Origin of the sequence: Reinekea blandensis MED297 (assembly GCF_000153185.1) — a bacterium.
In the GTDB taxonomy this organism is placed as follows: domain Bacteria; phylum Pseudomonadota; class Gammaproteobacteria; order Pseudomonadales; family Natronospirillaceae; genus Reinekea; species Reinekea blandensis.
This window is the reverse complement of sequence record NZ_CH724154.1, coordinates 191,040-298,351: the sequence shown is the minus strand read 5'-3', so window position 1 is coordinate 298,351 and position 107,312 is coordinate 191,040. Positions and strand designations below refer to the sequence as shown.

At 53.2% G+C, this 107,312-nt stretch carries 102 protein-coding genes, 1 tRNA gene and 1 pseudogene; 46 read left to right on the top strand and 58 right to left on the bottom strand.

What is annotated here, in order from left to right; translation table 11 throughout:
• Positions 1-7: 7 nt before the first annotated feature.
• The 6 genes from MED297_RS22195 to hslV form a co-directional block, all read right to left on the bottom strand.
• Complete coding sequence (locus MED297_RS22195; RefSeq protein WP_008047882.1) at positions 8-376, bottom strand: hypothetical protein; 369 nt, start codon at positions 374-376, stop codon at positions 8-10.
• A gap of 141 nt (positions 377-517) precedes the next feature.
• The gene (gene ubiD, locus MED297_RS19015) at positions 518-1,981 is read right to left on the bottom strand and encodes a 4-hydroxy-3-polyprenylbenzoate decarboxylase (RefSeq protein WP_008047879.1); all 1,464 of its coding nucleotides are present in this window, start codon (positions 1,979-1,981) and stop codon (positions 518-520) included.
• Positions 1,982-1,998: 17 nt separating this feature from the next.
• Positions 1,999-2,376, bottom strand: a complete 378-nt coding sequence (locus MED297_RS19010) for a gamma-butyrobetaine hydroxylase family protein (protein WP_008047865.1) — start codon at positions 2,374-2,376, stop codon at positions 1,999-2,001.
• 56 nt (positions 2,377-2,432) lie between these two features.
• Positions 2,433-3,968: an HD domain-containing phosphohydrolase gene (locus tag MED297_RS19005; RefSeq protein WP_008047863.1), complete on the bottom strand. Its 1,536-nt coding sequence runs from the start codon at positions 3,966-3,968 to the stop codon at positions 2,433-2,435.
• A 150-nt stretch (positions 3,969-4,118) separates the two neighbouring features.
• Positions 4,119-5,441, bottom strand: a complete 1,323-nt coding sequence (gene hslU, locus MED297_RS19000) for an ATP-dependent protease ATPase subunit HslU (RefSeq protein ID WP_008047862.1) — start codon at positions 5,439-5,441, stop codon at positions 4,119-4,121.
• A gap of 28 nt (positions 5,442-5,469) precedes the next feature.
• On the bottom strand, positions 5,470-5,988 hold the full coding sequence (gene hslV / locus MED297_RS18995) for an ATP-dependent protease subunit HslV (protein WP_008047860.1): 519 nt from the start codon (positions 5,986-5,988) through the stop codon (positions 5,470-5,472).
• 280 nt (positions 5,989-6,268) lie between these two features.
• On the opposite strand from hslV, the gene MED297_RS18990 reads away from it, so the two are divergent.
• Entirely contained in the window at positions 6,269-7,732 is a 1,464-nt protein-coding gene (locus MED297_RS18990; RefSeq protein ID WP_050762955.1) for a TrkH family potassium uptake protein, read from the top strand.
• Positions 7,733-7,745: 13 nt separating this feature from the next.
• Here MED297_RS18990 and MED297_RS18985 read toward each other — a convergent pair whose 3' ends face one another.
• From MED297_RS18985 to MED297_RS18975, 3 genes are all read right to left on the bottom strand, one after another.
• A complete protein-coding gene (locus MED297_RS18985; protein ID WP_008047856.1) occupies positions 7,746-8,387 on the bottom strand; it encodes an SPOR domain-containing protein in 642 nt (213 codons plus the stop codon).
• A gap of 11 nt (positions 8,388-8,398) precedes the next feature.
• Complete coding sequence (gene argS / locus MED297_RS18980; protein ID WP_008047853.1) at positions 8,399-10,084, bottom strand: arginine--tRNA ligase; 1,686 nt, start codon at positions 10,082-10,084, stop codon at positions 8,399-8,401.
• Positions 10,085-10,229: 145 nt separating this feature from the next.
• Positions 10,230-12,422, bottom strand: a complete 2,193-nt coding sequence (locus tag MED297_RS18975; RefSeq protein WP_008047850.1) for a primosomal protein N' — start codon at positions 12,420-12,422, stop codon at positions 10,230-10,232.
• Between the two features lie 136 nt (positions 12,423-12,558).
• Between MED297_RS18975 and rpmE the strand changes: the two genes are divergently transcribed.
• Complete coding sequence (gene rpmE / locus MED297_RS18970) at positions 12,559-12,774, top strand: 50S ribosomal protein L31 (protein WP_008047848.1); 216 nt, start codon at positions 12,559-12,561, stop codon at positions 12,772-12,774.
• 98 nt (positions 12,775-12,872) lie between these two features.
• On the opposite strand, the gene MED297_RS21615 is transcribed toward rpmE, so the two are convergent.
• Positions 12,873-13,406: a tetratricopeptide repeat protein gene (locus MED297_RS21615; protein WP_008047846.1), complete on the bottom strand. Its 534-nt coding sequence runs from the start codon at positions 13,404-13,406 to the stop codon at positions 12,873-12,875.
• 231 nt (positions 13,407-13,637) lie between these two features.
• On the opposite strand from MED297_RS21615, the gene MED297_RS18960 reads away from it, so the two are divergent.
• Both MED297_RS18960 and MED297_RS18955 read left to right on the top strand, forming a co-directional pair.
• Positions 13,638-14,882 carry a malic enzyme-like NAD(P)-binding protein gene (locus tag MED297_RS18960; protein ID WP_008047845.1) on the top strand — a complete coding sequence of 415 codons (1,245 nt, stop codon included), beginning with the start codon at positions 13,638-13,640 and terminating at the stop codon, positions 14,880-14,882.
• Between the two features lie 377 nt (positions 14,883-15,259).
• Positions 15,260-16,393: an SH3 domain-containing protein gene (locus MED297_RS18955; RefSeq protein WP_237613467.1), complete on the top strand. Its 1,134-nt coding sequence runs from the start codon at positions 15,260-15,262 to the stop codon at positions 16,391-16,393.
• 22 nt (positions 16,394-16,415) lie between these two features.
• On the opposite strand, the gene MED297_RS18950 is transcribed toward MED297_RS18955, so the two are convergent.
• Complete coding sequence (locus MED297_RS18950; RefSeq protein WP_154651010.1) at positions 16,416-17,207, bottom strand: replication protein P; 792 nt, start codon at positions 17,205-17,207, stop codon at positions 16,416-16,418.
• Entirely contained in the window at positions 17,104-17,853 is a 750-nt protein-coding gene (locus MED297_RS18945) for a DnaT-like ssDNA-binding domain-containing protein (RefSeq protein WP_008047838.1), read from the bottom strand. Before MED297_RS18945 ends, MED297_RS18950 begins: the two co-directional genes overlap by 104 nt.
• A 196-nt stretch (positions 17,854-18,049) precedes the next feature.
• On the opposite strand from MED297_RS18945, the gene MED297_RS18940 reads away from it, so the two are divergent.
• Entirely contained in the window at positions 18,050-18,928 is an 879-nt protein-coding gene (locus MED297_RS18940) for an ABC transporter ATP-binding protein (protein ID WP_008047836.1), read from the top strand.
• Positions 18,929-18,934: 6 nt separating this feature from the next.
• Entirely contained in the window at positions 18,935-19,942 is a 1,008-nt protein-coding gene (locus tag MED297_RS18935; RefSeq protein WP_008047835.1) for an ABC transporter permease, read from the top strand.
• A 12-nt stretch (positions 19,943-19,954) separates the two neighbouring features.
• On the opposite strand, the gene MED297_RS18930 is transcribed toward MED297_RS18935, so the two are convergent.
• Positions 19,955-21,352, bottom strand: coding sequence for an MATE family efflux transporter (locus MED297_RS18930; RefSeq protein WP_154651009.1), 1,398 nt, complete (start codon positions 21,350-21,352; stop codon positions 19,955-19,957).
• Positions 21,353-21,474: 122 nt separating this feature from the next.
• A complete protein-coding gene (locus tag MED297_RS18925) occupies positions 21,475-22,440 on the bottom strand; it encodes a patatin-like phospholipase family protein (RefSeq protein ID WP_008047830.1) in 966 nt (321 codons plus the stop codon).
• 448 nt (positions 22,441-22,888) lie between these two features.
• Between MED297_RS18925 and focA the strand changes: the two genes are divergently transcribed.
• Positions 22,889-24,397: a formate transporter FocA gene (focA, locus tag MED297_RS18920; RefSeq protein ID WP_154651008.1), complete on the top strand. Its 1,509-nt coding sequence runs from the start codon at positions 22,889-22,891 to the stop codon at positions 24,395-24,397.
• Positions 24,398-24,433: 36 nt separating this feature from the next.
• Here the strand turns inward: focA and MED297_RS18915 are convergent, their stop codons facing one another.
• Together MED297_RS18915 and MED297_RS18910 are read right to left on the bottom strand one after the other, a co-directional pair.
• Positions 24,434-25,369, bottom strand: coding sequence for a LysR substrate-binding domain-containing protein (locus MED297_RS18915; RefSeq protein WP_008047825.1), 936 nt, complete (start codon positions 25,367-25,369; stop codon positions 24,434-24,436).
• A gap of 328 nt (positions 25,370-25,697) precedes the next feature.
• Positions 25,698-26,696 carry an integron integrase gene (locus MED297_RS18910; protein ID WP_008047824.1) on the bottom strand — a complete coding sequence of 333 codons (999 nt, stop codon included), beginning with the start codon at positions 26,694-26,696 and terminating at the stop codon, positions 25,698-25,700.
• Positions 26,697-27,090: 394 nt separating this feature from the next.
• Between MED297_RS18910 and MED297_RS18905 the strand changes: the two genes are divergently transcribed.
• The 6 genes from MED297_RS18905 to MED297_RS18870 all read left to right on the top strand — a co-directional run bounded on the left by MED297_RS18905 (position 27,091) and on the right by MED297_RS18870 (position 32,134).
• On the top strand, positions 27,091-27,510 hold the full coding sequence (locus MED297_RS18905) for a hypothetical protein (protein ID WP_154651007.1): 420 nt from the start codon (positions 27,091-27,093) through the stop codon (positions 27,508-27,510).
• Positions 27,511-28,817: 1,307 nt separating this feature from the next.
• Positions 28,818-29,126 carry a hypothetical protein gene (locus MED297_RS18890; protein ID WP_008047815.1) on the top strand — a complete coding sequence of 103 codons (309 nt, stop codon included), beginning with the start codon at positions 28,818-28,820 and terminating at the stop codon, positions 29,124-29,126.
• A gap of 121 nt (positions 29,127-29,247) precedes the next feature.
• A complete protein-coding gene (locus MED297_RS18885) occupies positions 29,248-29,883 on the top strand; it encodes a hypothetical protein (protein ID WP_008047813.1) in 636 nt (211 codons plus the stop codon).
• A 457-nt stretch (positions 29,884-30,340) separates the two neighbouring features.
• Positions 30,341-30,724: a hypothetical protein gene (locus tag MED297_RS22190; RefSeq protein WP_154651006.1), complete on the top strand. Its 384-nt coding sequence runs from the start codon at positions 30,341-30,343 to the stop codon at positions 30,722-30,724.
• Positions 30,725-30,833: 109 nt separating this feature from the next.
• Positions 30,834-31,709, top strand: a complete 876-nt coding sequence (locus tag MED297_RS18875) for a toll/interleukin-1 receptor domain-containing protein (protein WP_008047809.1) — start codon at positions 30,834-30,836, stop codon at positions 31,707-31,709.
• Between the two features lie 56 nt (positions 31,710-31,765).
• Entirely contained in the window at positions 31,766-32,134 is a 369-nt protein-coding gene (locus MED297_RS18870) for a VOC family protein (protein ID WP_008047808.1), read from the top strand.
• Between the two features lie 601 nt (positions 32,135-32,735).
• On the opposite strand, the gene MED297_RS18860 is transcribed toward MED297_RS18870, so the two are convergent.
• From MED297_RS18860 to MED297_RS18815, 10 genes are read right to left on the bottom strand one after another with little or no spacing between them, the layout of a single operon-like run.
• On the bottom strand, positions 32,736-33,968 hold the full coding sequence (locus tag MED297_RS18860) for a type II secretion system F family protein (protein ID WP_008047804.1): 1,233 nt from the start codon (positions 33,966-33,968) through the stop codon (positions 32,736-32,738).
• Positions 33,961-35,742: a GspE/PulE family protein gene (locus MED297_RS18855; protein WP_008047802.1), complete on the bottom strand. Its 1,782-nt coding sequence runs from the start codon at positions 35,740-35,742 to the stop codon at positions 33,961-33,963. Before MED297_RS18855 ends, MED297_RS18860 begins: the two co-directional genes overlap by 8 nt.
• The gene (locus MED297_RS18850) at positions 35,739-36,581 is read right to left on the bottom strand and encodes a hypothetical protein (protein WP_008047800.1); all 843 of its coding nucleotides are present in this window, start codon (positions 36,579-36,581) and stop codon (positions 35,739-35,741) included. The genes MED297_RS18855 and MED297_RS18850 overlap by 4 nt, the downstream gene beginning before the upstream one ends.
• Before the next feature lies 1 nt (position 36,582).
• The gene (locus MED297_RS18845) at positions 36,583-37,662 is read right to left on the bottom strand and encodes a hypothetical protein (RefSeq protein ID WP_040557628.1); all 1,080 of its coding nucleotides are present in this window, start codon (positions 37,660-37,662) and stop codon (positions 36,583-36,585) included.
• Complete coding sequence (locus MED297_RS18840; protein ID WP_008047795.1) at positions 37,659-38,561, bottom strand: ExeA family protein; 903 nt, start codon at positions 38,559-38,561, stop codon at positions 37,659-37,661. Before MED297_RS18840 ends, MED297_RS18845 begins: the two co-directional genes overlap by 4 nt.
• Positions 38,562-38,578: 17 nt before the next feature.
• On the bottom strand, positions 38,579-40,138 hold the full coding sequence (mshL, locus tag MED297_RS18835; RefSeq protein WP_008047793.1) for a pilus (MSHA type) biogenesis protein MshL: 1,560 nt from the start codon (positions 40,136-40,138) through the stop codon (positions 38,579-38,581).
• A 1-nt stretch (position 40,139) separates the two neighbouring features.
• The gene (locus tag MED297_RS18830) at positions 40,140-40,484 is read right to left on the bottom strand and encodes a hypothetical protein (RefSeq protein ID WP_008047792.1); all 345 of its coding nucleotides are present in this window, start codon (positions 40,482-40,484) and stop codon (positions 40,140-40,142) included.
• On the bottom strand, positions 40,477-41,124 hold the full coding sequence (locus MED297_RS18825) for a hypothetical protein (protein WP_008047790.1): 648 nt from the start codon (positions 41,122-41,124) through the stop codon (positions 40,477-40,479). The genes MED297_RS18830 and MED297_RS18825 overlap by 8 nt, the downstream gene beginning before the upstream one ends.
• Positions 41,124-41,735: a PilN domain-containing protein gene (locus MED297_RS21610; RefSeq protein ID WP_008047788.1), complete on the bottom strand. Its 612-nt coding sequence runs from the start codon at positions 41,733-41,735 to the stop codon at positions 41,124-41,126. Before MED297_RS21610 ends, MED297_RS18825 begins: the two co-directional genes overlap by 1 nt.
• Positions 41,732-42,679, bottom strand: a complete 948-nt coding sequence (locus tag MED297_RS18815) for a hypothetical protein (RefSeq protein ID WP_040557627.1) — start codon at positions 42,677-42,679, stop codon at positions 41,732-41,734. Before MED297_RS18815 ends, MED297_RS21610 begins: the two co-directional genes overlap by 4 nt.
• A 271-nt stretch (positions 42,680-42,950) precedes the next feature.
• Here MED297_RS18815 and trmL point away from each other — a divergent pair, with 271 nt between their 5' ends.
• On the top strand, positions 42,951-43,415 hold the full coding sequence (gene trmL, locus MED297_RS18810; protein WP_008047782.1) for a tRNA (uridine(34)/cytosine(34)/5-carboxymethylaminomethyluridine(34)-2'-O)-methyltransferase TrmL: 465 nt from the start codon (positions 42,951-42,953) through the stop codon (positions 43,413-43,415).
• Here the strand turns inward: trmL and MED297_RS18805 are convergent.
• Both MED297_RS18805 and MED297_RS18800 read right to left on the bottom strand, forming a co-directional pair.
• Positions 43,366-44,649 (bottom strand): UbiH/UbiF/VisC/COQ6 family ubiquinone biosynthesis hydroxylase, encoded by a 1,284-nt coding sequence (locus MED297_RS18805; RefSeq protein WP_008047780.1) that lies wholly within the window; start codon positions 44,647-44,649, stop codon positions 43,366-43,368. The genes trmL and MED297_RS18805 overlap by 50 nt on opposite strands.
• Before the next feature lie 2 nt (positions 44,650-44,651).
• On the bottom strand, positions 44,652-45,860 hold the full coding sequence (locus MED297_RS18800) for an FAD-dependent monooxygenase (protein ID WP_040557626.1): 1,209 nt from the start codon (positions 45,858-45,860) through the stop codon (positions 44,652-44,654).
• A gap of 170 nt (positions 45,861-46,030) precedes the next feature.
• Here MED297_RS18800 and malE point away from each other — a divergent pair, with 170 nt between their 5' ends.
• A complete protein-coding gene (malE, locus tag MED297_RS18795; RefSeq protein WP_008047775.1) occupies positions 46,031-47,311 on the top strand; it encodes a maltose/maltodextrin ABC transporter substrate-binding protein MalE in 1,281 nt (426 codons plus the stop codon).
• Between the two features lie 20 nt (positions 47,312-47,331).
• On the opposite strand, the gene MED297_RS18790 is transcribed toward malE, so the two are convergent.
• On the bottom strand, positions 47,332-47,712 hold the full coding sequence (locus MED297_RS18790; protein ID WP_008047773.1) for an MmcQ/YjbR family DNA-binding protein: 381 nt from the start codon (positions 47,710-47,712) through the stop codon (positions 47,332-47,334).
• Between the two features lie 357 nt (positions 47,713-48,069).
• Between MED297_RS18790 and MED297_RS18785 the strand changes: the two genes are divergently transcribed.
• On the top strand, positions 48,070-48,384 hold the full coding sequence (locus MED297_RS18785) for a hypothetical protein (protein WP_040557625.1): 315 nt from the start codon (positions 48,070-48,072) through the stop codon (positions 48,382-48,384).
• Here the strand turns inward: MED297_RS18785 and MED297_RS18780 are convergent.
• Positions 48,381-49,064, bottom strand: coding sequence for a zinc metallopeptidase (locus tag MED297_RS18780; protein ID WP_008047766.1), 684 nt, complete (start codon positions 49,062-49,064; stop codon positions 48,381-48,383). The genes MED297_RS18785 and MED297_RS18780 overlap by 4 nt on opposite strands.
• Before the next feature lie 2 nt (positions 49,065-49,066).
• Positions 49,067-50,947 carry a 1-deoxy-D-xylulose-5-phosphate synthase gene (gene dxs, locus MED297_RS18775; protein WP_008047764.1) on the bottom strand — a complete coding sequence of 627 codons (1,881 nt, stop codon included), beginning with the start codon at positions 50,945-50,947 and terminating at the stop codon, positions 49,067-49,069.
• A 351-nt stretch (positions 50,948-51,298) separates the two neighbouring features.
• Here dxs and MED297_RS18770 point away from each other — a divergent pair, with 351 nt between their 5' ends.
• Genes MED297_RS18770 through MED297_RS18760 form a run of 3 tightly spaced genes read left to right on the top strand, consistent with a single transcriptional unit; the run spans position 51,299 to position 56,504 of the window.
• Positions 51,299-52,558: an efflux RND transporter periplasmic adaptor subunit gene (locus MED297_RS18770; RefSeq protein WP_008047762.1), complete on the top strand. Its 1,260-nt coding sequence runs from the start codon at positions 51,299-51,301 to the stop codon at positions 52,556-52,558.
• 4 nt (positions 52,559-52,562) lie between these two features.
• On the top strand, positions 52,563-55,655 hold the full coding sequence (locus tag MED297_RS18765) for an efflux RND transporter permease subunit (RefSeq protein ID WP_040557624.1): 3,093 nt from the start codon (positions 52,563-52,565) through the stop codon (positions 55,653-55,655).
• A gap of 54 nt (positions 55,656-55,709) precedes the next feature.
• On the top strand, positions 55,710-56,504 hold the full coding sequence (locus tag MED297_RS18760) for a CLCA_X family protein (protein WP_008047759.1): 795 nt from the start codon (positions 55,710-55,712) through the stop codon (positions 56,502-56,504).
• 23 nt (positions 56,505-56,527) lie between these two features.
• Here the strand turns inward: MED297_RS18760 and MED297_RS18755 are convergent, their stop codons facing one another.
• From MED297_RS18755 to MED297_RS18730, 6 genes are all read right to left on the bottom strand, one after another.
• Entirely contained in the window at positions 56,528-57,070 is a 543-nt protein-coding gene (locus MED297_RS18755; RefSeq protein ID WP_008047757.1) for a ClbS/DfsB family four-helix bundle protein, read from the bottom strand.
• A gap of 190 nt (positions 57,071-57,260) precedes the next feature.
• Positions 57,261-58,100: a DMT family transporter gene (locus MED297_RS18750; RefSeq protein ID WP_008047755.1), complete on the bottom strand. Its 840-nt coding sequence runs from the start codon at positions 58,098-58,100 to the stop codon at positions 57,261-57,263.
• The gene (locus MED297_RS18745) at positions 58,101-58,514 is read right to left on the bottom strand and encodes a gamma-glutamylcyclotransferase family protein (RefSeq protein WP_040557691.1); all 414 of its coding nucleotides are present in this window, start codon (positions 58,512-58,514) and stop codon (positions 58,101-58,103) included.
• Positions 58,515-58,525: 11 nt separating this feature from the next.
• The gene (locus tag MED297_RS18740) at positions 58,526-58,843 is read right to left on the bottom strand and encodes a MazG nucleotide pyrophosphohydrolase domain-containing protein (RefSeq protein ID WP_008047752.1); all 318 of its coding nucleotides are present in this window, start codon (positions 58,841-58,843) and stop codon (positions 58,526-58,528) included.
• Positions 58,843-59,724, bottom strand: coding sequence for a polyprenyl synthetase family protein (locus tag MED297_RS18735; RefSeq protein ID WP_008047751.1), 882 nt, complete (start codon positions 59,722-59,724; stop codon positions 58,843-58,845). The genes MED297_RS18740 and MED297_RS18735 overlap by 1 nt, the downstream gene beginning before the upstream one ends.
• Positions 59,721-59,963 (bottom strand): exodeoxyribonuclease VII small subunit, encoded by a 243-nt coding sequence (locus MED297_RS18730; RefSeq protein ID WP_040557623.1) that lies wholly within the window; start codon positions 59,961-59,963, stop codon positions 59,721-59,723. The genes MED297_RS18735 and MED297_RS18730 overlap by 4 nt, the downstream gene beginning before the upstream one ends.
• A 226-nt stretch (positions 59,964-60,189) precedes the next feature.
• Between MED297_RS18730 and pomA the strand changes: the two genes are divergently transcribed.
• The 3 genes from pomA to MED297_RS18715 all read left to right on the top strand — a co-directional run bounded on the left by pomA (position 60,190) and on the right by MED297_RS18715 (position 62,596).
• A complete protein-coding gene (pomA, locus tag MED297_RS18725) occupies positions 60,190-60,942 on the top strand; it encodes a flagellar motor protein PomA (RefSeq protein ID WP_008047749.1) in 753 nt (250 codons plus the stop codon).
• A gap of 20 nt (positions 60,943-60,962) precedes the next feature.
• Positions 60,963-61,922, top strand: a complete 960-nt coding sequence (locus MED297_RS18720) for a flagellar motor protein MotB (protein WP_008047748.1) — start codon at positions 60,963-60,965, stop codon at positions 61,920-61,922.
• A gap of 128 nt (positions 61,923-62,050) precedes the next feature.
• Positions 62,051-62,596, top strand: coding sequence for a helix-turn-helix domain-containing protein (locus tag MED297_RS18715; protein WP_008047747.1), 546 nt, complete (start codon positions 62,051-62,053; stop codon positions 62,594-62,596).
• Between the two features lie 10 nt (positions 62,597-62,606).
• On the opposite strand, the gene MED297_RS18710 is transcribed toward MED297_RS18715, so the two are convergent.
• Together MED297_RS18710 and MED297_RS18705 are read right to left on the bottom strand one after the other, a co-directional pair.
• On the bottom strand, positions 62,607-63,425 hold the full coding sequence (locus tag MED297_RS18710; RefSeq protein ID WP_040557622.1) for a putative RNA methyltransferase: 819 nt from the start codon (positions 63,423-63,425) through the stop codon (positions 62,607-62,609).
• Between the two features lie 49 nt (positions 63,426-63,474).
• A complete protein-coding gene (locus tag MED297_RS18705) occupies positions 63,475-63,864 on the bottom strand; it encodes a hypothetical protein (RefSeq protein WP_040557621.1) in 390 nt (129 codons plus the stop codon).
• 191 nt (positions 63,865-64,055) lie between these two features.
• Between MED297_RS18705 and MED297_RS18700 the strand changes: the two genes are divergently transcribed.
• The gene (locus MED297_RS18700) at positions 64,056-64,715 is read left to right on the top strand and encodes an HAD family hydrolase (protein ID WP_008047744.1); all 660 of its coding nucleotides are present in this window, start codon (positions 64,056-64,058) and stop codon (positions 64,713-64,715) included.
• On the opposite strand, the gene MED297_RS18695 is transcribed toward MED297_RS18700, so the two are convergent.
• Positions 64,681-65,931, bottom strand: a complete 1,251-nt coding sequence (locus MED297_RS18695; protein WP_008047741.1) for a glycosyltransferase — start codon at positions 65,929-65,931, stop codon at positions 64,681-64,683. The genes MED297_RS18700 and MED297_RS18695 overlap by 35 nt on opposite strands.
• 208 nt (positions 65,932-66,139) lie before the next feature.
• Between MED297_RS18695 and MED297_RS18690 the strand changes: the two genes are divergently transcribed.
• The 3 genes and pseudogenes from MED297_RS18690 to MED297_RS22725 form a co-directional block, all read left to right on the top strand.
• Positions 66,140-66,640: a hypothetical protein gene (locus MED297_RS18690; RefSeq protein ID WP_040557620.1), complete on the top strand. Its 501-nt coding sequence runs from the start codon at positions 66,140-66,142 to the stop codon at positions 66,638-66,640.
• A gap of 353 nt (positions 66,641-66,993) precedes the next feature.
• A complete protein-coding gene (locus tag MED297_RS18685) occupies positions 66,994-67,203 on the top strand; it encodes a cold-shock protein (protein ID WP_008047736.1) in 210 nt (69 codons plus the stop codon).
• A 1,481-nt stretch (positions 67,204-68,684) separates the two neighbouring features.
• A pseudogene (locus MED297_RS22725) lies at positions 68,685-69,239 on the top strand (methyl-accepting chemotaxis protein); the annotation flags it as partial.
• Between the two features lie 24 nt (positions 69,240-69,263).
• Here the strand turns inward: MED297_RS22725 and MED297_RS18675 are convergent.
• The 7 genes from MED297_RS18675 to MED297_RS18645 form a co-directional block, all read right to left on the bottom strand.
• Positions 69,264-69,899, bottom strand: a complete 636-nt coding sequence (locus MED297_RS18675; protein WP_154651005.1) for a Pr6Pr family membrane protein — start codon at positions 69,897-69,899, stop codon at positions 69,264-69,266.
• Between the two features lie 178 nt (positions 69,900-70,077).
• A complete protein-coding gene (locus tag MED297_RS18670; RefSeq protein ID WP_008047732.1) occupies positions 70,078-70,842 on the bottom strand; it encodes a hypothetical protein in 765 nt (254 codons plus the stop codon).
• A 90-nt stretch (positions 70,843-70,932) separates the two neighbouring features.
• Complete coding sequence (locus MED297_RS18665) at positions 70,933-71,538, bottom strand: GNAT family N-acetyltransferase (protein WP_008047731.1); 606 nt, start codon at positions 71,536-71,538, stop codon at positions 70,933-70,935.
• 176 nt (positions 71,539-71,714) lie between these two features.
• Complete coding sequence (locus MED297_RS18660) at positions 71,715-72,149, bottom strand: hypothetical protein (RefSeq protein WP_008047730.1); 435 nt, start codon at positions 72,147-72,149, stop codon at positions 71,715-71,717.
• A gap of 348 nt (positions 72,150-72,497) precedes the next feature.
• The gene (locus MED297_RS18655; RefSeq protein WP_008047729.1) at positions 72,498-72,872 is read right to left on the bottom strand and encodes a GntR family transcriptional regulator; all 375 of its coding nucleotides are present in this window, start codon (positions 72,870-72,872) and stop codon (positions 72,498-72,500) included.
• On the bottom strand, positions 72,869-73,651 hold the full coding sequence (locus MED297_RS18650) for a hypothetical protein (protein WP_008047728.1): 783 nt from the start codon (positions 73,649-73,651) through the stop codon (positions 72,869-72,871). Before MED297_RS18650 ends, MED297_RS18655 begins: the two co-directional genes overlap by 4 nt.
• Positions 73,648-74,487, bottom strand: a complete 840-nt coding sequence (locus MED297_RS18645; RefSeq protein ID WP_008047726.1) for an ATP-binding cassette domain-containing protein — start codon at positions 74,485-74,487, stop codon at positions 73,648-73,650. The genes MED297_RS18650 and MED297_RS18645 overlap by 4 nt, the downstream gene beginning before the upstream one ends.
• Before the next feature lie 188 nt (positions 74,488-74,675).
• Here MED297_RS18645 and MED297_RS18640 point away from each other — a divergent pair, with 188 nt between their 5' ends.
• Positions 74,676-75,161, top strand: a complete 486-nt coding sequence (locus MED297_RS18640) for a GNAT family N-acetyltransferase (protein ID WP_008047724.1) — start codon at positions 74,676-74,678, stop codon at positions 75,159-75,161.
• Between the two features lie 60 nt (positions 75,162-75,221).
• On the opposite strand, the gene MED297_RS18635 is transcribed toward MED297_RS18640, so the two are convergent.
• The 6 genes from MED297_RS18635 to queA form a co-directional block, all read right to left on the bottom strand.
• Positions 75,222-76,235 carry a tryptophan--tRNA ligase gene (locus MED297_RS18635; protein WP_008047722.1) on the bottom strand — a complete coding sequence of 338 codons (1,014 nt, stop codon included), beginning with the start codon at positions 76,233-76,235 and terminating at the stop codon, positions 75,222-75,224.
• A 164-nt stretch (positions 76,236-76,399) separates the two neighbouring features.
• Entirely contained in the window at positions 76,400-77,347 is a 948-nt protein-coding gene (gene secF / locus MED297_RS18630) for a protein translocase subunit SecF (RefSeq protein WP_008047720.1), read from the bottom strand.
• Between the two features lie 9 nt (positions 77,348-77,356).
• Positions 77,357-79,198 (bottom strand): protein translocase subunit SecD, encoded by a 1,842-nt coding sequence (gene secD, locus MED297_RS18625; RefSeq protein WP_008047718.1) that lies wholly within the window; start codon positions 79,196-79,198, stop codon positions 77,357-77,359.
• A gap of 70 nt (positions 79,199-79,268) precedes the next feature.
• Positions 79,269-79,622: a preprotein translocase subunit YajC gene (gene yajC, locus MED297_RS18620; RefSeq protein WP_040557690.1), complete on the bottom strand. Its 354-nt coding sequence runs from the start codon at positions 79,620-79,622 to the stop codon at positions 79,269-79,271.
• 175 nt (positions 79,623-79,797) lie between these two features.
• A complete protein-coding gene (gene tgt, locus MED297_RS18615) occupies positions 79,798-80,916 on the bottom strand; it encodes a tRNA guanosine(34) transglycosylase Tgt (protein ID WP_008047714.1) in 1,119 nt (372 codons plus the stop codon).
• A 14-nt stretch (positions 80,917-80,930) separates the two neighbouring features.
• On the bottom strand, positions 80,931-81,992 hold the full coding sequence (gene queA, locus MED297_RS18610; protein WP_008047712.1) for a tRNA preQ1(34) S-adenosylmethionine ribosyltransferase-isomerase QueA: 1,062 nt from the start codon (positions 81,990-81,992) through the stop codon (positions 80,931-80,933).
• A 410-nt stretch (positions 81,993-82,402) separates the two neighbouring features.
• On the opposite strand from queA, the gene MED297_RS18605 reads away from it, so the two are divergent.
• The 3 genes from MED297_RS18605 (at position 82,403) to MED297_RS18595 (ending at position 85,440) form a co-directional block, all read left to right on the top strand.
• On the top strand, positions 82,403-84,094 hold the full coding sequence (locus MED297_RS18605) for a putative bifunctional diguanylate cyclase/phosphodiesterase (protein WP_040557618.1): 1,692 nt from the start codon (positions 82,403-82,405) through the stop codon (positions 84,092-84,094).
• 37 nt (positions 84,095-84,131) lie between these two features.
• Positions 84,132-84,218, top strand: a tRNA-Leu gene (locus MED297_RS18600).
• Between the two features lie 454 nt (positions 84,219-84,672).
• Positions 84,673-85,440, top strand: coding sequence for a substrate-binding periplasmic protein (locus tag MED297_RS18595; protein ID WP_161599318.1), 768 nt, complete (start codon positions 84,673-84,675; stop codon positions 85,438-85,440).
• Between the two features lie 11 nt (positions 85,441-85,451).
• Here MED297_RS18595 and MED297_RS18590 read toward each other — a convergent pair whose 3' ends face one another.
• Positions 85,452-87,053: a cation:proton antiporter domain-containing protein gene (locus tag MED297_RS18590; RefSeq protein ID WP_161599317.1), complete on the bottom strand. Its 1,602-nt coding sequence runs from the start codon at positions 87,051-87,053 to the stop codon at positions 85,452-85,454.
• 56 nt (positions 87,054-87,109) lie between these two features.
• Positions 87,110-87,763, bottom strand: coding sequence for an HAD family hydrolase (locus MED297_RS18585; RefSeq protein WP_008047703.1), 654 nt, complete (start codon positions 87,761-87,763; stop codon positions 87,110-87,112).
• A gap of 326 nt (positions 87,764-88,089) precedes the next feature.
• Between MED297_RS18585 and betI the strand changes: the two genes are divergently transcribed.
• The 15 genes from betI to MED297_RS18510 all read left to right on the top strand — a co-directional run bounded on the left by betI (position 88,090) and on the right by MED297_RS18510 (position 104,390).
• Entirely contained in the window at positions 88,090-88,692 is a 603-nt protein-coding gene (betI, locus tag MED297_RS18580; RefSeq protein WP_008047701.1) for a transcriptional regulator BetI, read from the top strand.
• A 50-nt stretch (positions 88,693-88,742) separates the two neighbouring features.
• A complete protein-coding gene (betB, locus tag MED297_RS18575; RefSeq protein ID WP_008047700.1) occupies positions 88,743-90,206 on the top strand; it encodes a betaine-aldehyde dehydrogenase in 1,464 nt (487 codons plus the stop codon).
• A gap of 10 nt (positions 90,207-90,216) precedes the next feature.
• Positions 90,217-91,896 (top strand): choline dehydrogenase, encoded by a 1,680-nt coding sequence (betA, locus tag MED297_RS18570; protein ID WP_008047699.1) that lies wholly within the window; start codon positions 90,217-90,219, stop codon positions 91,894-91,896.
• A 172-nt stretch (positions 91,897-92,068) separates the two neighbouring features.
• On the top strand, positions 92,069-92,989 hold the full coding sequence (locus MED297_RS18565; RefSeq protein ID WP_008047698.1) for a choline ABC transporter substrate-binding protein: 921 nt from the start codon (positions 92,069-92,071) through the stop codon (positions 92,987-92,989).
• 71 nt (positions 92,990-93,060) lie between these two features.
• Positions 93,061-93,888 (top strand): choline ABC transporter permease subunit, encoded by an 828-nt coding sequence (gene choW, locus MED297_RS18560; protein ID WP_008047696.1) that lies wholly within the window; start codon positions 93,061-93,063, stop codon positions 93,886-93,888.
• A gap of 14 nt (positions 93,889-93,902) precedes the next feature.
• The gene (gene choV / locus MED297_RS18555) at positions 93,903-95,084 is read left to right on the top strand and encodes a choline ABC transporter ATP-binding protein (RefSeq protein WP_008047695.1); all 1,182 of its coding nucleotides are present in this window, start codon (positions 93,903-93,905) and stop codon (positions 95,082-95,084) included.
• Positions 95,085-95,187: 103 nt separating this feature from the next.
• A complete protein-coding gene (locus MED297_RS18550) occupies positions 95,188-96,204 on the top strand; it encodes a hypothetical protein (protein ID WP_008047693.1) in 1,017 nt (338 codons plus the stop codon).
• A 54-nt stretch (positions 96,205-96,258) separates the two neighbouring features.
• The gene (gene cobO / locus MED297_RS18545) at positions 96,259-96,858 is read left to right on the top strand and encodes a cob(I)yrinic acid a,c-diamide adenosyltransferase (RefSeq protein ID WP_272912043.1); all 600 of its coding nucleotides are present in this window, start codon (positions 96,259-96,261) and stop codon (positions 96,856-96,858) included.
• Positions 96,859-96,894: 36 nt separating this feature from the next.
• Entirely contained in the window at positions 96,895-97,524 is a 630-nt protein-coding gene (locus tag MED297_RS21605) for a DUF402 domain-containing protein (protein ID WP_050762954.1), read from the top strand.
• A 15-nt stretch (positions 97,525-97,539) separates the two neighbouring features.
• Complete coding sequence (locus tag MED297_RS18535) at positions 97,540-98,445, top strand: cation efflux transmembrane domain-containing protein (protein WP_008047689.1); 906 nt, start codon at positions 97,540-97,542, stop codon at positions 98,443-98,445.
• Positions 98,446-98,640: 195 nt separating this feature from the next.
• Positions 98,641-100,146: a methyl-accepting chemotaxis protein gene (locus tag MED297_RS18530; protein WP_008047688.1), complete on the top strand. Its 1,506-nt coding sequence runs from the start codon at positions 98,641-98,643 to the stop codon at positions 100,144-100,146.
• 113 nt (positions 100,147-100,259) lie between these two features.
• Entirely contained in the window at positions 100,260-101,474 is a 1,215-nt protein-coding gene (locus MED297_RS18525; RefSeq protein ID WP_008047687.1) for an MFS transporter, read from the top strand.
• Positions 101,475-101,577: 103 nt separating this feature from the next.
• A complete protein-coding gene (locus MED297_RS18520; RefSeq protein WP_008047686.1) occupies positions 101,578-102,825 on the top strand; it encodes a cyclic di-GMP phosphodiesterase in 1,248 nt (415 codons plus the stop codon).
• 405 nt (positions 102,826-103,230) lie between these two features.
• A complete protein-coding gene (gene phhA / locus MED297_RS18515; protein ID WP_008047685.1) occupies positions 103,231-104,034 on the top strand; it encodes a phenylalanine 4-monooxygenase in 804 nt (267 codons plus the stop codon).
• 17 nt (positions 104,035-104,051) lie between these two features.
• Entirely contained in the window at positions 104,052-104,390 is a 339-nt protein-coding gene (locus MED297_RS18510) for a 4a-hydroxytetrahydrobiopterin dehydratase (RefSeq protein WP_040557613.1), read from the top strand.
• 80 nt (positions 104,391-104,470) lie between these two features.
• Here MED297_RS18510 and MED297_RS18505 read toward each other — a convergent pair whose 3' ends face one another.
• Together MED297_RS18505 and MED297_RS21600 are read right to left on the bottom strand one after the other, a co-directional pair.
• On the bottom strand, positions 104,471-105,361 hold the full coding sequence (locus tag MED297_RS18505) for a nickel/cobalt transporter (protein WP_008047683.1): 891 nt from the start codon (positions 105,359-105,361) through the stop codon (positions 104,471-104,473).
• A complete protein-coding gene (locus tag MED297_RS21600) occupies positions 105,352-105,984 on the bottom strand; it encodes a DUF1007 family protein (protein ID WP_008047682.1) in 633 nt (210 codons plus the stop codon). Before MED297_RS21600 ends, MED297_RS18505 begins: the two co-directional genes overlap by 10 nt.
• Before the next feature lie 209 nt (positions 105,985-106,193).
• On the opposite strand from MED297_RS21600, the gene tpx reads away from it, so the two are divergent.
• A complete protein-coding gene (tpx, locus tag MED297_RS18495) occupies positions 106,194-106,694 on the top strand; it encodes a thiol peroxidase (RefSeq protein WP_008047680.1) in 501 nt (166 codons plus the stop codon).
• Between the two features lie 55 nt (positions 106,695-106,749).
• On the opposite strand, the gene MED297_RS18490 is transcribed toward tpx, so the two are convergent.
• Positions 106,750-107,312, bottom strand: a 563-nt coding sequence (locus tag MED297_RS18490; RefSeq protein WP_008047679.1) for an ATP-binding cassette domain-containing protein, incomplete at its 5' end; no start/stop codon positions are given.

Here is a 107,312-nt window from a genome sequence, read left to right as displayed (position 1 = left end):
TGTGATCTCAGACCACCTGAAAGCGGAAAGGTTCCTGTTCGCGGAAAGTCACTTCCAGTTCACTGTCATTGGCGACTTCGGCCAATTGTGGCCACTTGCGAACCAAGACATCGGTGACGTAAGGGCTGTCGACCGGCAGGCGGGTGACGTGCTCATCGACCGACTGACGATAAATTTTAATCAGATGGTAGATGTCAATTAATACAATGAAGCCGTTCAGCGCGGCGACCGGCCAAGCCTGAATAATGACACCGTAGGAGGCGAACATCCCGGCACCCACCAGGTTAATCCAGCGCAGCGGTATGATGTTCGACATCATCAGTGAAACAGCAATAAGGCTTGAGCCAAAGTATCCGTAGAGTTCTATGATAGGCATCGGAACAGTGTTCTCGTGGTTGACCAATTGGTCAGGAATTATAACGAAGACGAGATAAATTCCAAGCACTGAAGTCAATTTGTCGGGAGATTTGTTTGCCGTGGCGGAGCAATGGGTTCCGCCACGGCAGTGCAGAAAGGTTTACAGGTTGAGTTCGTCCAGCAGGGCACGCATCCGGGTATGCACTTCGGCATCCCGAACAATCGGGCGCCCCCATTCCCGATCGGTCTCACCGGGCCATTTGTTGGTTGCGTCCATACCCATTTTGGAGCCAAGGCCGGAGACCGGGCTGGCGAAATCCAGATAATCGATGGGCGTGTTTTCAATCAAGGTGGTATCGCGGGCAGGGTCCATGCGGGTGGTCATGGCCCAGATGACGTCCTGCCAGTCACGCGCGTTGACATCATCATCGACGACAATGACAAACTTTGTGTACATGAACTGGCGTAGGAATGACCAGGTTCCCATCATGACCCGTTTGGCGTGGCCGGCGTATTGTTTTTTCATACTGACCACGGCGACCCGGTACGAGCAGCCCTCAGGTGGCAGATAAAAGTCGACGATTTCCGGGAACTGCTTCTGCAGAATCGGGACAAAAACTTCATTCAGGGCCACACCGAGGACAGCCGGTTCATCCGGTGGTCGTCCGGTGTAGGTGCTGTGATAAATCGGGTTGGACCGTTGCGTGATACATTCGACGGTAAACACCGGGAAGTCATCGACCTCATTGTAGTAACCGGTGTGATCGCCGTAAGGCCCTTCCGGTGCCGTCTCGCCAGGGTATAAATAGCCTTCGAGAATGATTTCAGCACTGGCGGGCACCATGAGATCGTGCGTGCGGCATTTGACCAGTTCGGTGCGACTGTCACGCAGCAGGCCGGCAAAGGCATACTCAGACAGGGTGTCCGGAACCGGAGTGACCGCACCGAGAATGGTGGCCGGATCGGCACCTAAGGCGACGGCCACCGGGAAGGGTTTGCCAGGGTGCTTCTTCTGCCAAGCCTGAAAATCCAGGGCGCCACCGCGATGAGACAGCCAGCGCATGATCAGTTTGTTTTTACCGATGACCTGCTGACGATAGATGCCGAGGTTGGTTCGCCCACCATCCGGACCTTGGGTGATCACCAGCGGCCAGGTGACCAGCGGTGCGGCGTCTTCGGGCCAGCAGGTCCAGACCGGCAACTTACCGAGATCGACATCCGGGCCTTCAAATACCTCTTCCTGGCAAGGCGCGTTGCGTCGGGTTTTTGGAGCCATGCTGAGTACTTTTTTCAGCAGCGGTGCTTTGTCCCAGGCGTCTTTTAATCCCTTTGGTGGATCGGGCTCTTTCAGGTACGCCAGCAACTTACCGATTTCACGAAGTTCGTCGACGGAGCTGGCGCCCATGCCCATGGCGACTCGCTCCGGGGTTCCGAACAGGTTGCCGAGCACGGGCATGTCGTAGCCGGTTGGGTTTTCGAACAGCAGGGCGGGTCCCTGTTTTCGCAGTACCTGATCACAGAGGTCAGTCATCTCCAGCACCGGGCTGACGGGCTGCTTGATGCGTTTAAGTTCACCGGCGCGCTCGAGGCCGGACAGGAAATCACGCAAATCAGTGTATTTCATTCAATATCCGATGCGGTTTATAGCTGTTTAATGGCGATAAACTGAGGCTCGCGGGATTGGCCCGCCGCGTCCAGTTTATCCATATAGGTCTTCCACAGGTGTGTTTGGTTGTCACCCAGCGATCGTAAGTAGTTCCAATCGAACAAACCGCTGTCATGGCCGTCGTCGAAGATGATTTTCAGGGCGTATCGGCCAGCGTTTTCCAGGCCGCTGATCCCGACATCTTTTTTGCCGAACTGCAGCACTTCCTGCCCGACGCCATGACCACGCACTTCAGCCGATGGCGAATGCACGCGCAAAAACTCGGCACTCAGGACATGTTCGGTCTGGTCTGGCCAGGTAATGGTCAGTTGGGCGTTGGCTCGGTCGTAGTGGATGTGCGTGGGCGTTTGCATGATCAATGATACGCTGGGAACGGATCTTGGATCATAGCAGATCGGGCGTCGCCTCGTCAGCCGTCGGGAAACTGCTGGCGCAGTTCGACCAGTTCATCGAAGTGTTGGAGCAGCAGATCAACGAGGGCGGGGTCGAACTTTTTCCCACGTTCTTCTTTGATAAGTGCAATGATCTGATCATCGGGCCAGGCTTTTTTATAACTGCGTTTTGCACCCAGGGCATCAAAGACATCGGCGATCGCCATGATACGGGCTTCCAACGGTATGTCTTCACCTTTCAACCCGTCCGGATAGCCACTGCCGTCCCAGTTTTCATGATGCCAGCGAGCAAGCCTTGCACCGAGCCGGGCGATGGGCAGATTAGAACGCTCGAGGATAGTGCCGCCGGCGGCCGCGTGGGTTTTCATGATTTCCCATTCAGGCTCTGTAAGGCGTCCCGGTTTGTGTAAAATCGACTCAGGAATGGCGATTTTGCCGATGTCGTGTAAGGGCGCTGCAATCTTTAACGCCGAAATATAAGCGTCGGACTGATTCAGTTTTTGCGCGAAAAACTCACAAAACAGCGCCACCCGTTTAACATGACTGCCCGTCTCAAGTGATCGGGCTTCAACCGCGTCGCCCACGATATACATCAGTTCTTTTTGGCTGTTTTCCAGCTGCAGTTGCCGGGACAGGTTTTCAAAAATCAACACCGCCTGCGTTGCAAAGACTTCGACGATGTTTGTCCTGAAAAGGTCGGAATCTTTTTCGAACGCGACATAAAAAACAGAACCGGAATCCCGGCTGGTTGAAAAGTAGCCGGCAAATTCGGTTTCGGTTAACTGGGTTGTCCCAGTGGCGTAAGCTTTTTCAATGAGGTCGCGAACCGCCTGCGGCAGCTGATCGAAGCTGGTTTCTTCGGACTCGGACAACCGTCCGCGACAGGTGATGACTTTTTCATCGGTATCCGACAGAAAGCTCTGTTGGCGACGGGTGATGTACAGGGCGGAATGTTCGAGGTTGAGTATGTCCAGCAGACCGTTTAAGGCTGTCGATGCCAGGGTGTTCAGGTTGTCTTCTTTCAACAAATTGGCCGACGTGTCTATCAGTTTGCGGAAGGCGTTAAGGTTATGCGAGATGGTGGTGATGTCCCGATAGCCCCGGACTGCGTTGAATACACAGGTCGCCAGACTCTGGGCGGTCAGGTCGGTTTTAGCGCGATAGTCATTGATGTCGTAACGGCGGATGACTTCGGATTCAGGGGCCGTGCCCGCTTGTCCGGTGCGGAGTATCAGCCGAATGGCCGTATTTTGCAGCTCGTTGCGGATCCAATCGACCAGCTCCAGTCCGGAATGCTGGGTTTCCATGACCACATCAATAAAGGCCATGCAAAAATCGACGGGACTGGATTGCAGCAGCTCTCGTGCCTGTGCACCGGAATAGGCAGAATGCAGTTCGACAGGCTGATCAAAGACCTCCAGCCGGGACAGGGCCAGCCGGGTTATATCGTGGACGCTGGGTTCATCATCAACGACTAAAATATGCCATGGCGTTCGGTTGTCATTTTGATCAGAATGACCTTCCGGTTCTTCGCTGAACAGAAAATCGCTCATTCGTTTTTTATCTCATAAGCCTGACTTTACTATGGCACAGTCCGCCATGATTGCCAGTGTAAAGACGGCCCCTGCGTATGAAATCCGTTCGACGGCAGGAATATATGAAGGTCGCCAGCCCGATTGCATCGGACTGGCGATGGGGAGGGGTTACAGAATAAAGCGACTCAGATCTTCGTTTTGCGCCAGTTCTCCAAGCGTGTCCTGCACATACTGTGCATCAATCACCTGGGTTTCTCCGGAGCGCTCACTGGCTGTGTAGGAGATGTTTTCGAACAACCGCTCCATAATAGTGTGCAGTCGACGGGCTCCGATGTTTTCTGTGCTTTCGTTGACTTGATAGGCCGTTTTCGCCAGGGCGTCGATGGCGTCCTCGGTGAAGGTAACGTCAAGGTCTTCCGATCGCATCAGCGCTTTATACTGCTCAGTGATACTGTGATTCGGCTCGGTCAGAATGCGTTTGAAGTCGTCTGGCGTCAATGCATTCAGGTTAACCCGAATCGGCAACCGGCCCTGCAGTTCCGGAATCAGATCGCTCGGCTTGGAGAAGTGGAACGCCCCGCTGCCGATGAACAGTATGTGGTCCGTTTTGATCATGCCGTATTTGGTGTTGATGGTGCTGCCTTCAATGAGTGGCAGCAGATCACGTTGCACACCTTCACGGCTGACATCACCGCCACCGCGATTGTCGTTTTTGGCAATCTTGTCAATTTCATCAATGAAGACAATGCCGTTCTGTTCCACGGCCTGAATGGCTCGCTGCTTCAACTCGTCTTCGTTGATCATGTGCGCGGCTTCTTCATCAGTCAGCGCTTTCAAGGCTTCCTTGATTTTCAGCTTACGCGTTTTTTTCTTTTGCCCGCCCATGTTGGAAAACATGTTCTGCAGCTGGCTGGTCATTTCTTCCATCCCAGGCGGTGCCATGATTTCCACACCGACGCTGGTCTCGGCGATATCGACTTCAATCTCTTTGTCGTCCAACTCGCCCTGACGCAGCTTTTTACGGAAAATCTGACGGGTACTGGAGTCCTGGTTGTCGGTGTTGTCCTCGCCACGAGCCTGTGGCAACAGAATGTCGAGAATACGGTCTTCGGCGGCATCTTCTGCGCGTGGACGAACCGCATGCATTTCCTGTTCTCGGAACAGCTTTATACCGGTTTCAGCCAGATCACGAACAATCGATTCTACGTCCCGTCCGACATAGCCCACTTCGGTGAACTTGGTGGCTTCCACTTTGATGAACGGAGCATTGGCAAGTTTTGCCAAGCGACGGGCGATTTCGGTTTTACCGACGCCGGTCGGACCGATCATTAAAATGTTTTTCGGGGTGATTTCATCGCGCATCTGTTCTTCAACCTGCATCCGTCTCCAGCGGTTGCGCAGGGCAATGGCGACGGAGCGTTTGGCTTCGTCCTGGCCGATGATGTGTTTATCCAGTTCGTGAACAATTTCACGTGGGGTCATGGTCGACATAGATACCTCAGTAGTTGTTCAGCCGGTTTCAGAGCGCTTCAATCACGGTGTTGTGGTTAGTGTATACGCAGATGTCGGCGGCCAGATCCAATGATTTTTCGGCGATGGTTTTGGCGTCCAGTTCGGTGTTATCAAACAGGGCGCGAGCAGCGGCGAGGGCGTAGTTGCCACCGGAGCCAATGGCGACGACGCCGTGTTCGGGTTCGACGACATCACCGGTCCCTGAAATCAGCAGGGATGCCTCAGCATCGGCCACAATCAACATGGCTTCGAGACGTCGCAAGGCTCGGTCGCTGCGCCATTCTTTTGCCAGTTCTACAGCCGCGCGGGTCAGGTGTCCGCTGTGTTGCTGCAGGTGAGATTCAAACTTCTCAAACAGGGTAAAGGCGTCGGCGGTACCGCCGGCGAACCCGGCAATGACTTTATTATGGTAAAGACGACGTACTTTTCGGGCGTTGCCCTTCATGACGGTGTTTCCAAGCGAAACCTGACCGTCGCCGGCAACGACGACCTGGTCATCGCGGCGAACCGCAACAATGGTGGTCATAGTAATTCTTCCTTCTGATGTCTTCGACCGATTTGGGGGTCGGCCGATTTAATTGCAAGGGTGACCTTTGGCCTGGTGCCCGGTTTACGGAAAAACCGGGCTTTCTGTTGGAAACGACTGAGACAGGTCAAACTCTTCGTATCCATACGCTGCTTGAACCTTGACTATTGGCTCGGAAACACAATGATAGTAACGCTTTCAGACCGCCGGCGTGGCCGGGACATCGACTGACGCGTACGATGGGCAGCTCTTTCGGTCTGACAACATACAGGGCAGCGCCATGGTACTCAGATTTCCCCAGATTTTACTGTTGACCCGGTTGGTGGCGATCCCGGTCGGCGCCGTCGGTGGCGTGCTGCTGCTGTTTGGCTTCCTTTCGGTCTTTGAGTTCCACGATCACCTGGAGCTGAGTTTTCTTGAACCTGGCCTGGCGTTCTCCCTGCTGGCGATGATTTTGTCGGTGCCATTGCTTCGCTATCGATCGGCACTGAAACAGCGTATGGCTCCTTTGTTTGCCTTGTTGGCGTGGGTGATGGTCGGGCTCTGTGCTGCGATTCCTATTACATTGGTGACGGGGGTCAGTTTCAGCCAGGCGGTGTTTGAGTCATTCAGTGCACTGACGACGACCGGTGCGACGGTCCTGTCGGGTCTCGATGACATGTCGCCGACTTTTTTAATGTATCGACAGTTTTTGCAATGGCTTGGTGGCCTCGGTGTGGTGGTGTTTGTCGTAGCCATTTTGCCGCACCTGGATGCAGGTGGGATGAAGCTGTTGAAAGCGGAAGTGCCGGGCCCTTCAAAAGACGAGAAACTGATTTCCCGTACCCGCAAAACCGCGCACGCTTTGTGGGGCATTTATCTGCTCATAACGATTTTTTGTGCCATTGCTTACCATCTGGTTGGTTTGTCCTGGTTTGACGCCATCGCGCACAGCTTTTCGACCGTTTCAACCGGTGGTTTTTCAACGCACGATGCCAGTCTGGGCTTCTATCGCAGCGAATGGGTCTATCTGGTTTCGGACCTGTTTATGTTGCTCGGGGCCATTAACTTTGCCTTGCATTTTGCGTTTTACCGGGAACGACGATTGCGCCTGTTCTGGGAAAATGAGGAAACCCGAACCTTTCTGATTATCGTGCTGGTGCTGAGTTTGCTGGTGTTTCTGGTCTTGCCTCATGCGCAGTCCTTCACCGTTGAGCTGAAAGCGCTCAATCATGCGTTCTTCATTCTGATCTCGTTCATCACCAGTACCGGCTTTGGTGCTGAAAACTTCACCCAATGGCCGAATGCGGCGCTGTTCCTGTTGTTGATCGGTAGTTATCTGGGCGGCTGCGCCGGGTCAACGGCCGGTGGCAGTAAAATCCTGCGAATTGTGATTTTGTTTAAGCTGGTGCGTCGAGAGATTCGACGGTTGGTCCATCCACGCGGCGTTTTTGCGGTGCGTTATCAGGGACGACCAGTGCAGGATTCGATTGTGCGCAATACGCTGGCGTTCTTCTTTTTTATGCTGTTGATGAACGTCATTCTGGTCGGATTAATGATGATCGATGGGTTGGATTTGTGGACGGCGATAACGGCGGTGACGGCTTGTATCAACGTTTTGGGCCCCGCATTCGGAACCCTGGCGAACAACTTCCAACCTTTGGATGCTTTTGGTCTGGATGTGCTGACCTTTGCGATGGTGCTGGGGCGTTTGGAATACCTGACCTTGTTGGTGTTGTTCATTCCGCAATATTGGCGGCGCTGAACAGCGCCACCGATTACTGAGATTTCACCAACGGGGTGTAGTTCAGTTCGGCCAGGATGTCCTGCGCCTTATTGAGCGTTGGGCGATGGCTGAATGGACCGACCATAACACGGTGAAAGGTGCCTTTTCCGGCGACATCAACGGACACAATATCGGTGTTCGGCAAGCCATTGAGAATCAGCTCGGCCCGGACTTTGTCGGCATCGGCCACGTTGCTGAAGGACGCCACTTGTATGATCCAGCTGCTCGCGGTCGGGATGGCGGCCGTGGTGGTCGGGCTGCTGCCGGATGAGGGTGATTGACTCGGTGTGGCGGGTTCGTCACCCGGCAGATCAATGGGTACTTCGTCATTTTCGAGCAGTTCGTAAAACTCAAAGGCTTTTTTCAGGGTGTCCGCTTTTTCTTTGATATCCGCCAGGGATTCCCGCTCTTCGGTCGCAACCGGTTCGGTTTCAGTGGCCGGCTGTTCAGCGAGTGCCTGTGAAAGTTGTTGCCGTACGGCATCCGCGCCGGTGGTTTCTTCCGGGACCTGACTCAGGTAATAAAGAAAGCCAACGAAGCCAATGGCGACCGTCGACGTAAACAGCCACACCCAACGGGGTATGCGGCTGCCTTCGGGCTGTTGTTTGGGTTTGTGTGCGAAATCGCGAGCCATAATGCCTCTGGTTACATGCTTTCCGGTGCGGAAACACCGAGCAGATTCAAACCGTTTGCCAATACCTGGGCCACGGCTTTGGACAGTACCAGCCGCGCATTGCGTTGATCATCCTGTTCGACGAGCATTTTATTGCTGTTGTAGTAACTGTGGAACAGCCCGGCCAGATCTTTCAGATAATTGGCGATCATGGCGGGTTCGAGCGCATCGGCCGCTGCGGTGACAACGTCCGGGTAACGACGCAGTTGCGTCATCAGCTCGCGCTCCGCATCCAGATCCAGTTTGCCGAGAGCCGCCAGACCGGCCGCTTCATCGTAACTCAGGTTTTGTTCTGCAAGGCGATTCAGAACGCCGTGCACGCGCGCATGGGCGTATTGAATGTAGTAAACCGGGTTGTCGTTGTTTTTCGATGTCGCCAGATCGATGTCGAAGGTGATCTGCGCATCGGCACGACGAGACACCAGGAAGTAGCGCGTGGCATCTCGACCCGCTTCTTCGATCAGGTCGCGCAGCGTGACGTAACTGCCAGCACGTTTAGAAAGTTTCACTTCTTCACCACCGCGCATCACCATAATCATCTGATACAGCGCGTAGTCCGGGAAGCCTTCCGGAATGCCTTCTTTCAGTGCCTGCAGGCCCGCACGTACCCGAGTTACCGTGCTGTGATGGTCAGCGCCCTGAACGTTAATAACCCGGTCGAAGCCGCGCTCAAACTTGGCTTTGTGATAGGCCACGTCCGGCAGGAAATAGGTATAGCCGCCGTCTTTCTTACGCATGACACGGTCTTTGTCGTCGCCGAACTCGGTGGTTTTGAGCCACATGGCGCCGTCGTCTTCGTAGGTAAAGCCGTTATCGACCAGTTGCTTTACGGTGGCTTCAACCAGCCCGTCACTGTAAAGCGACGATTCCAACGAATAGACGTCAAAGCGGACATCAAAGGCTTTCAGATCGAGGTCCTGTTCGTGGCGCAGGTAAGCGACCGCAAACTCAAGAATGGCGTCGAGATCGTCGGCATCGGCCTTCGCTGTCACTTCACGGTCATCGGCGATGACCTGATCACCCTTCATGTAGGAGCGAGCCAGTTCGATAATGTACTCACCACGATAGCCATCGGCCGGCCAGGCGTCGTCTTCTGGTGTCAGCCCTTTGATGCGGGACTGGACAGAAATGGCCAGGTTGTTGATCTGTGCACCGGCATCGTTGTAATAGAATTCGCGGGTCGGCTGCCAGCCGTTGGCTTCAAGCAGACGACATAAGGAATCACCCAGAGCGGCGTTACGGCCATGACCGACATGCAAAGGACCGGTCGGGTTCGCGGATACAAACTCGACCTGCACTTTGCGACCTTGGCCTGAGTCGTTAGTGCCGAACTGAGCCCGACGATTAAGAATGTCCGCGACAATTTCCGCGCTGGACTCACCAGCCAGATAAAAGTTGATGAATCCGGGCCCGGCAATTTCAACCTTGTCGACGATCTGATTGTCCGGCAGTGCCGCAATCAGTTTTTCCGCCACCGCTCTCGGGTTGCTCTGACAGGGTTTGGCGAGCATGAGGGCAAGGTTGCTGGCCAGATCGCCATGCGCCTTATCCCGCGTGTTATCGACCATGACCCGGATTGGGTGATCGGCGGGGATAAACCCTTCGCTTTTCAGTTGGTCAGTAGCGGCTTCAAGCAGGGATGCGATCTGTTGCTTCATTTAAACGGGATCTCCGAATGCGGAACGATGAAAAGAATCTTCAGGGTGTCGCATTATCCATATTTTGCCCGCTCGGCACCACCGGCGCCGGGTCCGAAAGTCGCTTTTGTCCGCTTTGCGGGGATATTTACCGCTATGCGTCACGCTAGGCAAGATCGGCTGGATCAATATCGATGTGCCAACTGACTTGTCGGGTCTGGCGAGGATAATGCCGATGCAGCGGTACGAGTGCTTCGTGCAAGGCGGAGCGCCGGTCGGCCTGAATGATCAGCATAAAGCGGTGTTTGCCCGCCCGTCGTGACAGCAGCGCCGGCAAAGGGCCCAGTACCCGGACGGCATGGTGCTCAAGCAGGTAGCTGGTCATAGTAGCGAGCAGTTCTTCAGCGCGTTCAGCAAAGGCGCTGTCGGCCCGAACCACGGCGACAAAGCCGAAGGGGGGCAGCCGGGTCTTGCGTCGTTCCTCGAGCAGACTGAAGGCAAAAGAACGGTAGTCGTGCTCGGTCAGCGGCTGGAAGATCGGGTTGTCTGGATAGTAGGTCTGAATTAAAACCTCACCGGTTCGTTCGCCACGCCCGGAGCGTCCGGCGACCTGTGTCAGCAATTGACCCATCCGTTCTTTAGCGCGCAGATCGGCGCTGAACAAGCCACCATCGCTGTCCCAAACCCCAACCAGTGTCACCCGATGAAAATGGTGCCCCTTGGCCAGCATCTGAGTGCCAACGATTATCGCAGGGCCGTCTTCGGCCGTTTTTTCAAGTTGTTGCTCGAACTTCAGGCGAGTGCTGGCAACATCGCGGTCAAAACGGATGATCGGGACATCGGCAAAGGCCGATTCGAGTAATTGTTCAGCCCGCTCGGTACCGGTGCCCATCGCGCTCAAGTCCCGGCTATGGCAGTCCGGACAGACGGTTGGCGGCGGTTCCCGGTGTCCGCAATGGTGGCAGATATTAATGTGGCCGTGATGGTGGTAGGTCAGATGTGCATCGCAGAACACGCAGTCGGCGATCCAGCCGCAACTGTGACAGAACCAGGAGGGGGCAAAACCCCGTCGGTTCAGAAACAACAGGACCTGATTGCCGTCGTTCAGATGCTCGCGTATACGGATCAACAGCCGTTCAGACAAGCCATGCTGTTGTTGCTGCCGCCGCATATCGATCAGCTCAATGGTCGGCAAGCGCGCGCCACCGGCGCGTTCTTTTAGCTGCAGATGACCAAAGCGTCCGGTCAGGGCGTTATGCAGGGTTTCCAGAGAGGGTGTGGCGGTGCCGAGAATGATGGGAATGTCCGCCAGTTGCGCGCGTTTCAGGGCGACGTCACGTGCCTGATAACGCAGTGTGTCCTGTTGCTTGAACGAGGCGTCGTGCTCTTCATCAATGACGATCAGGCCAAGATCCGGAATGGGCGTTAAGACTGCCGAGCGGGTGCCGATGACAATCGCGGCTTGCCCGTGGTTGGCCTGCAACCAGGCCAGGGTGCGCTGCTTGTCGGTCAGTCCGGAATGCAGGATGACGCACCGGTCGCGAAAACGGCGCTCAAAACGGGCCACAGTCTGCGGCGTGAGCCCGATTTCAGGAATGAGTACCAGGGCCCGATGACCCCGGCTCAGGCAACGCTCAATGGCCTGCAAGTACACTTCGGTTTTACCGCTGCCGGTTATACCCTCCAGCAGAAAGGGCGCAAAACGCGCCTCACTGACCTGATCCAGCGCCGCCGATTGTTCGTCGTTCAATGTCAGTGACGGTTCTGCAAGCTGGCCGGTCGGCGGGATGGGGTCGTTGTCGCAGGTTTCGTCCAGAGACAACAGCTGCTTCTTTTCCAGAGCCTGTGCCTGCGGCCGGGTAAAGCCCTGAGCCCGCAAATGGGACCAGGGCAGGCGGCCGGATTGCTGCAACTGGGTCATGATTGCCTGATGCTGCGTGGATCGCTTAAGCTGGGCCGGATCGATGGCTTCGCCGGCGACCGTTAGGTTCAGCCAGGTTTCGGTCGGCAACGTGGCCGCTTCGCCCTTGCGCAGTAAACCGGGCAAGGCGAGCAGGTATGGGCTGGCAAACTCATGCAGATAATAGCGGCTCATCCACTCGGCCAACGCCAGAATGTCGGTCGGCAAGACCGGTGTGTCGTCTAAAATCCGTTCGACCGCACGAAGCTTGGCCATGTCGAGTTGCTCGTCCGGACGCTGTTCCACTACAACACCGATCACTGAGCGTTTTCCCAGCGGTACCTCAACCCGGCAGCCCGGAGCGACTGGTTTCGAACAGGCGTAGGTCAGGGGGGTTGAAAACGGGCCGGGGACGGCGACGCAAATGGTATCAGGAGACTCGATCAGCAGGCTTGTCAATTGGTTAGACTCTGGTATTATTGCGCTCCCAATTTTTGGGGGCCTTTAATCGCTATTGTGCCTTCAAATTCAATGCTCCGTCAAAGCGCGGTGCCAGGCAAGTGATCTGGTAGCGGCGTAACTTGAGGTATAAGACATGCAAACTGAAATTCATCCGAAGTACGAAGAGCTGACTGCAACCTGCTCTTGCGGCAATGTGATCAAGACCCGTTCTACCCGAGCCGGTACAATGCACCTGGACGTTTGTTCTGCCTGCCACCCGTTCTACACTGGTAAGCAGAAAATTGTTGACGCCGGTGGCCGAATCGACAAGTTCAAATCTCGTTTCGGTGGACGTTCACTCAAGAAGTAATCGTTCGACGAATTCCAAGAAAACCCGGTCTCGACCGGGTTTTTTTATGCCTCAATGTTTCCGTTAAGGAGGGGGGCTGAACGCTTGCCGCGGTGAGTTCAGATGCTTTGTTCGAGCAGTTGCGCTTCAAGTGATTCCACGCGCTGCCGTGAAGAGGGTGAGGTTGGATAGAGTTTCAGCACTTCGCGGTGCGCTGTTAATGCGGCCCGCAGCTGGCCTCGTCGTTCCAGAATCAGACCCAGGCCAGACCAGGCACCGAAATGCCTCGGTTCCTGTTTGAGCGTCTGCTCAATATCGGCAATAGACTCATCAGCGTTGCCCAGCATGTAGTGCAGCGTGGCGCGCTTGTTCCATGCCTCGGTGTAGGTCGGGTTCTCATTGATCAGATCATTCAGGCGGACCATTGCCAGGGTCCATTCGCCCTGATTCATGTTGGTGACCACCCGTTTCAGTGCCTCGGTGGCCTCTTCGTTGGGGCCGGTCATCCACTGCGACCAGATTTCCTGCTCTATCGGCTCGGCCTGAGCCGCAGTGGTCGCTTCACCGAGTTCGACAAACAAAGTATCCAGAGGGTCGGCAGCCACCCATGTGGGCAACAACAAACATAAGACGAGCAGTAACCGTGCATTCATAATCGGCACCTCCTATGGACCTTACGCTATAACAGTGTAGCCAGTTCACGAAAGATGTCGCAAAAGCAACACTCTCATGCTGAAAAGTCGTCATCCTTTAGTTGAGCCGTCAACGGCGCAGCGTTATGCTAATTCGAAACGGGTTTGAAAACAGACCCGCGGGCCTGTTCGTAGAGATGTCCCGGGCCAACGTCTAACCCTTTCTATCCAATAACAATAACGGAAATCCGCATGTCAGACATGAAACAAGATGCCCTTGATTACCACTCCGACCCACAACCCGGAAAACTCAGCATCGAAGTGACCACGCCGGCCGAGACCTCTCGTCACCTGTCACTGGCGTACAGCCCCGGGGTTGCTGAACCGGTCCGCGCCATTGCGGCCAACCCGGAGGATGCCTTCAAATACACGATTAAGGGCAATCTGGTCGCTGTGGTTTCCAATGGTTCCGCCATTTTAGGGTTAGGAAACCTGGGCAGTCTGGCCAGCAAACCGGTGATGGAAGGTAAAGCTTTGCTGTTTAAGCGCTTTGCCAATGTGGATGCGATCGATATTGAAGTGGACTCTTCTGATATTCAGGAAATTGTCCGCACCGTCGAGCTGATCGCAGAGACGTTTGGTGGTATTAACCTTGAGGACATCAAAGCCCCGGAATGTTTTGAGATCGAGCGACAGTTGATCGAAAAATGCAACATTCCGATTTTTCACGATGATCAACACGGCACCGCCATTGTGACCGTTGCCGGCATGCTCAATGCGCTGGATATTCAAGGTAAAGACGTTGCCGAAGCGAAACTGGTTTGTCTCGGCGCTGGCGCTGCCGCGATCTCGTGCGCGCGGTTGCTGGTGGCGGCCGGCATGAAGCGTGAAAACATCGTGATGCTTGATCGAAAAGGCGTGATCTTTAACGGTCGTGAGGGCGTGAACCAGTACAAAGCCGAATTTGCCAACGATGTGACTCGGGCACGAACTCTGGAAGAAGCCATTGATGGTGCCGATGTCTTTCTTGGGTTATCCGGTCCCGATCAGTTATCGGCCGAAATGCTGAAACGAATGGCCGACAAGCCGATTGTTTTTGCATGCTCTAACCCAGACCCTGAAATCAGCCCGGAACTGGCGCTGAAGACCCGGGACGATGTGATCATGGCAACAGGCCGGTCGGACTATCCGAACCAGGTGAACAACGTACTCGGCTTCCCGTTTATTTTCCGTGGCGCACTAGATGTGCGCGCTACCCGCATTAATGAAGAGATGAAGTTGGCGGCCGCTTACGCCATTCGAGATCTGGCGAAAGAAGACGTCTTGCCGGAAATTATCGAAGCCTACGGGGTCGACGACTTTACCTATGGCAAGGAGTACATCATTCCCAAGCCATTGGATCCTCGGTTGTTGAACCGAGTGGCCGGTGCCGTTGCCCGGGCGGCGGTTGAGACCGGTGTGGCTCGTGCCGACTTGCCGGTCATCTACCGCGCCTGATCAACTTTTAAGTTGTCATTGAAACCCCGCTCTGCTTTGCAGGCCGGGGTTTTTTTACGTTTTTGATAGGCTGATTGGACAGGCATTTCGTATCATCCTCGTCTATGCTGATCAGGAACACTGTTCCAGCAAGTGTTTTAGAGCTGTTGACGTGACTATTGGCGGTCGCTGGCCATTCGCGATACGATGCAGTCATCGTCAAATGTAACCGGTTCACGATAGAGCAATGGCCAAAGGGTTGCGATCAGTGGGAGTGCCGTTCGAGGCAAGCTCGCCAAAAAACACTGACCTGGACCTGAGGCCTGCAGTTGCAGTGACAGGATAAAAGACATATTACTATGAGCGATGAAACAAAATCGCGGCAGATACAAGAGCCTATGACCAAGCAAAAGGCAGACAATCCGACGGCTGAAGCGTTTTGGAAAACGCATCCGGACCCGACGCAAGCCGCTGTGCATTTTGCGTTGCAATGGCTGGCGTTTGTCTATCCGGCAAGTGAGCTGCAAGTCGACCGGACACTGAAGGCCGCTCTGCCGTATGCCGATGCCGATTTGTCCGCCCGTTGGTCACAGTTCCTGGACGAAGAAGAAGTTGAAGAGCACGTTCAGGCATTGGAATGGGTTGCCGACACTCTGTCGGAAGAACAGCTGCCGTTTCTGATTGAAACGGCCTGGCGGTTGTTGTTGGTTGATCACGAGTTGCCGACCCATGTTCCGCTGGCATTACGAATTTTAGCCCGGGTTCTGTCGGTTGACGAAGACACCATTCAGCGCATTGGCGAAGCGGTGTTCCGCGAGTACACCGACGGTGACGAAGAGCGTAAACGAGCACCGTTGTTGCCGGTTGATCCGCGCTATCTGGACCGGATTGAATGGCGGCTTTATGGCCATTCAGCGACCACGCGAATGCAGGCTCCCAAAGTTGCCCGTAAACCAAAAAGCCTGAAAGGGGTCTGGGTGTTTGGCTCTGGGTCTGTGTTTGGGGCGGCGTTGGTGCTGTTGCTGGTGTTCGGGCCGTTGCAGTTGGGACGTGTGAAGGTGCCGATCATGTTACACGATGGTTTGCTGTTAGAGGACGCAGGAAACCGTCCGGAAGTGATCGCCACAGCGCCGGTGACATCGCAGGATACCGATACTCCAACAACATCAATGAACGACAGTATGCCCGTGACAACACCGGAACCGGAAAACGCGGTACCGGCACAAGATGTCAGTGAAGACACCGAGGCTGTGGTAGAAACCCCTCCGGCAGTGGAAGAGCCTGTCTCTGAGGAACCAGCGACGGCGACAACAACGGAACCAGAGACGACCAATCGGACATTGATGGCCGTGACGGCGTCCATTCTGAATGTTCGGGAACAACCCAACGTTGGTAGCGACGTGATTATTAAGCTCGCGGAAGGCGATCGGGTCTGGGCTTATCCGCAAGCGGCAGAAGGTCTGTGGATGCAGGTTCGTGTAGACGGTCTGACAGGCTACGCCAGCAGTCGCTTTCTGGCGATTGTGGAGTAATCAACCCAAGCTCCTCTGACCTTTACTCCGGCAGTTGGAAATCGACTTTCAGGTCATCTAATTGTGCCTGGGCCCGCCGTCGATACCGCTCCCGGACAGTCGAGCCTACCGGTTTTTCGAGATAATACGCCAGCGAGGTGGCTTGTTGTTCGCTGAGGCCGTGTTCCAGCAACTGGCCTGTCAGTTCGGCTTCGGGCTGGAGATCCGGTTCTGGCAGGGCAATCGGCTGTTTTAAGCTTAACGTTTCCCCGTTTGCCAGTCGTTCGATCAGTTTCAGATACTCTTTTTCAAACGCCGGGCGTGTTAGCCGCTCCGGGTCCGAGCGCAACATGAAATAGCCGGTGTTCTGGGCAGCCAGATGCACGCAGATGTGCGACCACTCGTGTTGTGCGGGGTGGTGAGCGTTTTGGCAGGCTTCGACATAGGCCGCACCGACAGACGGCAGTCCCAGGCTTTCCGGGCTGGGTTGCACCAGCTTCAGAAACTCAGCAATGGTTGGTGGCCAGGCGTGTTCCCGCTTGCAGCGTTCCAGCGCTAATTCAATCAGATTTGCAGATAAGCCCGCTAAAGACAGGGCCCATTCACGTTTCGCCTGATTTAAGGTGGTTTCGTCCCGGTAGGCGCTTTCAAAACGATGTGTGTAGATGTGATGAAAGCGGGCGAAAATCATGTTGATCAGGACCTTGGTATCATGGTCCAGTGCCGGGCGCTTACCAGTCAGTGTCTTCGATATTACGGAGGGCGTCTCGGACTCGTGATCGCGCGCCGCGAGCAGAGTCTGCAGGCTCACCATCTGTTGCTTGTTGTCGGTCATGTCGGCCTTTTGTGTTCATCGAGTCATGCCAGGCGCGTTGCACCCAGTTCAGATAGCGTACATCCCAGCTGATTTCTTTGCGATCCGTTGCCAGATAATACTGCCGGAATTTCCCCAGTTCGGAAAGCGCGAATTGCAGCGGGATGTCGTGGAACTCGAGCAACCGCGGGAAGTCCTCACTAGGCTCCCAATCGCTGTGCATCGCGGTTTTTCTCGCCGTCACCGGAGTTCGTTGTGCTTTGCCCTGACGCAGGTAAGCCAGTTCATCGTCAGACTGGTTCAGTTGACGGGTTTCATTCATCGCGTAAACCGGGGTCGGTTCAGGCTGAGGCGGCGGTGGTGGCGTCGGGCGGATATCCGCCGCTCTGGGTGTTGACACCGGGGCATCCGTTGGCAACTCCAGAGCAATTAACCAGGGTGACTCGCCGCTGACGCGAATGACGCCCTGAGCCTGCAGTCGTTTCAGGACCGAGCGAAACTGCGTATCGCTCCAGAAAGGCAAAAAGCGCGAGCGATGTGATTGGCTGAACTGAATCGGCTGTCGACACTGGATGGCTTCAATCTCCTGCAGCAGCTGCACCACCAGTGCCTCTTCAAGGCCCAGTGTTTGTGCGAGTGTTGGGGATACCTGAAGCAGCTTTTCCAAGAGTCAATCCTGATGTGAAATGGTCGGCCATCATAACACAGTCATGACCGGCATTTAATCCGCCGACTTCGTTCGAACCTTGGTATTTTTACCATTCAATGCGTGCAAGTTGAGTCTTCCGAAACAATCACCGGTGGCCGAAATGGCCTGGGTTCGTTAATCTTGCGCCTCCATTGACCAGGATAGTGTTTCCCTGATGAGCCACGCGATAGCGGTCGACAATCTGACAAAGACGTTCGGAGCCTTAACCGCGGTTGACCATTTGACCTTTAATGTGCCGGAAGGCATTTGTTTCGGCCTGCTCGGACCCAACGGTGCGGGCAAGACCACCACGATTGAAATGCTTGAAGGTATCTTGCCGCCCACCACCGGACAGATTCGTCTGTTTGGTGAGCCTGCCAGTAAAGACCTGTATAAACGGGTCGGCATTCAGTTCCAGAGCACCGCCTTGCCGGACTATCTCAAGGTGGGTGAAACCTTGAAGATGTTCGCCGCGCTCTATGAGCGCAGTGCCGATCTGTCCGAACTGATGTCGATGTGTGCGCTGACGGAGTTTGCTCAGCAGGATGCCCGGCGCTTATCCGGCGGGCAGCGGCAACGGCTGTTGCTGGCACTGGCGCTGATCAACGACCCGGATCTGATTTTTCTGGATGAGCCCACAACTGGTCTCGACCCTCAAGCCCGGCGGAACTTCTGGGAGCTCATTGGCGAGATCAAGCGCCGCGGTAAAACGGTCGTGTTGACCACACACTATATGGATGAAGCCCAGATTCTTTGTGATGACATTGCCATCATGGATCAGGGTCGCATCATTGAGCGCGGTGCGCCGCAGGCGTTGCTCAGTCAACACTTTCAGGGCGCTTTGGTGTACTTGCCTGAAGCAAACCTGGCCGGTCGGGAGTTGGATCGGGCCCATTTTAAAAAGGAAGGTGGTGTGGAGCTGATCACGGACCAGGTGGATGACACCCTGCAGTGGCTCATGGCCGAAGGCATTTCACTGGACGGTCTGCGGGTGCAACACGCTAATCTGGAAGACCTTTTTCTCAAACTGACCGGCCATACGCTGCGGAGCTGACGAATCATGAAACGACTGTTGGCGGTCTTTAATGCCCGCAACCGAGAGTTTTTCCGGGACCGGTCAACCCTGACGTGGAATCTGTTGTTCCCGTTTCTGCTGCTGGCGGGGTTTTACCTCGTCTTTGGTCAGTCGCAACCGATTTTTAAAGTCGGCGTTCTGTCTGATCAGGACGCCTACCTGAGTCGCCCTGTCTTTATGTCGCTGAACCACATTCAGTTTATTCCCTACGATGACTCTTCGGTTGCTATAGACCGGCTGAGACGCCATCAGATTGATCTGCTGATGGACATCGATGAAACCCGCTATTGGGTGAATGATGAGAGCAGCCAGGGCGCCCTCGTCGAGGAACTGCTGATTGCCAAAGATCCGGACTTCCAGCGGACCGTCGTGACCGGACAGGCCATTCGCTACATCGATTGGGTGCTGCCGGGCATCATCGGCATGAACATTATGTTCAGCTCGTTGTTCGGAGTGGGCTATGCCATTGTCCGTTATCGGAAAAACGGCGTCCTGAAACGCCTGCATGCCACCCCGTTAACCGCGCTGGAGTTTATCGGAGCGCACCTGCTATCACGCATTCTGATGGTGGTCTTCATTGTTCTGGTCATGCTGATCGGTGCCCGTTATCTGTTTGCGACGTTGATGCTCGGATCCTACCCTTTATTGCTGCTGACGTTGTTGCTCGGTTCGCTGTCCATGGTGTCGCTCGGTCTTCTGGTGGCGGCACGGCTGCGCAGTGAAGAATTTGCCAGCGGTTTGCTGAACATGACCACCTGGCCGATGATGGGGTTGTCCGAAGTTTGGTTCCCGCTGGAGGGGGCGCCGCACATCGTCCACCAGATTTCCCAGTTTTTGCCGCTGACGCACCTGGTGCAGGCCATGCGTGAGATTATGGTGGATGGTGCCGGACTGATGGCTGTCAGTGACCATCTGCTGATTCTGGCGCTGATGTCGGCTGTGTTTCTGGTGATCGGTGCGCTGACCTTCAGTTGGGCTTCTGACGGTCGCTGACATGGTTCCGGGTCAGTCGCTGCGCGTCATGTTCTGCAGCCAGGTTTCTTTTCTCAGGTACCAGAGCATCATCGCGGCCTTGGCCGCCTCATCGAGCATGAAGCCGGCAAAGACGCCCCACAAACCAAACCCCAGTTTCAACCCGAATAACCAGGCGATGGGCAGGCCCACGCAGGAAAACCCGAGGAAGGTGATGACCATGGGCGCTTTGGTGTCGCCTCCGGCTCGCAGCACACCGGGAATGATGATGGCAATCGCGGTGGTGAAGGTGAACACAACGCCCAGACCGACCATACCAATCACGCGTGAACGACTCAGCTCCGAAATGTCGTAGACCGTGAGGAACAGGGGAGTGCATAAGAAGATTAAGGCGGACAAAGCCGGTAACACCACTAACGCTGTCGATAAGGACGTACGCACGATGGCACGGGCGCGAATGAGACGATCGCCACCGACCGCCTGACCCAGCGATATGGCCGTGGCCTGTTGCAGTCCGCCGCCAATGGCCAACGATAAGCCCCGGACCATCAGTGCAATCAGAAACGCGGCGTAAGCGTCGGCTCCGACGCGGTTAAACATCATGGCGTACAGAAAAGACGAGCCCTGCCAAAGGAACCCATCCAGTGACAGCGGATAGCCGATGCGGGCAATTTTAACCAGTTGGCGTCGAACAACGCGGATGATCTGCAAACCGCGAAGATCAATCGCCGGATGCTTCAGGAGTTTGCGAACCAGAAGTGAAGCGAGCAGCGTCCAGGACAGTACCGTGGAAATGGCCACACCGCGAATGCCCATCGGCTCAAAAATCGGATCGGTCAGCCCGGGCAGCGCGCCACCAAACAGAAAAATAAAGTTACCAATCACATTGAGCACGTTACTGAACAGCACATACTTCATTGGCGAGCGGGTATCGCCCAGCGCCTGCAGGACGTGTTGCGCCACCTGTCCCAACGCGGCGGGAATCATGCCGATGCCGATGATTTGCAGATACTCATAGCCCAACGCGGGCAGCGGGCTGCGCTCGGCAGGTGGCCGGAACAAGTCCGTCGTCAGCAGACTCAGCAGGGTTTCACCCAGTTGCGTGTAAAGCAGGGCGATGCTCAGACCGATGATCAGAGCTGACATGAGCAGAGTCGAGGTCGTGTCTCTGAGTTGCTCAGGTTTGCGGGCACCCAGGTACTGTGCCGTCAGTACAGATCCGCCTTGAGTCAGCGCGGCGTAACTGAGGATGATCAGAAAGTTCAGTTGTAAACAGATGCCCAGTGCCGCGATGGTCTGTTCGCCAAACTGACCCAGCATGATGTTGTCGGCAACACCGGTCAGTTGAAACAGATAAATCTGGACAATGATGGGGGCCGCCAGGTGCAGCAGTTTACGGCGCAGATGGCCACGTATCAGTCGATTGATCATAACGATGTTTACCGGCATTGGCCGGCCATCATACGGTAAACATCGGGCCTGACGCTGGTGGAATTCAATGCTGGCCGGATTATTCAACTTGGAACTGTTCAGTTCGACCGGCGCATGTCCGGTCAGGATTCATCCAGATCGATGGCGCTGAAGTCTGTTTGTTCCGCAGGTTCCGGAAACATGGTCGCGCCCTGTGCCTCATAGCGTTTCAGCGATTCCAAACAAAGGGCATAGCCGCGTTCAATAATTTCATCGGCCAGATGGTAGTCAAACAGCCCGCCGCAATCGTAAGGGACTTCCACCAGAATGTCGGGGATGTTGGCCGACAGCTTCATGTGCGCAATGGTGTTCTGCATGGTTTCGATGCTGCGGTTCAGCAGTTCCAGCGTGCTGAACTGACTGGCTTGCGTGTGTTCCAGTTCGTCTTCGTTTCGCCACCGGTCGATGAACCGCATAATGGCGCGATGTACTCCGCGCTGAGACAGTTGATCGACCGGGACGTGTTGCGAGGACGTCACAAGTGGTGGCGAAAAGGGCGACCGCTTGGCGTTCAGGTTAACCGCGACGGTCATATCGGTGAGCGTCTTCATCGCCGCTGATACAGGCACCGGATTCAGTACGCCACCATCCACCAGGTTCATGTTCCGGTACCGGTGTGGTTTGAAGACCGACGGGATGGCGATGGACCCGCGGATGGCTTCAAACAGGCTGCCATCGGTGAACCAGATTTCTTTCTGGCGATCGAGGTCGACCGCCACGGCCGTAAACTCGATGGGGAGGTTTTCAATGACATCATCACGAACGAGCGCTCGCAGCGCTTCCATTAATTTATCGCCTTTGAAAATCCCACCGCCAGTGAAACTCAGATCGAGTAAGCGCAGCACATCGCGTCGTTCCAGTGCACACACCCAACTCTGGTAACGGTCGAGCTGACCGGCCGCATAAAAACCGCCAATGAGCGCCCCGATGCTGGCACCGGCAATGGTTTTAATCTGATAGCCCTGGTCTTCGAGGCATCGGATAACACCAATGTGGGCCATGCCCCGGGCGCCGCCACTGCCGAGTACAAGCGAAACGGTTTTAGTCATGGTCTCACTCATTTTTTGTCTGTTCAGTCTTCAGTTTAGGGGCAGTTTCCCCGGATTTCATCCATTTGCCGGTAACCCGTGAGATTGGTATCCCGGATGGATCATCGTGCCGATGAACGATCTGTTAATACCGCGCAGTTGATACGGCAACCATGGCATGGCTCCGACCTAAAACCCGTCTCGGCTTAAGAGCGTATAGACACAGACCACCCGGCCTGGTCGGCATAAACAATCGCTTAACGTTGAGTATCAAAAACGCTTATCCCCTTCCTCAAAATTATCAAATTTTATTAATACTTCCAGAGCGATACCGTCTCTTCGACGTCAATGACGGACCGGTCCGTCGATTCGTCCACTCATGTTCAATCAAAGGAGACATTATGAAATCTAACACGATCGCCCCTTGGCGCGGTCCAAAGCGTCTCACCCGTATCAGGAGGGTGCCAGCATGACGCAGCGCGCCAATCTGTTCAGCGTCTTTGCTGACGGTGCCTCTTCCGATACGACCACGTCCAATACGTTGTTGAAGGCCGCCAACGACTATGGCTCTGGCAAAGCCACCAAGGCGTCTGTGGCATCCTTTGGTCATGCCGTCTATGCCGGGGTGTTTATCGCCATTGCCTTTGTGTTTTATCTGACAGTCACAACCGGCAGCGACACCGGATGGGGCACAACACGACTTCAGGGGGGGCTCGCCTTTAGCTTGGGGTTGGTCCTGGTTGTCGTCGCCGGTGGTGAGTTGTTTACCAGTACGGTACTCAGTTCGGTCAGTCGTTTGGCCGGACGCATCAGCCGTCGTCAGTTGATGGTGTGCTGGGGTCGGGTGTTTATCGGCAACCTGTGCGGGACCCTGCTGATGGTTGGTCTGGTGATGGTCGCGGGCCTGTACGAAATGGACAACGGCTTATGGGGTTTAAACGCGCTGACGACGGCTCAACACAAATTGCACCACAGTTGGATGCAGGCCTTTTCGTTAGGCGTGCTGTGTAATTTGCTGGTGTGTTTGGGTATCTGGATGACGTTTAGTGTCAAAGACGCACTGTCGAAAGCGCTGTTAGTGATATTGCCCGTCGCTATGTTCGTCAGCAGCGGCTTTGAGCACAGTATCGCCAATCTGTTTATGGTCCCTTTGGGCATCGCCATCCAGCATCTGGCACCTGGTGATTTTTATACCGCCCTGGGTATTTCATCCAGTCAGTTTGCCGACCTGACCCTGAGTCATTTCCTGTTCAACAACCTGATCCCGGTCACCATCGGCAATGTTGTCGGCGGTGCCGTTTTGGTCGGGATGGGCTATTGGTTGCTGGATAAGCCAAAAGATGCTCACCCTGGGGCGCTGTCCCCTCATCCGTTAACAAACCAACCCTTTCAACGTCTGACTATTAATGAACTGAATGAGGAACCTGCCATGAAGTACGCTCTGAAATCTAAAACGGTCCGCGATGTTATGTCCACGACCTATGCTTGTGTGACGCCATTCGATTCGCTGACAAAAGCGCTGGTCGACATGGCCAAATCATCATCTACCTTGGCGATGGTTGTGGATTCGCAAGACGCTCTGGTTGGGGTGATTTCCGAACAGGACATCCTGCGTTATCTGTGCATCGTGGATTTTAAAAACAACCCCAATGTCACGGTGCGTGACATGATGCAAACTGACGTGTTGTTCGTGCACCCGAATGACTCCCTCATGAGCGTGATTGAAAGTATGTCGGTTGATCAGGATAAGCTTTATCCGGTCAGCGGCTCAGGCATCCTGACCGATTTCTCAGCCCACAGTATGGAAAACCGAGTGAGACAGTCTCGAGCGGATAAGCCCCGATGGTATCCGGTCGTGGCACGGGGTGAACTTTTAGGCGTGTTAAAACGAGAAGAGGTGGTGTCGTTTTTAGCGTCGGTGGTTGCGCCCTATGTGGTTGAAAACGACGCGGCACCTAAGCAGGACCTGAGCGCCTGATTCGGTTTTGCTGCCAGGTTTACCAGCGGGTCGGCCTTATGCCGACCCCTGAAGATCAAACGGATTTTTTTGCTCCCTCTGCAGCCGCCGTGTCATTCGGCGGGCCTCCGCCAGTACACAATCCCGTAATGGGTTTTCCAGAGCGTCGGTGCGCCAGATAAAAGACAATGACCGGGACATGTTCAGTTGAGGTGTGTTCAGAATGGTCAGCGTGCCGGCCGCCACATCGCGCTTCGCATCAAGGTAAGGGACGGCACTCAGATAGTTGCCACGGGCTACCATGGCTTTCAGTACCGAGACCGATTCATAGTCTTTCCAAACGTTAATGTGTTCAATCAAGCCGTGAATAGCGGCATCGAAAATCCGCCGCGTTCCGGCGCCTTCTTCACGCAACACCCACCGGGCCTGCTCTAACTGAGCGAGACTCACAGTCTCGTGGCGGGCAAAAGGGTGCCTTGGCGAAGCGATGACGACCAGATGGTCATCGATCCAACTTTCCTGATGAATGCGATTGTCATCGCAGCGTCCCTCGATGATGCCCAACTGATATTCGTAATGCAGGATGCCTTCAATGACCTTTTTGGTGTTCTTAACGTCGAAATCGATGCGTAACTCGGGGAAATCGATATCAATTTTACTGATAAGGTCCGGCAACAGATGTTCAGCGGCGGTTTGGCTTGAGCACAGTTCAAACTGACCGCTGATGAGTTGTTCATCATGCAAGCCTAATTCGATCTGCTGTGCGTCCTGCAGCAACTTTTTGGCTTTTGGGCGTAACCACTCGCCCCAGTGACTCAGGATCAGACGGTTGCCCTGGCGAATAAACAAGGGTCGATCTAGGACGTTTTCAAGCTGAGACAACGACATACTGACCGCCGATTGCGTCAGAGAGAGCTTACGCGATGCCGCGCTGACACTTTCGAGGCTGGCAACCGCATCGAACACCGCCAGTTGTTTTAACGAGTATTTCATGGCGACTCATCGTTTTGTTAAATGAATTTTCACTAAGGTATCAATTTAACTTATGGCTTTTACCGGTGTACTGACGCACCGCAATGTTCGAGATGCCCCAAGGGGGGCTGATCTGCTGCAGTGTACATGGGGCCTGGCAGGCTTTTCCCTCGCGACTGGGGCTTGGCGGCGCGCCGTGCGCTTTGGCGGGAGTGGGCACGAAACCATAAACTGTCCGAAATGGACAAACTATGATTACCCGGTCACTCTATAATGGTCGCTTCAAGCACATTGCAGACTAAACGTGGCATTGAAACCAATTATCATTCTTCCTCTTAGCAGACATACTCTACGGGTCGATCGGGCTCCGTATACCTCTTTCCTGTATACCGACAACATGGGTATAAATTTGCGTTGTCTCAACTGACGAGTGACCGAGAATCTCCTGGATGTTGCGTATGTCTGTTCCCTGTCGCAATAGCTCAGTCGCAAATGAATGCCGGAAAGTGTGGCAGCTTACCCTTTTATTAATTTTTAGACCTTTGACTGCCCGCTTGATAGCTCGTTGAACTTGATCCCGAGAAATGTGATGTCTTCTTTCAACACCACTTCGAGGATCAACGGAATAAACATTCGATGGAAATAGGTACTGCCAACCTAATTCAAATTGAGCGTTCGGCCACTTCCTGGACAAGGCATCAGGAAGATAAACGCCGGCTTTTCCAATGGATTGATCGGCTTCAAAAGTATGTTCTACAAACGCAATCTGTGATGTCAGAGATTGGTGCAGTGATGATGGTAGTAGCGTTCGTCGAGATTTATCGCCTTTAGCCTCCATAACAAAAAGACCGCCGTTGGCAAAATCAATGTCTTTTACTCGAAGATTCAATGCCTCACTGATTCTAAGTCCCGACCCGTACATGAGTTGGGTCACCAACTTTTGGACACCACCTAGTTCCTGGATGATGGCATCGGCCTCTGATTTAGACAAAACCGTGGGAATCTTGGGTCTGCGCTTGGCGTAATTGAAATCCAACCCCGTGGTATCGAATCCCAGAAACTCACGGTAAAGCAGAATTAATGCGTTCAAGGCCGTCGCTTGCGTATTAGGAGAGCAAAACCTTTGCTGCGCTAAATAATTGAGAAATGAGTCGATATCTTGCAGCTTAAAGTCCTTTGGAGATTGGTACTTACTGAATCGAATATAGCGTTTTGCCCACAGCAGATAGGTTTTTTCTGTGGCATACGCGAGACCCCGGGAACGAATAAAAACTCTGAATTGATCTAAGAATCCTTTGGGCTTTTCGGGTAGAGCGATTCGAATATCAATGGGTTCTGGTTTCTTCATAATTGTACAGTTCCTTGTACATAATATATGTATATTTATACAGTATAGGTTCGGATTTGAAGATGCCCGAGAAACTGATCACATAATTATGACATTTGCGCTTATATATCTGGGATATTGCCTGATATATGGGCTGAAGCTTAAAAGCTCCGGGAATGATCCTGAGAACGAATATCTACGAAAACGCTCGTCACTTGGTAAATCGGGGGTTTGAAGCGCTTGGTTATTTAAAATACTTGCGCCAGAGCACAAAAATAAGAATGGTCAAATTGACACGCACGGCTGAAATCCCCAATATGACTGGCAGAGAAGCGACATAGGATTGTTTCAAACAATTACATATGTGCGCATGAAAAATACGCAGTGGCGTACGAAGAAACTGTTATGGAATAGCATGAAGATAACTAAATCAATTTTACATGGCACTCAGTCATTGTTAGCTTTGCTATTTAGTATGTTTGTGGTTTATGCAGGCATAATGAATTTTCTAGAAGGCCGCCCGGAACTAGGCGTGTACAGGATTCCCTGTGGGATTCTTTTATTGGCCTACTCCCTTTTTAATTTCTATTTGGTGTTTAAAGTCGAAATCTCGAAAGCGCTAATTGCGGTTTTCCCGTTTGGTTTTCTACTTTTTGGTTCATATTGGGATTATCACTTTAGAGGCTTCATTAAAGGCTGGGCCCCGGCAACAGAGCAGGCCGCAACCTCCCAGAACATAATTGGATTCAGTATTCTGGCAGTGTTGGGTATTTTTAGCGTTTTACCTTTGTGGCGGCAAAAGATACTTGGCGAAATCCATAACAAAACGCTGTAGCAATACAGCCCTAAATACACCAATTCGCGGCGGGCCGTGGACTCGCTCTCGCTCGCCGCTAAGCTTTGCGTTAGTGTAGGTCTATGAATAAAATTCTGGCATATTTATGGTTGTTTCTATTATCCATATTCTTGTTCGTTTTATATGGAAACTACTTAGAATATGTATTAGAAATTGTAAGGAATACTACTTACGGAAAGGTTCTATTTGGGATATTTCATATCTCATTCTTCCTTCCGTGGCTATATGCTTTGATACATACTATTCGGAATCGTGTTGTTAAATGGCAGTACCTGTGTTTCTTTCTGTGGCCTTTAACTCCTTACTATTTGTTAAAGGTGTATCCGCAGGTAAATGCCAAACACTAACAAGCCGGTGTTGGTCATGCCCGCTTTTTCCGCTAGCGCGGCGGGCATTGGACTCGTTTTCGCTAGCGCTCAACTCGCCCCAAACCAGGGTCGTTATTGGTAATTACAAGTGGGATTGGTTGCAATCATTTTTATTTATGGTCTTTTAGTACCTTTGACCATTTATTTGGTGCTCATAAAATTTGCGCCTAGAAAAAATAGATTTGAAAAAGTACTCCTCAATGTCGTTTCCATGCTTTGGTACTTTTTTGTAATCTTCAATTACTATTTGAACAATGGTTCGAAATTGGTAATTAGCATTGCAGTGGTATTTGGTGTAATTATGGCTATAGCAGTGGCTATTAAGTCATTTAAAGAGAAGTCAGATTTACCGTCTTGAACCAATAACAAAACGCGGCAGGTAATAAGCCCGCCAAAATCCACTTCGCGGCGGGCTTGGGACTCGTACCTCGCCCCTGCGCTTTGCGTTAACTGCTTATGAAATTGAAGCGTGTGATATATGAACTCTATGAGGTAGATCTAGCATCCCTGCATGATCACGTTGGGTGGCATGAAATAGATAGGGAGATATATCTAGAGTTTGATAATGGAGATAGGAAGTACTTCTCCTGGTGCAGCAATCCGGTCCAGTACTCGGTTGGCATTCAAGATCATCGATTTAATGTGAATGAGCCTGATCATGTTATTGATGCTTCAGATTGGTGTTTGTGGCGAACTTTAATTGGCAGTGAAGTTGAGTTCATTAGCCATGATGAATCTCATCAAATTCTCGAAATCAGGGGGCAAAAACAGTCTGTGTATCTATCTAGCCAAGAACAAGGAACATGGCTATCAGACGTTTTGCATGTGTCAGATACGCTGCCCGAGTTCGGCAGTTAACAATCACAGGCAGTGGACGCGAAAAAGACCGCGCCAATGCTGTAAGCGTTAAATGTCATTATGGATATCAAACTTAAAGTAAAAGAACTGATCGCTGAAGGTTATGTAGAAGGTGAACTTCAGGTTGATCCTTTGTGGTACATAATCTGGGAGCCTGAAGAAATAGAACAATTCAACTCAGAATATCAGTTCTCAAAATATGCACCTGAATTTATTGGATTTGGGGAAAGCGGAAGTAACGAGCTATTAGCTGTAAATGACAAAGGTGAAGTATTTACAATTCCTGCTATTGGTATGGAATCGCAGTATGCTGAAAAGATTGCATCGAGTATCGATGAGTTAAAACAGTATATGGAGAAAACCATTTAACAAACCAAAGCTGTTCATGCCCGCCAAACACCGCGTTCCGCAGCGGGCATAGGACGCAATTACGCTGCGCTTCATTGCGCCTCAGTTTAGGAACGTTAGTTGCAAGTAACGGAGGTTAAGTTTGGCAAATAATTGGGATGGTGTGATTTATACTCCAGATAATGAACCCTATCTTGGTAACGAACTTTTGTATCACTTTGATCAGTTGATCTCATGCTGCCTCGAAATTAACGCAAAGCTTGCTCCGCTTTCTCATACGTTGGAGTTAACTGAACTACAGGAAATGGCCAGTCAGACTATACCGCAAAGTATTAGCCTCGCTTTATCCATTAGAGAAATGATAAGACAGGGCTATTTGTTTGGCGCTCATGTTTTAAAAAGAAGTCTTATAGAGCGAGTGATGATACTTCTCTATTTGCACCATTTTCCGGAAAAAATACATCTGTGGGTGGAAGGTTGGCCGCATAAAAAATCCCCAAGTTTGGCAAAGATGTTTGAAGAAATTAACAGAAAAGAAAGCGTTGGTCCTGAGCTTAAAGGATATGAATTGACCGCGCCACTAAACAGCCTTGTACACGGTAAACCAGACTCAGCACCCTGGAATTCAGTTCTAATGGGAGATGGGAAATATGGGCACGCACCTTCAAAAATCACCAATAACCCAGAACTATGCAACGAGTTGTGCGCTGACGTATTACCGTGGTTGACTATAATTACATCAATGATGTGCGCTTACTTTCCAAATGAAAGCAACTAACAAGCGCATGTTGCCGGACTGTTTTTCCGCTGCGCTCAAAACCAGCCGCAAATGCGGGCGTTAAAAGTTATTATGTACTTAGCTTGGTCAATTTACATTATTTGGATTGTTTTTCTGGCAGGTTCTTTTTACTCAATTAGTAAACTTGAACGCTGGAGAAGCTTTTCCGCTTTTATCGCAATATCTGGATTGCCAGGTTTTTCAGTTTTTACTTACGTATTTATTTTGAATAGAGGTTCTAGCGTCGCTCAATTTTCAGAAAATCGTGAGCTATGGAGCATTTGGTTTGACTTTTGGCTACCGCTTTCTATGTTAGCTCTCGTTTGCTTTTTGAGTTGCATTGCCTGGTTAATAGTTAGAGCTATAAAGCGGGATAACCTAAATCAACTAGGTTACTTAGCTATACTGCTTGGGCAAACACTGCTCAATTCATATCACGTTATACTAAATATGCCAGATGCTTAGTATCCTACTTTTAACAATCACAGGCAGTCGACGCGAAAAAGCCCGCGCAACTGCTGCAAGCGTTAATGGTCTTATGAAGAATTTAGCCTTAGTTGTATTTATTGTTTTTCTCTCATCTTGTATTGAGAGCAAAGCAACGCAAGCTAAAGCAGAAGCGTTGGTTATCGCAATCGAACAGTTTCGAGAGAAAAATGGGGTTATTCCAACCGTTTCTGAGATCCCGAAACTATATACAGAATTAGGATTGGAATATTCAGAAAGTTGTCCTTGTTACCAGTACATCGATGAAAATGAATATAAAGTATATTGGGGTACGAGTTTGGGTGAGTCAGATTACTTTGACTCTAAAACAAATAAGTGGCGAAGTAACCATTAACAAAGAGTGGCTGGTTCAGGCCCGCTTAAAACCGCTGTCGCGGCGGGCCTTCGACTCACTATCGTTCGCGCCAGCACAAAAACGTTATGCGAATAAAGGAAATTTCTAGATGACGGTAAGCGTTTTTTTAAGTCATAACCATCGCGACAAGGATTTTGTAAGAAAGCTTGCGAGAGACTTGGAGAGTCATGGTGTTCGTTATTGGCTTGATGAAGCGGAAATGAAAATAGGTGATTCATTGATACAGAAAATACGAGAAGGTATTGACTCTGTAGACTTCTTCGCCGTTGTCTTATCTCCTAATTCTGTTGAAGCACCTTGGGTTGTAAATGAGCTTGATGTTGCTATGAATCACCAGATAAACGGGAAGCCTATTAAAGTACTCCCCATTTTGCTCAAAGAGTGTGAGCTTCCCGGATTTCTGGTTGGAAAGTTGTATGGAGATTTCCAGAACGAAGCTCAGTACGAAGACTCATTTAGAACGCTAATTAATAGTATCGGATTGGTCTTCAATAAAAGCGTTATGAACTCTGAAAGGAGCTCAAACAGTCTCGGTACTGCGCTAGATAAAGCTTTCTTGAAAAGTTTGCCTCTAATGTCAAAACCTTTTCATCGACCATTTCAGTATATGGGAATGCCCATCCACAAGGCTGAAGCAGAGGTTGGAGCCACAGCGAACTCTGTAGGTAACATTATCTTCGAAAATGATGATTGCAGAATGCTCTTAGAGGCAGAAGGGAACTTTATTAGCTATGTAGAAGTTGATCTGAAAGCCACTGCTCCACATAACCAAAACCAAGAATTCGACTCAGAGCCTGTTCTTGGTGCTTTAAGCATTGGATTGACGGAACTTGATTTAGAAAGGAAGAAAACCCATTACCACACCTACTATGACCATAGAAGAAAGCTCAAAGTCAGTGTCTCATGCCTTTATGATGGGGCACCGCTTACAGTGGCATTTAGTTCAAAATACTATGGTATGTAAATCGCATAACAAAGCATTGCAGCGGATAAACCGCTGAATGCGGCGTTAAAAGTCCTATGAAACCAATAGCAAACTTAATACATGTGGGTGATGTTAGTAATGGTCTTGATTGGTATAGGAAAGCCTTTCCTATGGCAATTGTAAAAAACATTGATGATTTTACTTTCCTTGAGGTGAATGGTTTTGCCTTGGAGATTGTGCCTGCTGATGAAAAGGTTGGTTCGGGAAAGTACGGGTCTGTGACCTACTGGGAAGTAGTTAGCTTAGAGCACGAAATTGAAAGATTTAAAGAACTTGGCTCCGTAGTTTATCGTGGACCAATGAAGATAGAATCAGATTTATGGATGTGCCAAGTGACAGATCCATTTGGCAACTTGATTGGTCTGAGAGGACCATTTAACAATCATAGGCACAGCGACTCGTAAACTCGCGCGTGCTATAAGCGTTAGGCTGACCAATGAAGAAGTTCTGGGTAAAAGTTGAAGCATTACTTCTATTGTTAGGGTTTCTAGCTCTATGTCTTCATGTGGCCTATAAAATATATGTTGGAGAAGGCACGCACCAGTATTCAAATTTTTTCGGTTTGAAGTTCAATTACCTCGGTGTCGCAGTATTGATTTTAGCATTACCCTTTGTTGTTATTCTTGGAAGAGTTATTGAATGGATAGCGAATCGACATGAAAGAGCACTTCTAAAGAAGTACAATAGGGACTCTAACAAGTAAATGTTGAGGGACGCTTTCAGCGCCCCAAATTTTGGCGTTCAATGTCCGCTTTCATTAAATAGTACAGTTTTGACAATGCCCACCGAATGTCTGCTATTCGGCAGAGTCGGACAAACTATGCTCCCTTATAGCGGACAACCTATGGTTACGTGACCAGGAGAGTGGTTGACCCGATTAGGGGATTATCAACACGAAGTCTGAAGGGCTTAGGTCGGAGCATCGATTTTTTTCAGCGGGTTGGCGGTTCATGACACAGCGTGTTTGCGGCACAGGGTACTTACTGATGGCGCCGGTGGCCGAGGTTAACCGAACGCCGCGCCCAGTTCCCACATTGGCAGAAAAACGCCGAGCGCGAGGACCAGCACCATCAAGCCCATGAAAATCAGCAGGATTGGCTCCAGCGATTCGGCGAGCCGTTTCAGGTCATACTCGACTTCCTGATCATAAAAATCGGCAATATCGACCAGCAGATCGGACACATTGCCGGTTTCTTCCCCGACCGCAATCATCTGCAGTATCAGCGGATTAAACATGCCGCTGGCGGAAGCTGTCGACAGCAGGGATTCACCGCGCTCGATACCGTGCAGCATGTTTTCGATGCCTTTGCCGATGTACGCATTGCCGACGGTCCGTGAACTGACCGTCAGAGCCTGCAGCAGAGGTACGCCAGCGTCGAGCATCATGGCAAACGGTCGCGCGAAACGGCCGAGTGCGACCCGCTCAAACACACCACCCAAGATGGGTATTCGCAATATAAAACGGTGCCAGGCCAGCTCACCTTCCGGTGTGCTTTTCCAGTGCAGAAACGCGACCGCTGACGCCACCATGACGAACAGAACGTACGGCCAGAACCGCAGCATGAAGTTCGAGGTGGTGATCAGGATCACCGTTGGTAAGGGCAGGTCGGCCCCAAGCTTGCTGAAAATGTTGGAAAACTCCGGCACGACCCACAGGTTTACGACAAACAGCGCGACAAAAATAAACACCGTAACGATGATCGGGTAGCGGGTCGCGGAAGCAATTTTTTTACGCGTGTCTTTTTCCAGTTCCAGATGATCAATCAGCTGCTTAAACGCAGAGTCCAGTCGGCCGGTGGACTCGCCCATGCGCACCATGGCGACAAACAGATCGCCGAACACCCGAGGGTGAGCCCGGAAAGAGTTGGCCAGGTTGGTGCCCTGAGTCAGACTGCGGGTGACTTCACGCAACACCTCAGACAACACCGGTGAACGGGTCGCGTCCGCCAAGCCGTTGATCGCCCGAATCAGCGGAATGCCTGAGCGAGTCAGGGCGTACATCTGCCGGCTGAACATAATGAGATCGTCGATGTTGACCCGTTTGCGGGCAAAGATACGACCGAGATCGCTGAAGGCAGTGCCACTGCCGGCGGCCTTGGTTGTGGACTCTTCAATGCGAGTGGCGATGATGTTCTGCTGTTTCAACTGACGCAGAATGGCGGCACGGGACTGACCTGAGAGTGAGCCCTCCACCGCTTGTCCGGCGCTGTCACGACCCCGGTAATGATATTCAGCCATGCTCGTCTCCAAGGTGTTCGACATCCAGGTGCGGACGGTCGCCTTCGTAATCGTCAAGATCAATCGAGATACGGAACACTTCTTCGAGATCGGTAATGCCGTCTTCGGCGTACTTCAACGCCAGTTCTTCCATGGTGTGAAAGTCTTTGTTGCTGCGGGCGGCCTGCACAAAGCCATTGTGATCCTGATCGCGCAGGGCGATCAGCATCGGTTCGTCAAGTTCCAACCATTCATAGACGCCAATACGGCCCTGGTAGCCGGTGTTGTTGCAGTGATAACAGCCGGAGCCGGTATAGAAGGATTTGTTGGCAAAGCGCCCGTCAGCCATGTTTTGCAGCCAGATTTTCTGGCGCACGTCCGGCTCATGGGGAACACGGCAATCCGGGCAGACTTTACGTAAAAGTCGTTGAGCAAGAATGCCACGCAGGGCCGAAGCGACCATGTACGATTCAACGCCCATATCGGCCAATCTCAGTGCGCTGGAAACCGCATCGTTGGTGTGCAGGGTGCTCATGACCATGTGGCCGGTCATCGCGGCGCGTACGCCAATGGATACCGTCTCCTGATCGCGCATTTCGCCCACCAGAATGATATCCGGGTCCTGGCGCAGAGCGGTTCGCAGCACGCGGGCAAAAGACAGATCAATCTTGCTGTTCACCTGAACCTGATTAATCCGCGGCATGCGATATTCAATCGGATCTTCCGCGGTAATGATTTTACGGTTGGGTGTGTTCAGCTGCGATAATGCCGAATACAGTGTCGTGGTCTTACCGGAGCCGGTTGGGCCGGTGACCAGGATGAGCCCGTGGGGACGTTCAATCGCGACTTCAAAGCGGTCACGAATGTCATCGGGCATGCCGAGCTCTTTCAGCGATTTAATCCCCGCGCTCTGGTCCAGCAGTCGCATGACCACGGCTTCACCATACTGTACCGGCATGGTGGCAATACGGATATCAATGGAGCGGTTTTTAATCCGCACATTGAAGCGACCGTCCTGGGGCAGGCGGCGTTCTGAAATATCCAGGTTGGACATGATTTTCAAACGCATGACCAGCGCTGACGCTACCCGTTTTTCTTTAATGACCTGTTCGTGCAGCACACCGTCGATACGATTACGGATACGGAAAACTGTTTCATCGGGTTCGATGTGAATGTCCGATGCGTTGACGGTGACGGCATCTTCAAGCACCGATTGCAGCAATCGAACCACCGGGGCATCTTGCAGGTTGGAGTCCTGCGCCAGATCGGCGAGGTCAAAATCACTTTCGGACAGTTCAATGTCCAGTTCGCCGGCCAGTGACTCGATCTGGCTGGTGTTCCGATAGACCACGTCGAGGGTGGCCAGCAACTCGGATTCACGCACAATGGCGGGGTACAGATGAACGCCCATGGCTTTTTCGGCTTCATCGATGGCCACCAGATCCAGTGGATCGCCCATGGCCAGCAAATAGCCGTCTTTGTGTTCGGCCAGCAACAGGCAGCGGAATCGTCGGGCTATCGACTCATCCAGCTTTTGCATCAGTTCGTTATTGAGTTGGAACTGACGCAGTTCAATAAACGGAATGTCGAGGTGGTCGGACAGCGATTGCAGCAGTTGCTGTTCTTTGATCAGACCCAGATCCACCAACACCCGGCCGACTTTTCGTCCGGTGATTTTCTGTTCCTGTAATGCCAGGGACAGCTGTCCTTCGGTGATGGCACCGGTTTCAACCAGCAGATCGCCCAAACGAATGCGTTTGCGGTTGGCTTTGGCGTCAGGCGTGGAAGTTGTCATGAGGCATCCAATAGAGTCAGTTGTTGTTGAGCAAATTCAATCAGTTGTGGGTCTTTACCGACCTTGCAGTAAATCCGGTAGTTTTCCGTCGCTTCACGCAGGCATTGAGAGCGTTGCTGGGAGTAAGCTAGCAGTAAGTACCAGATGGACTTCACCCGTTTTTGTTGCAGCAGTTTCTGATAGTGTGCGCTGGCCATCAGATGCTTGTTCTGTAGCTGTTCCGCCAGGCACAGCAGTTCCATCATTTGCCCGTTGGTTCGCCCTTGGCTGATGGCCAGCTTGACCCAGGTTTCGATAATACCCGGATGACCGCTGCTTAAATAAATCCAGCACAGTACCAAAATGGCGGCGAGCGACCGGTCAAACGTTTCGAGGGTTTCCAGCAGAATCACTTCGGCTTCATTGAGTTCGTTGCTACGTGCCAGTTCCAGTGCCAACTCGACGGCCTGTCTTTCATCGGATGCTTCAAAGGTGAATTTTTTCAGGTCTGGCGGCGGAATGCGGATTGGCAATTCGCCTGAGGCAAAGGCGACGCGATCGGTCAGAAAGTCATCGTCAGATATGTGGAACTTCTGTTGGTGTTGCGTGGGTTTGAACTGAACGATGTCCGCGCGTTTTTGATCCAATCGGGTCAAGACCGCCTGCGAATGGGGAATCAGCGTTTTATTGATAAACAGCTGCATCAGGGTGTTGTAATCCAGCAGTTTACTGGCCAATAGCGCCTCACGAAACCGATTGACCCCAGAGCCGGCTGGCAGTCCGTCATAGACGGCCTGTATGGCATCATGGTCGAGGTTTTCTTCCTGCAGCAATGTATCGAGCAGACTGGATGCCTTCATTTTACGGCCCTCCGAGACTCTGAAGCCGACTGGCCGCAAACTGGCGCAATGACTCATTTTCCAGTGAAAACTGCTGCAGATAAGTCTGGTACAACTGGCGCGATTTCGCCAACTGACCACTGTTTTCTGCATTGACGGCCCAGAACAGGAGCCATTGGCTCTGATCCGGTTGCCGCTGAAACAGGACTTCGAAAACGCCGGCGGCTTGCGAATGGCGACCGGTACGCTCATAGATAACACCCATCAGTGCCTGAGCGTCGGCGCTACCAACAGAGCGAACCAGCGGTTCGGCCGCTGTATAAAGCTGGTTGTTGATGTAGATCTTCGCCAGCCAGATTCGCGGGGTTTCGGCTTTGGGCTGAGCGCTGATCCATTGTTTCAAGCGTGCTTCAGCCTGCTCAATGCGATCAGCCGCTAAATGCTGTTCGATTTCACGCTGCCATTGCTGCTCTGCCTCGCGAACCACCTGAACGGTTGAGTCGTCCACCGTCGGTTCGCCCGCCGCTTGGGTTTGGTCGGGACTTGATTCGATCGGCTCTGTCAGTGTCGCCGGTGCGCGCTCGGCCGTCGTCGTGTTTGGCGCCGGTTGCGGATTTTCAGCTGCTTGTGCCGGTTTTTTCGGTGCTTGTGCCTGGGTTTCAGGCACAGTTATGTTCGGGCTTGTGGCAGTGCTTACCGAGTGTTCTGCCGTTGCCTCAGTAATCGGAGCTTCTTCAGGCGGTATGTCAGTGATGGGCAACGGCGGGTTCATCGTCGAGTCTGCGATGTTGTCGTTGCCGGAACTCGTGTCGTTCGTCGGCTCGCCGGCGTCAGCCAGGTCAGGGGGTTCTGTAATGATGTCCGGGGTTGGATTGTCCACGCCGCTGTCCGCTCCGGCTGACGCGGGGGCAAGTAGCGATCTATCTGAGGCGGTTGGCCACAGTACAATGGCCGCGGCGATGATCATCATCCCGACGCTGCTCAGCCAAAGCAGGCCAGAGCGCGAACGGCGTTTCGGTTGGGTCGCCAGCGGATTGTAGTTGCCGGTGGGTTGTGTCTGGTCCTGGTCAGTGCGACTTAAGGCCCGGTGCATGATGCTCACAGCAGCCTCCACAGGATCGCGCCGGCAAGCATCACGGCCGCGGCGAGCAGTGCCCACAAAGCGGCATAAGAACGCTGAACCGGTAAGGCACCATCACTGGCGGCCCGACGAATATGTACGTCCTCAACCTGTCGTGAACGGTCAGCGAAGGCGGCCATCAGCGCTTTGTGAGACAAGACATTAATCATCCTCGGTACGCCCCGGGTGGTCTGATAAAGCTGCTTAATGGCAGCCGCACTGAACAGCGGCGGTCCGTTGTAGCCGCTTTGGTTGATGCGATAATCGACGTACTGTTGGATGTCATTGCGTGACATCGGCATCAGGTAGTGTGAAAACGTAATGCGCTGACGCAATTGGCGGAAGCGCTTTTCTGCCAGCAGATCGTCGAGTTCGGTCTGACCAAACAAAATGACCTGCACCAGTTTTTTGTCTTCGGTTTCCAGGTTGGTAATCAATCGCAGGGCTTCCAGGGTTTCAGCGGGCAGCGATTGCGCCTCGTCGACGACAATAACCACCCCTTTTTGCGATTCAGCCAAGGCGAGAATCCGTTCAGTGATCCGGTGCAACAGAGTGTCGGTATCGCCTTTTTGTTCATTACTCAGGCCCAGCTCCTGGCCAACGGCGCGATACAATCCAACCGGGGAGAGCATCGGGTTCGGAATGTACACTGAGTGAAAGCGGTCTGGTGCATCGGTTTCAAGATGTCGTAACAGTTTGCGGCAGAGAATGGTTTTGCCGGTACCAACATCACCCACGACTTTCAGAAACCCCTCACCGCTGTCGAGTACATGGATGAGTAATTGAAAGCAGCGTTCGTGATCCGGTAGGTTCACGAACAGACGCGTGTCCGGTGACAGGGAAAAGGGACGTTTCTGAAATCCGAAATGTTGTTCGTACATGGGGCTCCGTCACCGGCTCAAGGGAGCCGGTCGAGTATTTCATCCAGTTGGTTGAGCGATGTCCGATCGTTGTAGACCGTCGGCTTCAGCAGAATGACCAGTTCGCTCTTTTGTTGCGATTCCCGATCCTGTGCAAATAGGCCCCGGATAACCGGAATGGTCTGGAACCATGGCAAGCCGGTGGTGCCCAGATCCTGCTTCTGTTGCAGCAGACCACCAATGACAACAATTTGGCCGCTTTGCGCGCGGATAATACTGTCGGATTCCCGAATGTTCGAATAAGCCAGCGGTAACTGGTAGCTGCGTCCGCCAACATCGAGTGTTTTGGTGTCTTCAACCACTTCGGTGACGGTTGGACGGACATGCAGGGTCACACTGTCGTCATCAGCGATCTGTGGCGTGACATCGAGTGCGATACCTGAAAAGAACTGTTCCAGTTCAAAGGCCGGCACCGTGGTCACCGAGTCTGAATCGTCATCGTTGACTTCGGTGGTAATGCTCTGAATGGTGGCAAAAAACTCATCGGTGCCAACTTTAATTACGGCCTTCTGATTATTGATGGTGGACACCCGTGGACTGGACAGGACCTGCACATCCCCCTGGTGGTCCAATAACTGCAACATCGACGTGAAGTTATCGAGTGACAGACTGAGGTTGAACACGCCACCAACTCCGCCAGCGCCACTGATCGCATTGCCATCGAGTCCGATGCCGGCGCTGTTGTTACCGCTGCCAAAGTTATCGTTGAAGAAGGACCAGTTAATGCCGGATCGGTACTCCTGGTCGAGCGTCACTTCGACGATCTTGGCTTCGATGATCACTTGTTTCTGCATGATCAGCTCAGCATCGGCCAGGAAACGGGCAATGGCGGTATGTTCACGGTTCGTCGCGTGCACCACGACCAGGCCGGTTTGGGTGTTCATCACAACCGGTGATGGACCACCGTCCCGCTCGGCAATAAAACCACGGATGGATTGTTCAATGCCTGACCAAAACCCATTTGCTGCACCACTGGAAGCCGAGAACTCAGTGGTGACGGTGTTGCTGTCGTCGCCGCCCACGGTGGTTTTGGCCGAACCGGAACGCTCCAGGTTCAGATAGTTCAAACGGTAAACACGGGTACTTAACTGATTTGGCGTGACCCGGTAACCGTAGTCCGTGCGTTGGAAGTCGTAGCCGTAGATGTCACGCAGCGCACTGAGCACCTGATTCAGAGTGACATTACGCAGTGACAGGGTAATGGTGTTGTTGATGCCCGGATCGACCAGAATGTTGAGTTGCTGCGCTTCGCCTAAGTCGGCGAAGAACTGTGCGGCCGGGCGATTCCGGGCTTCAACATCAAACCGAACCTGCGCGGTCGGGGCCTGAGTCAGCGACAGCAAATCTTGTGTTAGCGCTTCTGGCGTCTGTACCGGTGCGGTGGGCTCTGTCTGCGTTGCAACCAGTGGCCGTTCGGCGGCCAGTTCGGCGCGTGCACTCATCGGTTCCATCTGCACCTGGGCGGGTTGATTGGCACAACCAGTGACCAGCAATGCCATGAATGCGAGGGAGGATGGAAAAAACAATCGGTTGGCCATGTTATTCCTCATTAGCCGGCTGCAGCGTGAACGCACCGGAGGTCGTTATTGTCAGTGTACGGGTGATCGAGCCGCGTTGCAGGGTCACCGATCGGCTGTCCAGTTCCACCAGACGATAGCCGTTAATTTGTTCGCCGACGGCGATTTCCTGATCAGGCAGAAACACCGCTTTACGCAGATCACCGATGATTATGATCGATTGCAGTCGCGGTAATGCCGGTGGCGCTGCACGCGTCGCAGTCGCCGGTTGAGCAGGCGCTGGAGCGGCGCGATCCGGTTGCATCGGGTTTGCGAGCGCAACACTCAGAAGGGTGGTCAGGCTGATCACCAACAGGGGTTTAAACATTCAACCACTCCTCATCCTGGCTCAGGGTGTGAACCTCCAGGCGGATTGTCAGGCTGGGGAAGGTGTCCGTTTCAATCAGCAGATCGTCCCAGAACAACTGTCCTTCCAAGGCTTCGATGGTGGCCAGATAGTCATTCAACGCTTCGAAGCGGCCGGACATTTCAATGATCAGGCCGTGACGATAAAACAGGTGACCACCATCAGCGTCCGATTCGATGATCTCAACCGGTTGGACCTCAAAACGGGTGACAGTGAGATTGCTGTAATCATTGAGCAGCTCTTTGAGCAAGCTGATCATGCGCTCCGGCGACATCAGTTGGCTGTTGATGTTGGCGATGCGAGCTTCAAGATCTTCAATCCGGGTTCGCAGGTCGTCGTTGTTGTCCCGCAGGGCCTGGATCTGCGGATTGTTGATCGCCGCCTGATAGTCCAGCAGCGCCTGTCGGGTGGCTTGGGTCTGTTGTCGGACGTTGGTGATCTGCTCGCGTACCCGGTCATGACGGTCGAGCCCGGATAACATCAGGGTTGATTGTGCAGCCGCCAGAATCACGGCGAACAGGACGACCAACAACAGTATCCGCTCACGCCGGCTCAGCCGCTCAATCAGCAGCCGGATCTGATAGGTTTGGCGATGCAGCATTATCGATTCTCCCGATCATTCGCAGGCTGTTCATTGGACAGGCTGAACTGCCAGAGATCTTCGGCGGGCTGTTTGTTCATGGTGAACGACTGAATGCTGATGCCGCGAAAACTGGATTGGCCGAGCTGCTCAAGATACTGCGGGATAAGTTCCGGGTGACGGGCCACGCCTTCCAATACAAATCGGCGCTGGCCATCCTGCAGGTGAATCTGGTTCAGCCAGAGTCCGTCCAGATCGTATTCAGACAATTGTGTTAATGGCTGATAAAACCCGGTTACGGCGTTTTCCAGTTGAAACGCCAGGCCTTGGTAGGTTTCGCGCGCGCGCATTAAGCGGCCGGTCAGCGCTTCATTTTCACTGCGCAGTTCAGGTTCATTGGTGACATTCGGGTAATTGCGCTGAAAGTCCGTCAGGCGTTGCTGTTCGGTTTCCAGCTCTGTCTGTAAACGTGATGCTTCCTGCAACAGTGACTGGTGTTCAAGCCAGGCGGCACCAACCCAGCCTGCGCCGAGCAACAATGCCAGCAAGATTACGCCCAGGAAGGTTGGCAGCTGAACGGCGCTATAGCCGGGCAGTAAATGTTTGCGATTCAGATTGATCTGATGCGTCATGACAGAGCCTCCCGGTAGACCGAACCGGTCAGGCCATAGAAATTAACGGGGTCCAGATCCATTTGCGACAAGCGGATAGTCATGAAGTCTTCCGGTCTGATCATTGAAAAACGCACACCCAGTCGCTGAGTCAGTTCGTCCGCAAGGTAGTCATAGCGGGCATCACATAACAGACGAACCTCACCCAGTGAACCCAGGCCCAGTTGAGCTTCGTAATAGTCGAAGGAGCGACGAATCTCCAGAGCCAGAGACTCCAGTTGGATGTCTGAGGATTCTGCAGAATCCAGCGTTAGTTCCAGCTCACCATCCTGGACTGTCTGTTCCCGGATCAGGCTACCGAGGCCTATGTCGAAGGCTCGGGACAACACCATTTCACGCTGGTAAGTCAGCAGTAAACGACTGGAATTGGCGGTTAGCTGAAGAATGCCGGTTTCCGGCACGGTCTGATGGAAGACCAGAAGGTTCCGCAGCTGGGTCATTTCAACGTCGATAATATCCACTCGAATACCGTGTTGAGCCAGTTCGACGAGCCATTGCTGTAAGGGCGTTTTCATCATGGCGACGATAAAGGCCATTTTCATCCGTCCCCGATAAGCATCCGAAGGTAATTGGATGACGTCGATCAGCGCGTCTTCGAGATCGTAATTGATCAGGTCGGCCGCTTTCAGCTCGATTGCATCGCGCAGCTCCGCCTCGGGAACGTCGGGAACGTCAGACAGCAGTAACTGATAGAGGCCATTAGAGAGTAGAATGTTAAGTCGTTTGCCGGCATGCTGACGTACCCAGCGCATATGCGCGGCGGGGGCTGATAATGGTGAGTCGGCGCTGAGCGTGGCCTTGATATCAAGGTAAGGCAATGCGTCCTTTCCCGGGCCGGTTTCAAACAGGCAGAGGCCGTTCTCAGAAAAATGCAGCCAATGCTGTTTACTGTATTTTGCTTTCATTCCGGTAACCATCGCCCCAGCATTTAGCAGTGCCTAACACAATTAGGAGGTAGTTTAGCAACAAGCGCACCTAAATACCTGAAAGATAAGCCATTTTGTCGTTTTTTTTAACTGGTTCAAGGTTTTTTGCTGTGGATTATGTATTTAGCCTTACCTGATCATGTTGGAACGTCGTTAGAGTGTAGTCCGGTCGTTCATTGGTCGGGTGGGTGAGAATCCGGAGTAATTGGTCTATTATGCCGCGGTTTATCTTCCTGCAAAGGCGCCAGACGTGTTTCATATTGTGTTGTTTGAACCTGAAATTCCACCGAATACCGGCAATATTATCCGCTTGTGCGCCAACACCGGTTGTCAGTTGCACCTGATTGAACCGCTCGGGTTTTCCATGGATGAAAAAGCGTTGCGTCGTGCCGGGCTGGATTACCATGAGTTTGCCCAGATTCGTATCTGGCCGGATTACCCGACCTTTTTGCAACAGGCCCAGCCGCCTCGGTTGTTTGCACTCAGTACCAAAGGGTCTCAGGGCTACAGTGAAGTGGCCTTTCAGCCGGGCGATTACCTGATGTTTGGTCCTGAAACCCGCGGGTTGCCTGCGGATATTCGTGAGTCGTTACCACCGGAACAGGTGTTGCGACTGCCGATGTTAGCGGACAGCCGCAGTCTTAACCTATCCAATACGGTCGCCGTTATGGTTTATGAGGCGTGGCGGCAAAACGGCTTTTCGGGGCATCGCTGAGGGGGCGACACAAGGTCGGCGCGGCTGGCCCCAGATTGCCCAGTGCCCCCTGAATCAGCGGACGTTTGAGTAAATGGACGCGATTCAGCAGACTGAGCCCGCTGTTTCTGAGCATTACCGGCAGTGCTGCCTGCGTGGTAAAGCCGCGCTTTAAGCCTTCCATCAACGCCGCGACGGCCAGGTTGTGGCTCTGACGCGTGCGCTGGTAGCGTCGCAAAACAAAGGCATGTCCCAGATCCATTTGCTTTTCATGCGCTCGGACCAGTTCATCAATGAGTGCTCCGGCATCCAGAAAACCCAGATTGACGCCGAGCCCCGCCAACGGGTGAATGGTGTGAGCCGCGTCGCCCAGCACGACCACCCGTCCGTCGTAATAGTGTTTGGCCTGCTGAGCCTCTAGTGGAAAGGCGAAGCGAGGATCGGCGTGAGTAATGGCGCCCAGTCGATGTTCAAAGGCCGTACCGAGTTCGCGACAGAACTCATCGTTATCCAGTGTCAACAGCCGCTGTGCTTCACCTGGTAACACCGACCAGACAATAGAGCTGGTCTGTTGCGGGTGTTCGGTATCTTCCAGTGGCAGAAAGGCCAGCGGACCATTTTCGAGAAATACCTGTCGCGCCGTTGCCTGATGCGGCCGTTCATGCCGGACGGTGGTTACGACCGCTGAGTGGTCGTAACTCCATCGCCAGAGATCGATGTCCGACTGTTCACGAACCGGGGACAGTTTACCTTCACTTCCAATAAGCAGGGATGCTCTCAATGTCTGGTCCAGCGAAGTGGTCGCGGTGACTCCGGAGTCGTCTTGTTGCCACTGGGTAATGGTTTCCTCTGCTAGAAGCTCAATGTCGGGCAGTGTACGGGCAACCTCGAGTAATGCCATGACGATGTGGCGGTTCTCGATGATATGACCAAGATGATCGACCTGAACGTCATCAGCATTGAACTGAATGTCACCAGTACCCAAACCGTCCCAGACATCCATCTGACGATATGCGCTGCGCCGGTCTTTCGCTATGCCATCCCAGGCACCAAGGTTACGCAGCAGGTGTTCGCTGGTGTGGTTAATTGCGCTGACTCGCGCACTGAAATGACCCGGTGAAGACGGTGTCTCGTCGAATCGATTCTTTTCCAGCAGGGCAACGCGCAGTCCGGCACGAGCCAGGCCGATGGCCGTCGCCAAGCCGACCATGCCCGCACCGGAAATGATTATGTCGTGTGTGTTATGGGTGGTCATGATCAAGATCCTTGGGAAACCGGCGCTGCAGCGAGCAGCCCCATACTGTTTAATGCGAACAGACGGCTGAGCGACGGGTGACGGTCAAGGCTGTTCAGACCGAGACCGCGACCGATTTGCAACAATGGATTGGCAGAACCAAACAGACTGATCAGCTGGCGTGAGAAACCAGCGGTCAGATCCTGATCGCCTTGGATGGTTTCGGCCAGTGTGGTCAGCTCTTGGAATGAGGGCAGTTGACCGGCGCCTTCATCGTGAGTGCGGTTGATCAGATCGGCAAAACGCTGCACACCGCGCAGGGCTAAGTTAAACCCCTGACCGGCCACCGGATGCAGGGTGGCCGCGGTGTTACCGAGGGCGATGAAATGGTGCCCGACCGGTTGCGACAGGGTACGTTCGATTAACGGGTACTGCTGCCAATCGCCGATGCGGCGGACCCGCCCCAGGCGTTGCCCGAACTGGGCTTCCAGTAGCGGGATGGCGTCTTCTGGTGTCGACGGCCAGGTGGACTGTGTAGCTTTCGGTGCTGTCCAGACCAGGGCGCTGAAATCGCCAAATGGCAGCAGTGCGATGGGACCCTGTTGGGTAAATCGCTCAAAGGCTTTGCCCTGATGCGGTAATGTTGTTTCGACGGTAGCAATGCGGGCGACGGCGTTAAAATCCACGGTTTGTGCCTGTAAGCCGAGCTGCTCGGTCAGTGAAGAACGGCCGCCGTCGCACAGGACCAGCAATCCCGCGTGGATCTGATGGCCATCTGCCAGTGTCAGTTCGATCCCGTCGTTGATCGGACGGGCTTTGCTGACGGATTGTCCGAAGCGCCAATCAACCGGCAGAGCCTGAGTGTGTTGCCAGAGCAGGCTGCCTAAGCTGCGATTGGCAATTACCGCGCCGTAGCGATCGAACTGTTGCTCGGCGGCGCGCATGTGGTGGTAACCTAAGTGCCCATGATCACTGACTTCGATTTCCAGAATGTCAGAAACAACGGAGTTTAACTCGGATAACCCGAGCCGCTGCAGAACATCGAGCGTTTGTCCCGAAAGCGCGGTAGCCCGATCATCGAAGCTCGGCGAGCCGGGGGCGCCACTCGAGGGTTGCGGGGCGGGATCTATCAGGGCGGTGGTTAATCCGCGGTCAAGAGCCGGTTGGAGTAAGGCGGTCAATGTCAGCCCGGCCATACCTCCACCCACAATGACCAGCTCGTACCTTTCCATAATTCAACTCAGTAACTTCTAAAGAACCGTAGATAATACCAGTCTGACGGGACCGGTACCAAGCGTGCCGACTCACCGCTTACGCTGTGAGTGTCCCGGACAATAATAAAGTGCTGTCGGAACCGCCGCGGGTTCGACGGCAGACAAACATCACAGTTGCGGAGATAAGTATGTACCCGAAAGTGAACGTCCAACGCCTGTTAATCGCTGGCATGCTGCTGTTAACGAGTGTTTTTACCCAGGCCTTTGAAGACGATGCCCTGGTGGTGTGGATTAACAATGACAAAGGTGTTGATGGTCTGCGCGAGGTGGCGCAGCGATTTACCGCCGATACCGGTATCCGCGTGATTGTACAGACGCAGGATGACTACGAGAGCGAAGATGATCCGGCGAATCGGTTTGCCCGGGTTGCTGCAACGACGGAAGGGCCTGATATTATTTTCTGGGCGCACGATCGTATCGGCAACTGGATTAACGACGGCTTGCTGCAACCGGTAACACCCTCCGTTGAAGTGTACGATCAGATTCATGAATTTGCCTGGAACGCGGTGACCGTCGGGGACGCCATATACGGTTATCCGATTGCCATGGAAGCCATCTCTCTTATTTATAATCAGGACCTGATTACCCGACCACCAAAAACCTGGGATGAGGTCATTGCACTGGATCGACAATTGCGTGCCGATGGGAAGCGGGCACTGAACTACAAATACGCCGATACCTATTTCACCTGGCCGTTTATCACCTCTGGTGGTGGTTATTCCTTCAGGAAAGCCGATCGTGTTTATCAGTTAGCGGATGTTGGGTTGGACAACCGTGGGGCCCGCAAAGGGGTATCGATGCTGAATCGTTTATATCGCGAAGGGGTCATCGAGTCTGAAGATGGTGCTGATTGGGGCGCCATGATGCAGGACTTTAAAGAGGGTAATGTGGCATTGACCATCAATGGTCCCTGGACATGGAATGAACTGAACGACTCGGATGTTAACTGGGCGTTGGGTAAGTTCCCGCAGATTGACGACAGCTCAGGTTACGGTCGGCCCTTTGTCGGGTTTCTCGCCGGTTACGTCAACAGCTTTTCACCGAACGATGTCTTGGCCAGAAAATTTCTGGAAGACTATGTGGTGGTCTACGAAGGGGTGAAAACCATCGATGGCGATCGACCCATCGGTGCAGCAGCAAACAAACAGTTGCAGGCAGAACTGGATACCAACCCGTTAATCGCACACACGTTTGCCCTGGCTGCGACGGGTGAAACCATGCCCGATATCCCGGAAATGAAACGATTCTGGAGCACCATGCAGACCAATTTACCGCTGATGGTTCAGGGTGAAAAGCCAGTGGACGCCACCTTGGATGATATTGGTGAAAAACTGCGACGTCTGGACAGCATGAAAATGTGGACTCGCAAACACTATCTGGCCGGACCGGCCGTAGGTAGCGACGGCTGAGGCGTAGAACTGTTAACGTCTCAGTCTTCCGTGTTTTCGCCTCGTTCAAGGGCCTGTCGCGTTGATTTCGGCAGGCCTTTGACCACCAAATCATAAGAATCTTCGATCCAACCGTAAATCAGCTCCGGGTCCAGATCGGACTCGAGGTTAATCGTATTCCAGTGTTTTTTGTTCATGTGATAGCCGGGCGTTACGTCACTGAAACTTTCACGAATGATCAGTGCTTCCTGTGGATCGCATTTCAGATTCATGCTGAGCGGCGGGGTAATGCCAAGTAATGCGAACATCTTACCGCCAACTTTGTACACCAGAGTCTCCGGCCCGAAAGGCGTCTGTTCTTCGCTGCCGGGCTTGGCCGAGCAGACTTCACGCCAGTGTTCGAGGGTTTTCTTTTTCGTCATTGCGTGTTTCCTTTCGCTGCATCAAGCGTTGAACGTGCGGTCTGTGTGGGTGAGCTTTCCCTTACCCCATTCAGATCACAGTGCTGTGCGTTGTTGAGTAGCATAGACTGTCCATAGATATCCGGCCTGTGTCAATCGATGGTCGAAAATCAGTCGGAGGCAGAACTGGCAAGCCCTCGTTTTTGATTTGCCTGAGGGATGACATCGCTGCCGATGACTTGCAAAGGGGCGTAAAAAAGGTTGGCCGCGTCCGGTTCTGAATGGTAAAAACGAACGTGTGACACCATGTTGTTTCGCTACATCCAATGGCACGTTAAGCCGAGAGGTTTAAGTTTCGTGCTGTACACAGGACGGATTATGAAAACCCGCACGACGCTTTTGATCTACACCCATCCTTTGCTCTATCAGGTGGTCAATGTTCAAAACCTGTTAAAGCTTCGGCATATCGCCACAACGATTCATAACGAGTTCTCCGCCGGCGGCACCGGGGATCTGTCGGCCAATGAAACCTGGGCTGAATTGTGGCTGGAAGACGAGCGGGATGCGCCGTTGGCAAAATCGATCATTGACGAAATGAATGCAGCCTCGGCCGAAGAATGGTTCTGCTCTCAGTGCGGAGAAAAAAACGGTGGGGCGTTTGAGTTTTGCTGGCAGTGTGAACAGCCGCGTTAACGGCGCAGCAATCGAATCCAGCGTCCGATGTTCAGCACACTGAACATGGCCTGAGAAACATAGGTCAGTGCGCAGGCCAGAAGAATCTTCCGAACCTCGGTCTGATCCTGCATGGAGATGTATTTACCATCACGCAAGATAGGCAGCGCGCGGTTGAAGGAGGCATCAAACTCGACCGGCAGGGTCACCAGGTGAATGAACACCGAGAGAAACATTGAGCCGATGATCACCAGCAGCAGAACCCGTGAAAACATGGCCAGCCCCGGAATGACCGACAAAACCGGAATCAGAAAAATCGCGCCACCGGCAATTTTTTCGAGAATCGCGCCGTTCTGAGCGAGGACGGTACGCGTGTTGAGTGGTTGGTAGTCTTTCTGATGCTGAAGCGCATGGCCGAACTCATGCGCAGCGGTCGCAACGGCGGTCAGGCTTTTGCCGTTCATCACCGGCTCTGTCAGACGGATGGCTTTCGCCTGAGGGTCGTAATGATCGCCGCGTTCGGTGGTTTCCAGCGTCACACCTTCAAGTTCAAAGCGCTCCAAGAGGTGAGCAGCAAGTTCACCGCCGGTGCCCGGCAGATCGTCGCGGGGTTCGCTGTACTTTTTCAATACCCGCTTCACCCAAAGTCCCGGCCCGAATATCAACCCCAGAACCAGCAGAGCAAGCAGGATAAATGGCATGGTCAGACTCCCAGTCGGCGCTCAATGGCCTGCTGTATACCCGTTGCATCCAGTCCGACCTGGCTCAGCATCCGCGCGGGCTTGGCATGGTCGATGTAGGCGTCGGGCAGGCCGAGTTGTAAGCAAGCGCAGGTCAGTTGGTTTTGATTCAGCGTCTCAGTAACCGCTGAGCCAGCACCGCCCATAATTGCGTTTTCTTCAACCGTCACAAGCAGTTCGTGTGATTGAGCCAGTTGGATCACCCGATCCTGATCCAGAGGTTTGATAAAGCGCATGTTCACCAAGGTAGCGTCCAATGCCTCGGCCACCTGACGACAGGGTTCGACCATGCTGCCAAAGGCCAGAATGGCGATACGCCGGCCTTCGCGCAGGGTTTCAGATTGACCGATCTGCAGGGCTTCCAATGTCTTCGGAATGTCCACACCCGGGCCGGTACCTCTTGGATAACGGACCGCCGCCGGCCCCGGATATTCGTATCCGGTCGTCAGCATGGCGCGACATTCGGCTTCATCTTTCGGTGCCATCACCACCATGTTGGGAATGCAGCGCAGGTAGGTGTAATCGAAACTGCCGGCATGAGTCGGACCGTCTTCGCCAACCAGTCCAGCGCGATCGATGGCGAACAGGACATCGAGATTCTGCAGTGCGATGTCGTGAATCAGCTGATCGTAGGCACGTTGTAAAAAGGTCGAGTAAATCGCCACCACCGGTTTCATGCCTTCGCAGGCCATACCGCCGGCCACGGTGACGGCATGTTGTTCGGCAATGGCCACGTCATGATAGCGTTCAGGGTAGAGAGAAGAGAACGCCACCAGATCAGAGCCTTCCCGCATGGCCGGTGTCACGCCGAGCAGGCGTTCATCGCGCGCAGCCATGTCACACAGCCACTGGCCAAAGACGTTTGAGTATTTAGGCTTTGCCGCAGCGGCACCGGCTTGCTCGCTTTGGGGTTCAATTTTAGTGATGGCGTGGTATTTAATCGGCTCATTCTCAGCGGGAATAAAGCCTTTGCCTTTCTGGGTGGCCACGTGCAAAAACTGAGGGCCAGAAAAAGTGCGGATATTCTGCAGCGTCTGTACCAGATCAATAACGTCATGGCCGTCAACCGGACCCACGTAGTTAAAGCCAAGTTCTTCAAACAAGGTGCCCGGCGCGACCATGCCTTTCATATGCTCTTCGGCTTTGCGGGCGAACTCGAGCATGGGCGGCAGGTTCTTGAGAACTTTTTTACTGTTTTCCCGCAGGTGGGAATAGGTTTTCGACGAAAACACCCGCGCAAACGCTTTATTCAGCGCACCGACGTTTTCAGAAATAGACATGTCATTATCGTTTAACACCACGAGCATGTTCGCCCCGTCATGTCCGGCATGATTCAGTGCCTCGAAAGCCATACCGGCAGTCAATGCGCCGTCACCAATCACAGCTACGGTTTGGCGGGCATTGCCTTTGCGGCGATCGGCGATGGCCATGCCGAGTGCTGCGGAAATAGACGTGCTTGAATGCCCAACGCCAAAGGTGTCGTATTCGCTTTCACCGCGGTGTGGAAAGGCATGTAAACCGCCTTCCTGACGAATGGTCGGTAGTTGTTCGCGTCGTCCGGTCAGAACTTTGTGCGGATACGCCTGATGCCCAACATCCCAAACCAGTTTGTCTTCCGGTGTGTCGTAAACGTAATGCAGCGCGATGGTGAGCTCAACTACGCCAAGCCCGGCACCAAAATGCCCTCCGGACTGGCCTACACTGAACAACAGATATTCACGCAGTTCGTCCGCTAGCTGGGGTAGCTGGTGCATTGGCAGTTGGCGAAGATCGGCGGGCGTTTCGACGGTGTCCAGCAATGGTGTGCTGGGTCTGAGCTTAGGGATGTGGTCAAAAACCTTCATTTATGTACCTGATCACGCGGGTCGGCCGATGACTGGCCAACCAATAGAGGCTGAAAACAGGCAAGTGTACCTGATACGGCCGGTAAATCAGACACCTCGGCCGAGATTTTTACCGTGTAGTCAAGGGTGTGCCGCGGAAAGGGTCTATGGTTAGATCGACTGCCTGACGTTGTTTGATGCCAGGCGTTTATCCGAAGGAGCTTTTCAGGATGAAACAACAGGGTTTTCCGGTGGTTGGTCGGCCCTTGGACATCACTTACCGATTGTATTGTGCTGATTTTGGGCAATCTGAACGGATGGAAAAAACGTAAAGACACCGTCTAATCATATTTAAACAGTCATGGAGTACTTATGGTGATCCGCTGGAAACCAGTGATCTTTCCTGTGTTAGTGGTGTTAATCGGTGTGGGTGTGGGCGGCTGGATGGTCAGTCGTCCTGCCTCAAGTTTGGCATTCGCTGAAGAAAACCTGGATGTGGACCCGTTAGCGGATGCGCCGACGGTGCAGACGCTGACACCCATCAATGATCGATATGCCCCACAACTACAACTTTACAGTCAGCTACAGAGCCGTCAGCAGGTCGTGGTCAGCAGCCCGGTGGGCGCTGACATCGAGGCCGTTTCGGTACGTGAAGGCTCGGTCGTTGAAGCCGGCGACGTGCTGGTTCAGCTGGATCCGACCGCTCTGCAGCGCCAGGTCGATCAGCTCAATGCTCGTCTGCTGGACGTGCAGGCTCGTCGAGCTTCTGAACAGACGCAGCACGAAAATAACTTGCGAGCACTCGACGTAGAAGAACAACTGGTCGCGATTGCCCAGCGTAGTGTGGATAGGATTCAAAACCTTCAAAGCCAGAATCTGACGTCTGCCGCTGAGCTGGAAAATGCCGAACGTACGCTGCAAACCCAGTTGCTGTCGTTGAACAACCGGCAAGCCGCGATTGAGCGGTTCCCGTTAACAGATCAGCAATATCAGGCACAACTCATTGAACTCAACAGTCAACTCGACACCGCTAAAGAGCAGCTTGCTGATGCAACCGTGCGCGCAGCGTTCGCTGCCGAAGTGTCTCAGGTGCAGGTTCAGGCCGGAGGGTCTGTGAGCGCCGGGGCACCACTGCTGACACTGGTGAACACCGAGCAGCAGGAACTCGTGGCCTGGGTTTCAGCGAATGCGCTTGAGTCGGTTGAGTCACTGTCTGATCTGAGTGGACAACTGCAGCTGGGTAATGGTGCGTTGCCGGTTCGGTTCAGCCACGCCGATCCCGCGGCCAGTGCCGGCAGTTTGCGACTCTATTTCGAAACCGTCTCCGGTGAACGTTCGTTGGTATTGAATCGCTACTATCGTATGTGGGTGGATTTGCCGGCAACGCAGGCGTTTGCGGTACCGGAGTCCTCTGTTTACAGCAATCGCTTTGTCTATACCGTTGCCGACAATCGTTTACAGCGGCAGTCTGTGACGGTCGTTGGTGAGCGCTATCAGGATGGGCAGCTGTGGCGTTTAGTGCAGGGCGACCTTCAGGACACCACGGTTCTGGTGACTCGCCTGCAGAACGCGGCTCAGGGACTGGCCGTGCGCACGGCGGGTGTATCTGGTTCGCTAGCGGCCGCGGAGTGACACCATGAACAGTTTAATGACGGCGTTCGCCAAACATCGGATTGCACCCAACGCCATGATGTTTGTGGTGATTTTTCTCGGGCTGGTCGGACTGGACCGGCTTAATACTCAGTTTTTACCGGATTTCGATCTGAACATTGTCCGTGTCAGTACGCCATGGGAAGGGGCCAGTGCCGAAGATGTTCAGGAAGGATTGGCCATTCCGATTGAACAGGCGATTCTTGGCTTGACCGAAGTGGATCGGGTCTCAACCACCAGTATTGAAGGTCGGGCGTCCATGACGGTGACACTGAAAGAGTCATCGCCTCCCATCGACCAGATGATCACTGAGATTGAAAAAGCCATTGCCTTGTTAAACCTGCCAGAAGGTGCTGGTGATGTTCTGGTCGAAGAGTTTGTCATCTTCGATCCGGTGGCCGATGTTTTGTTATACGGCGATTTGAGTTTGGATGAGTTGCAGCAGTTAACAGACGATGCAGAGCGCAGTCTGAAAAGTGCAGGCATCACCAAAGTTGACATAACCGGCTTGCCAACCCGCCAGCTGGAAGCCACCTTACCGGTCGAAAACTACCTCAGTCTGGATCGGGGACTGACTACTCTAGGTCAACAGATCGCTGGTCGTAACATTAACGCACCGGCGGGGATCACCGGGGAAAACGCCATTGCCTCTCAGCTTCGCATTCGAAACGAGGTGCAGACGGAAGAGCGTCTAGGGCGTCAAATTGTCACTCTAGACGATCAGGTACTCAGTCTGAACCAGATCGCCGATGTGACGATGACCCGTGATGATTCAGAAGCCCGGTTATATTACCAGGGGCAGCCCGCCGTTCGGTTATCACTCAGCCGGACCTCTGGCGAAGACACCTTGGAAATGGCCGATACGCTCGCGATCTGGCAGGACGAGTTTGAGCGCAGTCTGCCGCAGGGTGCGCGCATTCACATCTACAACGAAGCCTATGAGTTTGTTCAGTCGCGGGTGAACATCATTCTGGAGAACGGGCTTGGCGGCATGGTTTTGGTGCTGATTGTCTTGTTCCTGTTTCTGAACCATCGACTGGCCTGGTGGGTCGCGGTCGGTGTGCCGGTGTCTTTCCTGGCGACCTTTGTTTTTCTGGAACTGACCGGGAACTCGATCAACGTCATCAGTCTACTGGGTTTTCTGATTGCGCTGGGGGTCATCGTCGATGATGCCATTGTGGTCGGTGAAAATGCCTACGCCAATATGGAACATGGCGACGATCCGGAGCGCGCGGCGATCAAAGCCGCACGACGTATGTTGCCCGCCGTTGTTGCGTCCTCGATCACCACCATTGCCGCGTTTTTACCGTTGCTGTTGGTCGGAGGAAATGCCGGAGCCTTTACCAAAGGTGTGCCCATTGTTGTGATCATGGCGATTGCCGCGTCGTTGATTGAGTGTTTCATTATTTTGCCGGGACACCTGGCGCACAGTTTCAAAAAAGGCCAGGCGCAAGCACCCAGTCGTTTTCGCCGTCAGTTTGAACGCGGCTTCGATTTTATCCGTCAGCGCGTAGTCCGTCGGCTGGTCACCAAGGCCGTCAACTATCGGGCGACCACCTTTGCGTTTGTTGTCGTGGCGCTGGTGCTGGCTTTTATGTTAGTCAGTACCGGCCGGGTAAAGTTCGTCTTCTTCCCGGCCATTCAGTCGCCCGAGGTGCAACTGCGCGCTGAGTTTTCCGAAGGCACCTCGCCGGAGGTGGTGACTGGCTTTCTGAGCGATATGGAAGCAGCTTTGTTTGCCGTTGAATCTGAATCGGGTGAAGCGTTTATCGACACCGTTGTGCTGGAAACCAATACCGGTTCACCGGAAGAAGGTGGGTTGTTCGTACAGCTCAATGCCGATACCGAACGCAAACTGACCAACGCGGAAATTATTCAACGCTGGCGGTCTTCGGTGGCCGCCCCGGCGGGTTTGAAGAATCTGAACTTTGTTGAAGGCCAGCAGGGTCCTTCGAGTAATGGCGTCAGTATTCGGTTGATAAACGAAGACCTGGCTCAGTTGAAGGCGGCCACCGATTTTGTGAAGTCTGAACTGGCGGACATCACCGGGCTGATTGAGATTGAAGACGACATCCCATTAGGCGCCGAGCAACTGGATCTGACATTGACACCGGACGCTGAAGCGCTGGGGTTGACGCCAAACGATCTGGCGCGGGCGCTGCGGGAGACCGTTGATGGCTACACCGTGCAGAGCCTTCAAGTTTCGGGCGATGAACTGGACGTGCTATTGCGCATCGAGGCGGCACACACCGATGTCTGGTTTGCCCTGTCGCAGTTTCCGATCACGTTGCCTACCGGCGAGGCTCGTCCATTGTCCGCCTTGGCGGAACCGTCATCGGACCGGGCCATTCAACAGCTGAGCCGGATTGACGGTGAACTGTCTGCGGTGGTGACGGCCAAGCTCGCTGATCGGCGAGTCAACCTGACTGAAGTGAACCAGACCATCGACACCGACGTTCGGCAGGCGCTGCTCGATCAATACCCGAACATCCAGTTGGATGTCGAAGGCGATCAGGCGGCCCAGGCCGAGTTTTTCGAGGATGTCCGGATTGGCGGCATGCTTGGACTGCTGCTGATTTTCATTGCGCTGGCCTGGGTGTTTGAAAGCTGGAGTTGGCCGTTTGCCGTGATCAGTGCCATCCCTTTTGCGCTCACCGGTGCGATCGTTGGTCATTGGATTCTCGGCTTGGAGCTGAGTGTGTTGAGTATCTACGGCCTGTTTGGCCTGTCCGGGATCATCATTAACGATTCAATCGTCCTGGTGAGTTTCTACCGGCAACTGCGTGAGCAAGGAATGGGTATTGAAGAAGCGGTGATCGAAGCCAGTGTTCAGCGTTTTCGCGCGGTGTTACTGACGACACTGACAACGGTGGGCGGCCTGACGCCATTGTTGATGGAAACCTCGTTTGATGCGCAGTTCCTGATCCCGCTGGGTGCCGGAATCGCCTTCGGACTGATGTACGGCATCGTGCTGATCCTGTTGTTCGTGCCGGCCATGCTGGTCAGCATCGAACGGTTTAACCTGTTGATTGGTCGTCGCAGAACGTCGTCACCGGCGGCGGTGGCTTCGGAAGCGTAACGAGAGGGATGGCACCCTCCGTTGCGCCATTGCGATGTGATAAACTCCGGTTCGATGACTTCACTACTCGATGACCAGCGATTTTACCGAACCGGACGCGACCACCGCGGTGGCTGGTTGGTCACCTTTGCCGATGTGCATCGTCACTTTGGCTTTAAATCGCTGAAGGTTGGCCGCTGGGTCACCGCAGCGGAAAAGGAAGCCACGGCGCAGTGGTTTTTCGATGCCTTATCGGATCTTCAGGACATACTCAACGCACCGGTCGTTTTGTTGTCATTACGTCAGAGTTTGTCTTTGGCGTATGGCACGGGTGGGCAGTATGGCGTCATGGCCCACTATGAACCGGCCACCCGAACCTTTGCCCTGGCAAAAAATGCCGGTCCTGGTGCCATCGCGCATGAATGGTTTCATGCTTTCGATCACTACATCGCTGATCACCTGTTGCAAGCCCCCCGAGCGGGCATTTTTGCCTCCGACGGGTATTGGCAGGGTGCGAATCTGAAACCGCACCCGTTGAACGCACAGCTGGCGAATTGTTTTGATGTGGTGTTTTATGCTGACGATCAGGCGACGCCAACGGATTATGTCACCCGCAGTCTGGCGGTTGATCAGGCACAGAGTCAGACCTATTACAGTTTGCCCTACGAACTGATGGCCCGGGCCTTCGAGGCGTTTGTGCAAGATGCCACAGTGAAAAACAATTTTCTTGCCAGTGGCACCAAACGTTCGGCCGATGCCAAGCGGGGGCTGTATCCGCAAGGGACGCACCGGCAAACCATCAATCGCGCCTTTGCCCAATACTTCGGTTCGCTGGGTGCGGTGTTACGGCGGCAACACCCTGATACCTGAGAACTGTTCTGTGTTTGTGGCGATCAGACCGTTTCCAGATTTTTTACGTGCGCTTTCAGCTTCTTGGTGGCCCAATCGTAATGGCTGGACAGCGCTGAGATACAGTAACTGCCCAATGTCGTGGTGCCGGTCCAGTCGAACACGTTCTTCTCAAAGAGTTGCCGGTTAGAAAAGGTGTTGACCGTGCGCATGACGGAATCATGACTGCGCAGGAGCATTTCTTTGGCATCGCCCAGCGATGTTTTCTGGTGCTTTTTCCAAAGCTCAATGTTCATATCGCCATAGGTTTTCCAGTTGTACGGTGCAGGCAAAAACGGGGCGGGTTCTCCAGAGGTGTTGCTGTTAATCCAGTTCAGCAGAAGCTGATGCCATTCGTAGAGATGAATCAGAACGTCCCGCAGGTTTTTGTCACGTTGCCAGTGAGCTTCTTTTTTCTTCGGATCGTCTGTGAAGTCGAACCGGGTATCTAAAGCGGCCTCAGGAAGGGTGTCGATGATTTGCCATAATCGATCAAATTGCGTATTGGCGGCGGAAATCAGGTCGGTCTTGTTGGTGGGTCGTCCCATGTCGGCGGCTCCTGTTGTGATGAAAATCGAATAACAGGGGAATGGACAGCACGTCGGTTGTCTCCGGGTGAAGTTCCGGCCAACCGGGTTTCTCACTCCTTGTGATCATTTCATAGTGGGTGGGTCATTTGGGGCTGTAAATGACCCAGATCATCTGAGTCGGCAGTACCTGTCGCCGGAGGCGCGAGTTTCAGGTGGCACGTCGACCGGCGATTACCAACCCGATACCACCGAGAATGAGGGCTGACGCCAGAACAAACCCCAACGTGATCGGTTCTGAAGCAAACAGGATTCCACCGACGGCCGCCAGCAGTGGTACTGACAACTGTAAGACGCCGGCCAGTGTCATGGTCAGGTGTCGCAGTACCTGGTACCAAAGCACATAACCGAGACCGGACGTCAGTGCGCCGCTGGCAACGGCCATCCACACCCCGTACGTATCCCACTGTAATGTGTTCAGAAACGGAACCGCCAGCAACAGCGTCATTGGTAGGGTGCGAATAAAGTTCCAGGCCGTGTCACCGATGGCATCCGACGACTGCCGGCCGAGCAATGTATAGACTCCCCAGCTGATGCCTGCGCCAGCCATCAGCAGAAATCCGGATTGAGACGGTGACTGCGCGCCTGGCAGCATCAGATAAGCCAGGCCGGCAAACGCGAGCAACGTACCGGCGATTTCCAGCGCAGTCAGTCGTTGTCCTTTCAGCAGCCCGGCCAGGATCATGGTGAGTTGTACAAAGCCAAACAGAATGAGTGCCCCGGTACCGGTGTCCAGGCTGACGTAGGCAAACGAAAATCCGGCGGCATACAGAAACAGGGCGGCGGCGGAAACCCAGCGCCCTTTGGTATTGCCAGGCTGCGTGCTGCGCAGCCAAAGCAGGGTTGACAGACAGAGCGCGCCGGCAAGTAAACGAATGATGGTAAAGGACGCCGGGTCGAGATCACTGCCTGCCAGCGCCAGTCGTGCAAACACGGAGTTACCCGCCAAAGCGATCAACGCCAGCAGGGTAATCAGGATAAGTTTCAGCACTTATCGATCCCGGAAACCGCGATACTCATTCACAAAGAGCGAACGTCCCTGCTCTTGAAACCAGTCCAGTGTCCACAGTTCATCGGACAGTTGCGCGATGTTTTCGGGTCGGAGCACATAGGCTTCAGCGGTTTGAAGTTGGCCTTGCTGGTCGATCACGGTGACGATTTGTCGGTCATACAGGGGACCTTCAAAATGATCCAGTCGTTTCAGTGCATCGAGGCTGACATCCGTGTACAGCAGACCTTCAACCGTTTCTGAGGCATCCGGTGTGATGGCCGGATAGGGTTCGTCAACAACGCGGCGTCGGCGAAACGCAGACAGAGTCGCCGGAGTGCTTTGGAACCGGGCCTGGCAGACATCAGCCATGATTTGTGCATCCATAAGGGTGCCGTAAGTAAAAACATGGGTCATCGTGGACTCCGTCATTTCCAGGTTCGGGTTTTGTTCAACGCTTCTTTTGACAGGAACGCCTGCTCAAGGTTCACATCGCATCGATTGGCAATGGAGCAAAGAAAAATCAGCACGTCGGCCAGCTCACCGTCAATATCACCGATCGTCGAGTTCGGATCGGTTTTCAGGCCTTGCTGTTTGCGAATGGCTTTAAACAGTTCACCCACTTCCTCACCGAGCATCAAACATTTGTCGAGCACACCCTGATCCTCAAAGCCGCGTTCCGCTTCCAGCTCTCGGACATAGTGCTGCAGGGCGTTCAGGTCGGCAGGGCGTGTCAGTTCAGGCATTAATGATCCCGTTCAATGATGTAGTCGGCCAGTTGCCAGAGCATTGAATCGTGGCCCAGCTTTAGCGCCGTCAGTTCGTTTTTTGCGCAGTCAATCTGGCGGAGTGCCTCACTGCGGGCGCCGTCAACGCCCAACAGTTTCACGTAAGTGGACTTTTCAGCCGCCAGGTCGCTGCCTTGGGGTTTGCCGAGCTTTTCGGTTGTACCGGTGACATCCAGGATGTCATCGGCAATCTGAAAGGCCAGACCGATGGCATCGCCATATCGGGCCAGACGGGCGAGTATCTCAACATCGACTGAGTCGTGGCACAGGGCACCTAGCTGCAGTGATGCCGAAATCAGCGCGCCGGTTTTCAACCGGTGCAGATCGGACAGTTCATTGAGCGTCAGCGTTTTCTGTTCCGAAGCCAGATCGATCATCTGTCCTCCGACCATGCCGCGCGCGCCAGCGCTTTGGGCCAGAAGCCGGACCATATCGCGGATCTGTCTTGGGCTGAGCGCTTCGGCTCCGGCGATCAGCGCAAAGGCTTCACTTTGCAGGGCATCCCCGGCGAGAATGGCGGTGGCTTCACTGAACTGCCGGTGACAAGTGGGTTTGCCTCGTCTCAGGTCATCGTCGTCCATCGCCGGGAGGTCGTCGTGAACGAGGCTGTAGACGTGTATCATTTCCAGCGCCTGAGCCGGAATCAGCCAGAGCCCGTCCGGCGCTCTGACCAGGTCACTGGCGGCCCGTACCAGGGAGGGCCGCAGTCGTTTGCCACCATTCAACAGTGAATAATGAATGGCCGACGTCAGCTCGTCGCTGACGCCCTGCTGAAAGCTTTGTGTCAGCGCCGACTCCAGTGACGATTTGGTTTCGGTAAGAAAGGTCTCCAGCGTCATTCCTGATCCGCGTTGGTGTTCAGTGGCTGCAGTGACTCTTCCCCGTTTTTAGCCATCAGAACCTGGACTTTCTGTTCGGCGGTGCTGAGTGACTCCTGGCATTCGCGGGTCAGTCGAATGCCTTGTTCAAAAGCTTTCATGGCGTCGTCCAGACTGAGGTCGCCTGACTCGAGTTGGCCGACAATGGCCTCCAGCTGAGCGAGGTTATCTTCAAAGGATGGAGCGTCTTTGGTTGACATGATGGTTCCTGATTCGCGCATTTCAGAGGCAGGATAATACCTGCTTTGCTAAAGCAAAGTAATGATTTGGAAATTTCCGGTCAATTTAATCTGACGATGGCCGATAGTTTGAGTTGAGAAGAAATTTTGTGTCCGCTTGTTTCCGCGAAGGCTGCAGGATAAGTCGGACAAACATGGTTAAACTGCTAGACTTTTCTGGCGGAACAGTATTTTAGCGAGGTATCCGGTGGATATTGCAACCATTGTCGGAATCATCGGTGCAGTGGGGATGATCATCATGTCGATGCTGCTCGGGGGCAGTCTGGGCATTTTTATCAACATTCCTTCGATATTGATTGTGTTTGGCGGCAGTACCTTCGTCGCGCTGTCAAAGTTTACCCTTGAGCAGTTTCTCGGCGTTGGCAAGATTGTTGGTAAGGCCTTTTCGTTTTCAATGGTGAAACCGGAAGATCTGATCACAGAAATTGTTGAACTGGCCGACGGCGCACGTAAGGGCGGTTTGCTGTCATTGGAAGGTAAAGAGACCAGCAGTGATTTTCTGAGCAAAGGCATTCAGCTGCTGGTGGATGGCCACGATCCCGATGTGGTGAAAGCCTTGCTGAACAAAGACATGCGCATGACCAGCGACCGTCACCGTGACGGTAAATCGTTTTTTGATGCGCTGGGCGAAGTGGCACCGGCGATGGGTATGATCGGGACCCTGATTGGTCTGGTGGGCATGCTGGCGAACATGGACGACCCGAAAACCATTGGTCCGGCCATGGCGGTCGCACTGTTGACGACGCTCTACGGATCCTTCCTGGCGACGGTCATCGCCATACCGATTGGCGATAAACTGAACAACCGCGCCAAGCAGGAAGAAATGGTGCAGAAAATGTGTATTGACGGTCTGCTCGCCATTCAAGCCGGACAAAATCCGCGCATCATCGAATCCATGCTGAAAAGCTATCTGCCATCTAACCTGCGCGAAGGCGCTTAAGGTCACCCTGAGAGAGCTGTATGGACGAAGAAGAACTCGACTGTCCCGAATGCGAGCCCGGGCTACCGGCCTGGATGGCCACCTTTTCCGATTTAATGGCACTGTTGATGTGCTTTTTCGTGTTGTTGCTGTCGTTTTCGGAGATGGACGCGCTGAAGTTCAAGCGATTGGCCGGTTCCTTGCGCAATGCTTTTGGTGTCCAAGCCGAAATCAACGCCAATGACGTGCCTAAGGGCACCAGCATCATCGCGAAAGAATTCAGTCCCGGTCGCCCTGAACCGACGCCTCTGAATGTGGTGCGTCAGGACACGGTCGCGGACCTGAAGGATTCTCTGGAAATCCTCTGTCAGGACACCTTCACTATGCAGGAAGAAGCGCAAGGCGATCAGGGGCAAATGACCCGGCAGGTCATTATTTCCGATGAAGCCATGCAAGAACTGGAAGATGAGGCGGCCCGCATTGCTCAGGCGTTGTCCGATGAAATTGCCGAGGGCATGCTGCAGATCGAAACCGTGAATGAAACCATCATTATCCGGGTGAAAGAGCAGAGTTTTACCGGGGGCAGCGATTATGTCGCCGATGAGTTTCTGCCGGTATTGGACAAGGTTCGGGAGTTGCTGGTGACAACCCCGGGTGATATCTGGGTTGAAGGACATACCGATAACGTGCCGATTGCAACATCCCAGTTCCGCAACAACTGGTTGCTCAGCGCCGCGCGTGCGCTGTCGGTTGCCGAGTATCTGTTCATTGCTCCTGAGATGGCTGAAGAGCGTTTCACGATCGTTGGGCACGGGTCCACTAAACCTATTGCGTCAAACGAAACGCCAGAGGGGCGTGCTCAAAACCGACGGGTTGAAATCATCATTAAGAAGCCGAATCCGGATTACGTGACGCCGCCTGATGAAATTGACGAGGAACCCGAAACCGTCGACCCAGGCGATCCGAGCTTGTTTGGTCTGGACCCGGAAGAGATTTTCTGACGCTGGTCGGGCGCGCGGCAGGCTGAGGAGTTGGCTGTTTTAAATTATCGACGATTGTTCAAAATAATCATTGTTCATGGCGAAGTGTGTTTTTATACTTCGCCATAAAGATGATATTGAGCAATTACATGAACGTCGGAAAGCGCCTACAAGAAGTGCGTAAAAAAGCAGGCATATCGCAGCGGGAGCTGGCCAAACGGGTGGGGGTGACCAACTCCACCATATCCATGATCGAAAAGAACAACGTCAGCCCCAGTGTCAGTTCACTGCAGAAAGTCTTATCAGGCATGTCGATGACGTTGCTGGAGTTTTTCGAAGCCGAAGACAACGACATCTATGTCCCTCAAATCAATTACACCGATGACGATTTTCAGGATGTCTCGTCATCACAGGTGCGTCGCCGTCTGCTTGGTCAGTATTTTCCGAATCGAAAACTGGAATTTGTGAGCGAAACTTTTCCTCCGGGTGCTGAACGCCGCATTCGATTGGGCGTTGAGTCAGGTGATAAGGCTGGCATGGTCATCAGCGGTCAGTTGGTGTTGATTCTGGGCGAGCGCACCGTTGTGCTCGAGCCGGGCAATGGCTTTTACTTTGAGTCCTCCGATGTTCACTTTTTCCGTAACGAGGGTGACACATCGGCTCAGTTAATCGTTGTTCGTGCGCTGGGCAGTTAGATAACAGGTCCTAATGAGTGAACTGATAAATGCGGAAACAGGCTGTATCTTCTAATGTTGTCAGGGCATTTAAACGGGCATCCACGGCCGCTGAACGTCGATGAGCATGCGGTGTCATGCCCAACAGATCCTCAACGGCCTGAGCATCGGGTAATCGAAGCGGAACTTCCAGGCGTGTCTGTTGTGTCAGGGTAAAGCGCTGGTCCAGATAACTCAGATGTTTACTGGTATCGTAGGGTCGAACCTGATCGTAAATGATGTTCCGCAGCGCCTGCAGATGATCATTGTCCGGCGCTACCAGAAAAACCTGGCCACCAGGCTTCAATACCTGATCGAACGGATCACTGTCGACACGTGAAAAAACACTGACGATGGCATCAAACGCATCGGCCTGATAAGGCGGGTGCGTGCTGGATGCGACACACCAGTCGATTTTTTTGTACTGGCTGGCCGCCTGAATGGCGGGTTTGGAAATGTCCAGCCCAAACACTCTGGCCTCAGGCATCGCATCGGCAAGGTGCGTGGTGTAGTAACCTTCACCACAGCCGGCGTCCCAAATGGTGGGCTGTTCAGGCAACTGGTTCCGGCACAGTTCCGTCAGATGATCAGCCAGTGCAGCATAATGGCCCTGTTGCAGAAAGCGGCGACGGCTCTCAACCATGGCCATATCGTCACCCGGTGACCGGCTCTTCTTGCGGTGGGCCAGAAGCAGATTCACGTATCCTTTGCGATGACGATCAAAGCTGTGTCCGGTTGGACAGATCAGTTGTTTGTGTTCCTGGGATAGTGGTGCATCGCAAACGGGGCAAGCGTAGAGAGTGTGGGTCATGTTGCAATAAGTGGCCGGAGTGGAGACATCAATGGCTTATTATGCCACGTCAGTACGCAATTCTCTCTCCTTGGTTGGTCGACTCTTCTGCCAGCCGGTAGCGCAGCTCGCCAGCTACGCGATAGTAGCCATAGAGTTCAAAAATAATCTCGTCAAGATAGTCGAGATTTTGCTGATCAATCGGGTGAACTTCGCGTCCACGCTGAGAACTGATGACGGCGGCTTTAGCGTGCTTAATCACCATGAACGCGGTTTGTCCCCGTTCTTTCAAGGTGAGCGCTAAGCGCCTTTTTTCCCAATCTGTCAGACCGTCGATAAACATCGCCGAACCCATCGTTAACCTACTGCTGTGTGTGACACCCTCGGGTGGTTTGTACAGAAACGCACGTTGCGATTTTCTGTGGTTGCCGGCCATCCTTGTCAAAAAGATGCGATGCATCTCTCAATTCTAATGGCGTTCAAAAATGTGGCGACTATTCTGGGAAGGCCCTTTCCCGTTGTCAATCACTGTTTTAACGTTTCCTTGCAGCATTGAATCTGACACGGAACCGACAAGTGCGAATGATACGCGCGAAGGTGGTTGGAAAAACCTGTAACATAGGATAGGTCGTCGAAAAGGAGAGTATTGCCATGACGCTGAAAGCCGTCTTTCTGGATCTGGACCAGACCCTGTTGGATCGGACGCAGACGTTTCAAGCCTATCTGAGCCAACAGTACACCGACCTGGGATTGGCCCATACCGGCGTCTCAGCGCCTGACTATTTTGCGGCGGTGCACCAATGGGATGACAATGGTTACCGGGATAAAATGGATACTTTTCGTCGAGTGGTCGACCAACTCAGACTGCCAGTGCAGCCGGAAACCCTGATGGATCATTTCAAGCAACAGTATGGCCAGCAGGCCCGTCTGTTTACCGGGGTCTATGACTGGTTGGATACGGCCCGTCAACACTGGCCATTGGTGTTGATTACCAACGGTCGCCAACAGGGTCAAACCGTTAAGCTCGAGGTCACCGGGATCGGCGGATTTTTTGAGCGGATTGTGATTTCTGAAGCCGAGGGCATTAAAAAGCCAGATCCGGAGATCTACCTGCGCCAGTGTCAGCACCTGAACCTGGCACCTTCGGAAGTTTTGTTTGTCGGGGATCATCCGGTTAACGATGTCGCAGCGCCAATATCTTTGGGCATGAAAGCCGTTTGGGTTAAAACCGATACTTATGAGGCACCGGAACACTGCGACGCGACGGTCAACTCGGTTACCGAGTTGAACCCGGTGTCGATGTTGATTTGAGCTGAGTTTTTGCCTCGATCCAGCGGCTCATGAACTCCGTGGAACGAAACTGCTCCTGCCACAACAGCCGCCCCCAGAAGTTCTGGTGCCGATGAGACGTTAGATCGGCGCGAACATCTGCGACTCGCTGAACAAAAGGTACGATATGTTCATCCCGGCGAAACCGTTGGCTGAGAATCTGCTCGCCTGCGCTGACCAGCGATTGCCAAAGGTCCGGGTCCTTATAAACCCGTGCACTGAGGTCGGCAAAGGCCTGCGCATCTTCCGGTAGCTCGTATCCGGGCGACAAAGGACCGATCATAGACTCCGCCCCGATCGCATTGCTGATGGTCGGCGTACCGGTCAACCATCCTTCAAGGATCTTTCCTTTCTGGCCGGCGCCGAAGCGCAACGGGGCCAGGTTTAGCCGATACTGACGGAACGTCGCCAGCGCATCGTCCGCCCGGCCTTTCAGGTGGAAGCCCTGCGCGGGATTGTGCAACTGTTGCATGGCCTGGTCGGGATAAGCCCCATAGACGTGCATCTCGACATGCTTTGGTAGCTGTGGTTTCAGCAGTGGCCAGATGCTATCACGCAGCCAACGTGCCGCATCCCGGTTTGGCTCATGTTTGAACCCGCCCATCATGATCAGATGCTGCCGGGAGTCGAAGTCGCCACCTGGCTGATAATCGTCCTCACTGACTAGAAAAGGCAGGTAGCAAAGCAATGTCTGGGGCACCTTAAACGTGGTGTTCAGCAGTTCGGTTTCGACGTCTGAGATCATCAAGGTCAGATCACAACGAACAATGGCGGCCACTTCCCGCAAGGCGATATCGTTAAACAGGTCGATGGGTTGCTGTTTCTTAACACTGACTTCTCTTGCAGAGCGGAGGCAATGTAAGTCGCTGGTGTCGAGAACCGTCATTGCCTGTGGGATCTGCTGTCTGATCCGCCAGCCAAACTGTTCTTCACTGACAAAACGGTCGTATACCACCAGAGTTGGGTTCAGCTCGGTAATCCACTGATCAAAGCTGGAATCGTTGAGTGCAATGCGGTGGGTTTGATAGCCCAGAGTACTCAGGTCTGCCTGGAAGGGTGTCGGTTCGGCCGTGCTTGCCAGATGAATCTGGTAGCCCTGTTGTTGCAGAATCGACAACAGGTCCAGTGTTCGCCGACCGGCGGCGGTCGAGTTGGGTTCCGGCCATTGCCGGGCGATTAACAGGGCAGTGTCAGCCATAAAAGTTTACAAAAGCCTACAAAAACACCACATCGAAACCGTGTCTGTGGCGTACTTTCTATGTGAGTTAGCCGATCCGCGACCGGGTGACAGAGTAGCCCTGAGGTCCGGGTCACATCGAGGGGCGTCGAGACGCTGGTCTGTGGCGACGAGCTACTGACCGGCAACGACGATGCCTGCAAAGCACCGCAGTGTAACGGAGGTTGTTATGAAACGCCTGTACTTTCTGACGGAGGAAATGAACCACGCGGAACACATTTCAACGGAGCTGTCCGCGAACGGTATAGACGCTCACCACATTCATGTTTTAAGTAAAAATGAGGCGGGTGTTGTGACCCACCATCTTCAGGGGCCGAATCTCTTTGAGCGAGTCGACTTTATCCGCGGTGCCTTGCAAGGGCTGGTCGTTGGACTGTTGATCGGGATCGCCACGCTTTTTGCCGGGCGCTTGTTCTTTGAACTCGACTTCACCGTTGTTGGTCAGCTGGCCACCTTAGGGCTGATGATGCTGTTTGGTACCTGGCTGGGGGGATTGATTGGTTTCACTCAGGAAAACCGACATTTGCGCCGCTTTCATGCACAGATTGATCAGGGCAAGCATCTGATCATGGTGGATGTGAAGGCATCAGAAGAGCGGCGGGTTCACCGCATCATTGAACATCTGAATGAAGCTCAGTTCAGTGGCGAGGATGTCCATGTGCTTATTTGAGGATGGTGTACAACGAGTTCCTGACCTGAGTAACAGAAAGGCTGGATGACGGTTTCGTTCAGTCGTCTTTTAGTTATAAAAGCACTGAAAGAGGGCATTTTATCCACCAAAATGCCCCAAGAAATTTGACGGTTTGGACAGGGTTTCCTGTAAACAAAAAAGCCGCAAAAAATTCATAAACATCTTATTGACGGACGATCTGAAACCGTCGTAAAGTTTCTGTAGCTGGAAAGTAAGGCTTATTTACGTATGTTCGAAGTTTCGTGCTCCGTCCTGAGTTGATAAGTAATTGCATAATTCTAGTTAAACCGCCCATTGGGCACTGTTACTTAGCAACAAGATAGGAAAGCACTATGTCTGAATCCGTTACCGGTACCGTCAAATGGTTCAATGAAACAAAAGGTTTTGGTTTCATTGAGCAGGAAAACGGTCCTGATGTGTTCGCTCATTTCAGCGCAATTCAGGGAACAGGTTTCAAAACTCTGGCCGAAGGACAAAAAGTGACCTTCACCATTACGCAAGGTCAGAAAGGCCCTCAGGCTGAGAACATCGAAAAAGTCTAAGACTGATTCGATCGTAAATAAGGCGCTTCAGGCGCCTTTTTTTATGCCTATCAGAAGTACAGCGAAAGGACATATCCTCAGTCGGAAGCCTCTTTCTGTTGCCATAGAAAAATAGGCCTGATCTCACAACCCGCTCGGGTCGCTATCTGAGTCTCATCGGCGTGAGGTTGCCTCCAGGCAAAGCGAGGGCAGGCTAAATCGCATCGGTTACTGAGAGTCTTACCGCTAGTTCTGGTCAGTTTCAGGCTGAATGACCGTTATCGGCACAACACCACAACCCTGTCAGGCCTGGCCGAAGATGGGGTTGCCCGGCACCGTTGGTGCTCGCTTTTTGTTCAGATTGTTCTAAATTTAACCAATCAGCTGTCGATAGCGCTGGTATACCGGTTAGATTGAAAGGGATCTGAAGGATGAAGTGGTTTTCCAGTATCAAAGCTAAAATACTGTTAATTGTGCTCGGAGCCTTGTTTGTTTTAGGGGCCATCACATTTGCGACGACGCTGCGTTTGAGTGAGAACTTAGATCAGTACGATCAGGTCATTGATCAGACTTTACTCGCGCAATCAACGGCCTTGAAAGCCAACCTGGAGTTTAAACGTCAGGTTCAGGAATGGAAAAACACCTTAATACGCGGCGCGGACGCAGAACAGATGGACAAGTACTGGCAGCGGTTCAACGATCGTCACGAGTCGGTGCAATCGCTGGTCAATCAGTTGATTCCTTTGTTGCAGTCATGGCCAGACCTGCAGGGCGTCGCCGAAACCTTTTTAACCGACCATCAAACCATGCAGACGGCTTACAGCCAGGGTCGTAACGACTACATAAATGCCAACTTTGATATTGCCGTCGGTGACAGCGCCGTCAGTGGGATTGACCGAGCGCCATCCGCCGCATTGGATCAACTGGTTGACGAGCTTGCGTCGATCTCTGAGGTACAGACGTTACAAGTCGAGGCGGCTGCGCATGGGAATGTTCGGCTGATCTTTATTCTGACTTTCGTGGTGGTGATTTCCGTGGCGGTGATCAGTACCTTATTGGTGCAGCGATGGTTGGTAACACCGTTGTTGCGGGTGCGTCACAGCTTGTCGGTTTTATCTACCGGGCAGTTAAATGAACCGTGCGATCATCACAGTTCGGATGAAATCGGCAACATTGCCGAGTCGTCACGGCTGTTGGAGCGGTTCCTGAAAGACAATGTGGAAACGATGAAGCAAACCTCAGAAATGCTCCAGGAAGCGTCCAGTCATATGTCGACGATGTCTGAGCATTTGAGCCATCAGGCGCATGAGCAGATGAGTGCGACCGATCAGGTTTCTACGGCCGTCCAGGAGTTATCTCACAGTGCTGAAGAGGTCGCGCGTAATTCGCAGGATACCTCAGAGATTACCCGAACCACGACGGATAAAACTCAGACCTCAGCGAAAACCGCAAATAGCGCTAAGCAAAGCGCGGCTTCTCTGGTCCAGAACCTGACCACCAGTGCCGCAGATATTCGCAAGCTGGCTGACAACGCTGCAAATGTCAGCAGCGTGCTGGACGTGATCCGGGGGATCGCTGAGCAGACGAATCTGCTCGCTTTGAATGCGGCCATCGAAGCGGCCAGGGCGGGTGAGCAGGGACGGGGTTTTGCCGTCGTAGCTGATGAAGTTCGAACCTTGGCGCAACGGACTCAGGAATCAACAGCAGAGATTGAAAATATCCTTGAAAATGTCCGCAGCAGCTCTGATACCGCGGTTGTTTCAATCGATAACGGACAGGCACAGTCAAAAGGGGTTGAACAGGAAGTCGTGAATGTCAGCGACCTGTTGAATGAAATCGCAGAACTGATTGAGGACATTAATGAGAAAAATCTTCAGATTGCTTCAGCTTCCACTGAACAAACTCAGGTGACCAACAATATTTCTCAGTTAATGGATGAAATTCATCAAAGCTCTGAATCCAGTGCTGGACAAATTGATAACGCCAAAAAAGTTTCAGTAGAACTGGCCGATCTGGTCGGCCAGTTCAATCGGCAAATCTCGAAGTTTGCCTTGTAGCCATTCGTATCAGGGGCGCTGCGATCAGACATACAGCGGTGTGGTAAAACGATTGAGTGCCCAGAAGAACAGGGCAATGCCCCAGAAGACCAGGCAAAGGCCCATCATGTTGATCATGACCGGGCCGAAACCATAGGCTTCAATATCCATGAAAAAATAGGGATAGGCGCCAATGATCGGTCCGCGAACCAACCAGTAGAGCAGGAACACCAGTGGTACGCTCAATGTATAGAACGTACGCTTTAAAGGCAGGGTTTTTCCACGAACACCAAACCACCAGAAGATCAGGTAAAGCACAGGCGTGATGGTATGCAATAGGGTGTCACTGACTTTGTCGATCCCGGTCGGGTTCCAGGTGTTCGCCAGAAACAGATGATAGACCAAGCCGGTCACCGCGATATAAACCGCCAGCGCGGTTTCTACCCCGGCCGACGTGACCCAAAGGCCGAGCCTCGATTCCGGGCGCATCAGATGCAGCCAACATTTCGCCAGAATCAGCAGGTTCGAGATGATGGTGAAATAACTCAACGTCGCGATCAGATCTGACAGCCAGAACGCCGCGTTGGTTCCCCAGACGCCGGGTAAGTAGGAAGTGAGAAACCCCAGCAGTGAACTGAGTGCGAGTAACAGCAGCAATAGTCGCAAATATCGGTACGGCATCGTTATTGTTCCGGTTGTAAACATGGCATCGCGCCACAGGATAAGCGCAACCAAGCAGAAAATCATCTCGTATGCGCTTTGCCTCTGGGAAAGGGAGCCACTCTGTCCGTCGAGACAAAACACACCCGCTGCACATTTCAGGTCTCGCTGAGCATGCAAAGACTTTTTCAACAGGCTGCTAGTCAGCCAGCCGTCTTATCTCAGTCGCCATGACAGGGTTAATGTCATAGTGTTGTTCCAACCATTCCAGTTGGGCCAGGGCGGAGGTGGGCGTTTTCAGGTATCCCTGACAAAAGCTCGCTAACATCGGCTCGGCATTTGGATAATGCTGTTCCAGACGACGGTCCGGCATAAAGGGGTCGACCTGTCCGGTTCGTGGACCGTTTTGCAAATGAAGTAAGTCGATGAGTCGATCCAGGGCGTAAGATTGGACAAACTTCATTGCCGAGAGTTTTTCTCCCCGACAATAACGCCCCAGGCCAACGTACAGGTTGGTCAGCGCTTCTCCGATGATCCAATCGGTGTTGTCGCTGCGCTGGTACTGTCCCTGTGTTGAGACAGGCTGAATGACATCTGTATTAAAACCGTCTTCTGCCCAAATGAGTCGACCGCCGGTAAAGGGAATGGTGGCCAGTTCCTGTGGTTCGAAAACGGCAAATTCGCAGAAAATACCGTCGGCGTAGAGAAATTTGTAGCCGTCTTTGGTGTTGCGAAAATAATATCCTGGATCGGCGATATCCGTCAGCCAATGAAGGTCGTTGATAAAGTGGGATTTAAAGCCCGGGTGAACGATGGCAAAAAAATCGAGATCTGAGTAGGTATCCAGACGGTCTTGTTCATTTCCGGCCGAGCCGAGACCCAGCAATGCATGGGCGTGACCGGACTGGGCTATTTGATGAGCAATCTCGTGTAATCGATTTTTCAGTTGGTGGATATCAGGCATGTTGGCTCTCCGTTAAACAGAAAGCCTTTTATAGCAGCAAGCGATATTGGTTGCGGGTCTATTCACGATGGAAACCGCTTGGGTTGGACACTAGTTTGCGGTTGATGTGTTGTGCAGTTGAATGCCCATAAAACAAGCGCTGCTTTCCCGCTCAATTTCGTGGAGCCCCATTTTCTGATAAAAGCGGCAGGCACGTGTGTTATCCAGACTGACGCCAAGATGTACTCCGGGAACCTGATTTTTTCGCATTTCGCCAAGAAAGGTGTCAATCAGTTGTTGGCCAAGTCCACGACCCTGACAGACCGGCAACAGGTCGATGTGTAAATGGGCTGGGTAGTCGCGGCAAAATGAAGGAGTTAAAGCATCTTCATGAATAATTTCATACAGAAAAGATTCCAGGGAGCTGATACCGGACGCTCTGGGGTACTTGCGTCGAAGCTGAGGCAACCACTGCTCATTCAGCCATTGGTAATAGGCTTGGGAATCAGTGGTACCGATTATGTAACCGCTGGGTCGCCCCTCGATGTCCACGACAAAACAGCATTCAGGCTGAAAAAACAGATAGGGTGCCGCAAAATAATGACCCACCATAAAAGGGTCCTTTAATGCGTTGGTGGCGTCATCACCGTTCAGACCGGTACGCAGGCAGATGTCATACAAATAGGGCAGATCGGACAGTTGGGCGGGACGAATCATGATCGGGGTCTCTCTGAGCGGTTTCTGGCGGTCAGAGTAACTTGAAAGCGTGGTTTTTTTAATAGGATCTTTATATGCCGGGCGTTAAGCCCGCTGACGAGTTAAATCAGCGGGTGTTTACGGAAGCGTCTTCAACGACTGGCTTCCGTTTTGTCGCCGACAGGGAATCGTTGCGCTTAGCGTTTGCTAAATGCCAACAACAGCGCGGAGACGGTAAACAGGATCAACCCCGTCATGAAAATGTAGCCACCCCAGATGTACTCAGAAATGTTCAGAAACAGATCCGCCGCAAACTCATTTTTCAGTGACGCCGCTTTGTTGGAAAGCTGGCCCATGAAGGATTCATCCGATGCGTTCAGAAACTCTTTTACCCAAGGTAGAAATAAGGTAATCCAAACGCCGATTACCGGAAGCCACAGCAGGCGAACGAGTTTCAGCATAACCAGAACCGGAGCAGCGATGGCCAGGGCAATGACCAGATAGGCTTCAAACTGGGTGATGTCGAAGTAGCTGACGTCTCCGATGACCGCAAATCGCGTAAGCGGCAGAAAAACACCGACGGCCAGCATCAGCGTTGCCAAGTAAAGCAGGTTAGGGAGCAGTTTCTTCATATCAAACCTCTTATTGAATGAAGACTGCAGGTTAACAGTCTTTACGCAGAACTGGAAACCAAGCTCCGAACGTCACCTTGAATACCAGAGTCCGTTGGTTAAAGTACCGCCAGGCCGCTGACGATGATCAGCAGAATGATGCAGATGTTTAAGTTTGCGAGCCTCATTGTGGTCGCCTCCTTGGGTCGGTCGATGCTGCTCAAGCAGCGGGCCCGGGAGCTTCATGCCCCCGGTGCCGGTGGTCATCAGACTTGCAGGCTAGCCCGCAGCCAGAACAACAGAATGGTTACAAAAATAAATAGAGCGAGGGTGCCGCCCGCTAACAGCTTATTGGTTAGTGTCCATCGATTAGTCATGGTCGTCTCCTGAATACTGTTGATAAAGCTCGGTCAGTTCGTTTGGCGAAAGCCCTAGTAGCCGTGCTTCGCGAAATACTTTCGGCAGTTGGGTGTGAATGAAGGATTGCCGTCGTATCGATTGCACGCGTTCCTTACCGTCGTCAGCGACGAAGTAACCAACTCCTCTACGGTTGTAGAGGATGCCTTCTTCCTGAAGATGCGCGAAAGATCTCATGACCGTGTTCGGGTTCGCCTGAACCAATGCTGCGACCTCCCGGATTGAAGGAATCCGTTCGCCGCCGGGCCATTCGCCGGTGAGTATTTTTTCGCACATCAAATCGGCTATCTGCAGATAGATGGCGCTGCTGTTATCAAAGCGGGTCATAGTTCCCACTCCGTAAAGCGAAGATAAGACAACCCCCAGAAAAACAGGAAGTACAGGTAGCATGCGATATCACCGATGACCCGCAAGGTGGCAAACAGATTACTCAGATCAAAGTGAAGGGTCATCATGCGCAGAAACTCTTCTTCTGAGGCAGCTTGTTCGCCCATCTGTTCGATCTGAGGGAAGGCATCGCCAAACAGCAGATTCGCTAACCAGGCCGCATACAAAGCCAACGCGATCAACAGAATGGCCGACGCTCCCAGGGTTTTCAGTACCGGTCGTTTGCGGAAATAGGTCGTCCCGAAAAACAGCAGCGGATGGACGATCCAATACGCTTTCAATGACGTCCAGCCTTCTGCCGAAATCGGATTGAATATCGGCATGGGTTGGGTCCAGCCAGACAGCAGGATTAACAGATTGGCGATCATCGTGGACACACTGAGCACGACCAGAAAGATCAGCGGTACCAACAGAAAGCTGGTCACAAAATTAGCCAGCCACTTTTCGGTGACGGAAGCGGGCAATGTTAACCATTGAAACGCGAAACGCTCTCTTTTGAACTCGCTGAAGGTGTGTCCGCCAAGTTCAATAATCGCCATGATAATCATGGCAAACCCAAAGGCACCGAAGGTCTGATGATCATTGGTCGGATCGCCAAACTGACCGAGAAACATCAGTGCCGTTAAGATTGCCAACGCCAAGCCGGTGTCTTTCCACAATCGATTAGGGGAGGTGCTTTGTTTGGTCTGAATTAAACGCCAGATCGTCAATGCGTTCATTGTTGAACCTCCTGTTCAATGGTGGAAATCAGTTCGTCGTAGCGGGTGTGGAAGGCATTGAACAGCAGCTCCAGGTCGATACCGGTTGCGGTTTCTTTCTGTCCCTGCACCAGGGCCACATCCCCGCTGAACCGGTTTTCCCGATAAATCACCTGATCGCCTTCAGCCGGTGGTGAAACCTGCGAGATGTGGTTCGGCAGGTCACCCAAATCAAACCAATGGGCATGTTCTTCGTTCATCATGACCACCGAATCGATGATGGCATCGAGGTCGCGGACCTGGTGCGTACTGATCAACAACGTTTGGTCGTCGCCCTGATGACGGATAATCATGTCCCGGAACTGCGCTTTCGAAGGAATGTCCAAGCCATTGGTGGGCTCATCCATCAGGATCAATGGGCAATGTGTTGCCAGCGCAAAGGCCACCAGAAACTTTTTCTTTTGGCCGAGTGAGCGTTCGGTCAGTTTCACTGACAGGTCCAGCTCAAACTGTTCCGCCATCTGTGACAGCGTGTCCATTTTAAAAGTCGGGTAGAACACCGAAAAATGTTTTACATAAGCATGTCCGGTCATGGGCGGCAGATCGGATTCTTCCGGCACAATGTAGAGATTCTGCAGCATGGCGGTTTGTCGTGCCCGAGGTTCATGGCCCAATACGTCGATATGTCCCTGTGTTGAGCGGATCATGCCACTGATCAGTTTGAGTAAGGTGGTCTTACCGGCTCCGTTGGCGCCGAGAATGCCAACACTGCGTCCGGCCGGAATGGTTAAGGTCAGGCCTGAAAAAACCGGCGTCTGTCGGCGATAGGTGAAGCCCAGATCCTGGAGAGTGATCATGGTTAGTCCTTTAGTGTCTTAGTATGCTAGTACACTATTTCAGTGGCCTGCCGAAAGCAAGGAAAACTGAATGAAAAATCAACAATAGTGACTTTTGGCCAGCCTTTGGCTGAGTGTTCCCTGACTTGGAAGGCATACAGGCCTGAGGTACAGTGCCCCGGACTTGGAACAGCCTATGGAGATATGGCATGACCGTAACGATTGTCCCGGTGGATTACCGGAACGCAGAGCAGACCCATGATCTGATGTCACTGTTAAATAACTATGCCTCCGACGCGATGGGCGGTGGACAATCCCTGCCAGCAGAAACACTGGCTGCATTGCCAGAGAAACTCGCTGCGGTGCCGGGTGCGTTCAGCCTGATGGTTTTGGTTGATGGTCAGCCCGCTGGTTTTGCAAACTGCTTTATGGGATTTTCGACGTTTAAGGCGAAACCTCTGGTGAACATTCATGATCTGGCGGTGAATCCGGATTTTCGCGGGCAGGGACTGAGCCTGAAACTGCTGGAGGCTATTGAAGCAAAAGCACGAGAGCGTCACTGCTGTAAGATCACGCTTGAGGTACTCAGCGGCAATGAGGTTGCTAAAGGTGCCTATATCAAAGCTGGTTTCGACGGTTATGAGCTGGACCCGAAAACCGGCCAGGCGCTGTTTTGGGAAAAGCCTCTCCGTTGAGAAATGGGCGTGCTATAAAAAAAGGCACCCCAGGGTGCCTTTTCAGGTAGAGTGCGCCGCTCAGCGGGCCATGGGGCTGATACCCACCTTGTTCCGTATGTCTTCAAGAAATGGCGTGGCAACGGCACGGGCTTTGTCAGCACCTTTTGCCAGGATACGATCCAGTTCAGCCGGATCGTTCATCAAGCGCGTATATTCTTCACGCTTTTCGCGCAGCTCTTCATTCAGAAACTCAAACAAGAATTTCTTCATGTCGCCCCAGCCAATACCATCAGCGTACTTCTGTCGCATCTCGGCCTGTTCGGCTTCGCCGGTAAAGGCAGAGTAGATCGCGAACAGAGAGCAACCTTCCGGATCTTTGGGCTCACCGGGTTCGAGTGAGTTGGTTTTAATCTTGTTAATCAGTTTGCGGAATTTTTTCTCAGCTTCGAACAATGGGATGGTGTTGCCATAACTTTTGGACATTTTCCGACCATCCAAGCCGGGGATGATCATGGCGCTGTCATCGACCACCGCCTCGGGCAGTGAAAAGGTTTCGCCGTACATGTAGTTGAAACGCTGGGCGACATCTCGTGCCATCTCTATGTGTTGAATCTGGTCTTTACCGACCGGAATCTTCTGACCATTGAACATCAGAATGTCGGCCGTCATCAGAACCGGATAACAGAACAGGCCCATTTCGACGCCTTTGTCCGGGTCAGCCGCGTTTTGCTCGACATTTTCCTGCACGGCCGCTTTATAAGCGTGTGCACGGTTCATTAAGCCTTTTGCAGTAATCGTGGTCAGAATCCAGGTCAGTTCGGTAATTTCGCGAATGTCTGACTGACGGTAAAACGTGACCCGATCCGGATCCAGTCCCGACGCCAGCCAGGTCGCCGCAACTGAACGTGCCGATTCACGAACCACATCGGGTTCATGACACTTGATCAGGGCGTGGTAATCCGCCAGAAAGAAGAACGATTCCGTATTGTCATCCTGGCTACTCTGAATGGCAGGACGAATGGCGCCGGCGTAATTGCCGAGATGAGGAATCCCCGTGGTGGTGATACCGGTTAATACGCGTGTTTTACTCATGATCTGTCTTTTTAAGTTGCGGTGGCTGGAGCGGCGAGTGTACCGGAAAAGCGGACCCAGTGGGAGGCTGAGAAAGGGGCCGGGTTCTCGTTATGTATATTGCAGGAACAAAAAAGCCGAACCGGGAAACCGGTTCGGCTTTTGAATTTCAACTCGAAACTGACTCAGTCGGTTTCTTCATCCTTCAACCAGCTGGGCACTTCGTCCTGATCGATTTCTTCCTTTTCCTGAGGAATCAGATCGTCTTTGGAAATGTTCATCAGCATCAGGATGTTGGCCGCGACGTAGATCGATGAATAGGTACCAATGGCAACACCAACGATCAGCGCGATGGCAAAGCTGAAGATCAGTTCACCGCCGAACACGGCCAGAGCCAGCAATACCAGTAACGTCGTTAACGAGGTAATGATCGTCCGGCCCAGCGTTTGGGTCAGCGAAATATTGATCAGGTACTCGGTGTCGTCACGACGGATCGTTCGGAAGCTTTCACGGATACGGTCGGAGACCACGATGGTATCGTTCAATGAGTAACCGATAACGGCCAGTACCGCGGCGAGCACGGTCAGATCGAACGCCATCTGGGTCAGCGAGAAGAAGCCCAGCACGATGATCACGTCGTGTGCCAATGCAGCCACGGCCCCTACCGCAAACTTAAACTGGAAACGGAAGGCGATGTAGATCATGACCAGCGCCAGCGCGACCAGCATGCCGATACCACCGTTGTTGGCCAACTCTTCACCAACCTGCGGACCGACGTACTCGTTACGACGCAGTTGAATCTCGTCGTCGCGGGTTTCCTGAACCAGAGCGATAACTTCTTCGCCCAGTTGAGGATTGTTATCTTCCTGCATGCGGATCAGGACATCGGTGTTGGTACCAAAATACTGCACATCGACATCGCGGTAACCGGCATCCTGCAACTGAGAGCGAATCGCTTCGACATCCGCTGGCTGCTGGAAGCCGAGTTCAATCTGAGCACCACCGGTAAAGTCGAGACCGAAGTTCAAACCACGAACCCCAAGGGAAACGACAGAGACCAGCAGCAGAATGACGGAGAATGCGACCGCCAGTCTGCGTTTGCCCATGAAGTCGAATACTTTCACATCAGACATTGTTTCTCCTTAAATGGGCAGTTTTTTGAGGTTACGTCCGCCATAGACCAGATTGGTCAGCGCACGAGTCAACAATACAGCGGTAAACATGGACGTCAGAATACCGACCGACAGTGTGACCGCAAAACCTTTGACCGAACCGGTACCGATTGCGTACAGAATGATCGCGACGATAAAGGTCGTCACGTTGGCGTCCAGAATGGTCAGAAAGGCTCGACCATAACCGGCATCGATGGCGGTCTGAATGGGTTTGCCTGCGTTCAGCTCTTCTTTGATGCGCGAGAAGATCAAGACGTTGGCGTCCACGGCCATACCCACCGTCAGCACGATCCCGGCAATACCCGGCAATGTCAGCGTCGCGCCGAGCAGCGACATGATGGCGATCACCAATACCAGGTTCATTGACAGTGCCACACTGGCAAAGATGCCGAACACTTTATAGAAGACGACCATGAACACGATAACCAGGGCAAAACCGATCACTACCGAGGTGAAGCCTTTGGCAATGTTCTCTGCCCCCAGGCTTGGACCCACGGTACGTTCTTCAACGAACGTCATCGGCGCTGCCAGTGCACCTGCACGCAACAGCAGTGCAAGTTCGGACGCTTCGGCGGAGCTGTCCAAACCCGTGGTCTGGAACTGCGATGAGAACACACCGGCGATGTTGGCCAGAGAAATTACTTCTTTGACTTCGTAATTGCGGTATTGCATCACCTGTTCACCATCGACCATCTCATAACCGATCGGTTCAGACTTCTGTTCAATGAACAGCACGCCCATCGGATGGTTCAGGTTATTTTTAGTGATGTCACCCATGCGGGCACCACCGGCGCTGTCCAGCGTCACCGAAACGGCCGGGCGGCCATTCTGGTCATAGGTGACCGTCGCGTTGGTGACGTTATCACCAGTCACGATGACATCCCGTTCCAGCATCACAGTGCGGTTGCTGTCACGAAACGGGAAGACTTCGCCGTTACCGTCGCGTGATTGCAGGCGATACTCGAGGTTGGCGGATTTACCGAGAATGTTCTTCGCTCGTGCAGTGTCCTGCTCGCCCGGCAACTGAACCACGATTCGATTACGGCCCTGACGCTGCACCAGTGGTTCGGCGACACCGATTTCGTTCACCCGGTTGTTCAACGTCGTTTGGTTCTGCTGAATGGCGTAATCTTCCATCGCAATGATGGCTTCTTCGGTCAGGGTCAGGTTAACCGATGGCAGACCGCGAGCCGTCAGGTCATCGGTAACAAAGTCATTCAGATTGCGGCTGAACCAACGGTTGGCCTGATCGCGGAACTCATCGTTTACCAGGTTAACCTGAATGGTGTCGTCATTGATGACAGACACGCCGCGGTAGCGAATGCCTTCTTCGCGCAGGCTGCGTTTGATGTCCGCTTCCCAGTTGGTCAGACGGGTGGCGATGTATTTGTCCATGTCCACTTCCATCAGGAAGTGCACACCACCGGACAGGTCCAGACCCAGTGCCATCGGCTTGCCGCCGAGCGCGGTCAGCCAAGACGGCGTGGTTGGCGCCAGGTTCAGGGCAATGACGAACTCACCACCGAGACCGGTGGTCAGAATCGATTTGGCCAGCAGTTGGTCTTCGTTGCTGTACAGGCGAATCAGCAGCGACTGTTCCTGAACTTCTTCACCAAAGTAAGCGATGTCGTTTTCTTCAAGAAGATCGGTCGCTTGATTCAGCGTGGCGTTGTTCACGATGACACCGGCCTGAGTGGCTCGGATCTGAATGGCCGGGTCATTCGGGTATAGGTTCGGCAGACTGTAGTAAATACCGAACAGCAGCACGGCTGCAATCAGCAGGTATTTCCACAGAGGATATTTGTTCAGCATGGGTGTTCCTTTGAAAAATCAGGCCCGCATAAAAGCAAAACACCCCAGCATAGTGGGGTGTTCGGGGGCATCAGATCGCTTTGATGGTGCCTTTTGGCAGCGTGGCGGCAATGGCCTGCTTCTGGAAAGTCAGAGTCACGTTGTCGTCGACCTGAACCTGAACGTAGTCGTCAGTCACTTTCTTCACTTTACCCGCAATACCGGCATTGGTTACCACTTCGTCACCATTGGACAGCGCAGACAGCAGATTCTTGTGCTCTTTGGCGCGCTTGGACTGTGGACGCCAGACCATCAGCCAGAAAATGACAAAGAAAATACCCAACATGATGGGCAGCTGCCATGGGCTTGGTTGAGGCTGAGCCGCGGGTGCAGCCATGGCAACAACAGGGGCCAGTGCAAGAGCGGCGGCGATCAGTTTTTTCATGGTTAACTCCAATAGTGTTTTCATTATAAGTTCGGGCACTGGCGGGCAGTGCGGTCGATTGTTATTCAACTGGCGGCTGATTCTACCGGTTGCGATCAGTCGCTGAAAGCCGAATTCGCCATCGCTGGCCGGTTTCGGCCGCAATGGCAGGTAAAAATGGCCAGACACTCCGGCTTTATGGTGCCAATGGCGGTGTTTCCAAGCCTCGGCGCGCGTAAAAGTCATCGACGAAGGCGTCCAGTTGATTCGCATCAATGGCATCACGCAGGCCGGCCATCAGCCTCTGGTAGTAGCGCAGGTTGTGAATGGTGTTGAGTTGAGCACCCAGTATCTCGCCACACTTATCAAGATGATAAAGGTAGGCTTTGCTGAAGTTCTGGCAGGTGTAGCAATCGCATTCCGGATCCAGTGCTGTGGTGTCGTGACGGTGCTTTGCGTTACGGATTTTCACTACGCCATCGGTCACGAACAGGTGGCCATTACGTGCGTTACGGGTGGGCATGACGCAGTCGAACATATCGACACCGCGACGAACGCCTTCGACCAGATCTTCCGGTTTGCCAACCCCCATCAGGTAGCGGGGTTTGTCTTCCGGCATCATGGCGGGCAGGTAATCCAGCACTTTCATCATCTCGTCTTTGGGCTCGCCCACGCTGAGACCGCCAATGGCATAGCCGTCGAATTCAATGTCGGTCAGCCCTTTCAGACTGACTTCGCGCAGGTTCTGATACATGCCGCCCTGAATGATGCCGAACAGCGCCGATGGACTGTCGCCGTGGGCGTCTTTCGAGCGTTTCGCCCAACGCAGGGACATTTCCATGGACTGCTTCGCTTCGGCTTCGGTGGCCGGGTAGGGCGTACATTCGTCAAAAATCATCACGATATCGGAGCCGAGCGCACGTTGAACCTCCATGCTGCTTTCCGGCGTCATCTTAACTTTGGCGCCGTCCACCGGGCTTTGGAAGGTCACGCCTTCTTCGGTAATTTTGCGCAGCTTGCCCAGCGAAAACACCTGAAAACCACCGGAGTCCGTCAGGATCGGTTTCTCCCATTGGGCGAAATCGTGTAAATCACCATGTTCACTGATCACCTGAGTGCCCGGGCGCAGCATCAGATGGAAGGTGTTGCCCAGAATGATCTCAGCGCCGATGGCTTCAACGTCTTTCGGGGTCATTCCTTTAACGGTGCCGTAGGTGCCCACGGGCATGAACGCTGGGGTTTCTACTGTTCCCCGCGGAAAGGTGAGGGTGCCACGACGGGCTTTGCCGTCGGTGTTGTGCAATTTAAAGGTCATGAAGCATTGACGGCTCATGAAAGGTCTCCTGATTCGGCGGTGGTGACGTCGTCATTGCGGGTGACGAACATGGCATCCCCGTAACTGAAAAATCGGTATCGTTCCCGGATTGCAGCCTCATAAGCCGCCATAACATGGTCTTTTCCGGCAAACGCGCTGATCAGCATGATCAGCGTGGACTTGGGCAGGTGGAAATTGGTCAACAAAGCGTCCACCGTTTTGAAGCGATAGCCCGGGTAAATAAAGATGTTGGTATCGCCGGTAAAGGGTTCAATCTGTCCGGACTGAGAGGCGGTTTCCAGCGAGCGGACACTGGTGGTGCCAACGGCAATGACCCGCTTACCCGCGGCCTTGGTGGTCCGGATCTGCTCAACAACCGAGTCCGGTACATCGATCCATTCGGCGTGCATTACGTGGTCTTTAATGTTGTCAGCCTTCACCGGCTGAAACGTCCCCGCGCCAACATGCAAAGTCACAAAGGCTGTGTTGACGCCCTTGTCTTTCAGACGTGCCAGCAGGGCGTCATCAAAATGCAGTCCGGCCGTGGGCGCGGCAACGGCCCCTTTGCGCTGAGCGTAAACGGTCTGGTAACGCTCACGATCATCATCGTCGTCTTCACGTTCTAAATAAGGCGGCAATGGCATGTGGCCGTGCTGATCGAGCAGGTCAACCAATGGTTCCGGGTTTGTGCAGCGCACACAGAACAGGTTTTGATCCCGGCCGGTGACTTCCAGTTGGATATCGCCCTCCATGATCAACTCGGTTCCGGCTTTCGGACTCTTGTTGGCTTTAATGTGCGCCAAAGCGGTGTGATCGGAAGTCATGCGCTCGATCAGCAACTCGACCTTACCGCCAGAGCGTTTCTGCCCGAACAGGCGCGCTGGAATCACCCGGGTGTTATTAAACACCAGCAGATCGCCCGGCTCGATCAGTTGTTCGATGTCCGGGAAATGCCGGTGTTGAACCTGGCCGGAGTCTCCGTGAAGATGCAGAAGCCGGCTGCCGGTACGTTGTTCAGCGGGATGGCGCGCAATCAACTCATCGGGGAGTTGAAAGTCGAAATCGTTGACGTGCATGAATTAGGGTACTGCCGATTAACCAAAAGGCCGGATATTTTAGAGGGAGTGGCGGTGATTTTCACCCTTTGCCTTGCGCAAAGCACAGGTTTGGTCCGTCAACCGCCTCAGTCGCTTGCAGAACCGGTGTTTGAACACAAAATCGGCGATCTGAATCAATGTGTTCAGTCACAAAACCTGAATAATGACGCCGTGAAAAAGGACTGAAACCACCCTGAAAATGGTGAAATGAGAACCAGTACTTAAACGGCTAAGTGTTCGAAAAACTGAAACGTTGCTTGTCACTCCATTAAGTATTTGATATTTCTAGGGTTAATTTATGCATCCGTGTACGAAAAGGAATAGGCCTGAACAGGCAGTAACGAGGGTGTCAGTAACAGAAAGAGTTATCTTTGTGAGTAGGTTACCCTGTGTCATCAACACCTGTGTCCTTTGAAGCCAGTTATCGAACACTGGTGGATCATTTTGCCAAACCTGTGGTGATTTTTGATCAGCATTTGCGGGTGTCGTACACGAATATCGAGTTCCAGTCGCTGTTCCATCGTCCGATTACCAGCCTATACGAGCTGGCCGATACCTCTGAGCTGCATCAGGAAGGCTCGGTCCCTGAGTTTATTCACCGTACCGGCAGCTGGCAGGGGAAAGTTACGGCGACAGTCGCCGACGCCAAGCCCTACTGCTTAACGCTCATGCCCGTGGGCGACCCTTCTGAAGTTAACCGCTATGCCGGCGTACTGGATTGTGCCATTAACGACGCCGAGCCATCTCCTGTCTCGGAGGTGACTCCGCTGTCCGATATGCTGACCGGGCTGCCGGATCGATATGCCTTTCATCATGAGTTGACCCGTCGGATTGAGAATCAAAGTGTCGAGCCGGACTTCGCCGTGCTGTACATCGATCTCGACCATTTCAAGGACATTAACGAGCTTTACGGCCATTCGGTGGGTGATCGCCTGCTGTGTCATTGCGCCCGGCAGATTCGTACGATTCTGCGCAAAGAAGATTTTCTCGCCCGAGTTTCCGGCGATGAGTTTGCCGCCATTGTCAGTTGGGAAGAGCACTATGAGATGCATTTTCTCTGTCAGCGTCTGATGCGGTTTTTTGAACGGCCGGTGGCCATGGATGGTGAGTATTATCAATTTACACTCTCCATTGGCCTGGCGTTCTTCCCGGAACAGGGGCAAACCCCGCAGGATCTGCTGATTAATTCCGAAAAAGCCATGTTTCGTGCCAAACAGCAGGGGCGGGCTCAGTTTCAGCTCTTTGACCGTCAGCAATCGATAGAAGTCGAGCAGAGTCAGCGATTGGCGGAGTCATTGCGGCGTGAGCTCAAACAATGCCCGGAGCACTTCTCGACTGCTTATCAGCCCTTGTACAGCGTACAGAGCGGTGAGTGTGTCGGTCTGGAAGTGTTGGCGCGCTGGAAATCGCCAGTGCACGGTGTGGTACCTCCATCGGCCTTTATCCCGTTGGCGGAGTCCCGTGGGTTAATCAATGCTCTCACCGCCAGGCAGTTTGAAATTATCCGCCAGGACCTTGCGAACTCTAAGGGTCATAAGCTGTTTATTCCCATCATTGCCGTTAATGTTGCCGCGCAGCAGATATCAGACCCTGTGTTCGAGCGAATGTTGCTCGACTTTGCCCGGGACGTGCGAACCTCGGGGTGGCAGCTTGAGGTGGAACTGACCGAGTCGCAGCTGATGACCCAGATCGACGGGCTTCATGAGCGGCTGCAAAACTGGCGTCGCCGGGGTATTCGCATAGCCATCGACGATTTCGGGACCGGATACTCCTGCTTGGCATACCTGCATTCATTACCCGTCGATAAGTTGAAAATCGACCGCCAGTTCCTGCAAGCCCAGACCGAGAGTCGTAAAGAAGACCAGATCATGTACGCCATTATGTCGATGGCGAATGCGTTAGGTATCGAAGTGTTGGCGGAAGGGGTTGAAACGGCCGAACAGTTGACTCGCTTGAAGCAACTCGGTTGTGCCATCGGTCAGGGCTTTGGCTTAGCACCACCGCAACCCTGGCGGAATGATCTGCTCGCGCCGCTGATGCCGGGTTCGGTTAAGTCTAAGGAATCGACGCTAACTAGTTGACAGTAAAGAATTTTTCCATAGAATACGCGGTCTTAATGCCAGCGTGGTGAAATTGGTAGACACAGGGGATTCAAAATCCCCCGCCTTAACGGGTGTGCCGGTTCGAGTCCGGCCGCTGGTACCAGAATCAAAAAAAAGACCTCAATCGAAAGATTGGGGTCTTTTTTTTGATTCTGAGTTATCCGTGTTGTCGGCGAGAATCGGCACCGCCGGTCGACAAACCGTCAGGAACGGTTTGAACCGACAAGCGCCAGCGCCGTCGCCCGGCGGGCAGCGCACAGGACGTGCGCGGGTTGGTCCGGCCGGGTTTAGTGGTCTCAATCGAAAGATTGGGGGCTTTTTTTGAATTTGATTAATCAGTGCTGTCGGCGAGAAGCGGCACGGCCGGTCGACAAACCGTCAGGAACGGTTTGAACCGACAAGCGTCAACACCGTCGCCTACAAGGCCGTGCACGGGGCAAGAGCGGTGTGGTTTGAGAGGGACATTTGAACGATCAGCAAGCACGCTAAGCGGTTTTCTTTCTCATATGAGAAAAGCTGACTAAACTGACGTAATGCCAATCATCGTTGTATTTAAGATGTTCAAGTCTCTAGCTCCCCTATTATTTGCCGCTCTGTTGTCAGGTGTGTGCGCTGCGTCTCCCCGAACCTTGACGTTGGCGACAACGCAGTGGTGCCCCTACACCTGCGGTGAGCTGAGTGAGGCTGAAAACCTGATCGGCAATTACCTCACTGAGCTGTTTGCCAAGCATAACCTCGAACTGAAGATCGAATCTTATCCCTGGGCCAGGGCCATACAGTTGGCGGAGGGTGGTGTTGTCGATGGCCTGTTAACGGCGGTGAATTCCGAGGCACCGAGTCTCCGGTTTACTTCCGTACCGACGGCGTATTATCAGGTGTGCTTTTATACATACGATTCAGCCTGGCGATTTGGAAGTATTGCCGATCTGACCGGAAAAGTATTGGGTGTGATTCGAGATTACGGTTATACCCCTGATATTGACCGATACGTGGCCAGTCATGAGGGTTCCGGGCGAATAGAAACGGTAGGCGGTTCGCTCTCAACTCAGCGCTTGATACGAATGCTGCAGGCCGGAAGGATTGATGCTTTAGTGGAAGATCGATTAGTGCTGGCCAGTGTGCTGAATCAGCTTGAGCCGCAGCCGGTCCATTTGTTTGAAGCAGGCTGCGCGCAAGCGCAACCTTTTTATCTGGCGCTGTCGCCCGATTTGGAGGACGTCGATACCATTCTGACTCAGCTCAACAGTGAGTTGGCCTCGCAACAGAACCAGCAGCGATTGAATCAGAAAATCACCGAGATTACACGCCAGCAGGGTTGGGAGTAGTTAATCCAACTTTACGGTTGTGACAACTGCCGCAGATCCTCAGCAAAACCCAACCCGGCCTCGGTATAGATGTTAAATGTGAAGCTGACACCCGCCTCTTTCAGAGCCTGCTCTTCATCTTCAAATTTCGATGTGGCCGCGATAAAACCGGTGTACCCCATGCTTTTCAATTGACGCGCCGCCGCCAGGTTGGCCTCGTGGGTTGGCAGGGTGAGCATCACCCGGTTGAGGTTATCGAGCAGCCCGATGGCGCGGAACCAGAACTCCGGGTTGGTGCCATCGCCGACGACCACGTTGCGGCCGAGTGCACAATGCTCTTCGGCTTTGAACTCATTAATTTCAATGCCGACCAGTTCACCGGTGTAATCAGGTTCTATGGCGGTATAAGCGGCCGTCCCCATGCGTCCCATACCGAAGATGACGGTCGTAATGGCTGAAAGATCGATATCCTGTTCATCCGGTAATCGGGATTTGCGTTCCCAGCGGATCAGAGTTGGTCGCCAGCGTTGGAAAAGCTGGTCGCGGATCCGGATGACGGGTGCGCTGATGATAAAGGACGCCGATAAGGCAATGGCAAACACCGCCATCCATGAAGGGTTCAACCAGCCGGCTGAGACCGCAATAGCGCCAACAATGAGGCCGAACTCGCTGTAGTTCGCCAGGTTCGTTGAGGCTCGCCACGAAGTGCTGGCCCGGGCGTGAAACTGGTTGAAAAGCAGGTAGTAAAGGAGTGTCTTAACCGGCAACAGCAGTAACAACAGGACCGCAACGCCTATTTCCGCCCAGCCCGGCAGAGCGGTCATGCCGATGCTGAGGAAAAAACCGATCAGGAACAGATCTTTCAGGCTCAACAGAGACTTGGCCAGCTCACTCGCTTTGTGGTGGGTGGCCAGAATCATGCCGAGAATCAACGCGCCGACATCGCCTTTAATGCCCACCATTTCAAAGACGTCTGCGCCGACCAGCGCCAGCACAATGCCGAACAAAAGCAGCAGTTCGCCATGGCCGACTTTTTCCAGCAGACGATAGAGTAACGGTCTAAGAGGGATCAGCAGTAGCAGGCCCAGTGCCCAGACGGTTGGGACTTTACCGGCTGAAAACGCCAGGAAAATGACCGCCGCAATGTCCTGAATCACGAGCACGCCAATAGCGACCTGACCATGCTTGGAGGTGGTCGCACCTAACTCATCGAGCACCTTAATCGCGAACACGGTACTGGAAAACGATAAGACAAAGCCGACAAGCAGGCTGGTCTGAGCATCCAGGTCGGTAAACATTGGCAGCCCAATGGCCGAGAGCATGAGGACAAAGCCGGCAAACAGCAGTGACACCACGACCAGGTGAATGGAGGCAACCCCCCAAACTTCGGGTTTGAACAAGGCCCTGAGTCTCAGCTTCAAGCCAATGGTAAACAGCAGCAGTGTAATGCCCAGATCGGCCACGGTATCGAGAAAGGAGTCGCTTTCGGCGCCCAATGCATTGAGAACAAACCCGGCAATCAGATAGCCGATCAGTGGCGGCAGACTGATTTGCTTGACGGCATAGCCAAAGGCGAAGGCGATGGCAATCCATAACGGGTCATTCGGGCTGATAGCCAGCAGTAGTGCGTCCAAAATCAAACGTCCTTAATCAATGTGTTCATGCCAGGTTTGGGTGGCGGATGTTTCGGTTAGTTGAGCAGGTTCAGCAGTTCGTGTGGTTGATGAATTATTTGCTCAGCCCCGGCTTGGTTCAGCTCATCGATGCTGCGAAAGCCCCAAGACACACCAATAGCACGATACCCCGCATTGCGAGCCGTGAACATATCGACATCGCTGTCACCAAAATACAGCACTTCAGCCGGCGAAACTTCCAATGCGTCGGTCACTTTCTGGCTGACGGCCGCGTCCGGTTTGATCGGCAGTCCGTCCTGCTGACCCTGAACGATGTTCCAGGTCCAGCGTCCCAGAAACTTATCGACGCACAGGTCGGCAAACGGCTGTGGTTTGTTGGTCAGGATCGCCAGCTTCAGACCCTGTTTGGTCAGCTGATCGAGAGTGTCGGTTAACCCCTCATACAGATGGGTCTGGTCGGCCCAATGGGTGTCGTAGTGGATTTTAAACGCCGCCAGGCAGGCGTCGATGGTGGCTTCATTCCTTGCGTTTTCGGGGAGGGCGCGAATGATCAGGTTACGGACCCCGCTGCCGACGAAGGTGCGGTAAGCCTCAACCGGATGCGGATCAAAGCCGTGTTGGCGCAGCACCGTGTTGGCACTGGTTGCCAGGTCATCCAGAGTGTTCAACAAGGTGCCGTCCATATCAAAAACGCAGGCTTTAATCGTCATCAGGAAACTCCGCAGGTTGGAAACGGGGGGTTATACACCGAACCGGGCTGGCCTGTACAGGGATAAGCGAGGCGTTTTTTTACGGGGGGTCGTGCTTAGAGTTCAAATCATTAGAGATCAATTTAATTTTTTAAAGAAAATCGCTATAAGCCGCATTTTATCTGGGTAGATCGCTGTTTAATTGCTTACAAATCTAAAGGTTTTGCCGTCCATATTTGCTATTGAGACGCTTTCTTACCTTGAGTTGCATTGGCTTTTTTGGCTATCATGGTTTTTATTGATTGAACGTTCAATTAAAAATAACCGTGTTTGAGGGTCGTACTGCTATGCCGAAAGTGGGGATGAAACCCATACGCCAGTCTCAGTTGATTGAAGCCACACTGGAAGCCGTAGAGACCTATGGTCTGCAGGGCACAACGATTAACACCATCAGTAAGTTAGCGGGCGTATCGACGGGGATCATCAATCATTACTTCGGCGGTAAGCAGGGGCTGTTGGAAGCCACGGTGCGCTATCTGTTGCAGCAGCTGCATGTCGAACTGATGAAAGAGCTGAAACAGGTCGACCCGAACGATGCCATGGCTCGGTTGAACGCCATTGTGGCGGCCAACTTTGCTCAGATTCAGGTGTCGGACAAAGGCTCCAAGACCTGGTTAGCCTTCTGGTCGCAGGCGATGCACAACCCTGAGTTTGCCCGGCTGCAACGGGTGAACGAACGACGGTTATTGTCGAATTTAAAGCACTCGTTTCGCCAGCTGATTCCGGCCGAACGAGTGGAAGAAGCCGCGCAAACGACAGCGGCCCTGATTGATGGGCTCTGGCTGCGACGGGCGCTGAGTGACCATCCCTTGTCGGTGGCCGATTCGGCGCAGTTCTGCATGAATCATGTGCAGGGCATCGTGCAGCAGTTTCAGATGCCGCAACGTTAAAAATAATCGGATCGGTCCTGTGACCGAAAACCGGAAAGAGAGAGTAAGACATGAACAACCCAGTGTATTCGTCGTATATCGGCGGTCAGTACCAGGCCAGTGCCGGCGGTGAACGTTTTGATGTGGTGAATCCTGCCACGGCCGATGTGGCGTATCAGGTGGAACAAGCCGATAAGGCGTTGGTCGATGCCGCCGTTGCATCTGCCCGGGAAGGTTTTGCCAAATGGTCAGCCATGACCGGTATGGAACGCAGCCGCATACTGTTAAAAGCTGTGGCGTTGTTGCGTGAACGCAATGATGAGCTGGCCGAAATCGAAGTGCTGGATACGGGTAAGCCCTGGCAGGAAGCCAGTGTAGTGGATGTCGTCACCGGTGCTGATTCGATTGAATTCTTTGCCGGTCTGGCGCCGATGATTGAAGGCAATCAACAGGATCTGGGTGGTGATTTTTATTACACCCGCCGCGAACCGCTGGGCGTCTGCGCGGGCATCGGTGCCTGGAACTACCCCTTACAGATTGCCTGTTGGAAAGCAGCCCCAGCCTTAGCAGCCGGGAACGCCATGATTTTCAAACCATCCGAAGAGACGCCGTTGGGTGCGTTGAAACTGGCGGAAATCTTTACTGAAGCCGGAATGCCCGATGGCGTGTTTAACGTTGTGCAGGGCGATCGCCGGGTTGGTGAACTGCTGACACATCACCCGGATATCGACAAGGTGTCGTTCACCGGTGAAGCCGCGACCGGGAAAAAAGTGATGGCCGCCGCGTCAACCTCACTGAAAGACGTGACCATGGAACTCGGCGGTAAATCGCCGCTGATCATTTTTGATGATGCCGATCTTGATAATGCCATTTCCGGCGCGATGCTGGGGAACTTCTACACTCAGGGCGAAATCTGCACCAACGGGACGCGGGTGTTTGTGCATGAATCGATCCGCGATGAGTTTCTTAAGCGTCTGACGACGCGTATTGAAAACAACATTGTGGCCGGTGACCCGATGAACCCGGATGTGAACTTTGGCGCATTGATTTCTGAAAAACACCACAAGCTGGTCCTGGATTACATCGAAAAAGGTAAAGCCGAAGGCGCAACTCTGGTGAGCGGCGGCAAAGCCTTGTCACCGGCCGACGCGCCGAATGGGTTCTTTGTTGCGCCAACGGTCTTTGCTGACTGCACCGACGACATGACCATCGTCAAAGAAGAAATTTTCGGACCGGTCATGTCGGTGCTGACGTTCCGCGATGAAGACGAAGTCATTCGCCGTGCGAACGATACCGACTACGGCTTGGCTGCAGGCGTGTTCACTCAGAACATTCAGCGTGCGCATCGTGTGATTCATCAGATTCAGGCCGGCATCTGCTGGGTCAATGCTTACGGTGACAGCCCGGCCGAAATGCCGGTGGGCGGCTATAAGCAAAGCGGCATCGGACGCGAAAACGGCTTAGCGACGCTGAACCATTACACCCAACTGAAAGCGGTGTACATGGGCATGAACCCGATCGACAGCCCGTTTTAAGGAGTAAACGATGAGCACAGAGTTTGATTACATCATCGTTGGCGCGGGCTCGGCGGGATGCGTGTTGGCGAATCGCCTCACCGAAAGCGGAGAGCATCGTGTGCTGCTGGTGGAAACCGGCGGCAGCGATAAAAGTATTTTTATTCAGATGCCGACCGCACTGTCGATTCCAATGAATACCGAGAAATACGCCTGGCAGTTTGAAACTGAACCGGAACCCTATCTGGATGATCGGCGCATGCATTGCCCGCGTGGCAAAGTATTGGGTGGATCGTCGTCCATCAATGGCATGGTGTATGTTCGCGGCCACGCCAAAGACTTTGATGAATGGGCCGAGTACGGCGCTCATGATTGGGACTATCAGCACTGTCTGCCGTATTTTAAGAAAGCAGAGAGCTGGGCGTTCGGTGGCGATGATTATCGCGGCGAGGATGGGCCGCTCGGCACCAATAACGGCAACAACATGAAAAACCCTTTGTATCAGGCGTTTATCGATGCCGGTCTTCAGGCGGGTTACGAGTTCACGCAGGACTATAACGGCGCGCAACAGGAAGGTTTTGGCGCGATGCACATGACCGTCAAAAATGGTCGGCGCTGGTCCACTGCGAATGCCTATCTGCGTCCGGCGATGTCGCGTGACAATTTAACGGTGGTGACTCATGCCACCGTTCAGAATGTGGTTCTGGAAGGCAAGCAGGCGAAAGGCATCATCTATAACCGCAAGGGAAATACCGTCAAGGCAATCGCCAGCAAAGAGGTGATTCTCAGTGCCGGCTCTATCGGCTCACCGCACCTGTTGCAGCTTTCTGGAATTGGCAATCCAGAAGTGCTGAAAGCCGCGGGTATCAATGTGAAGCACGAGCTGCCCGGTGTCGGTGAAAACCTGCAAGACCATCTGGAGTTTTACTTCCAGTTTAAATGCAAGCAACCCATCACGCTGAACGGCAAACTCGACTGGTTTAACAAAGGTCTGATCGGCACGCAGTGGATACTGAACAAGTCCGGTCTCGGGGCCACCAACCACTTTGAAAGTTGTGGCTTCATTCGATCTAAAGCGGGCGTTGAATGGCCGGACCTGCAGTACCATTTTTTGCCGGCGGCGATGCGTTACGACGGCCGGGCCGCGTTTGATGGCCATGGGTTTCAGGTGCACATCGGGCACAACAAACCGAAGAGCCGGGGTTTTGTCCACATTCAATCGACAGACCCGGCGGTCCCTCCGAAAATTCAGTTCAATTACCTGCAGGACGAGGCCGACATCGAAGGTTTTCGCGACTGTGTGCGCCGCACAAGGGAAATCATTGCGCAGCCGGCGTTTGATGCTTACCGCGATGGCGAGATCCAACCCGGTGAGCATATACAGAGCAACGAAGACATCGACGCCTTTGTGCGCAGTCACGTCGAAAGTGCGTATCACCCGTCGTGCTCTTGCAAGATGGGGGTGGATGATATGGCTGTGGTGGACCCGCAGACGCGTGTGCATGGTATTGAGAATCTGCGCGTGGTCGACTCATCAATTTTTCCGACCATTCCGAATGGCAACTTAAACGGCCCGACCATCATGGTGGCTGAACGCGCCGCTGATCTGATTCTGCATGGTCAATCCGTGCCACCGTCGAATGTGGCGATCGCCATGGATGAGCAATGGGCGCAGCGTCAACGGGCGGGAACGCCTCTGCGCGAAATCTGATTTTTTAACCGAAGGCTCAGAGCGTGACGGTTGGCCCCGTGACGGCGCAATGGTTTGCGCACCTCAGAGAGTGAGCCTTCATTCAGGTCGCTGAAAAACAGGGCAGGACTGCCGAATGTTCCTCAGCGATTTGTTCATCACTCACGATAACGATAGGAAACAGATGATGACTATGAAACACCTACTCCCTGCGGCCCTGGCGACCGTTGCACTGACGGCACAGGCGAATCAATGTGAAACCGTGCGTTTTTCTGATGTGGGTTGGACCGACATTACGGCAACCACGGCGATCGCTTCTGAACTGCTGCATGGCATGGGTTACCAGACTGACACCCAGCTGTTGTCGGTCCCGGTTACTTACAAGTCGTTGGAAAACGGCGATATCGATGTGTTCCTGGGTAACTGGATGCCAACCATGGAAGGCGACATTGCGCCGTACCGTGAAGCGGGTACCGTAGAAACCCTTCACAAAAATCTGGAAGGCGCTAAGTACACACTGGCCGTTCCACAGTATGCCTACGATGCCGGTGTGAAAAGCTTTGCCGACATCGCTAAGTTCGCCGATGAGTTCGACGGTCGCATCTACGGCATCGAGCCGGGTAATGACGGTAACCGTCTGATCCAGAGCATGATCGATCAAAATGCTTTTGGTCTGGAAGACTTTGAACTGGTTGAGTCCAGCGAAGCTGGCATGTTGTCGCAGGTGAACCGTGCGACGCGACGCGACAACTGGATTGTGTTCCTCGGTTGGGAACCGCACCCGATGAACGCCAACTTTGATCTGGCCTACCTGGAAGGTGGCGACGATTTCTTTGGTCCGAACCTCGGTGGCGCCAGTGTTTACACCAACGTTCGTCAGGGTTACGCAGAAGAGTGCAGCAATGTCGGTACGCTGCTGACCAACCTGACCTTTACGCTGGCGGCTGAAAACGAAGTGATGGCGCTGATCCTGAATGACGGTGAGAAGCCTGCCGAAGCGGCGCAAACCTGGTTGAAAGCGAACCCGGACGTTCTGGACGCCTGGCTGGAAGGTGTTGAAACCCTTGAGGGTGAGCCGGCACTGCCAGCGGTTAAAGCGCATCTGGATCTGTAAGGTCCGATCCCCGTCCGAACCGGTACTGACCGGTTCGGACCCATCTCCATTTTTTGTTGAAGAAACCTGTTATGAGTTTGATTACCGATAACAAACTTCCGGTTGGCTCGTGGGCAGAAACCCTGATCGACGGTCTGATCGATGTCAGTGGTGGCTTTTTTGATGCCATCTCCGGCGCACTGGAAGTGATGATTGAAAGCCTGGTTGACGTGTTAACCCTGCTCCCCCCTTGGCTGTTTATTGGCATTGTTGCCGCGTTGGTATTCTGGCGACAGCGCAATAAAGGCGTTACGGCATTTTTTGTCTTGTCTCTGTTGCTGATCTGGAACCTGGGGTACTGGGAAGAAACGATCGAAACCTTCTCGTTAATTGTCTATGCCACCGGGCTGTGTGTTCTGTTAGGCGTGCCGCTTGGCATTGCTGCGGCGCATCGTCCTTGGTTGTTCCGTCTGCTGCGCCCGATTCTCGATTTGATGCAGACGATTCCTCCTTTTGTGTATTTGATTCCGGCGTTGACCCTGTTTGGTTTGGGCGTGGTGCCGGGCTTGGTCTCTACCATTGTGTTTGCTATTGCCGCTCCGATCCGCCTGACCTATCTCGGCATTTCTGAAGTGCCGGAAGAGTTGCTCGAAGCCGGACGTGCTTTTGGGTGTACCAAACGCAGCCTGTTATTAAAAGTTGAGATTCCGGCGGCGATGTCGAGCATCCGCGCCGGGATCACCCAGTGCATCATGTTGAGTTTATCGATGGTGGTAATCGCCGCGCTGGTCGGTGCCGATGGCTTGGGTAAACCCGTCGTCCGTGCATTGAACACCGTCGACATTGCCACCGGTTTCGAAGCGGGCCTCGCCATCGTGCTGGTGGCCATCATGCTCGACCGCATCTTCAAAACCAAATAACCGGAGCGCTTAAGATGATTGAATTTAAAAACGTCGACGTGGTCTTCGGTAAACAGCCGGAACGCGCTTTGCCACTGATGGATCAACAGGAAAGCCGCCAGACGATTCAGGATCAGACGGGCTTGGTCATGGGTGTACGCGATGCCAGCCTAAAAGTCGGCAAGGGTGAAATCTGCGTCTTGATGGGACTGTCCGGTTCCGGAAAGTCCAGTCTGTTGCGGACCGCCAATGGCTTAAACCCGGTCACGCGCGGTTCAATCCTGATTGAAACCGAAGAGGGCGTTCAGGACTTTCACGCGCTTAGCGAAGATGACCGTCGTAATGTACGTATGAACACCATCACGATGGTGTTTCAAAAGTTTGCGTTAATGCCTTGGTTGACCGTTGCAGAAAACGTCGGCTTCGGGCTTGAGCAGAAAGGGTTGGATAAAAAGACCGTTCGCGAAAAAGCCATGCATCAGCTGGAGCTGGTTGGCTTGGCCGAATGGGCCGACAAACGTCCGGATGAACTCTCCGGTGGCATGCAGCAGCGTGTGGGTCTGGCCCGGGCGTTTGCCATGGAAACCGACATCATTTTAATGGACGAGCCATTTTCTGCACTGGACCCGCTGATCCGCACGCAGCTGCAAGACGAACTGCTGCATCTGCAGGAAACGTTGAACAAAACCGTGGTGTTCGTCAGTCACGATCTCGACGAAGCCCTGAAGCTTGGCAATCACATTGCCATCATGAAAGACGGTGAAATTGTCCAGCATGACACGCCGGAAAACATTGTCCTGAACCCAGCGACCGATTACGTACGTGACTTTGTGGCCCACACCAATCCGGTTGACGTGGTGAATGCCCAGGCGCTAATGCGCCCTCTGGATCGCTTTGCTGAAGAAGACGGTCGACGTCGCATAAGCAAGCGCGACGATTGCTGGCTGAAGTTGGGTGGGCACATTTCCGATACCCGATTGCAATATGGTGATTCGACGCCGCTTGCGGTCACGCAATGGACGGAAGGCGCCACACTGGAATCCCTGCCTAAGCAACCGGTTGTGGTCAACCCTCAGACCAAAATGCAGGAGGTGATGGCGCTGCGTTATCAAACCGGCCACGGTGTGCTGGTGGCGGAAAACTCGGCCATTGTTGGATACATCGGTGATCGGGATATTTACCATGCGATGCTGGGTAAATTGATTGGTGATGATTGAATCACAATAAGAAGCTGATGGGTGTTGCTCATAACCTGTCAGCTCGCATAGCATAGTTTGCTCAATTCCCTAAAAAAGAACGGGCATTACTATGCGATTCTGTATGCGATTTATGAGCCTTCTTTGTGCGGTGATGCCAACAGTGATGGGGGCAACCATTACGACCGAGATGCACGGCGTAACACCCCATTCAGATTTGCCAACACTTCATGTCTGGAAATATTCGGATGTTTCGACAGCGGGCAGCCATGCTTTGTCGACCAACTCTGAGCTTGGCGAGAAAGGAACGGTGCACATCATCCCTTCAGGGCCGCCTCCCATGCACTTTGATGAAAAGTCCTATATTGCCTGGGACCTGGCAGTCAACGGCAATACCGTTCATAACGTTATTATTGATACCAACTGGATGCGGTTTCCAGGCATAGAGACGTTGGTTCTGGATAGAGAAGTCGCCCAACGAACCATGTCTTTGGTGGCTGGGCAGGCACTCAATAGCGATATATTCTATCGACATTATGTGACCCGGTTTTCACTCAACTATTTTGACCCTTTTGTCTACCTTGGTGCGCGTGAAAAACGTAAGTATCTCGATTTCTTTGCCGGGGAAAACATCTATATACAGAGCCTGGCAAAAGGCTTGAGTGACAACTACGCGTCTGTTTCAGATAAGGTAATCACAAAAGAACAATGGGTATCCTACTCGCGACACAAGGTTGACGGAAACAGCCTGCATTCAACTCTCGTGGATGACGATATCGCACCTCATATGGTGTTTATTCGGGGAATAAGGAATGACCGATACCTGACACCCGGGGAGGATTCATCACTTCAGGAGAGAACAATCAGTTTAGACATGGATATCGCATTGAACAAAGATGCATTAATCAACAGAGTTCAGCTTAATGAGCCAGCGCTCTTCGTTAACCTTGTATCATTGAATATGACATGCAGAGATAAAAGTGCAGTACAGGTATTGAACTGGATTCTGAATGACGTTGTCTCCCTGTCAGACACACCGGATGTTCACGGTAAATACGTTCTGTCGGCGGCGATCTTGTATAATAAGACCATGGCATGTTTACAGCAGCATCAGGATGCAAAGCTCGGAGAAAAACGGTGAACCCAGAGCTTGCGTTCATCGATAAAAGACATTAAGCATGATTTAGGGACCATCGTGGATAAAAACGAAAAACACAAAAGCGCCATGCAAAAACAGAAAACCAAAGTTGATGCGGCCATTGATCGAGCGGATATCGAACGAGGCGTCGCGGTGCTTCTGACCGGCAATGGCAAAGGCAAATCCAGCTCCGCGTTCGGCATGGTGCTTAGGGCGTTGGGCTACGGACAAAAGGTAGGCGTTGTTCAGTTTATCAAGGGGGCTCAGCTTTCAGGTGAAGAAATTTATCTGCGTGATCATTGCCCGCAGGTTGATTTTTATCAGATGGGTACTGGTTTTACCTGGAACACACAGGATCGCACCGGTGACATTGCCGCCGCAGAACGAACCTGGGAGCAGGCCAAACGAATGTTGCAGGACCCGGCGTTCGACCTGGTGGTGTTGGATGAACTGACTTATATGATTGGTTATCAGTACCTTGATGAAACCAATGTGTTAACGACCTTGCGCGAGCGACCGATTGAGCAGAGTGTGGTTGTTACCGGACGCGGTGGCGGTCGTGCACTGCAGAACATTATGGATACCGTCTCGGAAGTCAAAGATATCCAACACGCGTTTAACGCCGGTATCAAAGCGCGCAAAGGCGTGGACTTTTAAGCGACGCAGGGCAATAACCAGTAAGGACATTCAAGCATGAGTCGGAAGACCCTCGCGTTACGGGAAATGTTGGGTGGTAAGGTGTGGGCGGCTCGTGCTGTTGAGGTGGTCTCATCGGAACCGGGTTGCATCTGTTTGTGGTATCCCGCGGGCAGTGATTTTGCGGTACCGACTGGATACACGGAAGACCGTGTGCTGTTCCATCAGAATCGTTGGCAGATTGCGCGTGAGGGTTGGCGGCTGGACGTCAGGCGATGGGAGCGTAATCATGTTTTGATCGTCAAAGACCCGTCTCAGTATTATTCAGTCCAGCTGTTCTGGGATGCATCGACTGACCAGTTTCTTGGATATTACATTAACTTTGAGCTGCCTTACAAAATGTCCACCGTCGGCTATGACTCTCTGGATCTGGACCTGGATCTTATGGTTTACCCCAACGGAAAGTATCAGTGGAAAGATGTGGATGAGTACCGGGCGGCCGTTGAATGTGGCGGAATCACGCCAGAATGGGCGGCTCATCTCGACGCGGCAAAACAGGCTGTTTTAACGAAGATTGAACAGAAACAGGCGCTGGTTTCTTTTGACGTGGCGGAGCAATATCAGCGAATGCATTCAACACCGGTCACCTTTCCGGTTCAATGGCAAACGGCACTCCAAGCGTACTGAACAGGAGGATTTTCAATGAGTGATAACGAAACCTCAGGTTGTGGCTGTCAGTCCACAACACCTGAGGAAACTGAAGCGGGTTCAGACCAACCCCAAGCGGGTGATCTGGTCAGTTTTTACCGGGTTCCGAAAATGGATTGTCCGTCCGAAGAACGCATGATTCGGATGGCATTGAATGACCAGACCGACATTCGGCGCCTGAACTTTGATCTGACCGGACGCACTCTGACTGTTGTCCACGGGGGATCGGCTGAAGGCGTGACCTCTGCCATTGCGCCTTTAGGCTTGGGCGCGACGCTGGAAAAATCCGAACCGTACCGAGCGGAGCATGCTGATCAACTGAAAGCCGATCCGTCCGCTGAAGATGAAGCTAGTGTGCTGAAAATATTATTGGCGATTAACGGTGTCATGTTTGTGGTGGAACTGGTCCTGGGCATCATGGCGCAATCGACCGGGTTGATTGCTGATTCGCTGGACATGTTTGCCGATGCCGCTGTGTACGGTCTGGCTTTGTACGCCGTTGCTCACAGCGCCCGCACCCAGATGAAGGCCGCACGGCTCGCCGGTATATTGCAGCTGCTGTTGGCGGTGGGTGTGTTATTGGAAGTTGGTCGTCGTTTTCTGATGGGGTCTGAACCGATATCCGGGTTGATGATGTCGGTATCGACTCTCGCACTGATCGCCAATGTGACCTGCCTGGTGCTGATCTCCCGGCATCGTGAAGGTGGCGTACACATGAAAGCGAGTTGGATCTTTTCGGCCAACGATGTCCTGATTAATCTGGGTGTGATTGCCGCAGGCCTGCTCGTCTGGCTGACCGGTTCCGCGCTCCCGGACCTGCTGATTGGTTCGTTCATCGGCTTGATTGTCCTCAATGGCGCCCGACGCATTCTGGCTTTGAAAGCCGATGCTCCGGTCTGATTCTTCTTTTCGACGGTGGTGAAAGTCTGAGTCACCACCGCCTTTCTGCCTTTCCCGATCAGCTTACAAGTCGCCATCTAGCGTTTGCTGAGGCGAGTTCAGGGTCGTCGATAACAAATTAGTCTAATAGCTTTTCGATTGACACTTCCTTGACTATGGTGCCTTACAGCTCACGTTTTAAGCGGGTATTGACGTATGCAGACGGTACTTTTGACGGTTCTGGCAATCGGAGTGCTGGTGTTCACCCATTATTCGGTCTGGCACATCGCCCTGAGAAAAGGGCGCCAGAATCCGACTGACCCAAACCAATTGGGTCACCTGTCTTACAGCACGGTGATGGACAGTGCCGAAGCGATGACCCGATCGGCCGACCAGGTCGCCATCGGAGGGGCGGCGCTGTCGTTTTTCATGGATCAGTTGCGCAAACGGCTCGAAGATCAGGTGACCTTTACTACAGGTATCACGCAGCGTGTGGAAACACTCGAACAGGCCAGTGGCGAGCTAACGGCGCGTGTGGAAGAAGCCAATCATCACGTTCAGGATACCAAAAAGCGCATGGTCACCAGTCGCGAGTCACTGGCGTCTATGGTGCAGAGTTACCAGGAAATGGCATCGCGCATACAGCATGCTGAAGGTTTGCTGTCGCGGTTGAACGAACGGACCGGCGACATCGTTGAGATCATCAATACCATCACGAACATAGCCGAACAAACCAATCTTTTGGCGTTGAATGCGGCCATCGAAGCTGCCCGGGCAGGGGATCAGGGGCGGGGGTTTGCCGTCGTTGCCGATGAAGTCCGGGCTTTGGCTTCACGAACAACGGAAGCGACTGAAAGCATCCGTTCCGTTCTCAATGAGGTGAGCGAGAGCAGTGAGCAGTCGGTGCAGGCCATGGCCTCTGTCGGCGAAGCGGGTCAGTCGCTGACGGCGATGGTCCAGCAGTTGGAAGCGACGACAGATGAAGCACAGGCCTCGGCGGATCAGGCGGGCGAGCAGATGAACGTGGCCAGTGATGTTTTACTGCAGTTTAATCGCAGCCATTCCGGCATTGCTGACGGTGTGGGCTCCATCCGCAACTCGATCCACCAGTTTCAGGAAGAAATTCAGGACAGTTCCCAACGGGTATTAACGCTGAGCAACCAGGCCGAAGACATTCTCATCAACCTGACGGTCTTCGGTATCGAAGATCGCAATGCCCGCATTCGAGACGTGGCCATAAAGGCGGCACAAAGCATTGGTGCGTTGTTTGAGCAGGCCATTGCCAATGGAGACATCAGTAAACCGGACCTGTTTAACTTTCAGTACATTGATATTGAAAACACCAACCCGCCGAAATACCGGACAACATTTGATGGTTTTACCGATCGCGTTTTACCGGCCATTCAGGAACCGATTCTCGATGACAATCCGGAGATTATCTACGCCGGTGCGGTCGACAAAAACGGGTATTTCCCAACTCATAATAAAAAGTTCTGCCAGCCACTGACTGGCGATTACCAAAAAGACCTGGCTGGAAACCGGACCAAGCGGCTGTTTACCGACCGTACCGGGAAACGCTGTGGCAGCAATACCAAACCCTTTTTACTGCAGACCTACAAGCGAGATACCGGTGAAATCATGCACGATGTTTCAGCGCCGATTTTTGTGCAGGGTGAGCACTGGGGAGGGTTCAGAATTGGCTATCAGGCCAAGGAGTTTTGAGTGGTCCGTTCGGGTTCGTCCTAAATGGCCATAGGGCCGATTCGAAAACTTTGTTATGGTCTTCCCCGTTGCCTGTCTAAACCCGATTACAGAGCCTCACCTGGAGAACCTTTATGAGATCATCGTCTGTCGCCACCTATCGAACGGTGATGTTTGCGGCCTGTGCCCTGTTGATGCTGTCCTTTGGTTATCGTGCGGGCTTCGGTTTGTTCATGCAGCCGCTCAGTCAGGCAAATGGCTGGGGCCGCGAAGTGATGTCTCTGGCGCTTGCGGTGCAGAACCTGGCCTGGGGTGTGATCGCCGTGTTCGCCGGCGGTCTGGCAGACCGCTTTGGTAATCTGAAAGTGTTGCTGGTGGGCGTGCTGTTGTATGTCACCGGCATGGCGGGCATGGCCTGGGTCACTTCGCCGTTGGGGATCATTCTGACCGCGGGTGTTCTCGTTGGCGGCGGTGTGGCCGGGACAGCCTTTGGCATTGTGTTGCCGGCCATGGTCCGGGCGGTGCCGGAAGATAAACGAGGTTGGGCGCTGGGCGTCGGCACGGCCGCAGGCAGTTTCGGGCAGTTTCTGGTTGTGCCGATTATGCAGCAGCTGATTGAATGGTTTGAGGTGATTCCGGCAATCAAAGTTCTGGCGGTTTCCGCCTTCGCTATGGCCATTTTGGCCATTCCATTAGCACCCTACAGCGGCGCGAGCGAAGCCCCGGCGGATGAAGTGCCTCAATCTATGCTGCGGATTCTGAAAAAGGCACTGGGGTCGCGCTCCTATACGTTGCTGACCTTTGGTTTTTTTGTTTGCGGCTTTCATGTCGCGTTCATCACAGTGCATATGCCTGGTTATGTGGTGGATCTTGGCTTTGCCCCGTCGGTAGGCGCCTGGAGTATCAGCTTAATTGGCTTATGTAACGTCATTGGCGCCTATGTGGCCGGCGTGAAGTCGGGGCGCCTGCCGCGGCATTACATTCTGGTCTTTATCTATTCGGCAAGGGTGGTGGCGATCAGCCTGTTTTTATTGTTGCCGGTATCACTGGCGTCGATTCTGATTTTCAGCGCATCGATGGGGTTTTTATGGCTGGCAACCGTTCCGCCGACCTCCGGCCTGGTCAGTGTATTGTTTGGCACGCGTTACATGGCGTTTCTGTATGGGATTGTCTTCTTAAGTCACCAACTGGGCAGCTTTATTGGCGTCTGGTTAGGCGGCTACCTGTACGAAACGACCGGCAGTTACAACGGTATCTGGATTGCCGGTATTGTTCTTGGGCTTGTCGCAGCGGTACTGCACTGGCCCATACAGGAAAAGGATGAGCGACCGTTATTGACGGCGACCTGATCACCGTCAAACCGGTCTGTGTATTTCTGCGCACAATACCAATAGCCCTCTATACTTAGAGGTTGATGATGGTTGTCGTTACCAGAGCTCTGGATGCATCAGAATGAAGTTGTTTGAACGTCGGGATATAGAAATACCGGTCGAAGAGCTGGAAGTTGGCATGCATGTGGTGGGTATTGACCGACCCTGGGCAGAAACCGGGTTTTTGCTGCAGAGCTTCATCATTCAATCTCAGGAAGAAATTCATCAATTGCAAGCGGCCTGTCAGCGGGTGACCATTCAGGCTCGAGTCGCTTCTGAGCGTGAAACACCCGCCCATGCCACGGCTGAGCAGCGAGCGGTGAAGTCCAAGGTTCAGCGCGGGCCTCAGTCAACTGAGCGGGTACGCTATCTTAATCAAGTCAGTTTTGAACGTGCTGTGGAATCCTCCCGATTAACGTTCAAGTCTGCGCGCTCTATGGCATCGAACATCATGGAAGGGTTGCGCGTCGGTCGGGCGCTGAACATGGAGGATTGTCGGACTCAGGTATCGGAAGTGGTCGACCGGGTACTTGAAAATGCAGACGCCCTGCGTTTTTTGTCGATGATCAAGAATAAAGACGACTACACCGCCGAGCACAGCATGAATGTATGCATTCTCAGCGCTACCTTCGCCCGGCATCTTGGATTGCAGGACTTTGAAATCCGGCTGATTGCGCTGTGCGGTCTGTTGCACGATGTCGGCAAATGCAAAGTTCCGTTGGAAATTCTGAATAAGCCGGGGCGTTTCACCAAGGAAGAAGCGCACATCATGGCCGAACACACCACCCATGGCCGCAATATCCTGATGTCGACTCAGGGTGATCAGCGTCACGTCGTCGACGTGGCGCACTGTCATCATGAACGTCTCGATGGTCGGGGTTATCCTCGATTGTTGTCCGGCGGTCAGATTCCCTACTACGCAAAAATCATCACCATTGTGGATGCCTATGACGCCATGACCAGCGAACGCTGTTATGGCAAACCCAAAACCTCTTTTGAAGCGCTCAGGGTGGTTTTAAAGAATGCTGGCACCCAGTTTGACCCGGAACTGGCCCGTGCGTTTCTGAAATGCATCGGTCTGTTCCCGGCTGGGGTTTTGGTGGAGCTGAACAGCGAACAACTGGCGGTGGTGATCAAGGCCAATGACGTTGACCCGGATCGCCCTTTGCTGCTTGTGGTAACCGACGCTCAGCACAATCGTTTACAGCAACCGGCTTTGGTGGATCTCAGTCAGGAAGCTAACAGTGGTCTGACGATAGCGCATGAGGTCATGAACGGCACCTCGGGGATTGATGTCAAACACTACATTGATCAGCGTCTTTTCTCCTGAAGCTGTCATGGCTGTCCCACAGTCATTCAAAGCACTACGGGCCTCGAGCCGAGAACCTGCGAAAATAGACACGTCGCCAATCCATCCATGGGGACTCGCGCCTCTGAACGTTCCATTTTTGCAGGTCCTCCGCGCCTGCTGCACGGCTGGAACAGCTGAGTGAAACCCTCCTCTGAGGTCTGGCTGTAAAGCTTTGGATTCGATCGATTAACCGGGGGTGTTAACCGCTTCCGCTGGCGTTATCCGGCCGATTACGGGCTCATTCAGGTACGTGAGATCGGGACGATGCGTCCATTTCTGTTGACAGATTTCGAATCGATCTATCAACGCTCAAAACTGTACTTTTTCATCACTTCCGTCCGAAATAAGCCGTACAAAATAAAAATAATATCGGAGAGACGTTTTATGGGTAAGTCCACCCAGTATGTGGCACATCAGCCGGATAAAGACGGTTTTATTCGCTGGTCCGATACCGAAAACCATACCTGGAAAGCGCTGGTCAGCCGACAGCTGCCGGCTCTGCAGGGGCGTGCCTGCCAAGAATATCTGGACGGGACCGACGCCCTGAATCTGCCGAGCGATGAAGTTCCACAGCTTAAAGATATTGACCGGGTTTTAATGGACGCAACCGGCTGGCAAACGGCGGCTGTCCCCGCGTTGATTAACTTTTCCACCTTTTTTGAGTTACTGGCCAATCGACGTTTTCCGGTCGCAACGTTCATTCGCACGCCGGAGGATATGGACTATCTGCAAGAGCCGGATATCTTTCATGAAATCTTCGGCCACTGTCCGCTGTTAACGAACCCGGCCTTTGCCCGCTTCACCGAAACCTATGGTCGGCTCGGGCTCGCTGCCAGCAAAGAAGACCGGGTGTACCTGGCTCGCCTTTATTGGTTTACGGTCGAGTTTGGTCTGTTGCAAAGCAGCGCTGGGCAACGCAGCATTTACGGCGGCGGCATTCTGTCATCGCCTAAAGAAACGGAATATGCCTTCGCCAGTGATACACCGGAGCGCATGCCATTCGATATGATGACGGTTCTGCGAACGCCCTACCGGATTGATATTCTGCAACCGATCTACTTCACTCTTGAGCATGTCGATCAGCTTTTTGACATTGCCGATCAGGACATCATGGGGGCGGTTGCTGAGGCTAAAAAACTCGGTTTGTTTGCCCCTAAGTTCCCCGAAAAACAAGCAGTCAACGCCTAATGAAATCAGGAGAAACCATGAGCCTCGCACAACAGAAATGTGAAGCCTGCCAAGCCGATGCCCCGAAAGTCAGCGACGATGAACTGGCCGAACTGATGCGGGAAATCCCCGATTGGGCGCCTATTGTCGTCGAGGGTGTTATGCAGTTGGAGCGCACCTACACGTTTAAAAACTTCCGATTGGCGCTAGCCTTTACCAACAGGGTTGGCGAACTGGCCGAAGCCGAAGGTCACCATCCGGAGATCACGACCGAATGGGGTAAGGTGCGGGTTCGCTGGTGGACGCACGCCATCAATGGACTGCACAAAAACGATTTTATCTGTGCCGCGAAAACCGACGCTTTGTCGCGTGATTGATTATTAACTTTCCTTCCGTGCGGCTGCAGCATTGCAAGAGAGTCCCGCTGCAGCCGCATTTTTCCTTTCAGAAATTCCGGTCATAACAATGGGTGATTTTGGTTGATGCCCCAGCCAGCCATAAATAGCCCGATGCCGAGTGCCAGGAGAATCGTGCCACCCGACAGCCGTATCCATAACGATGTTGTACTGGTGTGATGATGGTGATGGTGGTGCGAAGAGTCTGATGCGGCCTGAAGCCGGTCGCGCAACAGCACACTGACTATGGCCAGGACGCTGACCGTTAATGCTGTCCCGATGGCCATCACAAAGGTGGCTGCGACACCAAACGCATAAACTCCGACGAGGTGCGCGTAAATCAGTACCAACAGCGCACCGGAGCACGGGCGCAGACCCATCGAAAAAACCAGCGCAGTTGCCTGTTTTAACCGCAGGCGGCTGGTGACCTGTGGGGTATGGTGACAGTGCGCGTGCCGGGACTGCCAGAGTTGGTTCAATGTGTGAATAAAGATGTACAGACCCAGAAAGATAACCAGCGCATAGCTACCAAGCTGTACCTGAGTGCCCAGCGCTTGCGTGTCTCGGAAGGTCCAACCCAGCATCAGCGCAACCACACTGATCAGGCCGACGGCGACCATGGCCTGCAGCAGGGCGGCAAAGATAGCGATGGTGACGGATTGGCGGATGTTCTCTTTTTGCGTGGCCAGATAGGTAATCAGCACCGCCTTGCCATGACCGGGGCCTGCCGCGTGAAAAACACCGTAAAAAAAAGACAGCGCCATCAATGAGCCACCGACGGTCCATGGAGCGTTACGAACCTCTTTGATGTGATCGGCCAGTCGTTCATGCAAGGCCTGCTGCCAGGTGACGATGGACAGCATCAGGTCGGACCAGACCCAGCTCAACAGCGCCGCAGCCAGAACCAGTGGCAAAAGAATGACCCAGAAGCGGGGCGAGGTGGCTATACGCATTGCACGATCACCTTCTGAGCGAACAGTCGTCCCAAACCATCGGTGTCTTTCTGGGTCTGGTCGAGGGAACTGGCGTAGTTCATCTGTTCTTCGGTCGGGTTCGGTTCTATGAGGTTAGGCATGCATTCCAGAGAACTGCGGTTGTGAATGCGAATGCGTTCAACATCGTCATGGCGCATGGACACATAATAGGTCGGATCATAGACCTGCCAGGACAGTTCAGAAACCGGCAGCGGGGTTGAGGAAAGATCAAACACCATTTCCAGAACCAGCATGTCAGCTTCCTGCGTCGTAACCACGCTGAGTTGGTGTTCAGCCGGCGACGGCAGCGCGTGTTGATTTTGCGCCAGAACGAGATGCGAAAAGAAACCGTGTTGAGACAGGCTGGCGATCATGTCATTGCCATGAGCCAACAGGGCTAACTCGCGAGTGGGGTATTCCCGGTCGAGATCGGCCAGCATCATGGCAGAATAGAACTCGTCGAATATCCAGCGCTGTCGAACTTGCGCCAACTGTTCCTGATCGTCGATGACAAAATCGGTGGTCAGGTTTATCCAGCTGTGAGGATGTAGCAGCGCGGTCGTGGGCCACAGGCAGCAGACCATCAGAAGCAGTCGTTTCATTGGGATCTTCATAATATGAACACAATGATACAGTGTATCTTTATGAGGAATGTCACTCAATGCGCTTTGGCAGTCTTTACGCCCCTTAATAACCCTGATTTTCGCATGGTTGATATCCGGTGGTTCATCTCAATGTAGGTAGGTGTCGTATATAGTCAGTGACGAGCATTAATTTTTCATAACCCATAAATTTATCCAAGGAGAACACTATGGCTTCAGTGACACTGCAAGGTAACCCGGTTTCGGTACAGGGCGACTTGCCGGCTGTTGGCTCCCAGGCACCGGACTTCAGACTGACAGGCCAGGATCTGTCTGACGTTAAGTTAGCCGATTTTGCCGGTAAAAAACTGATTTTGAACATCTATCCGAGTGTGGATACCGGTACCTGTGCCGCGTCGACCCGCCAGTTTAATGAGCGCATGAACGACCGTGACGATGTGGTCGTGCTCTGCGTGTCTCAGGACCTTCCCTTTGCATTTGCCCGCTTCTGCGGCGCTGAAGGATTGGATAACATCAAAACGGCGTCAACTTTTCGTTCGTCGGCGTTTCTTGACAGTTATGGGGTTAAAATCGCTGATGGTCCATTGGCGGGGTTGTGTGCCCGCGCGGTGGTGGCCATTGATGAGCAGGGTAAGGTCGTTTACAACCAGCTGGTCGCGGAAATTGCCGATGAGCCAGACTATGAGGCCGCTCTCAGCGCGTTGAGCTGAGGTCGGTTACGGATGGATGCCAGAGCACTAACCCTGGCATCCATCCGCACATTCGTTATTTTTCCAGGGCTTGGTACAGTTCCCGGTAGTGCGTTCCATTGCGCATCAGCTCGTCATGAGTACCGCTTTCGACCACGGCTCCGTCTTTCACAACATGGATAACATCGGCATTCATCACAGTCGAGAGTCGGTGCGCAATAACAATGGCCGTTTTGGCGTGAGCGAACTCATTCAGAACCGTCTGAATTTTCACTTCGGTCTGTGTATCGAGTGCAGAGGTCGCTTCATCCAAAAGCAGAATCGGTGCATCGCGCAGTAACGCTCGTGCAATGATGACGCGTTGTCGCTGACCACCGGAAAGATTGGTGCCGCGTGGGCCTGCCAGACTTTTCAAACCAAATGTCAGGTCTTCGGTAAAATCCGTCACCATGGCCATACGGGCTGATTCCCGAACGCTTTCTTCCGGGCGGTTGAGATCGCCAAGCCAGATATTGTCTTCGATCGATTCATCAAACAGGGCCGATTCCTGAGACACGATGGCCATTTGCTGGCGCAACGCTTCCAGTTGAATGTCGCTTACCGGTTCACCACCAACGCAAATCTCACCGGATGCCGGTA

Excerpts from the sequence above, each read along its gene's own strand:
- MED297_RS18890 (WP_008047815.1), top strand. The coding sequence starts at position 28,818 with ATGGATATCAAACTTAAAGTAAAAGAACTGATCGCTGAAGGTTATGTA.
- choV (WP_008047695.1), top strand. The coding sequence starts at position 93,903 with ATGATTGAATTTAAAAACGTCGACGTGGTCTTCGGTAAACAGCCGGAA.
- MED297_RS18645 (WP_008047726.1), bottom strand. The coding sequence starts at position 74,487 with ATGATCACTCTCCAGGATCTGGGCTTCACCTATCGCCGACAGACGCCG.
- MED297_RS18745 (WP_040557691.1), bottom strand. The coding sequence starts at position 58,514 with ATGACCCATGTTTTTACTTACGGCACCCTTATGGATGCACAAATCATG.
- MED297_RS18870 (WP_008047808.1), top strand. The coding sequence starts at position 31,766 with ATGAAACCAATAGCAAACTTAATACATGTGGGTGATGTTAGTAATGGT.
- betI (WP_008047701.1), top strand. The coding sequence starts at position 88,090 with ATGCCGAAAGTGGGGATGAAACCCATACGCCAGTCTCAGTTGATTGAA.
- MED297_RS18690 (WP_040557620.1), top strand. The coding sequence starts at position 66,140 with ATGAAACGCCTGTACTTTCTGACGGAGGAAATGAACCACGCGGAACAC.
- MED297_RS21605 (WP_050762954.1), top strand. The coding sequence starts at position 96,895 with ATGAGTCGGAAGACCCTCGCGTTACGGGAAATGTTGGGTGGTAAGGTG.
- betB (WP_008047700.1), top strand. The coding sequence starts at position 88,743 with ATGAACAACCCAGTGTATTCGTCGTATATCGGCGGTCAGTACCAGGCC.
- MED297_RS21615 (WP_008047846.1), bottom strand. The coding sequence starts at position 13,406 with ATGAATGCACGGTTACTGCTCGTCTTATGTTTGTTGTTGCCCACATGG.
- MED297_RS18715 (WP_008047747.1), top strand. The coding sequence starts at position 62,051 with ATGAACGTCGGAAAGCGCCTACAAGAAGTGCGTAAAAAAGCAGGCATA.
- MED297_RS19005 (WP_008047863.1), bottom strand. The coding sequence starts at position 3,968 with ATGAGCGATTTTCTGTTCAGCGAAGAACCGGAAGGTCATTCTGATCAA.
- MED297_RS18675 (WP_154651005.1), bottom strand. The coding sequence starts at position 69,899 with ATGCCGTACCGATATTTGCGACTATTGCTGCTGTTACTCGCACTCAGT.
- MED297_RS18505 (WP_008047683.1), bottom strand. The coding sequence starts at position 105,361 with ATGCGTATAGCCACCTCGCCCCGCTTCTGGGTCATTCTTTTGCCACTG.
- tpx (WP_008047680.1), top strand. The coding sequence starts at position 106,194 with ATGGCTTCAGTGACACTGCAAGGTAACCCGGTTTCGGTACAGGGCGAC.
- secF (WP_008047720.1), bottom strand. The coding sequence starts at position 77,347 with ATGTCTGATGTGAAAGTATTCGACTTCATGGGCAAACGCAGACTGGCG.
- focA (WP_154651008.1), top strand. The coding sequence starts at position 22,889 with ATGACGCAGCGCGCCAATCTGTTCAGCGTCTTTGCTGACGGTGCCTCT.
- MED297_RS18700 (WP_008047744.1), top strand. The coding sequence starts at position 64,056 with ATGACGCTGAAAGCCGTCTTTCTGGATCTGGACCAGACCCTGTTGGAT.
- MED297_RS18790 (WP_008047773.1), bottom strand. The coding sequence starts at position 47,712 with ATGACGAAAAAGAAAACCCTCGAACACTGGCGTGAAGTCTGCTCGGCC.
- MED297_RS18530 (WP_008047688.1), top strand. The coding sequence starts at position 98,641 with ATGCAGACGGTACTTTTGACGGTTCTGGCAATCGGAGTGCTGGTGTTC.
- MED297_RS18595 (WP_161599318.1), top strand. The coding sequence starts at position 84,673 with ATGTTCAAGTCTCTAGCTCCCCTATTATTTGCCGCTCTGTTGTCAGGT.
- MED297_RS18510 (WP_040557613.1), top strand. The coding sequence starts at position 104,052 with ATGAGCCTCGCACAACAGAAATGTGAAGCCTGCCAAGCCGATGCCCCG.
- MED297_RS18520 (WP_008047686.1), top strand. The coding sequence starts at position 101,578 with ATGAAGTTGTTTGAACGTCGGGATATAGAAATACCGGTCGAAGAGCTG.
- MED297_RS18670 (WP_008047732.1), bottom strand. The coding sequence starts at position 70,842 with ATGCCTGATATCCACCAACTGAAAAATCGATTACACGAGATTGCTCAT.
- MED297_RS18525 (WP_008047687.1), top strand. The coding sequence starts at position 100,260 with ATGAGATCATCGTCTGTCGCCACCTATCGAACGGTGATGTTTGCGGCC.
- MED297_RS18665 (WP_008047731.1), bottom strand. The coding sequence starts at position 71,538 with ATGATTCGTCCCGCCCAACTGTCCGATCTGCCCTATTTGTATGACATC.
- MED297_RS21610 (WP_008047788.1), bottom strand. The coding sequence starts at position 41,735 with ATGACGCATCAGATCAATCTGAATCGCAAACATTTACTGCCCGGCTAT.
- MED297_RS18705 (WP_040557621.1), bottom strand. The coding sequence starts at position 63,864 with ATGCATCGCATCTTTTTGACAAGGATGGCCGGCAACCACAGAAAATCG.
- MED297_RS18875 (WP_008047809.1), top strand. The coding sequence starts at position 30,834 with ATGACGGTAAGCGTTTTTTTAAGTCATAACCATCGCGACAAGGATTTT.
- MED297_RS18695 (WP_008047741.1), bottom strand. The coding sequence starts at position 65,931 with ATGGCTGACACTGCCCTGTTAATCGCCCGGCAATGGCCGGAACCCAAC.
- MED297_RS18720 (WP_008047748.1), top strand. The coding sequence starts at position 60,963 with ATGGACGAAGAAGAACTCGACTGTCCCGAATGCGAGCCCGGGCTACCG.
- MED297_RS21600 (WP_008047682.1), bottom strand. The coding sequence starts at position 105,984 with ATGAAACGACTGCTTCTGATGGTCTGCTGCCTGTGGCCCACGACCGCG.
- MED297_RS18930 (WP_154651009.1), bottom strand. The coding sequence starts at position 21,352 with ATGATCAATCGACTGATACGTGGCCATCTGCGCCGTAAACTGCTGCAC.
- rpmE (WP_008047848.1), top strand. The coding sequence starts at position 12,559 with ATGCAAACTGAAATTCATCCGAAGTACGAAGAGCTGACTGCAACCTGC.
- MED297_RS18550 (WP_008047693.1), top strand. The coding sequence starts at position 95,188 with ATGCGATTTATGAGCCTTCTTTGTGCGGTGATGCCAACAGTGATGGGG.
- MED297_RS18840 (WP_008047795.1), bottom strand. The coding sequence starts at position 38,561 with ATGTACGAACAACATTTCGGATTTCAGAAACGTCCCTTTTCCCTGTCA.
- MED297_RS18535 (WP_008047689.1), top strand. The coding sequence starts at position 97,540 with ATGAGTGATAACGAAACCTCAGGTTGTGGCTGTCAGTCCACAACACCT.
- MED297_RS18825 (WP_008047790.1), bottom strand. The coding sequence starts at position 41,124 with ATGCTGCATCGCCAAACCTATCAGATCCGGCTGCTGATTGAGCGGCTG.
- MED297_RS18765 (WP_040557624.1), top strand. The coding sequence starts at position 52,563 with ATGAACAGTTTAATGACGGCGTTCGCCAAACATCGGATTGCACCCAAC.
- MED297_RS22190 (WP_154651006.1), top strand. The coding sequence starts at position 30,341 with ATGCTTAGTATCCTACTTTTAACAATCACAGGCAGTCGACGCGAAAAA.
- choW (WP_008047696.1), top strand. The coding sequence starts at position 93,061 with ATGAGTTTGATTACCGATAACAAACTTCCGGTTGGCTCGTGGGCAGAA.
- MED297_RS18855 (WP_008047802.1), bottom strand. The coding sequence starts at position 35,742 with ATGACAACTTCCACGCCTGACGCCAAAGCCAACCGCAAACGCATTCGT.
- MED297_RS18990 (WP_050762955.1), top strand. The coding sequence starts at position 6,269 with ATGGTACTCAGATTTCCCCAGATTTTACTGTTGACCCGGTTGGTGGCG.
- MED297_RS18985 (WP_008047856.1), bottom strand. The coding sequence starts at position 8,387 with ATGGCTCGCGATTTCGCACACAAACCCAAACAACAGCCCGAAGGCAGC.
- tgt (WP_008047714.1), bottom strand. The coding sequence starts at position 80,916 with ATGACCTTTAAATTGCACAACACCGACGGCAAAGCCCGTCGTGGCACC.
- MED297_RS18585 (WP_008047703.1), bottom strand. The coding sequence starts at position 87,763 with ATGACGATTAAAGCCTGCGTTTTTGATATGGACGGCACCTTGTTGAAC.
- yajC (WP_040557690.1), bottom strand. The coding sequence starts at position 79,622 with ATGAAAAAACTGATCGCCGCCGCTCTTGCACTGGCCCCTGTTGTTGCC.
- malE (WP_008047775.1), top strand. The coding sequence starts at position 46,031 with ATGTACCCGAAAGTGAACGTCCAACGCCTGTTAATCGCTGGCATGCTG.
- MED297_RS18955 (WP_237613467.1), top strand. The coding sequence starts at position 15,260 with ATGACCAAGCAAAAGGCAGACAATCCGACGGCTGAAGCGTTTTGGAAA.
- MED297_RS18940 (WP_008047836.1), top strand. The coding sequence starts at position 18,050 with ATGAGCCACGCGATAGCGGTCGACAATCTGACAAAGACGTTCGGAGCC.
- MED297_RS18925 (WP_008047830.1), bottom strand. The coding sequence starts at position 22,440 with ATGACTAAAACCGTTTCGCTTGTACTCGGCAGTGGCGGCGCCCGGGGC.
- MED297_RS18860 (WP_008047804.1), bottom strand. The coding sequence starts at position 33,968 with ATGGCTGAATATCATTACCGGGGTCGTGACAGCGCCGGACAAGCGGTG.
- ubiD (WP_008047879.1), bottom strand. The coding sequence starts at position 1,981 with ATGAAATACACTGATTTGCGTGATTTCCTGTCCGGCCTCGAGCGCGCC.
- MED297_RS18785 (WP_040557625.1), top strand. The coding sequence starts at position 48,070 with ATGAAAACCCGCACGACGCTTTTGATCTACACCCATCCTTTGCTCTAT.
- MED297_RS18805 (WP_008047780.1), bottom strand. The coding sequence starts at position 44,649 with ATGACCACCCATAACACACACGACATAATCATTTCCGGTGCGGGCATG.
- MED297_RS18815 (WP_040557627.1), bottom strand. The coding sequence starts at position 42,679 with ATGAAAGCAAAATACAGTAAACAGCATTGGCTGCATTTTTCTGAGAAC.
- mshL (WP_008047793.1), bottom strand. The coding sequence starts at position 40,138 with ATGGCCAACCGATTGTTTTTTCCATCCTCCCTCGCATTCATGGCATTG.
- MED297_RS18800 (WP_040557626.1), bottom strand. The coding sequence starts at position 45,860 with ATGGAAAGGTACGAGCTGGTCATTGTGGGTGGAGGTATGGCCGGGCTG.
- MED297_RS18905 (WP_154651007.1), top strand. The coding sequence starts at position 27,091 with ATGAAGATAACTAAATCAATTTTACATGGCACTCAGTCATTGTTAGCT.
- MED297_RS18935 (WP_008047835.1), top strand. The coding sequence starts at position 18,935 with ATGAAACGACTGTTGGCGGTCTTTAATGCCCGCAACCGAGAGTTTTTC.
- MED297_RS22195 (WP_008047882.1), bottom strand. The coding sequence starts at position 376 with ATGCCTATCATAGAACTCTACGGATACTTTGGCTCAAGCCTTATTGCT.
- MED297_RS18915 (WP_008047825.1), bottom strand. The coding sequence starts at position 25,369 with ATGAAATACTCGTTAAAACAACTGGCGGTGTTCGATGCGGTTGCCAGC.
- MED297_RS18655 (WP_008047729.1), bottom strand. The coding sequence starts at position 72,872 with ATGACCCGCTTTGATAACAGCAGCGCCATCTATCTGCAGATAGCCGAT.
- MED297_RS18730 (WP_040557623.1), bottom strand. The coding sequence starts at position 59,963 with ATGTCAACCAAAGACGCTCCATCCTTTGAAGATAACCTCGCTCAGCTG.
- dxs (WP_008047764.1), bottom strand. The coding sequence starts at position 50,947 with ATGAAGGTTTTTGACCACATCCCTAAGCTCAGACCCAGCACACCATTG.
- MED297_RS18760 (WP_008047759.1), top strand. The coding sequence starts at position 55,710 with ATGACTTCACTACTCGATGACCAGCGATTTTACCGAACCGGACGCGAC.
- MED297_RS18735 (WP_008047751.1), bottom strand. The coding sequence starts at position 59,724 with ATGACGCTGGAGACCTTTCTTACCGAAACCAAATCGTCACTGGAGTCG.
- argS (WP_008047853.1), bottom strand. The coding sequence starts at position 10,084 with ATGAAGCAACAGATCGCATCCCTGCTTGAAGCCGCTACTGACCAACTG.
- MED297_RS18740 (WP_008047752.1), bottom strand. The coding sequence starts at position 58,843 with ATGCCTGAACTGACACGCCCTGCCGACCTGAACGCCCTGCAGCACTAT.
- MED297_RS18830 (WP_008047792.1), bottom strand. The coding sequence starts at position 40,484 with ATGTTTAAACCCCTGTTGGTGATCAGCCTGACCACCCTTCTGAGTGTT.
- MED297_RS18770 (WP_008047762.1), top strand. The coding sequence starts at position 51,299 with ATGGTGATCCGCTGGAAACCAGTGATCTTTCCTGTGTTAGTGGTGTTA.
- hslU (WP_008047862.1), bottom strand. The coding sequence starts at position 5,441 with ATGTCGACCATGACCCCACGTGAAATTGTTCACGAACTGGATAAACAC.
- MED297_RS18950 (WP_154651010.1), bottom strand. The coding sequence starts at position 17,207 with ATGACCGACAACAAGCAACAGATGGTGAGCCTGCAGACTCTGCTCGCG.
- MED297_RS18660 (WP_008047730.1), bottom strand. The coding sequence starts at position 72,149 with ATGAAGAAACTGCTCCCTAACCTGCTTTACTTGGCAACGCTGATGCTG.
- MED297_RS18910 (WP_008047824.1), bottom strand. The coding sequence starts at position 26,696 with ATGAAGAAACCAGAACCCATTGATATTCGAATCGCTCTACCCGAAAAG.
- MED297_RS18685 (WP_008047736.1), top strand. The coding sequence starts at position 66,994 with ATGTCTGAATCCGTTACCGGTACCGTCAAATGGTTCAATGAAACAAAA.
- MED297_RS18755 (WP_008047757.1), bottom strand. The coding sequence starts at position 57,070 with ATGGGACGACCCACCAACAAGACCGACCTGATTTCCGCCGCCAATACG.
- secD (WP_008047718.1), bottom strand. The coding sequence starts at position 79,198 with ATGCTGAACAAATATCCTCTGTGGAAATACCTGCTGATTGCAGCCGTG.
- MED297_RS18565 (WP_008047698.1), top strand. The coding sequence starts at position 92,069 with ATGAAACACCTACTCCCTGCGGCCCTGGCGACCGTTGCACTGACGGCA.
- MED297_RS18960 (WP_008047845.1), top strand. The coding sequence starts at position 13,638 with ATGTCAGACATGAAACAAGATGCCCTTGATTACCACTCCGACCCACAA.
- MED297_RS18635 (WP_008047722.1), bottom strand. The coding sequence starts at position 76,235 with ATGAGTAAAACACGCGTATTAACCGGTATCACCACCACGGGGATTCCT.
- MED297_RS18640 (WP_008047724.1), top strand. The coding sequence starts at position 74,676 with ATGACCGTAACGATTGTCCCGGTGGATTACCGGAACGCAGAGCAGACC.
- MED297_RS18710 (WP_040557622.1), bottom strand. The coding sequence starts at position 63,425 with ATGACCCACACTCTCTACGCTTGCCCCGTTTGCGATGCACCACTATCC.
- MED297_RS18650 (WP_008047728.1), bottom strand. The coding sequence starts at position 73,651 with ATGAACGCATTGACGATCTGGCGTTTAATTCAGACCAAACAAAGCACC.
- MED297_RS18850 (WP_008047800.1), bottom strand. The coding sequence starts at position 36,581 with ATGAAGGCATCCAGTCTGCTCGATACATTGCTGCAGGAAGAAAACCTC.
- betA (WP_008047699.1), top strand. The coding sequence starts at position 90,217 with ATGAGCACAGAGTTTGATTACATCATCGTTGGCGCGGGCTCGGCGGGA.
- queA (WP_008047712.1), bottom strand. The coding sequence starts at position 81,992 with ATGCACGTCAACGATTTCGACTTTCAACTCCCCGATGAGTTGATTGCG.
- phhA (WP_008047685.1), top strand. The coding sequence starts at position 103,231 with ATGGGTAAGTCCACCCAGTATGTGGCACATCAGCCGGATAAAGACGGT.
- MED297_RS19010 (WP_008047865.1), bottom strand. The coding sequence starts at position 2,376 with ATGCAAACGCCCACGCACATCCACTACGACCGAGCCAACGCCCAACTG.
- hslV (WP_008047860.1), bottom strand. The coding sequence starts at position 5,988 with ATGACCACCATTGTTGCGGTTCGCCGCGATGACCAGGTCGTCGTTGCC.
- MED297_RS18780 (WP_008047766.1), bottom strand. The coding sequence starts at position 49,064 with ATGCCATTTATCCTGCTTGCTCTGCTGGTTCTGGGGTTGATATTCGGG.